Below are 112,418 nucleotides of genomic sequence, written 5' to 3' on the forward strand. Positions count from 1 at the left end.
TTACCCACCCCGAAACCACCAGCGACCACGATCTTCGCCGAGGTCGTCGGCTGCGGTGCGGACCCGCCACGCTGGCCGAGGGGACTAGAGCCTGCGGAGACCACTGAGCACCCTTTCCATGAAAATTCGGTTCACCCGCGCTGCGCGCCCTGGAGCTGGGCACGCAGTTCCGGGGTCATCTGCTGGCCGACGCGCTCGACCAGCACGGTCATCTCGTAGGCGACGAGGCCGATGTCGGAGTTCGGCGCGGCCAGCACGGCGAGGCACGAACCGTCCGAGATGGACATCAGGAACAGGTAGCCGCGGTCCATCTCGACCACGGTCTGGTTCACACCGCCGGCCTCGAAGCACCTCGCCGCGCCCTGGGTGAGGCTGATCAGGCCGGACGACACCGCCGAGAGCTGCTCGGCCCGGTCGCGCGGCAGGCCGTGCGACGCGGCGAGCAGCAACCCGTCGGCCGACACGACGACGGCGTGCGCGACGCCGGGGACTCGGCGGACGAAGTCTGTGATGAGCCAGCCGAAACTGCCGGGCTGGTCTTTCGGAGTCGTCACTCCTGCTCCTCGTTCTGGCGGTTGCCCTCGGCGCCCTTCGGGTCACCGGGGAAGGCGTCGATGAGTGTGTGCCTGCCACGCCGCACACCCTGCTGGAAGCTCGCCATCCGGCCGCGGATGGCGTCAGCCGACCGCGGCGGCAGGGGCGGGGCCGTCGATTCCGTCGTGGCGCCGGACTCCTGCGCACGCGGTGCGGCCGACCCCGGCACGAGGTGCTCCTTGGGCTTGCGCTTGGGCAGCCCCGCGCTGGTCGTCGTCTTCTCCGGCGTGGCGCTGAGCAGTGCCTGCGCGGCCTGCCAGCCCTCGTCGCCGGGTGAGGTCCACGCGGACGACTCGGGTTGGCGCGTCGCGGCGGGCGCCGCCTGCGGGACCGGGGTCGTGCCGTTGGCCGGCCCAGCGGCCTGGGCGGGCACGGCTTGCTGCGCGCCGGTGTCTGCGGCCTCGAACCACTGCGACAGCACGGCTTCGTAGATCGGCAGCCGCTCGGTCGGTGCGTCGGTTGCGTGGTCGGTGGCCGGGCGGCTCGTGCCCAGCGACATGGGTGCGTTCTCCACGGGAAGGCTCGGTTCGGGCATCGGTGGGCCGAACAGGGCGGTCGGCTGCTCGCCGGTGCCCGCGGGGTCGTGGTTGACCGGCGCGGGCGCCTGCTCGGTGAACTCCTCGTCACGGGGTTTGTCCGTGAGCACGCCGTTGTCCGGCCGCAGCCGCCTCGGCATGCCCGCGGCGAACGCGCCCGCGATGCCGCTGTTGCGGGCAGGCGCAGGCGCGGGCGCGTTCGGCATGCTCGGGAAGCCGGCACCGGAGCCCAGCGACGACTCCAGCGCCGACTGCTGCCGCAACGACGAGGTCGTCACGGTCGCGGACGTCGAGCGGGCAGGCGAGTTCAACGGCTGGATCAGGTCGGCGGGGACCTCGATGCGGGCGATCAGGCCGCCCTCGATGTCCTCGTTGTCCCGCAGCCGCACCCTGATGTTGTGCCGCTTGGCCAGCCGCGCGACCACGTACAGACCCATTCGCCTGGTCACGGACACGTCCAGGTCCGGCGGGTCGGCGAGCCGGGCGTTGGCCGCCGCGATCTCGTCCTCCGACATGCCGACGCCCTGGTCGGTGATCTGGATGGTCAGTTCCTGCTTGCGGTTCATCGTCATCCGGACGAACACCTTCTTCTCCGGCTCGGAGAAGAAGGTCGCGTTGTCCAGCAGTTCCGCGATGACGTGCACGAGGTCGGAGACCGCGCGGCCCTGCACCGCGACGTCGGGCGCGGACGCGACCTCGACGCGGACGTACTGCTCGACCTCCGAGACCGCCGCGCCGACCACGTCGGAGGCGGGCACCGGCCGCGCCAACTGGCGCGAAAGACCGGTGCCGGAGAGCACCAGGAGGGACTCCGAGTTCCGCCGCATACGGGTGGCGAGGTGGTCCAGCTCGAACAGCGACGCCAGCTGGTCCGGGTCCTGCTCGTCCTGCTCCAACCGGTCGATCAGCGCGAGCTGGCGTTCCACCAGCGCCTGCGACCGGCGGGACAGGTTGACGAAGATGGAGTTGATGTTCTCGCGCAGGAGCGCCTGCTCGGTCGCCATCAGGACCGCCTGCTCCTGCACCGCGTCGAACGAGCGGGCCAGCTGTCCGGTCTCCTCGCGCGTGAACACCGGCACCGGCTCGACCGCGTGTTTCGCGGCCTCGGCGGGGTTCGGGTGGGCGAGGATCCGCTGCACCGACGCGGGCAGCTTGCGGTTCGCGACCTCGAGCGCCTCGCGGCGCAGCACGCGCAGCGGGGTCAGCAGCGACCTGGTGACGATCACCATCAGGCCGACCGCGAGCAGCAGGGCGACGAGCACGATGGCCGCGTCGCGCCACGCGGAGGCGACGGCGTCGTTGGCGAGTTCGTCCGCCTCGCTGCGCAGCTGGTCGAGCAGCGCGATCTCCACGGTGCGCAGCCGTTCGACGGTGGCGGCGCCGTTGTTGCTCAGGTCGGCCGGGTTGATCTGCAGTGACAGCTGGGTTTCCGGGGTGGAGCGCTCCGCGGCGGAGATCGCCTGCGCCTTGATCCGTTCCCGGCCGTCGACCTCGGTGCCGGAGACCGTGTCGTTGTACAGCTGGCGTTGTTCGAGCGACGCGTTGGCCTTGTAGTCGGCGAGCGCGCCCGCGGTGGCGGCCTGGGCGTCGCGGATGCGGGAGAGCAGGTCGGCGGGGAAGCTGTCGTGCACGGCCGCGATCTGCAGGATCGCGTTCTCGATGGAGACGCTTTCCTTCGCCTCGGACAGCGACTGGATGACCGTGCCCTCACGCAGCAGGTTCCGGTCGGTGACCGCGGTGTTGATCTCGCGGCCGAGGCGCACGACGGCGTCCAGCACGCGGGAGTACGCGTTGAACACCGCGGCGTCCGGGTAGTCGGTGTTCTGTGTGGTGTCGCGGATCGCGCTCAGCGCGGACAGGCGCTGCAGACCGATGTTGTACCGCTCCTTGGCGGCTTCGTCGTCGGTGTCCAGTGCGTTCGCCTGCTGCTGTGCCGCGGTGACGGCCTCGTCGACCTGTCCGATCTGGGCGTCGAGACCGGTTCGCGAGCCTTCGCGGTCCGCGGCCACCCACGCCACCGCGAGGTCACGTTCCTTCTGCAGTTCGTGCACCACGCGGGTCACGTTCCTGGCCAGGTCGACCTGGTTGACCGTCTGGCGGAACTCCGCGGCGCGGTCGAGGTCGTTCGCGGCGCGCAGACCGCCGAGCGCGAGCGCGGTCAGGGTCGGCACGACGATGACCGCGATGACCTTGGTGCGCAGTCGCCAGTTCCGCATGCGCAGGAGCGAGCCGCCCTTGCGCCCTACGGTGGGAGCGGGCTCCTGCCGCGGCGCGGGGCGGCCGCGGGCAGCGTTGTCCCCGAACTTGCCGCCGGAGCGGTGTGGGACGTCAGTGGCGTCGGGCACTCCCAGCACTCTCCCTGATCAAAAGCCGATAGCCCGTCTGCTCGAACGGGCACGTACCCCGGTGAGGTTCGCGTCCAGCCGTGCGCCGCCGGGGCGGCACTTCCCCGATCAGCCACTTCCCGGGCTTCCCGCGACGGGAAGCACGCACAGGCACATGGCCACTACTCCTTGACACTTCAACGAACATCAATCTCGATGTGGCAGCAGAAGGTAGCGGAGTGTATGCCCCTGCGTAAGCCCTTCGGACGATGCGGCCACCCATTGGAGTGGTCAAGCTCACACCGAGGTGCGATCTTTCTCGATCGGTTTAGCTCTGGACAGGTCACAAATAGGTGACGAAGCTCGTCCCCCCGGGGTAGTCACGGGATCGCTGCTCGTGACGGGATGTGGGCAGGTGGCGGCCGCTGTCCGGCCCGCGAAACGAGCCCGTTGCCACCCATTCAGCGGTGTCATTACCGGAAAAGTAAAGGGGCGGACACGGATTGTGACCCGCGATGGAGATCTCTACAGTGGCGGCCTGGTGTACGGGGCACCACCGATATCAGCTTTGACCACCTCACGCATGAGGAGAGGCTCCACATGCCCACAGGCAGCACCGGGCGCGGTCTTCGCGCCCGTCTTCCCCTGGTCGCATCCGCACTGACGCTGGCAATGGCGCTGTCCAGCTGCAGTGCGCTCGGCGGTTCCGATGACGACCCCGAGCCGCAGGCCGGGGGCAACGGCAAGCTCGAGACCACCGAGCTGAACATCTCGATCATGAAGACCACCGACCTCGCGCCGTTCCACCTGGCGATGCAGGAGGGTTTCTTCAAAGACGAGGGCCTGAACGTCAAGTTCGTCGACGCGCCGTCCGGCGGTGAATCGGTCAACAAACTCATCTCCGGCGAAGTCGACATCTCGTATTCGAGCTACACGCCCTTCTTCCTGGCGGAGAGCAAGGGGGCCGGCCAGGCCAAGGGCGGTATCAAGATCGTCGCCGACGCCTCTTCCGCGGGCCCGAACAGCTGCATGGTCGTCGCGCTGCCGAACTCGTCGGTGAAGACCGTGCAGGACATGGCGGGCAAGAAGGTCGCGGTCACCGCCACCGGCACCATCTCCGACCTGCTCACCATGGCCACGCTGAAGACCAAGGGCGTGGACTACAAGAGCATCAAGTGGGTCAAGACGCCGTTCCCGGCGACCGCGGACGCGCTCAAGGCGGGCAACGTCGACGCCGCGTTCGTGACCGAGCCGTTCCTGTCGCAGACGCAGACCGAGGCGGGCGCGCTGCCGATCTTCGACACCGCGACCGGCCCGACCGCCGACATGCCCACCGCGGGCTGGGGCTCCACCGGTGACTTCGTGGCGAAGAACAAGAACACCATCGCCGCGTTCCAGCGGGCGATGCAGCGCGGCACCGACCTGGCGCTGTCCGACCGTTCGAAGGTCGAGCCGCTGCTGGTCAAGTTCTCCGGTGTGGACGAGAACATCGCGAAGGTCGCGACCCTGCTGACGTTCCAGTCGAAGCTCGACGCCACCAGGATCCAGCGGGTGCCGGACCTGATGAAGGAGTTCGACGTCATCAAGAAGGACATCGACGTGTCCACGATGATCGTCCCGACCGCACCGCTGACCTGACGACTGAACCACTGCGGTGCGACCTGTCATCCGGAATCTGATCGGGCTGGCCGGCTTCCTCCTGTTGTGGGAGGGAGTCAGCCAGTCCGGTCTGGTCAGCAAGAACTCCCTGCCGCCGCCCAGTGTGGTGTTCCCGCGGCTCGTGGACCTGCTCGGCGAGTCCTCGTTCATCCGTGACGTGATCGCGACCGTGCTCGCGTGGCTCATCGCGCTGGGCGTCGCCATCGCCGTCGCCGTGCCTGCCGGACTGCTGCTCGGCAGCCTGCCGTGGCTGCGCAGCTCCACCCGGGCGCTGATCGAGTTCATCCGGCCGATCCCGCCGGTGGCACTGATCCCGCTGATCATCATGACCATCGGCTCCGGACCGGAGGCGAAGATCACGCTCGCCGTGCTCGCCTCGGTGTGGCCGATCCTGTTCAACATCATCTACGCGCTCGACGAGATCGACCCGCTGCTGCTGGACACCGCGCGGTCGTTCGGCAACAAACGGGCGCGGGTGCTCGCCACGGTCGCGCTGCCGCACGTGGCGCCGTTCGCGTTCACCGGCATCCGCCTGTCCGCGGCCATCGCGCTGATCGTCACGGTGTCCACGGAATACCTGGCGGGCAGCGAGATCGGCGTCGGCGCGTTCATCATCGACGTCTACACGACGGTCAACGGCATGGACGAGGTGCTCGCGGGCACCATCGTCATCGGCGTCATCGGGTACCTGGTCAACGAGGGCCTGGAGAAGCTCGGCAAACGCATCTTCCACTGGAGCGACACGACCCGCGTGGAGGCGCTGTCATGAAGCGCGTGACGGGTCTCGTCCAGCGCTGGATCGTGTTCGCGATCGCCGTGGTCGTCTGGCAGGTGCTCACGGCGTCCGCGCAGGACGTCTACTTCCCCACCCCGTGGCAGATCCTGCACCACGGGTGGCACCTCTGGTTCGTCGGCGAGGACGGCGGGTTCGGCCTGACCGACGCGGTCACCGACGACATCCTGCCGAGCCTGGGCCGGGTGCTCGGCGGCTGGGCGCTGGCCGCGCTCGTCGGCGTGGTGATCGGCACCGCGCTCGGCCGTTCCCGGACCGGCATGCAGTACGTCGGCCCGCTGTTCGCGTTCTTCCGCTCGCTGCCCTCCCCCGCGCTGCTGCCCGTGTTCATCGTGCTCATCGGCCTCAACGACGACATGAAGATCGCGCTGATCGTGTTCGGGTGCGTCTGGCCCATCCTGCTGAACACCGTCGACGGCGTACGCTCGGTGGACGGGGTGAAGACCGACACGGCACGGGCGTTCCGCACCTCCCGCTCCCAGTGGGTGGCGATGGTGGTGCTGCCCGCCGCGCTGCCGAAGATCTTCGCCGGACTGCGGCTCAGCCTGGCGATCGCGGTGATCCTCATGGTGGTGTCCGAGATGGTCGGCGACACCGTGGGCATCGGGGCCAACCTGGTCGAGGCGCAGAGCCAGTTCGACTTCCTGACGATGTGGGCCTGGATCATGCTGCTGGGGATCATCGGCTACGTGCTGAACCTCGCGCTGCTCGCCGTCGAGCGCCGTGCACTGCGGTGGCAACCGACCCGCTCCGCCGTGGCGACCGCCGCGCAGACCGCCAAAGCCGGAGGATGAGAGACACCATGCCGACCATGCTGGAGGTGCGCGGGCTCGCGCACCGCTACGGCACCGGGCCGGGAGCACACGTGGCGGTGGAGGACCTGACCTTCACCGTCGCCAAGGACGAGCTGGCGTGCATCGTCGGCCCGTCCGGGTGCGGCAAGTCCACGCTGCTGCGGTGCATCGCCGGTCTGATCAAGCCCACCGACGGCGAGATCAGCCTGCACGGTGACGCGGTGCGGGGCGTGCCGGACGACCTCGCCGTGGTGTTCCAGGACTACAGCCGTTCGCTGTTCCCGTGGCTTTCCGTGCGCGGCAACGTGGAGTTCCCGCTGCGCACCCGGGTGCGTGGCCGCGCCGAGCGGCGGCGGCGCGCGCTGGAAGCGCTCAGCTGGGTTGGTCTTGAGGCGGCTGCGGGCAAGTACCCGTGGCAGCTCTCCGGTGGCATGCAGCAGCGGGTCTCCATCGCGCGGGCCCTGGCGTGCCAGCCCGCGCTCTTGCTGATGGACGAGCCGTTCGCGTCGGTGGACGCGCAGACCAGGGCCGACCTCGAGGACCTGCTGTTGCGGGTGCGCAGGGAGCACCAGAGCACCGTCCTGCTCGTCACGCACGACATCGACGAGAGCGTGTACCTGGGCGACCGGGTCCTGGTGCTGTCGAAGTCACCGGCGTCGATCGTGGCCGACCTCCCCGTGCCCCTGCCCGCGGCACGCGACCAGATCACCACCCGCGGCTCGGCCGAGTTCGTGGAGCTGCGCACGGAGATCGCACGCCTGCTGCACGACCGGCCGGCCGCGGCACCGTCCCCGGACGAGCTGGCCGCCGAGAAGTTCCTGGCGGCCGAGCGCGCCGAGGCGCAGGAGCCGACGCGCTCTCAGTAGAGCGCCGTCGGTTTCGGGTCCACGCGGACGTGGACCAGGGTCGGGTGGTCGTCGGCCAGTGCCCGGGTCAGCGCGGGTTTCAGCTCGTGCGGGTGCGTGACCCGCTGGGTGTGGCAGCCCATGCCCTCGGCGAGCGCGACGAAGTCGATGCCGCCGAGTTCCACACCGGGCATCTTGTCGTCGGGGCCCGCGAGGATGTCGACCGCCGCGTACTGGGCGTTGTCCAGCACCACGAACGTGACCGGCAGGTGCTCACGCGCGGCGGTCCACAAGCCCTGGATCGAGTACATGCTCGACCCGTCGCCCAGCACCGCCACCACCTTCCGGTCCGGTGCGCCGAGCGCCGCGCCGACCGCGGCGGGCAGCCCGTAGCCGAGCGCGCCGCCGCCGGTGCTCAGCAGGCCGGTGCTCCTCGCCCGCACCGGCAGGTACTCGCGGCGGACCAGCAGGTGGCTGGGGATCTCCTCCACCAGCAGCACGTTCTCGTCGAGTTCGTCGGCGAGGTTCGCGAACACCCACTCCACGGTGATCGGCGTGGTCTCCGGCGGTCGCGGCCTGCGGTCGCGGCCTGACGGCACAGGGCGGGCGGGCTCGGCGAGTCCGTCGGTGACCGCGCGGATCGCCGCCCGCACCCCGGACCGGATCCCCACGCCTTCACGGGCCCGCGCCAGCACCTGCTCGTCGTCGCTGACCAGGTACAGCGGCGGCAGCGCGTGATCGGTGGCGCCGCGGTAGACGTGGTACAGGAAGGCGGGCGCGCCGAGCACGACCACCAGGTCGTGGCCCCGCAACGCTTCCACGGTGCCGCGTTCCTCGGGCGGCAGGAAACCGGCGAACTGCGGGTGGTCCTCGGGGAAGCAGCTGCGCCACGCCATGGGGCTGGTCCAGACGGTCGCGCGTGCCCGTTCCGCCAGTGCCACCGCGTCGGGGATGGCGCCCTCCGCGTCCACCCCCGGCCCCATCACCAGTGCGGGACGCGCCGCTGCGTTCAACGCGGCGACCAGGCCCGCGATCGCGTCGGGGTCCGGACCGAAACCCGGTACCCGCGGGCGTTCCGGCAGCGGATCGCATTCGGCGTCCCAGTCATCGGCGGGGACGGACACGAACGTCGGCCCGTACGGCGGCTGCGTGGCCACGCGGTACGCCTGGGCGATCGCCCCCGGCACGTCCTGCGGGCGCGCTGGTTCGACGGCCCACTTCACGTACGGGCGCGGGAACGTGGTGGCGTCCAGGGCGCCCAGGAACGGCTCGCTGGGCATCAGGGAACGGACCTGCTGCCCGGCGAGCACGATCATCGGGGTGTTGTTGCGGTAGGCGGTGAACAGGTGCCCCAGCCCGTGCCCGACCCCGCCCGCGGAGTGCAGGTTGACGAGCACGGCACGCCCCGACGCGTGCGCGTACCCGTCGGCCATGGCGACCGCGACCGACTCCTGCAGCCCCAGCACGTAACGGAAGTCGTTGGGGAAGTCGCGCAGGAAGCCGATCTCCGTGGTGCCCGGGTTGCCGAAGATCGTGGTCAGCCCGAACGACCGGAGCACGTCCCTCGTCGCGTCCCGGACGGTGGTCACTGCTTCGCCCTCGAGTCCGGCCCCGTCTCGTCGAAGTCGATGACCGGCGCGATCGCCACCCCCAGCGCACTGGCACCGATGATCTTGCGGGCGGCCTGGTTGCCCATCGGCATGAACGTGCCCGCCTGGGCGTCACGCCACATCCGTTCGTACGGCAGCTTGCGGGAGAAGCTCGCGCCGCCGAGCACGTCGACCAGCCGCCGCAGCACCAGGGTGGCGTTGTTGCTGGCCACGTACTTCACGAGCGCACAGCGGGCGATGCCGTCCTGCACACCGACCTCGAACAGGCGCCGTGAGGTGACCTCCTGCGCGTGCCGGTAGGTGAGCGCACGGCACGACTCCACGAGGATCTGGCACTCGCCGATGGTGTCCTGCACCAGCGGGTCGGTGCCCTTGCCGCGGCCCGCGAGCTGGGCGACGGCCCAGTCGAGCGCCCCGGCGGCGATGCCGGTGTAGACCGCGGCGAACGCGCCCATCGCCCACGACCACACGGTTTCCAGCACGCGCGCGTCGAGGTGCCCGACCGGCAGCGAGTGCACGACGTCCTCGTCGGCGACGAACACGTCCTCGTAGACGACGTCGTTGGACTGCGTGCCACGCATGCCCATGGTGTCCCACGTCTTGTGGATGGTGACACCGGGCGCGTCGAGCGCGATCCGGCACAGGACCAGCCGTGGCCCGCCAGGCGCGTCCTCCCACCGGGCGGTGGTCGAGCAGTGCGTCGCCACGGTCGAGTTGGTGGCGTAGGCCTTCCGCCCGGTCAGGCGGAACCCGCCGTCGACCTTGACCGCCGCGGTCCGTGCGTCGGTCATGTCGTTGCGCATGCCGGGTTCGCTGGTGATGGAGGCCCAGATCAGCCGGTCCTCGGCGGCTTCGCGGAGCAGCTGCTCCAACCGCGGGTTCCTGGTCCGCCGCCACACACTCGCCCACTGCCCGATCGGCGAGATGTGCATGGCCACCGCCAGCGCGGTCGACCCGTCGCCCATGGCGAGCCGCTCCAGCACCGGCACCAGCTCTTCCAGCGAGGCGCCCTGCCCGCCGAGTTCCGTCGGCACGGTGAGCCGCAGGAACCCGGCGGCGCGCAGGTCGTCGTAGTTCTCCACCGGGAACGTGTTGTCCCGGTCGTGCTCAGGCGCCCGCTCGGCGAACGTGTCCGCGAGCTTCCCGGCGATGTCGACCAGTTCTTGCTGGCGTGGAGTGAGACACATGTTCACCCGATCAAGCTACCGCCGGTCAAGGGGTCACCACACCCGGCGTTCGTTCACCGGAAGTACGTTTCCACGACCTGCTCCATGACCTCCGTCGCCAGGTCAGCCTTGTCCCGCGGCAGCGAGGGAGGTGTCTCGAACTCCTTGCCACGACCGCCGACCATCTCGACCGCGATGTGCAGATTGCCCCGCTCGCTGGTGGCGTCGTGCGGTGACAGGTAGATCTCGAAGACCGTCCTGTCGGCGTCCCAGAAGACGATGGCGGGTTTGCCCGCGATCTCGATCTTCTCGCGGTCGGCATAGAGGTCGCCGCGGCCGTAGTCGGCGGGCGCGTTCCCGTCGTCCACGTTCACCTGGATCCGGACGGTGTGCGCCGAGTCGACGAAGAAGCCGTGGGCCTCCCAGGTCACCGGTACGAACTCCGCGCCGAACTTGTCGGCGACGGCGTCCGCGAACACCGCGCACTGGAGGTTCCGGTTCACCTCCGACGCCGCCATGATGGCGTCCGTGCCCCGCGGCACCGGAACTTCCTGGTAGGGCTCGCAGTCGGCCACGCCGCCGGAGATGGCGAGGTCGACGCAGGCACCCTTCGACGCGGTGTCGTTCTCGTCCGGCCCGTACAGCAGCGGCCGCTGCGGCGCGGCGTCGTCCGCGGGTTTCGTGCCCGCGAGGGCGATCACCTTCTCCACCAGCGCGACGAGGGTGTCGCAGTCCTTGGCGGACATGGCGACGGGCGTGACGGCCCACAGCTTGTTCGCGACGCCGGTCGGGCCGTGGTCCCAGTGCGCCGAGCAGTCCTTGCTCCGGTCGGTGACGGCCACCGTCTTGCCACCGATCGTCCTCGTCTTCCCGGTCACCTCAGCGGTGTCGTCGTAGCTGACCTGGATGTTCGCCGGGTGGTAGCCGTTCGCCCGGTCCTTGTTGGCGGCGTTGCACCCGCCGAAGTGGTCGCCGTGGCTGTGCGGCTCGTACACGTAGTCCCCCGCGGTCGCACCGAGGGCGGTACGCAGCAGCGAACAGCCGTCCCACGCGGAGAACGGGCGCGAGGTGTCGGTGTTCGCGAGCGCGTCCGGGTTGCGCAGCTTGCCGACCGTCCCTGCCGCGTACTGGCGGACCGTGGGGCACAGGTCCGCTTCTCCGAGCTCCATGTAGTACAGCTCGATGGCCCGGTCGGAACTCACCGGGATCACCACCCGGCAGCTCGATCCCGAGTCACCGATCGACGAGTACTCGTAGGCCTTGGCACCCGCGAGGGCGAACGGCGCCCCGTCGTAGCGGAAGAACTGATCCGACAACGTGCCGACGGACAGCTCGATCCCGCCACCGCCACCCGTGTAATCGGCATCGGGCGCCAGGAAACAAGAATGCGGCCCGGAAGGGATCGTGACCACGTTCGGCCGCTGCCGCTTCCGCGCCACCGCGAGGTCGAACAGCTTGCAGGGATCGAGCCGACGCAACGCGACGGTGACGGCCGCCGGGTCGCGATCCTCCGGTTTCGGGGTCCGCGTCTCCTCCGGCATCGAAGTCTCCGCCGGCGCGGCCGTGTCCCCCGAGCCGGACGCCTCGTCACCGCCGGAAAGCGCGATCGGCACCACGATCGCCGTGGCCACCACCAGCGCCAGCAACGGGATCAGCCACACCCACACGCGCCTGCGCTTGACCGGCGCCGGCGGCCACTGTCCCGGCGCGGGTGGCCAACCTCCTGGTTGCCACTGTTGCCCGTACGGCTGACCTGGTCCCCCCACGACTTCCTCCCCAGAGCACACTCTGTACCAAACGCGACCACAGAGCGTAGCGCACGCTGTGGTTCGCCGCAGGGGCTTTCGGAACCCGCCGGTGGGGATGGAGGTTGAAACATCACCATTGACGCGCAGAGTGACGGCATCCCGGAAAAAGCCCTCGATCGAGCAATTGCCGCGTTCCCGCGCCGCTGAGTAGCTTCCTCGTCGGGGATTCTCTCGTCAGGCGTACGAATTCAAGGGGACCAGCATGAAATTCCGAAGATGGCCGCTGGGCGCCGTGCTCAACTGGGCTGCCACCTCACCGCCAAGAAGCCCGAGTCCAACGGGCATGGCTCGCTGCGAGGCACCGGCGTGCGGAGCGAGTGCGAGGGCGAGGTGACGTACTTCTGATTACACGCACACGTCGACATCCACCGGTCTCAGTGGCGACAGCGTGGAATCCGATCGAGAACCGCTGTGCTGAACACTTCATCCTCACCAGTCCCAACGGGCATGCGGTGACCGGACCGCTCCCATGACCAGGAGTTGGTGGCCGCTCGGTCCCGCTTCCGCCGTCGTGCCCGCTGTGGCGATCGTAGGTGTGGTGGTGGGGATGACGTGGCCGATGCTGGACTGGCCATATCCGTTGTGGGTACAGACATCCGCTCAGTTCCACCAGCAGTTCCCCTGGGCGGGGATGATCGCCGGTTCGTACGCGTGCTGGTACGCGACCGTGTTGCACACCAAGGACCGGTTCTGGATGCGGCCAGTGGCGCCCCGGCTCGGCGCGCCCGCCGCGGCTCGGCATCTCACGACGTTGGTCGGCTGGCTGGTCGGCGCGTACCTCATCGGACTGGCACCTGTCGTGGTGTCGACGGTGGGCGGAACCGGGACGCCCGATCCGCTGGTCATGGCTTCGGGCGCGCTGGCCGTCGTCGCCGTCGTGGCGCTCGGCTACGCGTTCGTGGTCTTCCGCATCGTGTTGTTCGTCGTCATCGCGATCGCCGCCGCCGCACTCGCGGGCAAGGCGATGACACGGCGCCGCGTCCGGCGTTCCCTGCTGGACAGCGCGATCTACCTCGCACTGCCCGCGGTTCTGGTCACGATCGCGATGCTTCGACCACCGGTCGTGTTCACCGCCGTCCAGTCGACACCGGTGTGCACCGAGACGAGGGAGATCCGCTACTGCGTGCACGACGGCAACCGCGAGCGGCTCGGGGATCTGGTCAGGCTGGTGGATCCCATGATCATGCGCTACGGCTCGAAGCCGGAGAACATCGATCAGGTCTGGGACCAGGCCCTGCTGCCATACCCGCGCAACCTCGAACGCGACCGCGGCATCGAAGTGGCGTCCCTGGAGCCGGACGGCACCATCGAAACCGAGGTCGCCACGACCGCGGCGGGCATCTACGCCTGCCCGTGGGACGGTCGATCCGACGACCGCGACAGGTTACTCCTGGCAGTAGCCGTGGACGTCGACCAATACCTCGGCACCGGCGTCAGAGACGGCTGGCTGGCCCACATGTCCGTGGCGGAAGTACAACAATGGCTGGCCACGCACCAGAAGCAGCTGCACGACTGCACACTTACCGAAGACCAGCTGCCCGGGTCGCGGAATCGCTGACGCCCGAACGGAGCGTGACCGCGCAACCGAAAAACCGCTCGATCGAGCAATTGCCGCATTCCCGCGCCGCTGAGTAGCTTCCTCGTCGGGGGTTTCTCCCCACGACCGAATTCGAGGGGGATTCGACATGAGCTTCCGGAGATCCATGCTGGGCACGTTGCTCGCAGGCGCCTTCGTCGCGGGCAGCCTGGCAGTGGCATCACCCGCCTGGGGTGCCACTCAAGGCAGCGACACGGCAAGCGGCTGCCACTTGGTCGCCGCCGAGCCCACGGCGCCCAGGGGAACGCTCAACGGAATCGGCCGCAGGGAACACTGTTCCGACGTCGTGACCTATTTCTGGGTCCGGATCTACAAGGCGATACCCGCGTGGCCGGACTCCGAGAAGGCCGTGATCGGACGCACGTACGTGCAGAACACCGAGCTTTCCGCGAAGGGGCCGTGCGACGGCGAGGGTGACTACTACACCCACACTTCGACTGCCACGGGTCTCTCCGGCGACAGCGTCGAGTCGCCTCGAGCCTCGCTGTGTTGAGCGTTCGCGTTCAGGGTGTCGTGGCCGGCTACGGGCGCACCCGGGTGTTGCACGGGATCGACTGGGACGTGCACGCCGGTGTGACCGGACTGCTCGGGCCGAACGGGGCAGGCAAGACCACCCTGCTGTCGGTGCTCGTGGGCCTCCTCCACCCGTCAGCGGGATCGGTCGCGGTCATGGGCGGGGATGCCCGGCTCGGCTTCGTGCCGCAGCGGTTCTCGTTCGCGGGTGGCATGCGGCTCCTCGACGCGATCTCCTACACCGCGTGGATCAACGGCGTCGGGCAGGACGACCGGGAAGCGGCGGCCCGGCGCGCGCTGGCGGCGGTCGACCTGACCGACAAGTGCGGTGACCGGGTCAGGACGCTGTCCGGCGGGGAACGACAACGGGCCGGCATCGCCGCGGGGCTGGCTCACGATCCCGACGTGCTCGTACTGGACGAGCCGACCGTGGGGCTCGACACCGCTCAACGTTGGCGTGTGCGCGACCTCATCGCCGAGATCGGGCGGACCCGTCCGGTGATCCTGTCCACCCATCTCCTCGAGGACGTCTCCTACCTGTGCGAACGGGTCGGCGTCATCTCCGAGGGGCGGCTCGTCTTCGACGGGACCGTCGCCGACCTCGAAGAACGAGGCGAGACGCGGGAACGCCGATCGCCCATCGAAGCGGGCTACGAGCGGCTCCTCGAGGCGAGCGCTGAATGACCCGCCGCTGGTGGTGGCCACTGGGGCCGTACTCCGTCATGGTGCCCGCCGCGGCGATCGTCGTTGTGGTGGTCGGCATGACCTGGTCAAGGCTGGGGTGGCCGTATCCGCTGTGGGTGCAGACGTCCGCGCAGTTCCACCAGCAGTTCGCCTTCGCGGGAATGATCGCGGGCACCGCCGCCTGCTGGTACGGGACGGTGATGCACGCCAAGGACCGGATCTGGATGCGTCCTGGTGCACCGCGCTTGGGGACACAGGCAGCGAACAGTCACCTGACGACCCTGGTGTGCTGGTTCGTCGGCGCCTACCTCGTGGCGCTGACCCCGCTGGTCGTGTCGACGCTCGTCACCGGTGGGATCGGGAAACCGGACCTGCTGGTCATGCTGTCCGGCGTGCTGGCGATGATCGCCGCCGTGGCGCTCGGCTACGCGCTCGGCACCGTCGCTCCGACGATCGCGGTGATTCCGCTGATCGCGATCGGGTTCTACGCGCTGCTCGTGGTCGGGAACGTGCGTGGCGAACCGATGGCGGCGGTGACACCGGTGCTCTGGTACGAACCGCAGCTGGGGAAACGTGAGTCACTGCCCTTGCTCGTGTTCCGCATCGCACTGTTCGTCGCCGTCGCGGTCGCCGCGGTCGCACTCGCCACACGCGCCATGACCCGGGTGCGGGCCTGGCGTTCCCTGGCCGATGCCGTGGTCTACCTCGCGGTTCCGGCGCTGCTGGTCACCTTCTCGCTGCTGCGGCCACCTGTCGCGTACACCGCGGAAACGCCGCCCTCCTCCTGTGCCGAACAACGGGAGATCCGGTACTGCGTCCACAGTGGCCACGCTTCGCGGCTCGACGAGCTGGTCCGGCGGGTGGACCCGGTCATCGCCCGGTTCGGCACCAAACCCGACAACATCGACCAGGTGTGGGACCAGGCCCTGACCTACGACAAGCCGCCCGACATCACGATCTCCGAGCGCATCGACATCGTCAGGCTTCGGCCCGACGGCGCATTGGAGCCGACGACAGCCGCTCTCGCCGCGGGTCTCTACGCCTGCGAGTGGAAGGGGGAGTTCGATGATCACCAGGAGCGGATGAACGCCGTCGAGTGGGACATCAAGGATTTCCTCGAAACCGGGAGCCGTAAGCGTTCTCTCGCCTCGATGTCCGTCCCCGAGGTGCAGCAGTGGCTGGCGGCCCACCAGAAGCAGTTGCACGACTGCACCCTCGCCGAGGACCAGCTTCCTGGTGCGAAGACCCGATGATTCGCGGACAGAGCGTTACCGGGCTTCCCGAAATGCGCTCTCCGTGCTGCGTGGCTTCCTGTGTCGAGCCCTGTCGGGCGGAGCTGTGCTGAGTGCCTGTCCGGTCCCCGAGCGACTCGTCGAGACGAGCCGCGAATGAGGCAGCGTTCGTGGTGGCCGCTCGGTCCGTTCTCCGTCGTGCTGCCTGCCCTCGCGATCGTCGCCGTGGTGGTCGGCATGACCTGGTCGCGGTTCGACTGGCCGTACCCGCTGTGGACCCAGACGTCCGCCCAGTTCCACCAGCAGTTCGCCTTCGCCGGGATGATCGCGGGCACCGCCGCATGCTGGTACGCCACCGTCCTGCACGCCAAGCACCGGATCTGGATGCGACCAGGCGCGCCGAGGCTGGGCGTCCAGGCGGTGAATCGCCATCTCCCGGTCCTGGTGTGCTGGTACGTCGGCGCCTACCTCGTCGCGTTGACACCGCTGGTCGTGTCGACGGTGGTCAACGGCGGGCTCGGGACGCCGGATCCCGTGGTGATGCTGTCCGGTCCGCTCACGATGATCGCCGCGGTGGCACTCGGCTACGCCGTGGGCACCGTCGCTCCCACGATCGCGATGATCCCGGTGATCGCCATCGGGTTCTACGCGCTGCTCGTCGCAGGCAACGTGCTCGGCGAGCCGATGGCGGCGGTGGCACCGGTGCTCTGGTACGAGCCCCAGCTGGGCGAACGCGAATCGTTGCCGTTGCTGGTGTTTCGCATTGCCTTGTTCCTGTCCGTCGCCGTTGCCGCCTTCGCGCTCGCCGCACGCGCCATGACCCGTGTGCGGGCTTGGCGCTCGCTGGTCGACGTGGCGGTCTGCCTGGCTGTTCCCGGCGTGCTGGTCGCCGTGTCGTTGCTACGGCCACCCGTCGTGTACACGGCGGAAACGCCGGCCTCGTCATGCACGGAACGGCGGGAGATCCGGTACTGCGTGCACATCGAGCACGCTTCGCGACTGGACGAGCTGGCACGCCGCGTCGACCCGGTCATCGCCCGGTTCGGCACGAAGCCGGACAACATCGACGAGGTGTGGGACCAGGCCCTGATGTATGACCGGCAGATCGCCCCGCAACGCGTCGACGTCGTCTGGCTTCAACCGGACGGCTCGATGGAACCGAGCACCGCCGACACCGCGGCCGGCCTCTACGCGTGCGACTGGCGAGACGAGCCCACCCTCCTGCAGCAGCAGGCCCTCGCCGTCGCGTGGGACATCACGCACTTCCTCGACACGGGGAAACCTGAGGGTTCACTGGCGTCGATGTCGGTTGCCGAGGTCCAAGGCTGGCTCGCCGAACACCAGAAGCAGCTGCACAGCTGCACGCTCACCGAGGACCAGCTACCGAAGGCGAAGGCCCGATGATCCGCGTACTCCTCCACAGCCGCGGCGCGCAATGGGCGCTCCTGGCGGCCGTCGGGCTGTGGGTCGTCGCGGTCGGGATCGGGCGGGCCGCGCTCGAGATCGACCTCTCGCCCACCTTCCCGCCCACCAAGGTCGTGGTCGCCGAGTTTTGTGTGATCGTCGCCGCGACGCTTCTCGGGATTCTCACCCGGCCCCGGTTCTGGGAGTGGGACCGGGTCGCACGTGGACACCGCGCCAAGGCGCTCGCCGGCACGGTCGCGGCCGCGGTCATCGCGTGCGCGACCCTGTGCGTGCCCGTTCTCGTGCCGTGGCTTCCGGCCGGGGCGCCGTGGGGATGGGTGTTCGCCAACGCGCTCCTGCTCGCCGCGTTCGTCGTTCTGCTGACGCCGTTCCTCAGCGCGCTCGTCGCAGGCGGTGTCACCCTGGTCCTCTGGTTCGGCGCCGCGGTCGTCGCCAACCTCGCGCCGGCCGTGTGGCTGCCGCTCGCCCACTACCGTGGCCACGACCCGTCATGGGGAGTCGCGGCCGTCCTCTGTGTCGCGGCTGTGGTCGTGCATGTCCGCACCTGCGGCTTGACCGCCTGGGCGCACCGGCAGTTCGAACGCTAGAGCACCTTGTTGCCGTACATCTCCCCCAACGGGTCCGCGATCAGCTCGATGCGCGCACCGTCCGGGTCCTGGAAGTACACCGACACCTCGCTGTGCACGACGTGGTCGACGCCCGCGTCCGTCAGGCGGGCCACCAACTCGTCCCACCGCGCCGGGTCGACGGAGATCGCCACGTGGTGCAGGCCACCCAGGACCTCCTTGTACGGGCCCACGTCCAGGCCCGGGAAGTCGAAGAACGCCAGCAGGTTGCCGTTGCCGATGTCGAAGAAGAAGTGCGACGAGCCCTCGTAGTCGCGGTTCTCGATCAGTTCCGTGAGCGGGAACCCGAGCAGGCCCTGGTAGAAGTTGATGGTCCGTTCGACGTCGCTGGAGATCAGCGCCGTGTGGTGCAGGCCGCGGGCCGTGGTGGCCGGGCGGTCGTCGGTCAGGTACTTCGCGCGGAGTTCTTCCCGGGTCGTCATCGGAATCGTCCTTTCAGTCGATGGTGGCGTGCATTTCCCAGACCAGGATCTCCGCGGGCTCTGTCGCGGTGACCCGCTGGCCGCCGGTCGCGGTGAAGCGGACCGCGTCCCCCGCGGCCAGCGCCCCGGTGTCCTCCAGGGTGACGCTGCCCCGCGGCACGAACAGGTGCGACAGCGGCGCGTCCGGCAACTCGACGCTCTGCCCCGGCGCCAGCCGAGCCGCGTACAGGGCCGCGTACCGGTTGTGGATGCGGATCGCGGAGCTGTGCTTGTCCATTCCGGACGCGACCGGCACCAGACCGCCGGACAGCAGCTCGTGGTCGATCTCCAGTTGTTCGTAGCCCGGGTCGATGCCTGGCTCGTCGGGCAGTACCCACATCTGCACGAAATGCACCGGCTCGGGGTCACCGGCCAGGCGCCACGTGTCGTTCTTCTCCGAGTGCAGGATGCCCGTGCCCGCGCTCATGCGCTGCGCAAGACCGGGATAGATCACCCCGGAGTGGCCTTCCGAGTCCTGGTGCACCAGCGCGCCACCGAGGACCCACGTGACGATCTCCATGTCCTGGTGCGGGTGGGTGTCGAACCCGGTGCCCGGCTCGACGATGTCGTCGTTGTTCACCAGCAGCACGCCGTGGTGGGTGTTCGCCGGGTCGTAGTGCCCGCCGAACGAGAACGAGTGCTTCGAGTCGAGCCAGTCGATCCTGGTGGTGAACCGGTCGTCCGCGCGGCGGACATCGATCTTCGGGTGGGTCATGGCCGCCTCCTGCGGATATCTTCTGCGCAAGACAATAGCTCGGCAATCTCTTCTACGCAAGATAACCTCACGCAAGATTGTTCCGAGCGAGCTTCTTCCACTACAGTGACCGCATGCCAGACGACGACGAGATCGTGAGCTGGTGGGGCCTGGTCATCGAGGGCTACTACGCCACCCACAACCGCCTCATGAGCGGGATCGAGGAGCAGGTCGGCCTCGCGCCCGGCGCCTTCGACATCGTGATCCGGCTGCTCCGCTCCCCGGACCACCGCCTGCCGATGACCCGTCTCGCCAAGGAAGCGGCGCTGTCCAGCGGCGGGTTCACCAAGGTCGCCGACCGGCTCGTGGCAGCCGACCTGATCCGCCGCGAACCGAGCGACACCGACCGGCGGGTCACGTTCGCCGTGCTCACCGACCACGGCCGGGACGTGGCGGAACGTGCCCGCAAGGCGTGCGCGGACATCCTCCGCGAGCGCCTGCTGGAGCCGCTGGGCATCCAGCGGTGCGAGACGCTCGCGGAGACGATGCGGGACCTGCGTACCGCGAACGGTTAGCGGAAGGCGCTGTGCCCTGTGAGCGCCTGCCCGATGATCATCTGGTGGACCTCGGAGGTGCCCTCGTAGGTGAGCACGGACTCGAGGTTGTTGGCGTGCCGCAGCACCGGGTACTCGAGGCTGATCCCGTTCGCGCCGAGCAGGGTCCGGCACTCCCTGGCGATGGCGAGCGCGGCACGGACGTTGTTGAGCTTCCCCACGCTGACCTGCTCGGGCCGCAGCCGGCCCGCGTCCTTCAGCCGGCCGAGGTGCAGGGCCAGGAGCATGCCCTTGCCGAGCTCCACCGTCATGTCCGCGAGCTTGAGCTGCGTCGCCTGGTACGCGGCGAGCGGCTTGTCGAAGATGTCGCGCTGCCCGGCGTAGGCGATCGCGGTGTCCAGGCAGTCGCGGGCGGCGCCGAGCGCGCCGAACACGATGCCGTAGCGGGCCTCGTTCAGGCACGCCAGCGGGCCGGACAGGCCACGTGCCTCCGGCAGCATCGCCGACGCGGGCAGGCGCACGTCGTCGAGCACCAGCTCACTCGTTACGGAAGCACGCAGCGACAGCTTCTTGCTGATCTCCGGCGCCTGGAAACCGGGTGTGTCCGTCGGCACCACGAAGCCGCGGATCTTGTCGTCCGTCTGCGCCCACACCACGGCCACGTCGGCGACCGACCCGTTGGTGATCCACATCTTGGTGCCGTTCAGCACCCAGTCGTCGCCGTCGCGGCGGGCGTGGGTGCGCATGCCCGCCGGGTTGGACCCGAAGTCGGGCTCGGTCAGGCCGAAGCACCCGATGGCCTCGCCCGCGGCCATGCGCGGCAGCCACTCCTGCTTCTGCTCCTCCGACCCCCACCGCCAGATGGCGAACATCGCGAGCGACCCCTGCACGGACACCAGGCTGCGCAGCCCGGAGTCGGCCGCCTCCAGCTCCATGCAGGCGAGGCCGTAGGCCGTCGCGGTCGTCCCCGCGCACCCGTACCCGGTCAGGTGCATGCCGAGCACCCCGAGTTTGCCCAGTTCACGGGCCAGTTCGCGGGCCGGGATGGTGGCGTTCTCGAACCACTCCGCGAGGTGCGGGCGGATCCGTTCGGCGGTGAAGTCACGGACCGTGTCGCGGATCGCGCGGTCCTCCTCGCCGATGAGGTCCTCGACGTCCAACAAGCCGAGCGGGGTCTGCGGGTCGACCATGACCGTCCTCTCACACGAACGCGCTGATGACGCGGGCGTCTCGAAGGTACTTCCGCGCGGGGCGCTCGTCGACATCGCCGGGGTACGGTGGCCGGCACGGCGGCGTCCCAGGTAGACGAGGTACCACCGGCGGTGCCGCTGACCGGCGACGACCTCGACGCCGACCCGAAAGTCGTTGCGTGGCGCGGATTGCCGGGCGCGGTCGACCGGCCGGACGTGAACCGGATTCGCGAACAGCTGCGCACGTTCCGGCCGGACGTCGAGGTGGTCAACCCCCGGCCCGGAGACCGTTCGGAGCAGTGAAAAGGCTCCGTTACGCGCCTTTATGTGGGTTATTTACCCCAAGGACCTTGATTGTGCGTCTTTGTGTCGTACACATCGTCGTATGCCCCTGCGAAGAAGAACCTTCCTGCTGGGCGGTCTCGCCGGCGCCGGCGCCGGCCTGATCGCGTTCAGCTCCGCCTCCACCGCCGCCACCTACCCCTTCGCACTCGGTGTCGCCTCCGGTGAACCGGCCGCGGACGGGTTCGTCATCTGGACCCGGCTCGCCCCGAACCCCCTCAACCTGGACGGGTTCGGCGGCATGCCGGACCAGCCGGTCACCGTCGAATGGCAGGTGGCGAACGACGAGTACTTCCGGGACGTGGTCGCGTCCGGCTCGACCACGGCCGTGCGGGCGTCGGCGCACAGCGTCCACGTCGAGGTAACCGGGCTGCCCGCGGGTCGGGTGTATTGGTACCGCTTCCGGGCCGACAACCAGATTTCGCAGGTCGGGCGTACGAGAACCGCGCCTGCGGTCGGCACCTCCCCGGCGCTGACGATGCTGTTCGCGTCGTGCGCCCACTACGCCTCCGGCTACTACACCGCGTACCGGCGGATGGCCGAGGAGAACCCGGACCTGATCCTGCACCTCGGCGACTACATCTACGAGTCCGGCGCGTCCGACGTCCGCGCGCACCTGCCCGCCAAGGAGATCACCAGCCTCGCCGACTACCGGGTGCGGCACGCGCAGTACCGCAGCGACGTCGACCTGCAGGCCGCGCACCACGTCGCGCCCTGGGTGGTCGTGTGGGACGACCACGAGGTCGAGAACAACTACGCGAACCTGGTCCGCGGGGACACCTCACCGACCGGCGACTTCCGTGCCCGCCGCGCCGCCGCGTACCAGGCGTACTACGAGCACATGCCGCTGCGGTCGGCGCAGCTGCCGTCCGCGGAGAACCTGCAGCTGTACCGGCGGCTCCGGTGGGGCAGCCTCGCGACGTTCCACATGCTCGACACCCGCCAGTACCGCATGGACCAGGCGTGCGGCGACGGTTCGCAGGTGTGCCCGGAGGCCGACGACCCGGCACGCACCATCACCGGCACCACGCAGGAGTCGTGGCTGCTCAACGGTCTCGGCCAGCGGCTCGCCACGTGGGACCTGATCGGTCAGCAGGTGTTCTTCGCGCAGCGGCTCAACAACGACGACGGTGCCCGCAGCATGGACGCGTGGGACGGCTACACCGCCAACCGCAAGCGCATCCAGGACGGCTGGCAGGCCAGGGGCAACACGAGCACGGTCGTGCTCACCGGTGACGTGCACCGGCACTGGGCGGCCAACATCATGAACAACTACACGACGCAGGACAGGGTCATCGGCACCGAGCTGGTGACCACGTCGATCACCTCCGGCGGCGACGGCAACGCGACCGACGACGGCACGTCGAGCCGCAACCCGCACGTCAAGTTCAACAAGAACCAGCGCGGCTACGTCCGCACGCGGACCACCCCGACGCAGATGAACGTCGACTTCCGCGTGCTGGACAAGGTGACCGTCCGCGACTACCCGATCAAGACCGCGAAGAGCTACGTCATCCAGGCAGGCAACCCGGGCCTGCAGAACCCGTGAACGGAGCTGCGTTGATGAGACGCGTCATCATCCCGGCCCTGGTCGCCACGCTCGGCCTGGCGACCGCTCCGCTCGCCACCGCGGACGGCACGCTCACGTGGGCCAGGGTCAACACGACGACCACCGGCGACCAGGACAACCCGTCGGTCGCGGCGTCCCGCACCGGCTACACGGCCGTGGTGTGGGAGGACGACCGCGACACCACCGCCCCGAACGACACCGTGCACACCGAGGTGTTCATACGGCTGTACCGCGACGGTGCCCCGGTGTTCGAGAAGAAGGTGTCGACCGGCGGCACGGGGAACTGGCGGCACGTCCAGCCCGACGTCGCGGTCCGCGACAACGGCGCCACCGTGGTCACGTGGTCCGACGACCAGGACGGCAACGGCTACTACCAGATCCGCGTCGCCACCTACGACGCCGCGGGCACGCAGACCGGCACGGCGACCGCCAACGGGACGGCGGCGGGTCAGCAGACCAACCCGGAGGTGGCGGTCGATCCGGACGGGGCGGCGTTCGCGGTCGTCTTCGAGGACGAGCAGACCGACGCGGAACCGACGATCCGTCTGTCCGGCTTCGCGTCGATCACCTCGAAGACGTACGAGATCCGCGCGCACGCCGCGGGCGGCACGAACCGCCACCCCGACGTCGCGATGGGCGCGGCGGGCAACGCGATCGTCGTGTGGGACGAGGACCTCGACGGCAACGGCTACTACAACGTGGGGCTGGCGAGCTTCACGCCGTCCGGCGCGGCGAAGATCGCCAAGCGTGTCGCCAACGCCGCGACGGACGGCCAGCAGCAGAACGCGACGGTGGCGGCCAACTTCAACGGGGACTTCGTGGTGGGCTGGGAAACCGACCACCAGGGCACCGACCAGATCGGCGTCCGCTCGTTCACCGCGACGGGCGCCGCTCCGGCCGAGGCGTTCCTCGCGGGCAACGACCCACAGGTGGGCCTGGACGACCAGCGCTACGCGGTCGCGTACTGGACCCTCGGCGACGACGTCTTCCTGCAGGGCCTGAACCCGGACGGCACGTCGGTCGGCCGCCAGCCCCAGATCCGGGCCAACCCGTCCGCCACAGGACGCCAGAACCAGCCGGCGCTGGCAGTGGACCCCTACGGCCGGATCACGCTGACCCACAGCGACGACTCGGACGGCGACGACTTCGATGAGGTGAACATCGGCACCGGGTTGACCAACAGCACGTGGTGACCCAGTTGTCCACAGCAGCACCGGTTATCCACAGATCAACAAAATCCGCCGACATCGTCCCCCCGACCCGGTAGACTGGCATGGCGGGTGGCCCCCGGGATCGGGTGGGGGTTGCGTTCGGCGGCGTTGATCTTGAGTGAAACGCGGGCACGGCTCGTCGCATGGTCGTGCCCGCGTTTCACACCGCTTCGCGCAGCGCGCGGAACGCGTCCGCCAGCGCGTCTGCCTGGTAGTGCGCGTTGAGACCGCTCGGATTGGGCAGCACCCACAGCCGCGCACCCGCGATCGCCTCGTCCTGCGGCCCGACCACCGCCTTCGGCCGGTCGAAAGCCGAGCGGTACGCCGAGATCCCGACCACCGCGACCCACTCCGGTTCGTACCGCTCCGCCAGCGCGGTCAACCGCACCCCGCCGGCACGGAGTTCGTCCCGCGTCAACTCGTCGGCACGCGCCGTCGCCCGCGGGACGATGTTCGTGATCCCCAGCCCGTACTCGAGCAACACGTCCTGTTCGGACGGGTCCAGCAACCGCGGCGTGAACCCCGACCGGTGCAGAGCGGGCCAGAACCGGTTGCCCGGCCGCGCGAAGTGACAGCCGGTCGCGGCCGAGTAGAGCCCGGGGTTGATGCCGCAGAACAACACCGACAACCCCGGCGCGATCACGTCGGGGATCGTCTTGGCACGCGCGGCGGCCAGCTCGTCGGCGGTCGGCCTCACAGTCGGCCAGCTTACGGACCACCACGCACCCGTCGCACGGCCGCGAGCCGCCGGCACCTGCTCACCAGTCCGCCGCCCGCGCCATGAGCAGGTCCCGGGCCCGCGCGATGTGCGGCTCGGCGAAGGCGCCCGCGCGGACCGCCAGGTAGATGGTGTTGGTCGGCAACCGGCCGTCGCCGCGGATGATCAGTTCGCGGAGAGCGCCGGTCGCCAGCTCGTTCTCGCACAGGTACCTCGGCAGCACGGTCGCCCCCGCACCGGCCACGGTCGCCGCGAGCACGGCACGCAGGTCCGGCACGACGACCACCGCCCGCCCGGGCGGCAGCGTCTTGTACACGGAGTTCCAGTAGCGCCGGATCAGCGGCAGGTCCTCGGCGTAGGCCACCCACGGCGCGTCGCCGAGCACGCCGCTCGTGTCCGGGTAGTACCAGCGATCGGCGGCGACGAGCGTCAGCTCCTCCTCGTAGAGAGGCGCGGACAGGATGCCGCGCCCGCGGGGCTTGGCACCGGTGATCACCAGGTCGAGGCCACCTTTGGTCAGCTGGTCGAGCAGGTCGTCGGGCATGCCGAAGGTGACCCGCAGGGCGGTGTCCGGCAGCTGGACGAGGGCGGGGAGCGCCTTCAGCGCCATGAACTCGGCGGGTCCGCCGACGTGCAGCGACACCTTGCCGCCGACGAAGTCCCCAAGCGCGGCGGTCAGGTCGTCGAGCGGGCCCGCCAGCCTGCGCGCGAGGTCCTCGCCCGCCGAGGTGGTGGTGACACCGCGGGCGTGGCGGTGGAAGAGCGGCTTGCCGACGTGCTTCTCCAGCGTCTTGAGCTGGGCGGTGACGGCGGGCTGGGACAGGTCGAGGAGCTGCGCGGCGGCCGTGACGGACCCGGCGCGGTGCACTGCGAGGAAGGTTCTGAGCAGGTCGAGTGAAGTCATCAGAATTCTGATGATACAGCGCATAAGTTCTATTGGTCCCCGATGCCTCGGCCATGCCATTCTGGTCCCATGAAAGCAATCCTCCTCGCCCTGACCAGCCACGACGACCTCGGCGGCCTTCGCAAGACCGGCTTCTACGTACCGGAGGCCGCGCACCCGTGGCGCGTGTTCCGCGACGCCGGTTTCGCGGTCGACCTGGTGAGCGTGAACGGCGGGCGACCACCCATGGACGGCTTCGACGCCGACGACGGAACTCAACGCGACTTCGTGAAACTGCCCGAACTGGGCAACACCCGGCGCGCGGCCGAGGTCGATGCCGTCGGCTACGACGCGATTCTGTACGTCGGCGGCCACGGCACCATGTGGGACTTCCCCGACGACGAGGGCCTCGCGCGGCTGGGACGCGACATCTACGAGGCCGGCGGCGTGGTCGCGGCCGTGTGCCACGGCCCGTCCGCCCTGCTGAACCTGACCCTCACCGACGGCACCTACCTGGTGGAAGGCAAGGAAGTCTCGGCCTTCACCAACACCGAGGAAGAAGCGGTCGGCCTGGCGGGTGTCGTGCCGTTCCTCCTGCAGTCCGCATTGGAGGACCGCGGCGCCAAGCACGTGGGCGCACCGGACTTCGAACCCCAGGTCTCGGTGTCCGACCGCCTGGTGACGGGCCAGAACCCGGCCAGCGCCACCAAGGTCGCCGAGGAGGTGGTGCGCCTGCTGAGGGCCAACCGCTGATCCCCGCCGCCGTCCCGTCCTCGTTCGCTCGCACACCATCCCCAGCCCGTTCCGCACAGGAAGAGGTGATCTTCACGAACCATTGCGACACGCGGTTGACCGTTCGCCGGTGAGCCACCCGTCCACTGTGTTTCGATCGTCGGCGACCAGCCGCTCCAGCCGACGTTCGGAACCGCATGTCCTCCTTGCTCCTCACGCTGCTGTCCCTCCCCTTCTACCTGCTGATGCTGTGGCCGCTGGTCGTGGCGTCCCGGCGGGTCCTCGGGGTGCGCATCAGGACGGTGCGGGCACTGATCGGTGCCGTGCTGGGCTGGTACGTGGCGGGTCAGCTGGCGGGCTGGTTGTTCCCGAACGTCCACCGGACGCCGAGCGTGTTCGTCGGCCTGCTCATCCCGATCGCGGGGTGCGCGTTCCTGGCCACGCTGACGTTCCTGTTCCTCGCCGAGATGGCGCTCCCCAGCGGTGGCGGGCTGGGGTTCGTCGGACGGCTGCGCTCGATCCGGCGCCGGATGGCTCGGGCGCGGAGGTACTCACAGGTCAGCCGGATCGCGGTGAAGCACGGCATCGGGCCGTACCTGGGCGGCAGGCGCCCGGCGGACGTCACCCGGCACGCGGTGTTGGCTCGGTCGCTGCGCCGGGCGCTGGAGGACGCCGGCGTCACGTTCGTGAAGCTGGGGCAGGTGCTGTCGACGCGACCCGACCTGCTGCCGCCCGCGTTCATCGACGAGCTGAGCAGGCTGCAGGACCAGGTCGCGCCGGTTCCGTTCGAGAGGGTGGAACGGGATCTGGAGGAGGAGCTGGGCCGTCCGGTGACGGAGGTGTTCGCGGAGTTCGACCGGGAACCACTGGCGGCGGCATCCATCGCGCAGGTGTACCGGGCGCGGCTGCACAGTGGCGAGGACGTGGTGGTGAAGGTCCGCCGCCCGGACATCGACCGGGTGGTGGAACGGGACCTCGACATCGTCTACCGCGTCGCGCGGTCGTTGGAGCTGCGGGCGTCGTGGGCGCGGTCGCTCGGCGTGGTCGACCTCGCCGACGGATTCGCCGCGGCACTCACCGAGGAGCTCGACTTCCGCGTCGAGGCACGGAACATCGCCGCGGTGAGCGCTGTCGGCAACGACGGCGAGATCGCGCTGCCGACCGTCCACAGTGACCTGTCGAGCGAACGCGTCCTGGTGATGCGCCGCCTGGACGGCACCCCGGTCCGCTCGGCGATCGGCAGTGTGGACAACGCCCGCCGTGACGAACTCGCGCGAGCGCTGCTGGACTGCGTGTTGCGACAAGTGCTGCTGCACGGCGTGTTCCACGCCGACCCACACCCGGGCAACGTGCTGTTGCTGGCCGACGGCAAGCTGGGCCTGCTCGACTTCGGCTCGGTGGGCCGCCTGGACGCGACGCTGCGCGGCGGCCTGCGCAACCTGCTGGCCGCGATCGACCGAGGCGACCCGGCCGGCCTGCGCGACGGTCTGCTGGAGGTAGTCGACCGCCCGGACGAGATCGACGAGCAACGCCTCGAGCGTGCGCTGGGTGCGTTGATGGCGAAGCACCTGTCGCACGGCCAGGCACCGGACCTGGACATGTTCACGGACCTGTTCCGGGTCGTGGCCGAGTTCCGCCTGTCGATCCCACCGGCGATCGCCGCGGTGTTCCGCGCGCTGGCGACGGTCGAGGGCACCCTCGGCCTGCTGGCACCGGGCTTCAACATCCTGGTCGAATCGAGAACGTTCGCGAACACACTGATCGGAGAACAACTACAACCGGACTCACTACGCCGCACGGCGACCGAAGAACTGATGTCGCTGCTCCCGGTGCTGCGCAGACTCCCCCGCCGCATCGACAGGGTGACGTCGGCCCTGGAACAAGGCCGCCTGTCCGTCAACATCCGCCTGTTCGCCGACGAACGCGACAGAGCAGTGGTGACGACAATGCTGCACGAACTACTGCTGGCATTCACGGGCATGGCGACCGGCCTGATGGCAGTCCTGCTGCTGACCAGCACAGGCGGCCCACGGGTGAGCCCGGAACTGACACTGAACCAGATCTTCGGCTACAACCTGCTGGTCGTCAGCGCACTACTGGGCCTGCGACTCCTCTTCGTCGTGTTCCGCGCACAACGCAAACCCACCACCAATGCCAGCCGACCAACCAATTGACGGAACGCCCACCGACCCAACCACAAACCCAGGCCCGCGGCGCAAACACTGCTTCGAGGCCCGCCTCGCCGCGACCAATCCCCGATGATCGCCACGCTCAGTCCGAGTGACCCACCCCGCCTCAACTCTCCGCCCAGCCGACTGCTCCCCCTGACGACGCTCGCCAGCGCATGCCCCTAGACCAGTCCGATCGGTCGCCCGCCCGACCACGTCCACTGGCGGCCGTCGCAGACCACGCCCCCGGACCACTCCTACTGGCCACGCCCGCCCGGCACTCCCGCCTGGCCACTCCCCTGCTCCGCGGGCCCAACCAAGCTCGTCCGACCAAGCCCCGCCGAGCCCGCCGCACGAGTTCACACGACCAAGCCCGTTGCCCGAGCCGCCCCGGTACCTGAGCCCGCTGGCTGAACGCGCGACCAGGGCTCGTTGATCAGCGTCACCGGCATCCAGCCGCCCGGCGGGGCTCGCCAACGGCTGCCCGCCCGCCCCCTCCTCACCCAACCCGTCCGTAGACCGTCCGCCCTGTGACCTCCCCAACAGCACCGGTCCGGCGTCAGGCCGCGTGGTGGACCGGGTCCACTCGCTGCTACTTCTTCGCCGTTCCCGGTGCGGAGACCCTCCGTTGGATGGCGGTCAGCATCCGGTCCGGGAGGATCCGCCCCGCCACCGCCTGGGCCTTGTTCCGGAAGGAACCCGTGATCACGTGGTCCTTGCCGGCCAGCATGGCCTCCACCGCCTGCCGGGCCACCTCTGCGGCGTCGTCCTTCGGGCCTGCGCCCAGCTTGGTGTCGGTCATGCCCGCGCGTTCGAAGAAGCGGGTCTCCGTCGGGCCCGGCATGACCGCGGTCACGGTCACGCCCGTGCCCCTCAGCTCCTCCCGCAGCCCTTGCGCGAACGACTGCAGGAACGCCTTCGACCCGTGGTAGACCGCCTGGAACGGGCCCGGGGAGGTCGCGGCGATGGACGACGTGAACAGCAGCCTGCCCGCGGCTCGGTCGACCATGTCCGGGAGCAGCAGTTTCACCAGGTGAACCGCGGACCGCACGTTGAGGTCCACCACCGCGAGCTGGTCGTCCAGCGACGTGTCCTGCACGAAACCGCCGCTGATGCCCACGCCCGCGTTGATCGCCAGGACGCTGACCGGGCGGTTCAGGGACTTGATCTTGGTGGCGAAGGCGTCGACCTCCTTGGGGTCCCTCAGGTCGGCGCGCATGGCGGTGACCTGGGCGCCCGGGCGTTCGAGGCGGGCGGGGGCCCGCGTGATCTCCTCGTCCTCCGCCACGACCAGCAGGTCGTAGCCCTGGTCCGCCAGTTCCTTGGCCAGCTCGTGGCCGATGCCGCTCGACGCGCCGGTGACGACAGCGAGGGGGCGCTCGTTGAGTTCAGTCATTCCGGGCGGTTACCCCTCGCGGACCGGCTCATACCCGGACGTGTTTCCGCTGGTCGACGCCATTTTCCGGCCGGAGGTTTGAACCCGCGCCGACGGGGCTACCCAGCGTCGACACGTCGGTCCGGCGGCCGGCGACATTTGCTTGACCTGACGGAGGAGGCCCGGGTGGACACAGGGGGCGATCGGTCCTGTGCGACGGTGAGAGCGGGGGTCACACGTGGCCTTGTGACGTATTGGATGATGGCGTGGTGAGTTCAGAGCCATTCCGAGACGCTGACCAGAGCAAGCCCGCCGCACCTGGACTGTCTGTCCTGGTGGAACCCCATGGCGAGGCCGTGGTGCTCAACGTGGCAGGGGAGATCGACCTGGCCACCGCCCCCCAGCTGGGGGATTCGATCAACGCTGCCATGGAGCAGCGCCCGGAGACGCTGGTGGTCGACCTGAGCCAGGTGGACTTCCTCGCGTCGGCGGGCATGGCGGTGCTCATCGGGTGCCACCAGCAGGCCAAGGGCAATCTCCGCTTCCGGATCGTCGCTACCGGGAGCGCCACGTTCCGCCCCATGGAATTGACAGGGATGACCGACGAGATCTCGATCTACCCCACACGCGACGAAGCACTCGCCGCCGACTGAGGGCGCCTGGCTCCGGTCGCTCGACGGCGGCGAGCGACCGGAACGCTGAACGTTGGAGGCTTCGGCCGTGAACCTGGGGCATCAGAACCTCGACAACCTCCCCGCGGAGGACCTGCACTTCCGGGTACCCGCGGTGGCCGGCCGTCTCGCCGGCCTCCGGCGCGAGCTGGCCCAGTGGGCCGCCCGCGTCGGGCTGTCCGACGAGGACGCCGAGGCGCTCGTGCTCGCCAGCTACGAAGCCATGGCCAACTCCGTCGAGCACGCCTACCGCGACCAGACACAGGGCCTGCTCGACCTGCGCGGCGAGGTCGACGAGGAAGCGGGCCGCGTGATCATCACCGTCACCGACTACGGGCAGTGGCAGCCACCGCGGCCGAGCAACGGGCTGCGCGGCCGCGGGCTACCGCTGATCCAGGGCCTCACCGCGACGTCGACGATCACGCCGACGTCCGAGGGCACCACCGTGACGATGTTCTGGCCGCTGGCCCGAGATCGGTAATTCCTCGCGCAAATCGCACGCAAAAACCACGCTTTTGCCAGCCTGTATCCGAGCGATTCCAGTGCGTGATCAAAAATCTAACGATGGTCCGGCTCGGACGGTCGGTTGAGTCCGTTCGGGCGATTCGCCCCTGTGACCTCGCAGGTACCGTCGTGCTCGAGAGGGCATGGCAGGAAAGGCGTGGGACATGAGCGATGTCGACGGCCGCCGTTACCGGGTGGTGGTCAACGACGAAGTGCAGTACTCCATCTGGCCCGGTGATCAGGGGGTACCCGGGGGATGGCGCGCGGAGGGCACCGAAGGGGATCGGTCGCTCTGCCTCGCGCACATCGAACGCGTGTGGACGGACATGCGGCCGCGCAGCGTGCGGGAGCACCTGCCGGCGTGACCGGGCAGCCGTGACGACCGGCGCCCGCTGAGACCCCGCTGAGCCAGGGGTTCATTCGCCTACCCGACCTGGGCTTAGACCTGCCCTGCGCCGGGAAGGCGCACATTTCCGGGCGCCGGAATACAACCATGGGCAAATACCGCTCGGTATTTGCCGCAGATTTCTGACTACTGCGCATGCCATCGGGCTGCGCGGGCGGTGCCGTGCACTCGAAACCCGCCGCGCCCCGCCTTTCTTCGCCGTGGACCCTGCGGCCCTGCTCCCGGAAGGTCAGCCGTGACCATCGACGACACCTTCGTCTTCCCCACCTCGTCCGGCCAGCGCCGGCTGTGGCTGCTGGACCAGCTCATCCCCGGCAGCCCCGCCCACCACCTGGGCTGGCGCGTCACGCTCACCGGCCCGCTCGACCGCGACCGCCTCGAGAACGCGCTGACCACCGTCGTCAACCGGCACGAGGCGCTGCGCACGACGTTCACCGCCGCCGACGGCGTGCCCAGCCAGGTCGTGGTCGCCACCGCCGACGTCCGCCTGCCTGACCTCGACGAGGCCGACGTCGACGACCTCGTGCGCCGCCCGTTCGACCTCGCCACCGGGCCGCTGCTGCGGGCTGGCCTCGTGACGACCGGGCCCGACGAACACGAACTCGTGCTGGTCGTGCACCACGCGATCGTCGACGCCTGGTCCTGCGCGATCCTCTTCGACGAGCTGGCCCGCTGCTACGCGGGCGAGGAGCTGGACGAGCCCGCCATCCAGTACCCGGACTACGCGGTCTGGCAACGGGAACAGGCAGACGCCAACGCGCTCGCCGACGCCGCCCGCTACTGGCAGGCCGAGCTGGCGGGCATCCCCACCGTCCTCCCCCTGCCGATCGACCGCCCGCGCTCGGCCGCCGCCGGCCGCGGCGCCGACCTCGTGCGTGACCTCGAGCCACTGCCCGACGCGTCGTTCAGCACCCTGCTCGCGGTCTTCCAGGCGATGCTGCACCGGTTGACCGGGCAGGAGGACTTCCTCGTCGCCACCCCCGTACCCGGCCGCACCCGCCCCGAGACCGAGCACCTCGTCGGCTTCCTCGCCAACACGCTCGCGCTCCCCGCGCGCATCCCGCCCGACACCACGTTCGCGCAGCTCGAGAAGCACACGGCCGAGGCCGTCATGGGTGCGCTCGCCCACCAGGACCTGCCGTTCGAGGACCTCGTCGACCTGCTGGCCGCCGAGCGGTCGCTCACGCACACACCGGTCGCGCAGGTCATGTTCGCGGTCGAACCGCCCCCGGAACCGACCGCGGTGGCCGGTCTGACGCTCACACCGAGACCGCTGCCCAACGGCGGTTCCACGTTCGACCTGTTCCTCACCGTCGAACCGGGCCCGGACCGGTGGCGGACCCGGTGGAACTACGACACCGACCTGTTCGACCGCGCGACCGTCGAGAGTTTCGCGGACCTGTACGCGGTGCTGATGAAGGCCGTGCTCGCCGACCCGGACCGGCCGATCGCCGAACTGCCGCTGTGCGACGGCACCAGAACGGTCGTCGACACGCCACCGGCGGGCACCGTCACGTTCGACCTCGCCCGGTTCGGGGACGCGCCCGCGGTGCGCGACGCGACCCGGTCGCTGACCTACCGCGAGCTGGACGAGACCGTGAACCGGCTCGCGCACCTGTTGCGCGCCAACGGGGTCGGCCCGGACGTGCCGGTGGCGCTGTGCCTCGAACGGGGCGTGCCGGTGGTGGTCGGCATCCTCGCGGCCTGGCGGGCGGGCGGCGGTTACCTGCCGCTCGACCCGTCGTGGCCTGCCGACCGGCTCGCCGCGATGGTCCGCGACGCGGACTGCCCGGTGCTCGTCACCCACGACGCCGCCCGCGTGTCGCTGCCCGGCGAACGCACGGTGATCAACCTGGACACCGCCGACCTCGCGGCGCGACCGGCGACCCCGCTCGCGCCGTCCGCCACGCCCGGCTCGATCTCCTACCTCATCTACACCTCCGGCTCGACGGGCACCCCGAACGGCGTCACGCTCACCCACGGCGGCATCCAGAACCTGCTGTCCGCCATGGACGAGCTGCTCGACCTGCGGCCGGACGACCACGTCGCGTCGATCACCACGCCGTCGTTCGACGTGTCCACGGTGGAGCTGCTCGCGCCGCTCCTGCGGGGCGCACGCGTCACCGTGCTGCCCGCGGGCGACGTGTCGGACGGCAGGCGCCTGCGGCAGCGGCTCGTCGAGACGGGCGCGACGGTCGTGCAGGGCACGCCGTCCGCGTGGCGGCTGCTCGTCGCCGCGGGCGGGGTGCCCGCGTCCGTGCGGCTGCGGATCACCGGCGGCGAACCGCTGACCCGCGACCTCGCCGACGCGCTGCAGACCGACGGCGCCCGGCTCGTCGACGGCTACGGCCCGACCGAGACGACCGTGTACTCGGCGGCCGGGACCGTCCCGCGTGGACCGGCGCCGGTCCGGTTGGGCGACCCGGTCGGCGCCACCACGCTGCACGTCCTCGACCCGACGCTGCGGCCGGTGCCGGACGGCGTGCTGGGCGAGCTGTACATCGGCGGCGCGGGCGTCGCGCGTGGCTACCGCAACCGGCCGGGGCTCACGGCCGCGCGGTTCCTGCCCGACCCGTTCAGCTCCACGCCCGGCGCGCGGCTGTACGCGACCGGCGACCTGGTGCGCAGGCGCGGCGGGCGGCTGGAGTTCCTCGGCCGCGCCGACCACCAGGTGAAGGTGCGCGGGTACCGCATCGAGCTGGGTGAGATCGAGTCGGTGCTGCGCGCGCACAACCTGGTGCGGAACGCGGTCGTGACGGTGTGGCGGGGCGGTTCGGACGACGTGCGGCTGGTCGCGTACGTGCTGCCCGGGCCGCGGCTGGATCCGAACGAGCTGCGGCCGTGGCTGTCGGCGCGGCTGCCGGACCACATGGTGCCGAACCTGGTGATGACGATCGACGCGGTGCCGAGGACGCCGACCGGCAAGGTCGACCGGACCGCGCTGCCCACACCGGTGTGGGCGCCGACGCGGACGCGGGTGGTCGCGCCGCGCGACGACGTGGAGCGGCGGCTGGCCATGATCTGGCGGGACGTGCTGAGCCTCGGCCCGGCCGTGGAGCTGGGCGTGCACGACGACTTCTTCGCGCTGGGCGGGCATTCGCTGACGGCGGCGCAGCTGCTCGCGCGGGTGCGTGCGCAGCTGTCGGTGCACCTGCCGCTGGCGACGTTGTTCGCCGCGCCGACGATCGCGGGGCTCGCCGCGTCGGTCGCGGTGGCACAATCGCCGCGTGCGGGCTGAGCGGTTGGTGACGCTGCTGTTCCTGTTGCAACAGCGGGGCCGCGCGACCGCCGCGGAGCTGGCGGCCGCGCTGGAGGTGTCGGAACGCACGGTGTACCGGGACGTCGAGGCGCTGCTCGCCGCCGGTGTTCCACTGTGGACCGAGCAGGGCCGGGCGGGCGGCATCCGGCTGATGGAGGGCTGGCGCACACGCCTCGACGGGCTGACCGGCCGCGAGGCGGCGGCGATCTTCGCGGTCGGCGTGCCGGAGTTGCTGGCGGAGCTCGGGCTCGGCACGTCGCTGACGGCGGCGCGCGCGAAGGTGCTCGCCGGGCTGCCCGAGCCGTTGCGGGAGTACGCGTCGGCGATCGCGGACCGGTTCCACCTGGACGCGCCGGGCTGGTTCCAGCAGCCGGAGACGGCGACGCAGCTGACGGTGGTCGCGGACGCGGTGGCGTCGACCCGGCGGCTGCGGATGGACTACCGGCGCGGGCAGGCGGTGGTGACGCGCGAGGTGGACCCGCTGGGGCTGGTCGTGAAGGCCGGGGTCTGGTACCTCGTCGCGCGGGCCGGCGCGGACGTCCGGACGTACCGGGTGACGCGGATCGTGTCGGCGGTGCCGCTCGAGGAGTTCACGCGGCCGCCGGACTTCGCGCTGGCGGCGTGGTGGGCGCAGTCGTCGGCCCGGTTCGAACGGTCACTGCTGCGGGAAACGGTGCGGCTACGGTTGAGCTGGCAGGGCATGCGCGCACTGCGGACGGCGACCGACGAGGACGCGGCCGCGGCGGCGATCGCCACGGCCGGCCCGGCGGACGAGGAGGGGTGGCGGGAGGTGGAACTGGAGGTCGAGAGCCTGCCGGTGGCCACCACCCAACTGCTCTCGCTGGGGGCCGGCGTCGAGGTGGTGGCCCCGGAGGAGTTGCGAGCCGCTCTGGCCGAGCTGGGGTTGGCCATCGCGGCCCGCAACGCACCGGTCGAGGACCGGCAGCAGGGGGACGGGGCGCCGAGGTCGACGTGACGCCATGGTGAGCGGCCTCACCTCGGCGTGGCCTCCGGCCCCCGGTCACCACGCTACGCGCGACCACCGACAATCCCGGCTGCAGAGACGAAAGTTGTCCACAACCACGCGGGTTCGCTACCCGGCCTGCCTTCGGCTCGCCAAACGACAGTTGTGCACCACCACGGCCAGTCACCCGCTCTTCGGACCTGGGTGTCCGGTCGAGGAGGTCGCTCGACCGGATGTTCACCACCGGACCTGGCCTCCGGCCCCCGATCACCACGCTACCCGCCACCACCGACAATCCCGGGCCGCGAGACGACGGTTGTCCACAACCACGGACAGCCACCTGCTCTCCGGACGCGGGTGCCCCCGGTTCGGTCGAGGAGGTTGGTCGACCGGGTGTTCACCGCCTGGCCTCCGCCACCGCGTACTCGGCTCGGTCGAGGGCACCGCTCGGGCGGATTCGCCACCCGGCGTGGCCTCCGGCCCCCGGTTCCACGCTACGGCATGGCACCGACAGTTCCGGCTCGCGAAGCGACGGTTGTCCACAGCCACGGCCCGGCCATCGCGGTCCGGCCCGGGTGTCCGCCACGACGGTGTCCGCCACGGCATTTCTTGGCTCGGCCAAGGGCATCGTCCGGCCGCATTCGCTACCGGGCTTGGCCTCCGGCCCCCGATCACCACGCTACCCGCCACCACCGACAATCCCGGGCCACGAGGCGGTGGTTGTCCACAGCCACACCCGCCGATGTCCTGTGGACAACCGCGCGGTCGCCGCCGGAAATTGTCGGTGTTGTGCCGTAGCGTGGTGACCGGGGGCCGGAGGCCGGCCGCCGTCAGGTGTTGTTGCCCAGGAAGCCCATGTACAGCGCGGTGAGGTCCAGTTCCTCCGCCACCGCGGGCTGGCGGGCCGTGCCGTGGTCGACGAGGCGGTGCAGGGACTCCATCTTCTCGTCCAGCGCCGCGGCCGCTTCCGCTGCTTCGGCCAGTTCGCTCTGCAGGTTCGGCGGCACCTCGCCGCGGTACTTGTAGTAGATCTTGTGTTCCAGGCTGGCCCAGAAGTCCATCGCGATGGTGCGGATCTGGATCTCGACCGGGATGCGGTCCGTGCGGTCCGAGCGGAACACCGGGATCGACACGATCAGGTGGAGGCTGCGATAACCGTTGGGCTTCCGGTTGGTGATGTAGTCGCGCTCGTCGAGGAGGGTGATGTCCTCCTGGCCGACGATCATGTCCCTGATCTTCGGGATGTCGGAGATGAAACTGCAGACGACCCGGACACCGGCGATGTCGAGCACGTTCTCGCGGATGCTCGCGAGGTTCATCGCGTAGTTCTTGCGCCGCACCTTCTCGAGCACGCTCTCCGGCGCCTTCAGCCGCGAGTTGATGTGCTCGATCGGGTTGTACTCGTGGGCGTTGTTGAAGTCCTCACGCAGGATGTTGATCTTCGTCGTGATCTCGTCGATCGCGAACTTGTAACCCAGCATGAAGTCCGTGAACTGCTCACGGAGGACGCGGAAGTCCTCGATGTCCAGGGTCGGCTGCCAAGATCTCATCACCTCCATAGTGCCTCAGCGGTAGCCGGTCGCGTCCGCGGGTTTGCCCTGGCTCTCCACCTCCGCGATGTACCGCCACGCGTCCGGCCTGCTGCCGTCGACGTCGGTGAAGCCGTAGACCTTCGCGAGCTCACCCGACGACAGCGACTGCCCGTTCCACCGCGCGACGTCGGGATCCGCCGCGAGCGCGGCCGCTGCCCGGCCCACGAAGACCGGTGACTCGGAGATCACGAAGTGCGGCTGGTGCGCGGTGGCGTCCCGCCAGTTGTCCTCCGTCACACCGAACGTCTCCAGCATCGCCTCCGACCGCAGCCACCCCGGCGTCAGCGCCAGCGCCGTGCACCCGTACGGCGCCAGCTCCACCGACTGCGCGAGCGCCATCCGCTGCACCGACACCTTCACGAGGTCGTAGAAGAACCCCGCGTCCGCGCGGTAGTTCGCGTTGGACTCGGTGGTGCCGTCGGTCATCTCGATCACCAGCCCACCTGGCCTGCGGATGAGCAGCGGCAGCGCGAAGTGGCTCGTGATGGCGTGGCTGTCGATGCCGAGCCGCAGCATGCGCAGGCCGCCGTCGAGGTCGTGCTCCCACAGCTTCTTCTCGAACGCGAGGTAGCGGTCGCCGCCCCAGATGTCGTTGACCAGCACGTCGAGCCGGCCGTGGTCGCGGTCGATCCGCTCGACGAGCGCCTTCACCCGCTCCGGTTCGAGGTGGTCGACCTGGACCGCGATCCCCTCGCCGCCCGCCGCGGTCACCAGCTCGGCGGTCTCCTCGATGGTCTCGGGCCGGTTCACCTCCGACCGCTGCGTCCGCGTCGTCCTGCCGGTCGCGTACACGGTCGCGCCCCGCCGCCCCAGCTCCACCGCGATGGCCCGGCCCGCGGCCCGCGTAGCACCCGCGACCAGCGCGACCTTCCCCTTGAGTTCGTCCATGCGGGTCACGATGCCGGAGAAACCTGACATCCGCTGGCAAGTTTTCCCGCGATGTCCGCTGATCAGCGCGAACGCGGGTTTGTCGGTGGGTGCCGGTAGCGTGGTCGCGACGGTACAACCGCAACGAGATCACTCTCGGTGATGCCGATGGGCCATTCGGGTGGACAACGGGCGTGACCGCGTTCTCGATGGGGGTTCGATCTAGGGTCGTAACGGCGGGTCGTGCGGGTTCGGCGCACCACCTGTTGGCGGCGGAACGAGGACGGCGAAATGGGGCGTGCGGGCTTCCGCGATGTTCTCGCGATACGCGAGTTCCGCGCGCTGTGGCTCGCGGAGCTGCTGTCCGTCGCGGGCGACCAGCTCGCGCGGATCGGCCTCGCCGTGCTCGTCTACCGACATACCGGCTCGGCGGGCTGGACCGCCCTCACCTACGCCCTCACCTTCCTCCCCGCCCTCGTCGGCGGGGTTCTGCTGTCGCCACTGGCCGACCGGTTCCCGCGCCGCGAGCTGATGGCGGGCGTCGACCTCGGGCGCGCCGTCGTGGCCGGGGCCATGGCCATCCCCGGGCTGCCGTTGCCCGTGTTGCTCGTGCTCGTCTTCGTGCTCACGCTCGGCGGGGCGCCGTTCAAGGCCGCGCAGCAGGCGCTCCTCCCGACGGTCCTCGACGGCGACCGGTACGTCACCGGGCTGTCGTTGCGGACCGTCACGAACCAGTTCGCCCAGGTCGGTGGATTCCTCGGCGGCGGTGCGCTGCTGGTGGCGCTCGACCCGCACGTCATGCTCGGCCTCAACGCGGCGACGTTCGTCGTGGCCGCGGTGCTGGTCCTCACCGGCGTGCGGCACCGGCCGGCGCCGCGTGCGCCGGAGTCCCGGGAGCGGAACGCCGGCACGGCCCGGCTGATCTGGCAGGACCCGAAGCTGCGGGCGTTGATCGCCCTGTCGTGGACAATCGGGATCTTCACGATCCCCGAGGGCCTCGCCGCCCCGTACGCCGACACCCTCGGTGTGGCGGCCGTCGGCGTCGGGTTGCTGATGGCCGCCGACCCCGCGGGCAGCATCGTCGGCGCCTGGCTCGTGCCGAAGCTGCCGCGGGACCGGCGGCCCGCACTGACGTCGTGGCTCGCCGTCGCGGCGGGCGTGCCACTCGTGCTGTGCTTCTTCCAGCCACCGCTGGCCGTGGTGGTGTTGCTCTGGGCGATCTCCGGAGCGTGCGCCACCGCCTATCTGATCCTCGCGCAGGCGGCCTTCGTCGTCGGCGTCCCCGACCACCGTCGGGGTGCCGCGGCCGGGCTCGCGGGCGCGGGGGTGTTGTCGTCACAGGGCGTCGCGGTGCTCGCGGGCGGCGTCCTCGCCGACGCGACCGATCCAGTCCTCGCGGTCGCAACCGGAGGTGTTGCCGGAGTGGCGTTGACCGGACTCAGCGGCGCGTCGTGGCTTCGCGCCCGCTCCCGTAGAGCGAAATCACCCGAACGGGTGGGTGGGCGCGAGCCCGACGACGCTGAGAAGCACGGGAGGCTCACCAGTCCTTGTTCATCATCGAAGGCACCTCCTCCTCGGGACGGGGATGACGAATCCGACGTCAAGGCGTCTGACCAGGGCATGAGTCAGAGCGCTGTGGTCACCAGTCCTTGTTCGTCATCGTTCGCACCTCCTCCCGCGGGGACTGCCGCCGAGCACGGCAATGGGGGCGCTGATCAGGTGGTTTTCGCCCGATCGGCCCAACCAGCATCCCTTTCGACCACTGAGCGGTCCAGGGCACCGTGGCGATGGGCGCTGTGGGACGAGCCCGTGCGAGTGCTGGCGCTCATCCTCTTCGTGGAGGCCGCCGCGATCGGGCTCACGGCGTTCCTCGCCGGTCGTTCCGGCGTTGACCGGGACGCGGTCGTCACCCTCGGCATCATCGTCTTCCTCGGTGTCACGATGGGTGAGCTGTCGCGGCATGTCGAACGGGTGCGCCGCCGGTTCAACGACACCCCGCACGTGAACCTGACGTCGGTGTGGACGTTCTCGGCCGCGCTGGTGCTGCCGCCCGTGCTCACGCCGGTCGTGATCGTGCTGCTGTACCTGCACCTGTTCTGGCGCAGCTGGTACCGGGTGCGCGGGGTGCGGCCGTACCGGCTGGTGTTCACCGCGTCGACGGTGACGTTGTCCGCGCACACCGCGTGGGCGATCCGGCACGCGTTCGCGCCCGAGGACCTCCTCGCGTGGGACCGGCCGTCCGTGGTGATCGCGATCGCGCTGGCCGTCGTGGCCTACTCGTGCGTGAACTCGGGCCTGGTCGCGTGCGCGATCACGCTGCACGAGAAGCGGCTGGACCTGCGCAGGGCGCTCGGCACCGGCAAGGAGAACGCGCTCGAGTACGGCACGCTCGGCCTCGGCGCGATCACCGGCCTGCTGATCACATTCAACCCGCTGTGGGCGGTGATGATCGTGCCCGCGCTGCTGGTGCTGCACCGCAGCGTGCTGATGCGGCAGCTGGAGGAGGCCGCGTCGACCGACCAGAAGACCGGTCTGGCGAACGCGACGTCGTGGACGAACCTGGCCTCGGCCGAGATCCAGCGCGCGGCCCGCGACGACACGCAGGTCGGCGTGCTGATGGTCGACCTCGACCACTTCAAGGCGGTGAACGACACCCACGGCCACCTGGTCGGCGACCACGTGCTGCTGGCGGTCGCCGGGGTGCTGTCGTCGTCGGCGCGCCGGTACGACGTGGTCGGCCGCTGGGGTGGCGAGGAGTTCGTCGTGCTGTGCCCGGAGATCACGCAGGACGCGCTGCGCGGGATCGCGGAGCGGATGTGCGAACGGGTCCGTGAGCTGCGGGTCGACGTGGAGGGCACGGTGGTCGACGGGCTGTCGGTGTCCATCGGCATCGCGCTGTACCCGGAGTTCGGCCCGGAGCTGCAGGACGTGCTGCTCGCGGCCGACGACGCGCTGTTCGTCGCGAAGGACTCGGGCCGCAACCAGGTGCAGAGCATCGTGGCCGCCATCGGCGACCTCAACGGCACCTAACCGTCGGACTTCACCGCGGCCGCCTGTTGCGCCGCCGCCTCCTGGGCGGCCAGGTACGTGGCCCGTGCCTGCGACAGGTCGCCGCGGTGGTCCTCGGCCCACTTCGCGAGCGGCAGCAACGACCGCAGCAGCGACCGGCCCATCGGCGTCAGCTGGTACCAGGTCGACCCGAACCGGCTCGGCCGGTTGATCTTGACGACGAGCCCGTCGCGTTGCATGCGGTGCAACGTGTCCGTGAGCACCTTCTGTCGTAGTGGACGCTCATGCGTCACCCATCCGAGTCGCTCTTCCGTGCTGTTGATGTGTTCGAGCAACTTTGAGTAGGTCATCGGCCGAGCGGTGAGGGACGCGAGAACAGCGGTCACCCACTGCCCGGACAGCACGCCCATCGCCTCGTGGATGCCGTGCCGATACGGCAAGCTCTCCTCGTTCATCCCCGAGCCCCCTCCGGACATGGCGTTCGCACATCAAGTGTGCACGACGAGGAACTCTCCGTGTTCCCCCGTAGGCACTACGCCAAACGAGTGAACAGGGGTCAGCGTATCCGCAGGTCGCGGCGGCGCACCCGGGAGTCGGGCCGCTACGCACCTTGCAGTGTGCCGGGCGCTGCCGTGTACGAAGAGGGGGACCGCGCCAACTTCGGTTGCGGGTCGGGGAGCCGGGACGACGGTGGCGCCAAGACAATCCGAGCCGTGGGTGACCATCCTCACCCACGTTTGTCGGTGCCACCGTCGGCCTGCTCCGGCCGCCTGAGCCGCCCCTCAGGCGGCCGCTCCACGGATCTCTTGCTCAGGCCGCTGTGCTCACCGCCTCGTACTCGTCGTCGGTCAGCTCGATGCCGGCGGCAGCGACGTTCTCCTCGAGGTGCGCGACACTCGACGTCCCCGGGATCGGCAACATCACCGGCGACCGCCGCAACAACCAGGCCAGCGCCAGCTGCGACGGCGAGGCTGAGTGCCGCTCCGCCATCGACGCCAGCGGCCCCCGTTCCTTGGCGAGCTCGCCCGTCGCCAGCGGGAACCACGGGATGAACCCGATGTCCTGCGCCTCGCAGTGCTCCAGCACGTCCTCGGCCCGCCGGTTGGCGACGTTGTAGAGGTTCTGCACGGAGACGATCCGCGCCGTCCGCGCGGCCTCCTCGATGTCGGCGACCGACACCTCCGACAGCCCGATGTGCCGGATCTTGCCCTCCGACTGCAGTGCCGCCAGCTCACCGACCTGGTCGGCGACGGGCACCGTCGGGTCGATGCGGTGCAGCTGCAGCAGGTCGATCCGGTCCACGCCGAGGTGGCGCAGCGACAGCTCCACCTGCTGCCGCAGGTACTCGGGCCTGCCGAGCGCGGTCCACTGGTGCGGCCCCTGGCGCGTGAACCCGGCCTTGGTGGCGACGACGACGCCGTCGTACGGGTGTAACGCCTGCCGGATCAGCTTCTCGGCGACGAACGGCCCGTACGAGTCGGCGGTGTCGATGAAGTTGACGCCCAACTCCACGGCACGCCGTAAGACGCGGACGGCGTTGCCGGGGTCGTCGGGCTCGCCCCAGACGCCGTAGCCGGTGAGCTGCATGGACCCGTACCCCAGCCGCACCACGGGCAGGTCGCCGCCGAGCTGGTAGGTACCGGAAGCGGTCGCGTCAGTCATGCGGCCCACAGTAGGCCGCGCCCCCGACAGGAGCCCGCCGAGAAGGGCCGGTTGTCCACAGGTCAGGCAGTTGTCCACAGATCCGCGCAACACCCGGGAATTGTCGGTGCCCACTGGTAGAGCGTTGTGCAGAAGTGTTGATCTTGCAGACAGCGCATCAGCCCCGCCTGGCTAGGATCGTTTCCCTCTCAGAGAAGACGACTGACCAGGGCGGGGCTGTTGCGGCACGAGTCCACGCCGGGTCTTGATCATGCTTGGTTTCAGGAGCTGGTCGCCCGGATCCACCAGGTCCTGCCCAGTCACGGCACGGGCGGCCGCCGGTGCTGACGCTGGTGTCACCGCGGTCCAACGCGGGGCAGACGATGCCGGCGGACTGGTTCGGGATTCCCAGCCCGCGGTGTCGCGGATCTACCGGGCGATGTTGCCGCTGGTCGGGCAGGTCACCCGCCTGCACCGTCCACCCCCGCCGGAGGTGCTGGCCGGGCGCGGGGGGTTTTCGCTGGTCAGTGCGTTTGCGCGGGGGTCAGCTGGTCAGCTTCGGGGCGACCTTCTCCGCGACCAGCTCGTACGAGTGCGACCGGTCCTCGAGGTCGTAGACCATCGTCGTCAGCATCAGCTCGTTCGCGCCCGTGCGGGACAGCAGGTCACGCAGCTGCCGCTCGACCGTCTCCGGCGAGCCGACGGCCTGGTCGCGCCACCGGTCCTCGACGAACGCCCGCTCCAGGTCGTTGTACGGGTACTCGGCCGCCTCCGCCGGCGGGACCAGCGCCTCGGGCTTGCCGGTCCGCAGCTTCAGGAACGCCAGCGCCGACGGCCCGGCCAGCCAGTGCGCCTTCTCGTCGGTGTCCGCGCAGATGACGTTCACCGCGACCTTCGCGTACGGCTCGGACAGCCACCGCGACGGGCGGAAGTTCTCCCGGTACAGCCGCAGCGCGGGCACGGTGTTCGCCGAGCTGAAGTGGTGCGCGAACGAGAACGGCAGGCCCAGCATCCCCGCCAGCTGCGCCGAGAACCCGCTGGACCCGAGCAGCCAGATGGCGGGTTCGTTGCCACGGCCAGGCACCGCCTCGATGAGGTCGTTGTCGCCCTGGAAGTAGCCGATCAGATCGGACAGCTCCTGCGGGAAACCCTCCGCCGACAGCCCGGCCATCGTGCGCCGCAGCGCCAGCGCGGTCCGCTGGTCGGTGCCCGGCGCGCGCCCGATCCCCAGGTCGATGCGGCCGGGGTGCAGTGCCTCCAACGTCCCGAACTGCTCCGCGACCACCAGCGGCGCGTGGTTGGGCAGCATCACCCCGCCGGAGCCGACACGGATGGTCGACGTCACGGCCGCCAGGTGCGCGATCAGCACCGCGGGTGACGAGCTCGCGATGGACGGCATGTTGTGGTGCTCGGCGACCCAGATCCGCTGGTAGCCGAGCGCTTCGACGCGTCTGGCCAGCTCGGTGGTGTGGTGCAGCGCCTCGGTGGCGGTGGCGTCGCGGGCGGCCGGGGCGAGTTCGAGCACGGAGAGCGGTACCGGAGTCACGTACCACGGCAACCAGCGCGAGCGCTGGTTTCTTCCCGCCCGCTCGCACCGGCGCCGCGTGAACAGACGCACGTTGTCGTCCTGATCGTCGGCGGCCTGGCGCTGTGTGTGTTCTCGATCCAGCGTGGATCGTCGGGGACGCCCGGGCCACGCCGAACGAGAGTCCCATTCGCACACCCCAGGGGTCCCCCGGTTCAACGCTACCGGTGGGCACCGACAGTTCCGGGACGCCGCGGGACGGGTGTCCACATGAGGCGCCCGGCGCTTGAATTGGGCTGGTTGGCGCTCGCTGCGAGGCCCCGCGCACGGTTATCGTTCCCCGCCGGAACGAACCCTATGGAGGGCCACCATGTCAGTCCGTCGCGCCGCGGTGGCGCTTCTGGCTTCCCTGGTCGCGGCCGGGTTGGCGACCACGCCCGCCGTCGCTGACCGTGAGTATCGTGACGGGGGGCCGCAGGCACGGCACTCGCTGCGCGGGCCCGTCACCGACGAGAACTTCTACTTCGTCATGGCCGACCGGTTCGCCAACGGCGACACCGGCAACGACCGCGGTGGTCTCGCCGACGACCCGCTCGTGTCCGGGTTCGACCCGACCAAGAAGGGCTTCTACAACGGCGGCGACCTCGCAGGCCTGCGCGGCAAGCTCGACTACATCCAGGGCCTCGGCACCACCTCGATCTGGCTCACCCCCAGCTTCAAGAACAAGCCGGTCCAGCTCGAGGACGGGCCGTCCGCCGGCTACCACGGCTACTGGATCACCGACTTCACCCAGATCGACCCGCACCTGGGCACCAACGCCGACCTCGCCGCCCTCGTCGACGACGCGCACGACCGCGGCATGAAGGTCTACTTCGACATCATCACCAACCACACCGCCGACGTCATCGGCTACGAAGAGGGCGCGCGCAAGTCCTACACCTCCAAGGACGTCTCGCCCTACCGGACCGCCGACGGCACCGTCTTCGACGACCGCGACTACGCGGGCGGCGACAGCTTCCCCGCGCTCGACCCGGCCACGTCCTTCCCGTACACGCCGGTGCTCGACCCGGCCGAGCAGAACCTCAAGGTCCCGACCTGGCTGAACGACGTCACGCTGTACCACAACCGCGGCGACACCACGTTCACCGGCGAGAACTCGCAGTACGGCGACTTCTTCGGGCTCGACGACCTGTTCACCGAGAACCCGCGCGTCGTGGACGGGATGGTCGAGATCTACCAGAAGTGGATCGCCGACTTCGGCATCGACGGGTTCCGCATCGACACCATGAAGCACGTCGACGACGCGTTCTGGCAGCAGTTCGGGCCGCGGATCCTGAAGTTCGCGCACGAGCACGGCAAGCGCGAGTTCTTCATGTTCGGCGAGGTCTTCGACACCACGAAGAGCTACACCTCGCACTTCACGACCACGGACACGATGCAGTCCGTCCTGGACTTCCCCTTCCAGGACGCGGCACGGGACTTCGCGTCGGGCAGCGCGCCGACCGACGACCTGGCGACGTTCTTCGCCGACGACGACTGGTACACCGACGCCGACTCCAACGTCTACGAGCTGCCGACGTTCCTCGGCAACCACGACATGGGCCGCTTCGGCGGGATGGTCGTCGCCGACAACCCCGGCGCGGGCGACGCCGAGTGGGTGGCTCGTGACCGGCTCGGCCACGAGCTCATGTACTTCTCGCGCGGCAACCCCGTCATCTACTACGGCGACGAGCAGGGCTTCACCGGCCCGGGTGGTGACCAGGACGCGCGGCAGACGCTGTTCGCGTCGCGGGTGCCCGAGTACCTCGACGACGACCTGCTCGGCACCACCGCCACCCACGCCACCGACAACTACGACCAGTCGCACCCGCTCTACCGCACGATCGCGGGGCTCGCGTCGGTGACCGAGCGGCACCCGGCGCTGCGGGACGGCGTGCACCAGAGCAGGCTGTCGTCGCCGTCGGCGGGCGTGTACGCGTTCTCCCGCATCGACCGAGGGCAGCAGCGCGAGTACGTGGTGGCGCTGAACAACAGCGAGACGCCGAAGACCGCGGCGATCCCCACCTACGCGGCGAAGTCGAACTACTCGAAGGTGTACGGAACCGGCCCGAACCGGGTGAAGTCCGGGCGGGACGGCAAGCTGACGGTCACCGTGCCGGCGCTGTCGACCGTGGTCTACGCGCTCGACGGGCGCATCCCGCGCTCGCACGCCGCGCCCGCGATCGCGCTGAAGGCGCCTGCCGCGGCGGCGCAGGGCCGGGTGGAGATCGCCGCCGACGTGCGGGGTTCGTCGCTGTACGAGGTGTCGTTCGAGGCGCGGGTGGCCGGTGGCCGCTGGCAGCCGATCGGCACCGACGACAACGCGCCGTACCGCGTCTTCCACGACACGTCCGCGCTGGCCCCGGGCACGCCGGTCGAGTACCGCGCGGTGGTGCTGGACAACGGCGGCCACACGCGGGCGAGCGGCACGGTCCGCGGCCGCGTGCCGGAGCCGAAGCTGACCATCGAGGCGCCGGCCGAGGGCGGCGGCGTCCGCGGCACGGTCGAGGTGCGGGCGTCGGCGGACCCGGAGAAGGCGACACACGTGGTGTCGTTCGAGCGCAGCGTGGACGGCGGCCCGTGGACGGCGATCGGCAGCGACAGCACGTCGCCCGCGTACACCGTGTTCGACGACCTCGGCGCGCTGAACCTGGCGGCGGGCACGCCGGTGGCGTACCGGGCGACGCTGGGCGGGGCGCGGTCGGAGGTGCGGACCGTGCGGTACGCGGGCCCGCCGCTCGAGACGGCGACGCTGCGGTACCTGCGCCCGGCCGGTGATTACGGCCAGTGGGGCCTGCACATGTGGGGCGACGCGGTCGACCCGGCGGTGCTGGCGCAGATCGCGTGGGACAAGCCGTGGCCGCTGACGCGGATCGAGAACGGCTGGGCCGTGTACGAGATCCCGCTGGCCGACGACACCAAGCCGGTGAACTTCATCATGCACCTGCCGAGCGGTGACGCCGTCCCGGACACCCGCGAACCCGGCGGCGACCGCTCCTTCCGCCCGATCGACACCCCGGAGATCTGGATCAAGCAGGGCGACCCGACGGTCTACACAACCCAACCCCCGGCCTGACCCCTCGCGAGTCTCCCGTTCACGACCCGCGAGTCGCCCGTTCGGAACCCGCGAGTCGCCCTCTCAAGACCCGCGAGTCGCCCGTTCACGACCCGCGAGTTGGCGGTTCGGGTTCGCGACGTCCACTCGCGAAACGCCAACTCAGCGGTTCTGAAAGGGCGACTCGCGGGGTCTGAGAGGGCGACTCGCGGGGTTTGGGCATGGGAAAGGGCCCGCGGCCTTATGGTCGCGGGCCCTTGTGGACGAGGGGGACGGGCCGGGGTCAGGCGGCTCGGGAGGTCCCTGTCTCGTCGTGGTGTGCTGCGTGGTTGGCGCGGTACCGCTGCCACCAGGACTTGTGCGCGTGCTCTGCCGCGCGCCGGTGCGCCAGGGTGGTCTTCGGGTCGCCCAGGGCTCGCTCGACCCGGTAGTCCATCTCTGCCCGCAGCGCCTCAGGTGCCCAGTTCATCTCGTTCTCCTCGTCCGGTACTTCGTGCTGACAACGAGAAGATTCGTCCTGAGGCGGGCACCCCGGCATCGGACGATCACCCACACCCCGCCTCAGGACACCGCCTGAGGGTGGGTAAGGGCACCCCTTACCCCAGGAAGAACGACCTGAGGACGGGTGCGAGTGCCTTCGCCTTCACCAGGTGCGTCTGCCCCGGCACGGTCTCGTGCCGTGCGTTCGGGAGCACGCCCGCGAGCGCCGCCGCGCTGTTGCGCATGTAGGCCGGGCTCTTGCCGCCGTCGGCGACCAGGGTGGGCATGGTCGCGGTGGTCCAGCGGTCCGTCGGCAGCGGGCGGCCCTGCCGCAGGCCCTCCACCAGCACGAGGTCGTTGGGCAGCGTGTGCGCGACGCCCTTCAGCTTCTTCCACACCGGCATCAACTGCATCATGACGATCGCGAAACCGGGCACGTCCACCGATTTCATGAACGCTTTCACCGCGTCCCCTCGACGGTTTTCCGCGACCATCGCGCGCATTTCCGCGAGCGCCGATGCCGGGGCGGGTGCGTGGGTGTCGTCGACGATCAGCGGCGGTTCGTACATCGCGAGCTTCGTGACACCCACCCCCGCGTTCGCGGCCTCCAGCGCCAGCATCGCGCCGGACGACGCGCCGAACACGTGCGCCGTGCCGCCCGCCTGCTTGATGATCGCTTCGAGGTCCTCGACCTCGCGTTCCGGCGTGAACTCGGCGTCCGGGGTCGCGCCGCGGCCGCGCCGGTCGTAGACGTGGACGGTGAAGTCGGCGGCCAGTTCGGCGGCCAGCGGGCGGGACGGGCCGGAGTCGCGGAAGCACATGGCGCCGTCCACGATCACCAGCGGCGGGCCGTCGCCGGAGACCTCGTACGCGATCGCGGTGCCGTCCGCGGAAATTGCCGTGGTCATGTCAGGTCCTTCGCGTTCAGCCAGGCCACCCACGCCTTTTCGGTGGCGTCCTGGGAAATGTCGTGGAAGATGTGGTGGCAGGCCATCACGGGCCCGCGGAAACCACGCAGGAACCGGTAGATCGCGTCGTCCGCGCGGATGCCGATGACGTCCTCGTTCTCGTAGAAGACGACGCCGTCGACCGGCGGGAGGCCGTCGGGGGTGAACCGCACGCGGTCGCCGTCCCGGCCGATCGCCTCGACGAGCTTCGCGCGGGTGCGCGGCCAGTCGGTGATCATCGGGCCGAACGCCGTGACCGGTGTCGCGAAGCGCCCCGCGAAGTGGTTGAGGTACGTGGCGAGGGTGTGCATGAACAGCGCGCCGCCCCTGGACATGGCCTCGAACTCGTCCGCCCAGTCGTCGCCGGGCAGGAACCCGCTGTTCACGACGCGCAGGACGGTGCTGCCGCGGTCCCGGCCCTCGATGAGGAACTCGTAGGCGACGAACCGGCCGTCCGGCGCGGGCCCCGACTCGTAGGCGAGCCGCTTACCCGGCTCCCACCCCGAGATCGTGTGCTCCGGGGTGTAGCCGCCGAACGCCTGCCGCACGACCTGGCCCGGGTCGACGTCGTTGCGGCCCATGAACCAGGAGTCGATGCCGGGGCCGGTGGCGATGGCCGCCCACACCTCGTCGGGTGTCGCGCCGACGTGCAGTTCGTCGGTGGTGGCGAACTCCTTGCCCATCACGCCTCCTCGCCGACGCTCGGGTGGACCGCGACGACCAGCCGGTGCTTGCGACCGCCGGCGGCCGACTCGTCGTGGTACTTGCCGATCAGCCCGGTGACCGCGGTCGCCAGCTCCTCGGCGAACGCGGACCGGTCCTGGGCGCTCGCGAACCGGATCTCGCCCTCGACGGCGAAGGTCGCGACCCGCTTCCTGGCCTTGTCGGCGCCGGTGATGAGCGAGCCGACGTCCTTGACCAGCCGTGCCGCGAGCGCCAGCAGCCAGCGGGCCGACAGCCGGTCGGCGGACCGGTCCGGGTCGGGCGCGACGGCCGCCATCGCGACCGGCGAGATCACGTACGACGAGGCCGTGGCCTGCAGGACGCGCTCGGTCACGTTGCCCTTGCGGCGCTCCTCGACCAGCTCGACCAGGCCGTGCTTCTCGAGCGCGCGGAGGTGGTAGTTGACCTTCTGGCGGGGCAGGCCGACCCGGCCGGCGAGCGTCGTCGCCGAGCCGGGTTCGGCCAGCGCCGCGAGCAACCGGACCCTGATCGGGTCCAACGAGACCTCGGCGGCGGCCGGATCCTCGATGACGGCGACTTCGAACATGGGAGAACTCTCCCACCGACAATTTTGTTTGTCAAGACAGCTCAGTTTGTCGGTTTATGCGAAGGCCGTGCGCAGCGCCTCCCCCAGCACGACCGGGTCCACGTCGTGCGTCTGGCCCGGCAGGCGGACGGTCGTGGCGTCGGGGAGGTGCGCGGCCAGGCGGCGCGCCGCCTCGTGCATCCACTCCGGGCTCGCCCCGCCGGTCATGATCACCGTCGGGACCGTCGTGGTCGGGAGGCCGTCGAGGATCATCACCTCGTTGTCGTACCTGAGCGTCGGCGCCAGCACCGCCAGCGCGGGCCACGCGCGCGACTCGCGCATGGCCGCCAGCGCCTCCGCAGGCATGCCCATCACCGTGCCCAGGAACAGTTCCAGCGCCTCCGCCGGACTCGCCGTCGCGAGACGCGCCGTGTAGTCCGGGTCGGGTGCGGTGAGCGGCGGTTCGTACAGCGCCAGCCGCGTGATGGGCACGCCCGCCGCGGCGGCGCGCAACGCCAGGACGGCACCCGACGACATGCCGTACACCATCGCCGCGCCACCCGCCGCGTCGATCACCGCGGCGAGGTCCTCCACCTCGCGCGCCACCGCGTACGGCTGGGTGTCGCCGCTGTCGCCCCGGCCCCGGCGGTCGTACGCGTACACCCGGAACCCGGGCAGCGGCGGCGCCGAGCGGCGGTCGTTCAGGGCACCGCCCACGTACACCACCGCGGGGCCGTCACCGACCGGCTCCACCGCGATCGTCGTGCCGTCCTTCGAGGTCACCATGGGTTCTCTCCTTCCGTTCGCCGCACCGACGAACGGGGACCCACCGGATCGACACCTCAGAGCACCTGGCGCACCTCGATCATCCCGATCTTCGCCCACGGGTGGGTCGCCGCGACGCGCCGCGCCTCGTCCGCCGACTCGGCCTCGATCATCGCGAAGCCGCCCATCTGCTCCTTCGTCTCGGCGAACGGGCCGTCGGTCATCAGCACCTCGCCGCCGCGGACGCGCAGCGTGCTCGCCGTGTCCGGCGGGTGCAGGCCCACGGCCGTGACCAGGGCGTTCCGCGCGGCCAGCGCCTCCTGCCACTCGACGCAGCCGGGCAGGAAGTCCGGCACGGACGTGTCCTCGTCCGCGCACAACAGGAGCAGGAACCTCATGTCCGCGATTCTGTACCGGTGAGTTCCCGGCCGCGCAACCGTCACACGGACGTGGACGAGACGACGTTCGCCGACCTGACCGAGGCGCACCGCCGCGAGCCGCGCGTGCACAGCTACCGCCTGCTCGGCTCCGACCAGGACGCGGAAGACCCGGACTCGCTGCTCGACGACCTCGTGGTGTCCCGCGAGACGATCGAGCCGGCGTTCCTCACCGCCCTCCAGCACCTGCCCGGCAGGCACGGCCATGTAGCGGCGGCTCGGCGAGATGCTGGCCGAGGACGCCGCGTGCGGGCAAGCGCGTGGCGGCCGGGAAGGTCGCGGAGCTGACGGTCTACCCGCGAGCCTGTACCCCGCGTTCGGTCTGCCCGCGGCCGTCTAGATTTGCCCCATGGCTGGCAAGGGCACTCCGGCGATCGCGCTGCTGGTGAAGAAGAAGGTCGCGCACCAGGTGCACGAGTACGACCACGACCCGAGGTCGGACTCCTTCGGGCGGGAGGCCACCGAGTTGCTCGGGCTGCCCGCCGAGCGGGTGTTCAAGACGCTCGTCGCCGAGGTGGACGGGAACCTCACGGTCGGGGTCGTGCCGGTCGCCGGGTCGCTGGACCTCAAGGCGCTCGCCGCGGCCGCGGGTGGCAAGAAGGCGAAGATGGCCGACGTCGCCGCGGCCGAGCGGGCCACCGGGTACGTGGCGGGCGGCATCTCGCCACTGGGCCACCGCAAACGTTTGCCGGTCGTGGTCGACAGCTCCGCCGAGCGGTTCGACACGATCTTCTGCAGCGGCGGCAGGCGCGGGCTGGAGATCGAGGTCGCGCCCGCCGACCTGGTGGCGCTCGCGCAGGCGAAGGTCGCCGCCATCAGCGCCTGATCTGCGGTGTCGCGCCCGGTGGACGACGATCGGGCAATGCGGTGCGTGGTGTTCGGGGCGACGGGGTACATCGGCGGGCGGCTCGTGCCCGCCCTCCTCGAGGCGGGCCACGCCGTGCGCGCGGTCGCGCGGGACCCCGGCAAGCTCGCGGAGACGCCGTGGCGGGACCGCGCCGAGGTCGTGCGCGCGGACCTCGCCGACGTCGGCTCGGTGCGGGCGGCGCTGGACGGGCAGGACGTCGTCTACTACCTGGTCCACTCGCTGCAGCGGAAGGACTTCGTCGACCACGACCGCGAGCTGGCGACCACGCTCGCGACGGCCGCGCACGACGCGGGCGTCCGGCGGATCGTCTACCTCGGCGGCATCGCACCCGACGGTGAGGAGCTGTCGCCCCACCTGGCGTCGCGCCGCGAGGTCGGCGAGGTCCTGCTGGCGTCCGGTGTGCCGACGGCCGTGCTGAACGCGGCGGTGATCATCGGGTCCGGGTCGGCCAGCTTCGAGATGCTGCGCTACCTCACCGAGCGCCTGCCCGCGATGGTCACGCCGCGCTGGGTGCACAACCGCATCCAGCCCATCGCCGTGCGGGACGTCCTGCACTACCTCACCCACGCGGCCGGCCTGCCCGCCGACGTGAACCGGGCGTTCGACATCGGCGGTCCCGACGTCCTCACCTACCTCGACATGATGCGCAGGTACGCGGTGGTCGCGAAGCTGCCGAGGCGGGTCGTGGTGCCCGTGCCGGTGCTGACGCCGTGGCTGTCGGCGCAGTGGGTCAACCTCGTCACGCCCGTGCCGCGCAGCATCGCCGTGCCGCTCATCGAGTCGCTGGTGCACGAGGTCGTGGCGCGGGACCGCGACATCGCCGCGTACATCCCCGACCCCGACGAGATCCACGTCGAACGCGCCATCGAGCTGGCGCTCGCGCGGATCCGCCGCTCCGACGTGCCGACCCGCTGGTCCGACGCGGGCGCGCCGTCCGACCCGCTGCCCACCGACCCCGACTGGTCCGGCGGCAGCGTCTACACCGACGTCCGCGAGCTGGCCACGAGCGCGGACCGGGAGACGTTGTGGCAGGTCATCGAGGCCATCGGCGGCGAACACGGCTGGTACTCGTTCCCGCTGGCGTGGTCGGTGCGCGGGTGGATCGACCGGCTGGCAGGCGGCGCCGGGCTGCGCCGCGGTCGCAAGGACCCGCGCCGCCTGCACACCGGCGAGGCGCTCGACTGGTGGCGGGTCGAAAGGCTCGACCGACCCAACCTCCTGCGCCTCCGCGCCGAAATGCGGGTACCGGGCCGTGCGTGGCTCGAGCTGTCCGCGGAACCAGGCGAGAACGGAGGGTCGGTGTACCGCCAGCGAGCGATCTTCGAACCCCACGGGCTGGCCGGGCACGTGTACTGGAAGTCGATCGCGCCCTTCCACGACATCATCTTCGGCGGCATGGCGCGCAACATCACCGGCGCCGCCGAACACGAGGAGACGACACCATGAGATTCCTGCTGCCCCGGCTGCTCGGCGTCGCGACCGCCGCCTACGGCGCCGCGATCACGGCACGACCCGAGCTGCTGCTGAAGCCGTCCGGGCTGCCGAGGGACGAGGAGAACCTGCACACGTTCACCCGCACGCTCGGCGTCCGCGACTTCGCATCGGGCGTGGCGATGGCGGCCGCGCCGTCGCGCGGGGCGATGCGGGTCGCGCTGGGCGTGCGGGTCGCGTCCGACCTCGGTGACCTGGTCGTGCTGGGCCGGGCGCTGGCCGGACGGCCGGAGCGGAAGAAGGTCGTGGCGATCGCGGGCGGCTGGGGCCTGCTGTGCGCGCTGTCGGCGCTGGCCACGCGTAGATGACCGCCACGGTCGCCGTCTTCACCCGTGACCTGCGGGTCCGGGACAACCCGATGCTCGCGGCGGCGGTCCGCGGCGCGGACGAGGTGGTGCCGCTGTTCGTGCGGGACGACCGGATCACCGGCAGCGGGTTCGCGGCGGGCCGCAGGAAGTTCCTGAACGAGTCCCTCACCGACCTCGACGCGTCACTGCGCGAGCTCGGCGGGCGGCTCGTCGTGCGGGACGGCGACCCGGTGCGGGAGGTGTACGCGGTCGCGCGGGAGGTGCGGGCCGCGCGGGTCCACATCGCAGGCGACGTGTCGGCGTTCGCGCGGGCGCGGGAGAAGGCGCTGCGGGACGCGCTGCCGTGCGAGTTCGTGGTGCACGACGACGTGCACACGGTCGTGCCGCCGGGGGCGATCACGCCGTCGGGGTCCGATCACTTCTCAGTGTTCAGCCCGTACCACCGGCGGTGGGCGGACTTCCGGTGGCGGGACGAGGCGCCGAAGCCGGCGCGGATCACCGTGCCGAAGATCCACGCGGGTGCCGTGCTGTCCGCCAGCGGCGACGGTTTCCCGGGCGGCGAGACGGCGGCGCGCAAGCGGGTCACGTCGTGGCTGCGGACGTCGGCGGCGTCCTATGCGGACGACCACGACGCGCTGGCCGCCGACCGCACGTCGCGGCTGTCGCCGTACCTGCACCTGGGTTGCGTGTCGGCGCTGGAGGTGGCGCGCCGCGGGTCGGCGTCGGAGGCGTTCGTGCGGCAGCTGGCGTGGCGCGACTTCCACCACCAGGTGCTCGCGGCCCGGCCACGCGCCGCGCACGACGACTACCGGCCCCGCGGCGACCGCTGGCGCGACGACGAGGAGGCGCTGGCGGCGTGGCGGGCCGGGGAGACCGGGATCCCGATCGTGGACGCGGGGATGCGGCAGCTGCTCGCCGAGGGCTGGATGCACAACCGCGCGCGGCTGATCACCGGGTCGTTCCTGACGAAGACGCTGTACGTGGACTGGCGGGCGGGCGCCGCGCACTTCTTCCGGCACCTGCTCGACGGCGACGTCGCGAACAACTGCATGAACTGGCAGTGGGTCGCGGGCACCGGCACCGACACCCGCCCGAACCGCGTCCTCAACCCGCTGCGGCAGGCGGAACGCTTCGACCCGGACGGCGACTACGTCCGGCGGTACGTGCCGGAGCTGTCCGCTGTGGCCGGCAAAGGCGTGCACCGCCCGTGGGAGCGGCCGGTGAAGGGCTACCCGGCGCCGATCGTCGACCTCGCCGAGGCCCGGTCACGGTTCCTGGCCGCCCGCGGTTAGCGCCAGGACCTCCTTCGCCACCACCGGCCAGTTGCGGCTCGGGAACTCGTGGCCCGTGTTCGGCAGGACGACCAGGCGGGCGCCCGGGATCTCGCGGGCCAGCGCTTCCCCGTGCGGCAGCGGGAAAAGCGGGTCCGAGTCGCCGTGGATGATCAGGGCCGGCACCGTGATCTCGGGTAGCCGGTGGCGCCACGAGCCCGATCCCTCGACCGCGTAGTGGTTCTTCTGGCTGGCCTCGTGGTTCGTCGTCCTGGCCACCGCGATCGTGGCGATCGCGCGGATCTCCTCCTCGTCGAAGGGTTCCGCCGACATGGCGCGCTGGCTCGCCACGAGGTACTCGACGACCGCGGCGTCGTCGGTCCAGTCCGGTTCCGGCGGGAACTCGACCGGGAGCATGCCCGGCAGGTCCGGGTCGCCGGGGCCGGCGGTCGTCGACATCGCCGTCAGGGACAGCACCCGGGACGGGAACCGCAGGGCCATCTCCTGCGCGATCGCGCCGCCCGCCGAGATGCCGGCCACGTGCGCGGCCTCGACCCCCAGCGAGTCCAGGACCGCCGCCGCGTCCGTCACCAGGTCCATCCCCGTGTACCCGGGCTCGCCCGGCGGGTAGCTGGGCGCGTCGCCGGTGTCGCGGTGGTCGTAGCGGATCACGTAGCGGCCCGCCAGCATCCGGCAGAACGCCGGTGGCCACCAGTCCATCGACGCGCCGGCGCCGTGGATGAGCAGCACCGCCGGGTCGTCGGCGGAACCGAACGTCGACACGCTCATGCGACCCTCCCCAGCTTGGCCAGCAGCACCGTCATGGGCTCGTCCGACGCGGGTTCGACCGGGGGCGCGTACATGCCCGCCGCGGGCGGCGGACCGACCTCCGCGAGAACGGACGCCACGACCTCCGGCGCCGGGGTGTACGGCACGCCCGCGCCGCGCGCCACGTCCCACCCGTGCACCAGCGACTCCGACACGCTGATCCGCGCGATCACCGACCCCGGGGTGTCGCCGAACGGGAACGGGTGCGACGCCGCCAGCACCGCCGGGTCCCCGTACACGGCGAGGCACCGGTCCGCGGCGTCCCGGTAGGCACGCACGAGGTCGTCGCCGCGGTAGGCGTCGGGGCCGCCGTCGACCGCCGCCGCGAAGAAGCACATCGCGTCCACCAGGTGGTTCGCCACGTCCCGCACCGTCCAGCCGTCGCACGGGCTCGGCGCCGTCCAGTCCGCCACCGCGGCCAGCGCCGCCGCCGCCGGGTCGTACGCCTTCGTCAACATCAGGGTCCTCCTTCGATCCGTCTCGGCCCACCGACGAACGGCGGCCGCCCGGATCGACACCCCCTACGGAGAAACCTCCGCGAGCCTGCCGGACAGGTAGCGCCGCTCCACGTCGGACGTGGCCAGCGCGAGCGCCGCCCGGTACTCGGCGGCCGCCTCCGGCGCACGGCCCATGCGCCGCAGCAGGTCCGCGCGGGTGGCGGGCAGCAGGTGGTAGCCGTCGAGGCCGGTCAGCGAATCCACCAGTTCGAGGCCCGCGGCGGGGCCGTGGGCCATCGCGACGGCGACCGCGTGGTTCAGCGCCACCACCGGCGACGGCACGTACCGGCCCAGCTGCTCGTACAGCCCCGCGATCTGCGCCCAGTCCGTGTCCTCGGCGGTCTTCGCGGTCGCGTGGCACGCCGCGATCGCCGCCTGCACCTGGTACGGGCCCGGTTTCCGCTGCCGCAGCGCGGTCTCCAGCAGCGTCAGGCCCGCCTCGATGGCCGCCGCGTTCCACAGCGACCGGTCCTGGTCCTCCAGCGTCACCAGGTCACCGGACGCCGACACGCGGGCCGGGGTCCGCGCGTCGTGCAGCAGCATCAACGCCAGCAGTCCCGTGGCCTCCGGCTCGTCGGGCAGCTGCGACACCAGCACCCGGCCGAGCCGGATCGCCTCGGCGGACAGGGTGCGCCGCACCAGGTCCTCGCCCTCCGACGCGGCGTACCCCTCGTTGAACAGCAGGTACACCACGCCCAGCACGGCGTTCAACCGCGCGGGCAGCAGTTCGGCGGGTGGCACCCGGTACGGGATGCCCGCGTTGCGGATCTTGCGTTTCGCGCGCACCAGCCGCTGCGCCATCGTCGCCTCGGGCACCATGAACGCCCGCGCGATCTCGCCCGTCGTCAGGCCGGCGAGCGTGCGCAGCGTCAGCGCGACCCTCGCCTCGAAGGCGAGCGCGGGGTGGCAGCACGTGAAGATCAGCCGCAGGCGGTCGTCGCGGATCTCCGGCGGCGGCTCGTCGTCACCGGACGGCAGCGCCGCCAGCTCACGCAGCTTCTCGGCGCCGACCTTCTCGCGCCGCAACCGGTCCAGGGCGCGGTTGCGGGCGGTGGTGGTGAGCCACGCACCAGGTTTGCGCGGGATCCCGTCCTGCGGCCACCGGTCCAGGGCCTGCGTGAACGCGTCCTGCGCGCACTCCTCGGCGAGGTCGAAGTCGCCCGTCAGCCCGATCAGCGTGGCGACGACCTGACCCCACTCGTCCCGGAAAGCGGCCGAAACCGCGTCGTTCACTCCCAGATCGGCCGCACCTCGACCATGCCGTACTTCGCCACCGGGTGCGACGCGGCGATCTCCAGCGCCTCGTCCAGGTTCGCGCACTCGATCACGCTGAACCCGCCCATCTGCTCCTTGGTCTCCGCGAACGGCCCGTCGGACAGCAGCACCTCGCCGTCACGCACCCGCACGGTCGTGGCGTCCGAGGGCGGCCGCAGGACCTCACCGGAGAGCAGCACCCGCCGCCGCGTCATCTCCTCGATCCACGCGACGGCCTCGTCCTCGCCGCACACCTCCTGGGACGTCCGGTCGGAGCCGTCGTCCTCGCCACCGATGAGCAGCAGGTACCGCATACGGCCATGTTCTCACGCAACGGGGTCCGTTCAGCCCTGTCCGGCGAGGTTCACCTCGTAGTACCGTTCGTATCTGGACGATGGCGGAAAGTAGCGGGTGCTGGGGAGGGCTTGTGGCTACCGACTCGCCGGTCAGCTATCGCGTGCTGTTCGGGAACCCCGAGTTCCGCGCGTTGTTCTCCGCCCACGCCGTGTCGATCGTCGGCGACCAGTTCGCGCGCGTCGCGCTGTCGGTGCTGGTGTTCGCCCGCACCGGGTCGCCCGCGTGGACCGCGGTCACCTACGGGCTGACGTTCCTGCCCGACCTCGTCGGCGGCCCGCTGCTGTCCGGTCTCGCCGACCGCCACCCGCGCCGCGGGCTGATGGTGACCGTCGACGTCACCAGGGCGTTGCTGGTCGCGGCCATGGCACTGCCGTGGGCGCCGCTGTGGGTGGTGTGCGTGCTGCTGGTCGGCGTGCAGCTGGCCGGCGCCCCGGCGACCGCCGCCCGTGGCGCGCTGATGCCCGCGGTGCTCGGCGACGACCTCTACCCGGCCGGGCAGGCGGTGCTGCAGACCGTCACGCAGGCGGCGATGGTGCTCGGGTTCGCCGGCGGCGGCGCGCTCGTCGCGACCGTCGGCACGAGCGGGGTGCTGCTGGCCGACGCGGGCACGTTCCTGTTCTCGGCCGCGGTCGTGTGGCTGTGGGTGCGTTCGCGGCCGGTCCCGGGAGGCGACGGGCCGGTGGTGCGCAGGACGTGGTGGTCCGACCTGTCCCGCGGCACCGGGCTCGTGTGGTCCGACCCGCGGTTGCGCGCGCTGGTGCTGTTCGCGTGCGTGTCCGGGATCTACATCGCGGGCGAGGCGCTTGCCGTGCCGTACGCGGACGCGCTCGGCGGCGGCGCGGTGCTGGTCGGGATCATCTTCGCGGCGTTCGCGGCCGGGGCGGCGGCGGGCATGCTGGTGGTCGCGCGGCTTCCCCTGCCCATCCGGCTGCGGCTGCTGGCGCCGCTCGCGGCCGCGTCGTGCGTGCCGCTCGTGGTGTGCCTGGTCGACCCGCACCTGGTGCTGGTGGTCGTCCTGTTCGTCGCGTCCGGCGCGGGCAGCGCGTACCAGGTGATCGCGTCGACGTCGTTCGTGCTCGCGGTCCCGGACGAGCGGCGGGGGCAGGCGCTGGGACTGGCCGTGACCGCGATGAAGGTGGCGCAGGGGCTCGGCGTGATGCTCGCGGGCCTGGCCGCCGAGGCCGTCGCGCCGCACCGGGTCGTCGGCTTCGCCGGCCTGCTCGGCGTGGCCGCGGTGCTGGCGATCGGCTGGACGTGGCGGGCGGCCAACGGGCGCGACCGCGTGCTCAATGCGTCCAACGCATAGTCAGCATCAAAAGGTTGCATTGGACACATAGTCGGTCGTGGCGCACGCTGGGGGCATGACCGAAACACAGCAGAGAGTGGCCATCGTGACCGGCGGGTCGCGGGGCATCGGCAGGCAGACGGTGTCGCGGCTGGCGCAGGACGGCTTCGCGGTCGTCGTGGTCTACGCGGGACGTGCGGCGGACGCGGACGCGGCCGTCGAGGAAGTGACCGCCAAGGGTGGCCGCGCCATCGCGGTGCGGGCCGACGTGGCGGACGAGCAGGCCGTCGCGGCGCTGTTCGACCGGACCGAGCAGGAGTTCGGCGGAGTCGACGTCGTGGTCAACGCGGCGGGCATCATGAACAACCCGACCCCGCTGGTCGACCTGTCGCTCGACGAGCTGGACCGCATCCTGCGCACCAACGTGCGCGGCACGTTCGTGGTGTCGCAGCAGGCGGCCCGCCAGGTCCGCCGGGGCGGCGCGATCATCAACTTCTCCAGCTCCGTGACGCGGCTGCGGCAGCCGGGCTACACGCCCTATGCCGCGAGCAAGGGCGCGGTCGACACGATGACGCTGATCCTCGCCCGCGAGCTGCGCGGCCGCGACGTCACCGTGAACGCGGTGGCGCCCGGACCGACGGCGACCGCGCTGTTCCTCGACGGCAAGCCCCAAGAGGTCATCGACGGCCTCGCCAAGGCGGCGCCGCTGGAGCGGCTCGGCGAACCGGAGGACATCGCCGAGGTCGTGGCGTTCCTCGCCGGGCCCGCCCGCTGGGTCAACGGCCAGGTCCTGTTCGCGAACGGGGGTATCGCGTGATGAGCGGAGCTCGCGGAGCGAACAGCGCGTCAGCCGCGATCCTGATCTCCGGGGCGTCCAGCGGCTTCGGCGCGCTGACTGCTCGTGCGCTCGCCGACGCGGGGCACACCGTGTACGCGGGCATGCGCAACGCGGCCACGCGACCGGAAGCCGAGGAGGCCCGGGCACACGGGCTGATCCCGGTCGAGCTGGACGTGACGTCCGACGCGTCCGTCGACGCGCTCGACCTGCCGGACCTGGACGTCATCGTGCACAACGCGGGCCACATGGTGACCGGCCCCGCCGAGGCGTTCACGCCCGAGCAGTACGCGTCGCTCTACGACACGAACGTGCTCGGCACACAACGGCTCAACCGCAAGCTCCTGCCCGCCATGCGGGCCCGCGGCGACGGCCTGGTCGTGTGGGTCGGCAGCTCCAGCACGCGCGGCGGCACCCCGCCGTACCTGGCGCCGTACTTCGCGGCGAAGGCCGCCATGGACGCGCTCGCGGCGAGCTACGCGCTCGAACTGGCGCGCTTCGGCATCGAGACGTCGATCATCGTGCCGGGCGCGTTCACCAGCGGCACCAACCACTTCGCGCACAGCGGCAGCCCGGCGGACACCGCGGTGGCGGCCGAGTACGAGCCCCGCTACCCGGGCCTCATGGACCAGGTGGGCGCCGCGCTCGCGGAACTCGAGCCGCCGACCGCCGACGTCGCCGAGGTCGCGCGGGCCATCGTGCGGGTCGTCGACGCGCCGAAGGGCACCCGCCCGTTCCGCGTGCACGTCGACCCGGCCGACGACGGCGCCGCGGTCGTGAACGCGGTCGCCGACCGGGTGCGCGCGGAGTTCCTGCGCCGCATCGGCCTCGCGGACCTGCTGCACCCGGCGGCGTGAGATCGTGCGGGTCGTGCGCACGAACCGGCTGCAAAGCGTCGACCTGAACCTGCTGGTCGCGCTGGCCGCGCTGCTCGAGGAGCGGCACGTGTCGCGCGCGGCCGACCGGATCGGTCTCTCGCAGCCGGCCACCAGCAGGGCGCTGCAACGCCTGCGGCACACCCTCGACGACGAACTGCTCGTCCGCACGCGGGACGGCTACCAGCTGACCCCGCGTGCGGAACGCATCCAGCGGGAGCTCGCGACCGTGCTCCCCCGGCTGGAGATCCTGTTCGGCGGCGAGCGCTTCGACCCGGCCACCGCGACCGACCGGTTCCGGCTCATGGCCACCGACTACATGACCTCCGTGCTCGGGCCCGGGCTGCTGCGCAGGATGTTCCGCGACGCGCCCGGTGTGGCCGTGACGTTCAACCCGTGGCACGACGGGGTGTTCCAGGACGTGTCGCACGGGCTCGTGGACCTCACGTTCGCGGCCGTGTCCGTCGACCCGTCGCTGCGCAGCGAGCTGCTGTTCGAGGAGCGGTTCGTGTGCCTCATGGCGGCGGACAACCCCTTGGCGGACCGGGAAGTGCTGACGCTGGCGGAGTTCACCGGCGCCGCGCACGCCGTCGTGGAGGTGCTGCGGGGCGAGCAGTCCGCAGTGGACAGACGGCTCACCGAGATGGGCACGCACCGCACGGCGGCGCTGTCGGTGCCCTACCACACCGCCGCGGTGCTCGCGGTCCGGGAAACCCGCCTGGTGGCGACGATCCCGTCCCGCATGGCGGCCACTGTGGACGATCCACGGCTGCGTGTCGTGCGTGCGCCGGAAGAGGTCGAGGCGATGCCGTACCTGATGTCGTGGCACCCGCGCCTCGACGACGACCCGGCGCAGCGCTGGTTACGAGACCTTGTCCGAGTCGTCGCGAACGAGACCGAGCCGCGTCCACTCCTGTGACCGGCGCGCGGCCGGCAACGACAGGCGCACGGCGTCCGCGACGCGGGTGCGGTCGCGGCCCTCGGTCTTCGCGTCGTAGAGGGCGGCGTCCGCGGCCAGCAGCAACGAGGTCCGCTCCGTGCCGTGGTCGGGGTACACGGCCGCACCGACCGACGCGGTGAGCCCGCGGACCACCCGCATGTCCCCGTTCAGGTCCGGCACGGTGACCGCCACCTCGGCGACCGCGGCCCGCACCCGTTCCGCGGCGGCGCGCACGTCGTCCGCGCCGAGCCCCGGCAGCACGATGGCGAACTCCTCACCGCCGTACCGGCCGACCATGTCGTGCCCGCGCACCGCGTGCTTGATCGCGTCGGCGACCGCGCGCAGCACGAGGTCGCCCGCCAGGTGGCCGTAGCGGTCGTTGACCCGCTTGAAGTGGTCGAGGTCGATCAGCAGCACGCCGAGCGAGCCGCCGAGCCTGCCGGAGCGGTCCAGTTCGTCGTTCACCAGCTTCGCCCAGAACACCGCGTCGAACAGCCCCGTCTTCGCGTCACTGCGGCTGGCGTCGCGGAACTGCGGCATCAGCAGACCGGTGTGCAACGCGAGCACGGTGACGATCAACAGCGGCGTCCACCACGGCCGCGCGGTCATCACCACCGCGATCCCACTGCCGAGACCGACCGCGCCCGCCAGCATCAGCTGGTCCGTCGCGGGCCCGACCGCGGCCCGGACCGGGCGGTCGAGGTTGGTGGCGAGGATCACGATGACGACGAGCCCGTGGTTGATCACCCGGTAGGCGGTGCCCGCGGCGACGACCACGAGCAGCCCGCTCGGCCCGTCGAGCGCCGCCGCGAACGGCACCTCGCTGTCGGGATACACCAGGTGCAGCACCATGTACCCGCCCAGGCACCCGAGCACGACCGTGGCGGCGGAGAACACCTTGCGGTGCGCCAGCGCGCGGAACCGGTACACGCGTGCCCACGAGTGCAGGTACCCCAACGCGATCAGCGCGCACAGCAGCGGCGGTGGCAGCAGGAGCACCCCGGCGAACAACCACACCGACAGCAGGTGCACGTACGGCGTGCCCTCCGCGCCCATCTCGCGGATGCGCTCGATCCCGCTCGCCGCCTCCAGGTAGATGATCGAACCGAGCAGCAGCAAGCCGAACCAGAGCCAGTGCATACGGGAAACGGGCACCAGGGATATGGTGCCCGTCGCTGCACAGATGGCGATTAATTCGACTGTAAGGATGTATACGACGACTGGCTTGGCGAGGGACCATAGACGCCAGTGGCGTGGCAAGAGCCGCTTCATCCCCTGGGCAGGGTTGGAATTTTCTCTTCCACCCACCATGATTCCCCTCCGCAGTGGGGTCTCACTGTAACGGCTCCGCAACACACTGTCGCGACTCCAATCGAGTGACCGGCAGGCCATCACCCACGAGGAGATGCAATGAACACCAGCACCGCACACAAGAACACCCGCCCGGCCGACCGCCGGAAGAGCCGCCCCAGCGAGTGGCGCTGACCCACCCCCAGACACCGCGAGTCGCGCTCTCGCGCATACCGAGTTGTCAGTTTCGTGCACCCGCCAAGGGATCGCGGCGGACCAAGATCGACACGAAACCGCACATTCGATGTGCGCGAGAGCGCGACTCGCGGTGTTCCAGGGCGTGACTCGCGGGCGGGGTCAGTGGCGGATCGGTAGGCGTGCCATGGGTTCCACCAGTTCTCGTTCCTCGTACGACAGGTGGGACAGGAGGGTGTCGGTGAGCAGGTCCACCGCCGCCGACAGCTCGGTGATGCCCTTCGGGTCGCTGACGGTGGCGACCAGTGCCGCGTCCACGCGTTCGAGCACGTCGTGGATGACGTGGTGTTCCTCGGTCAGGCGGTCGAGGACGGGACCAAGGCGGGCGTCGCCGCGGCGCAGTTGCGGATAGAGCTGCCGGTCCTCCAGCGTGTGGTGCACGGTGACGAGCCGGCAGTAGCTCTCGCAGTACGCGCCCAGCGTCCAGTTGTTCTGCCGCATGGTCATCGTGTTGATCTCCGAGCGGGCCGCGCCGACGTCGAGTGCGCCGTCCGCGACCTGCTTCACCAGCGACCGCACCCTGGCCAGCTCGGCACGCAGGTGGTCGTGGATGTCGATCAGCTGCTGGCTGCCCGCACGCCCCGCGGCCGTGTACACCGCGCCGGGGGACGGCACGGGTCCGGTCGGCCGCGCCGACTCGTCCCACAACCGTTCCGGCGACAGCCTCGTGCCGTCGTCCGGGGTCGGGGTCACGCCGAGGCCCTCGGGCACCTCGACGACGGCCGGCGCCGGAACCGTTGCGGTGCCGAGGTTCCGCTCCTGGTCGACCAGCTCACGCACGCCCGGCACGACCTCCTCGGCGAACCGGCGCAGGTCGTCGTCGCCACCGGCGTCGACCATCAGCACGAACCCGCTCATCCCTTCGGTGAGCGCGAGTTCGGCCAGCTGCTCGACCCACACCTTCGCCGGGCCGCGCAGGAACTCCCCTCCGTTGCCGGAAAAGCTGCCGCCGATGTTGTAGAGCCGCCGGACGTCCGCCGGTGACCGGCCCGCCTCCGCCGCGGCCTCGTCGATGATCCGGTTCATCTCCGTGAGCTGCTCCGGCGGCGCGTACGGGCTCGACGGCAGCCAGCCGTCGGCGGCCCGGCCGGTGAGCCGCAGCATCCTCGGTTTGTAGGCGCCGAGCCAGATCCCGATGTCGTGCGCGGGGAACGGCCCTGGGTGCGCGCCCTTCAGCGTGTAGTGCTTGCCATCGAACTTCGCGCCGCGGCCCGGCGTCCACAGCGCGCGGATGACCTGGATGGCCTCGGCGAGCGCGTCGATGGACTCCCCCGCGCTCCGGCGCGGCCCGCCCATCCCGGCGATGGCGTCCCAGAACGCGCCGGCGCCGAGCCCCAGTTCGACGCGCCCGCCGGTGATGATGTCGAGGCTCGCGGCGCTGCGGGCCAGCACGGCGGGCGGCCGCAGCGGCAGGTTGGCGACGTTGGGGAACACCCGCACGTGCTCGGTCGCGGCGGCGATGACCGACAGCGACGTCCACGTGTCCAGGAACTGCGCCTGGTACGGGTGGTCCTGGAGGCTGACGAGGTCCAGCCCCGCGGTGTCGGCGAGACGCGCGAGCCGCAGGGTCTCGCCGAACCGGTCGGCGGCGGGCGGCAGGAAGACACCGAACTCGAGTTCGTGGCCGTAGTCTGGCATACCGACGATATTACACACAGATGTTCTGTCCGACAGACGTTCTGTGTCGGCTATCATCGTGGGGTGGCAGCACTCGACGGCGACCTCGGCTGGACGCTCGGCGTGGTCTTCCGCGCCTACGTGAAGGCGACGGACGCGGCGGTCGGCGACCTGCCCGGCAGCCACCGCGGCTACCAGATCCTCAAGGCCGCCACCGAGGAGGCGCCGGAGAGCCAGTCCGCGCTCTGCCAGCGCCTCGGCATCGACCGCACGGTCATGACCTACCTGCTCGACGACCTCGAACGCGCCGGCCTCGTCGCCCGCAAACCCGCGCCTGCCGACCGCCGGACGCGGCTCGTCGTCGCCACGGACACCGGCCGCGAGCGCCTCGCCGAACTCGACCGCCGCCTCGCGCACGCGGAGCGCCACGTGCTGTCCAGCCTCGACGCGGCCGACCGCACGCAGCTGAAAGCCCTGCTCGGCAAGCTCGCCACGCACGCGAACTCCCTGGACCCGGTGTCCGACGCGTGCACGATCGTCGAGGACCTGGCGACCCACCACCCCTGATCGTCCCTTGACTCGGGTCTGCGCTCCGCCTTACCTTCTCCGGGAATGGTTAGACAGACTGCCTAACCAATGGCTCGAAGGGTCGAGGGCGTGACACAACAGGCCGGTTCCTCCCGTCTGCTCCGCGAGATCAACGAGTCCGCGGCGCTGCGCCTGCTGCTCGAACGCGGCCCGCTGACCCGTGGTGACCTGCGTGAACTCACCGGTCTCGCCAAGCCGACGACCTCCGACGTGATGCGCCGCCTCCAGGACGCGGGCCTCGCGCGGGTCGTGGGCCGCACGAGCGGTGGCCCCGGCCCCAACGCCGACATCTACGACGTGAACCCCGACGCGGCGTACGCGGCCGCGGTGTCGCTGCAGGAGAAGGACTCGACGCTGGTCACGGCCATCTGCGACCTCGCAGGCGAGGTCCGCGCGCGGGTGACGACCGACCTCGAGGCCGACCCGGTCCGCTCGGTCGTCGACGCCGTGCGCACGGCGTCCCGGCAGGCGGCGGTCGACCGCCTCGACCACGTGCAGCTCGGCGTCCCCGGCGCCCACCACGACGGCACGATCCGCTACGTCGACGTGCCCGGCTGGTCGCGGCCCGGCCTGATCGACGACATCCGCACCGCGCTCGCGACCGAGGTGAACGTCGACAACGACGTGAACCTGGCCGCCACGGCCGAGCGCTCGCGCGGCATCGCGAAGGACGTCGACAGTTTCGCCCTGCTGTGGCTCGGCGAGGAGGGCCTCGGTCTCGGCATCGACCTGAACGGCCGGATCCTGCGCGGCGCGCGCGGTGGCGCGGGCGAGATCGGCTACATGCCCGCCGGCCCCGACGGCGACTTCCAGGAGCTCGTCGGCGGCCCGGCCATCCTCGCGCTGGCCCGTGCCCACGGCGTCGCAGCCGACAGGGCGGCCACCGCCGCGACGGACGAGCGGCTGCTGCGCCCGCTCGCCGCGCGCATCGCCTACGGCATCGCCGCCGTCGTCGCCGTGCTCGACCCCGCCATGGTCGTCCTCGCGGGTGAGGTCGGCCAGGCAGGCGGCACCGCGCTCGCCGAGGCCGTCGGCGTGGCGCTGCGCGAGCTTTCCGTTCTGGACACCGAGATCGCCGCCACCGGTCTCACCGAGGACGCCGTCCTGCTCGGCGCGCTCGACACCACCCTCACCGCGGTCCGCACCGCGCTGCTCTCCCGCCGCTAGGAGGCACCCATGTCCCGCCGTCCCCTCATCGTGGCCGCGGCCTTGTTGCTCGCGGCCTGCACCCCCGGCAACAGCGCGTCCGACGACGTCGCCCCCGCGGGCCAGGAAGCCAAGGGCACCGTCGAGTTCTGGCACTTCTTCACCGACCGCGAGGCCAAGGCCATCGACGACGCGATCGCGAAGTTCGAGGACGCGCACCCCGGCATCGACGTCAAGGTCACGTCGGGTCAGGACGACGCGAAGATGCTGCAGGCCATCTCGTCCGGCAAGGGTCCGGACGTCGGCCTGTCGTACTCCACCGACATCGTCGGCAAGTTCTGCTCGTCGGGTGCGTGGCGCGACCTGACCCCGTACATCGAGCGGGACAAGGTGGACCTGTCGCAGTTCCCGGCGACGGTCCGGTCGTACACGAGTTACCACGACCGCCGCTGCGCGATGCCGTTCCTCGCCGACGTCTACGGGCTGTACTACAACAAGACCCTGCTCGCGCAGGCCGGGTACAGCGCGCCGCCGAAGACCATGTCCGAGCTGGCGACCATGGCGAAGAAGCTCACCAAGCGGTCGGCCGACGGCACGATCCAGGTCGCCGGTTTCCTGCCGCTGCTGAACTTCTACGAGCACACACCGCAGCACGTCGTGCCCGGCTGGGACGCGAAGTGGCTGACCGCCGCCGAGAAGTCCGCCATCGGCACGGACCCCCAGTGGCAGGCGATGCTCAAGTGGCACAAGGACCTCGTCGACTGGTACGGGTACGACAACCTGCAGAAGTTCACCGCGGGTCTCGGTGACGAGTGGTCGGCCGACAACGCGTTCCACAAGGGCAAGCTGGCGATGTCGGTCGACGGCGAGTACCGCGTGGCGTTCCTGCGGGACCAGGCGCCGGACGTGGACTTCGGCACCGCTCCCCTGCCCGTGGCCGACGACCAGGCCGACCGGTACGGCGCCGGGTTCGTCACCGGCAACGTCGCAGGCATCTCCGCGAACTCGAAGAACCCCGAGGCCGCGTGGGCGCTGATCGAGTACCTGACCACGGAGACCGACGCGATCGTGGGCCTGTCGAACGCGATCAAGAACGTGCCGACCACCTCCGACGCGCTGGCGTCACCGGACCTGCGGGCGGACGAGAAGTTCCAGGTGTTCCTGGACATCTTCGCCCACCCGGAGACCTCGACGACGCCGCCGAACGCGTCCGGGCCGAAGTACGTGGAGATGGCGCAGGAGTTCATCAACGGTTACCTGTCCGGGGCCGACAAGGACCTGGCGGGCGGGTTGGCGGACCTCGACACGCGCATCGACCAGGCGCTCGAGCTCGGGCGCTGACGTGACCGCCGTACTGGAGCGGCCGCCGTCCGTGGCGAGCAGGCCGCCACGACGACGTGCGCCGCGGCGCTGGCGGCACCGGCTGACCGTGCTGAGCTTCATGACGCCCGCGCTGATCGGGATCGGGGTGTTCTTCCTCTACCCCCTGCTGGCCGCCGTGTACTTCTCGTTCACCCGGTTCGACCTGCTGACGGTGCCCACGTGGGTGGGACTGCGCAACTACACGTATCTGTTCACACAGGACAGCGTGGCCGGGCAGGCGGCGCTGAACACGTTGTGGTTCGTGCTGATCCTCGTCCCGGCGCGGATGCTGGCGGCGCTGCTGACGTCGATGCTGCTGGTGTCCCTGCGCCGGGGCGGCGGGTTCTTCCGCACGATCTTCTACCTGCCCGCGCTCGCCCCGCCGGTCGCGGCGACCATCGCGTTCGTGTTCCTGTTCAACCCGGCCACGGGCCCGGTGAACGGGGTGCTGAGCTGGTTCGGCGTGGACGGTCCACTGTGGTTCGACTCGCCGGGGTGGGCGAAGCCGTCGCTGGTGCTGCTCGGCACGTGGGCGGTCGGCGACCTGATGGTGATCTTCCTCGCCGCGCTGCTGGACGTGCCGAAACCGCTGTACGAGGCGGCGTCCATCGACGGGGCGAACGCGTGGCAGCGGTTCCGGCACGTGACGTTCCCGTCGCTGTCGCCGGTGCTGCTGTTCGCGGCGGTCACCGGGGTGATCCAGACGTTGCAGTACTTCACGCAGGCGGCGGTCGCGGCGAGCGTCGCGTCGGGCACGGCCACGACCGGCGGCGGGATCTCCTCGACGTTCGGGTACCCGGAGAACTCGACGCTGACGTACCCGCTGCACCTGTACGTGTCCGGGTTCCGCTACTACGACATGGGCTACGCGAACGCGCTCGCGGTCGTGCTGTTCCTGGTCGCGTTCGGTGTCACCCTGGTGCTGCTGCGCCGGTTCCGCGCGTTCACCGGAGGTGCGCGGTGACCGCCACGATCAGCCCGGCTCTGCCCCGCCGGGGCACGATGGTCCGCGAGCCCTGGCTGGTCGTGGTGGCGCGCAACAGCGTCGCGATCGCGGCCGCGCTGATCTTCCTGGCGCCGTTCGCGTTCGTGGTGCTGATGTCGTTCATGACGAGCGACCAGGCGCTCACGTCGAACCTGTGGCCGACGACGTGGCACCCGGAGAACTTCGTCGACATCTTCACGAAGATGCCGATGTTCGACTACCTCGTCAACACGATGACGTACGCGTTGCTGGCGACCGGGTTCATGCTGCTGTCGAGCGTGCCGGCCGCGTACGCGCTGGCTAAGCTGACGTGGCGCGGCAGCACGGCGGTGTTCGTCGTGGTGATCTGCATGATGATGCTGCCGCCGCAGGTCGTGACCGTGCCGCTGTACCTGATGTGGTCGAACGCGGGCCTGACCGGGACGCTGTGGCCGCTGATCCTGCCGATGCTGGTGGGTGACGCGTTCTCTATCTTCCTGCTGCGGCAGTTCCTGATGACCATCCCGGACGCCGTGCTCGACGCGGCCCGCATCGACGGGTGCTCGGAGTGGCAGGTGCTGCTGCGGGTGGTCGTGCCGATGGCGAGACCGGGCATCGCGGCGACCGCGATCTTCCAGTTCTTCTACGCGTGGAACGACTACTACGGGCCGCTGCTCTACACGAGCGAGGAACAGGCCAACTGGACGTTGTCGATCGCGTTGTCGCAGTTCAAGACGCTGCACCACGTGGAGTGGAACCTCGTGATGGCCGCGACGCTGCTCGTGATGGCGCCGGTGATCGTCGTGTTCTTCCTCGCGCAGAAGGCGTTCGTCCAGGGTGTCACGTTGACGGGGGTCAAGGGATGAGGGTCGCTGTCGTCGGGGGCGGGTCCACCTACACGCCGGAGCTGGTCGACGGGTTCGCGCGCCTGCCGTTCGCCGTGGACGAGGTGGTGCTGGTCGACCCCGCCGTGGACCGGCTGGCGATCGTCGGGTCGTTCGGCCGCCGGATCCTGGCACGCCACGGGAGCGCGACGCGTCTGGTGTGGACGTCCGATCTGGACGCCGGGCTGGACGGCGCGGACGTGGTGCTGGTCCAGCTGCGGGTCGGCGGGCAGCGCACGCGGATCAGCGACGAGACGTTCCCGCTCGAGTGCGGGTGCGTGGGGCAGGAGACGACCGGCGCGGGCGGCCTGGCGAAGGCGCTGCGCACGGTGCCGGTCGTGCTGGACGTGGCGCGCCGCGCGCCCGAGGACGCGTGGATCGTGGCGTTCACCAACCCGGTCGGCATCGTCACCCGCGCGCTCCTGGACGCGGGGCACCGCGCGGTCGGGCTGTGCAACGTGGCGATCGGCATCCAGCGGACCCTCGCACGGCTGCTCGACGTGGCGCCGGACGCGGTGACGCTCGACCACGTCGGCCTCAACCACCTGACGTGGGCACGCGCGGCGGTCGTCGACGGCACCGACCGGCTGCCGAAGCTGATCGCCGACCACGGCGACTTCCTGGCCGAGCACCTCGACCTGCCCGCCGGGCAGCTGCTGCTCACGGGCACGCTGCCGTCGTACTACCTGCGGTACTTCTACTGCCACGACACGGTCGTCGAGGAGCAGCGGACGGCGCCGGCGCGTGGCGCCCGGGTGGCGGAGATCGAGCGCGAGCTCCTGGCGATGTACCAGGACCCGGCCCTCGACACGAAGCCGTCGCTGTTGTCGGAGCGGGGTGGCGCGTTCTACTCCGAGGCCGCGATCGGGCTGCTGGCGTCGCTGCACGGCCGGCCCGGCACGCACGCGGTCGACGTCCGCAACAACGGCACGCTCCCGCACCTGCCGGACGAGGCGGTGGTCGAGGTGTCGTGCCACGTCGACGAGTCGGGCGCGACCCCGTTGCCGACCGGGCCGCTCGCCCCGGACCTGGCCGGACTGGTGGCGCACGTGGCGGGGTACGAGGAGCTGGCCGTCGAGGCGGCGTTGAAGGGCGGCGCGGACCGGGTGTTCCGGGCGCTGCTCGCACACCCGCTCGTCGGCCAGGTCGACAAGGCACGCGTGCTCACCGACCGCCTGCTGGCGGCGAACGCCGAGTTCCTGCCGTGGGCCTCATGAGCGGAGCTTGCGGAGCGAATCATCAGGCGCAGGGCGACCGCGAGCGGCTCCCCGGAGCCTGCGAGGGGGAGTCGTGAGTCTCCTTCTTGCCGTTGACGGCGGCAACTCCAAGACCGAGGTCCTGGTGTGCGACGACACCGGGACCGTGCTCGGCCACGCCCGCGGCCCGGGCAGCAACCACCAGACCGCCGGTGGCCTGTCCGTGGCCATGGCCCGGCTCAACACGCTCGTCGCGACCGCACGGGCGGAGGCTGGGCTGTCCTCTTCGGACCGGATCGCGCTGGCCGCGGTGTACCTCGCGGGCGCGGACCTGCCGGTCGAGCTGACCATGCTCACCGACGCGGTCGCCGCCGCGGGCTGGGCCGACAAGTCCCTCGTGGACAACGACACGCTCGCGCTGCTGCGCGCGGGCACGGCCGACCCGGACGCGGTGGCCGTGGTGTGCGGTGCGGGCATCAACTGCGTGGGCCGCGCCGCCGACGGGCGCATGGTGCGTTTCCCCGCGCTGGGCACGATCACCGGCGACTGGGGCGGTGGCGACGAACTGGGGCCCACCGCGTTGTGGCACGCGACCCGCGCGGAGGACGGCCGCGGTCCCGCCACGGCGTTGACCAGCGCCATCGCCGCGCACTTCGGGCTGCCGTCCGCCACGGCCGTCGCCGCGGCGGCGCACCTCGACCCGTCGGTCGCGGCCCGGCTGCGCGACCTGACACCCGTGGTGTTCGCGACGTCCCGGGCAGGCGACCCCGTCGCCCGGTCCATTGTGGTCAGACAAGGAGAGGAGGTGGCGCTGCTCGCGATCGCGGCGCTGCGGCGCCTCGAGCTGGTCGCGGTCCCCGCGACCGTGGTGCTCGGCGGCGGCGTGCTCCGCGGCGGCGACCCGCTGCTGCACGACACGATCCGCGACCGGCTGGCGTCGGCCACGCCGCTCGCACGCATCACCGTCGTGACCGACCCGCCCGTGGTCGGCGCGGCACTGCTCGGTCTCGACGCGCTCGGCACGACGCCGGGCGCGGAGGGGCGACTGCGCACATGGTCCACCGCTTGACCCCTGCCAAGAGAGGAGACCCCTGTGTCGGGGATGAAGAAGAGACTGTCCGCCCTGCTGCTCACCCTGCTCGCACTGTCCTTTGTGGTACCGACGGGGACGGCGCCCGCCGAACCCGCCGCCGGGACCTTCGCCGCGGCCAACGGCCAGCTGAAGGTCTGCGGCGTGAAGCTCTGCAACGCCGAACGTCAGGTCGTGCAGTTGCGCGGCATGAGCACGCACGGCCTGCAGTGGTACCGCCAGTGCGTGAACGACGCGTCGCTCGACGCGCTCGCGAACGACTGGGGCGCGTCGGTCATGCGCATCTCGATGTACGTCCAGGAGGGCGGCTACGAGACCGACCCGGCCGGGTACACGAACCTGGTGTCGTCGATCATCGACAAGGTGACCGCGCGCGGCATGTACGCGATCGTGGACTGGCACATGCTCGACCCGGGCGACCCGTACTACAACCTGTCGCGTGCCAAGACGTTCTTCTCGGAGATCGCGCGCAGGCACGGCCACCAGACGAACCTGCTGTACGAGATCGCGAACGAGCCGAGCGGCGTGTCGTGGTCGCGGATCAAGGGCTACGCCGAGCAGCTGATCCCGGTGATCCGGGCGATCGACCCGGAGACCCCGATCCTCGTCGGCACCCGCGCGTGGTCGTCCCTGGGCGTCTCGGACGGCGCGAACGAGTCCGAGGTGATCAACAACCCGGTGCGGGCGTCGAACATCATGTACACGTTCCACTTCTACGCCGCGTCGCACGGCACCGAGTACCTGAACGCGCTGTCCCGCGCGGCGGACCGCGTCCCGATGTTCATCACGGAGTTCGGCACCCAGGAGTACACGGGCGACGGCCCGAACGACTTCGCGATGGCGCAGCGCTACCTGGACCTGGCCGCCCAGAAGCAGATCAGCTGGACGAACTGGAACTTCTCGGACGATTTCCGCAGCGGTGCCGTGTTCACCGAGGGCACCTGCCCGAGCGGCCCGTTCGCCGGCACGTCGCGGTTGAAGCCCGCCGGTCAGTGGGTGCGTGACCGGATCTGAGTCCCCTGCGGGCGGGCCCGGCTTCGTGTTCACTGGAGGCATGCCTCTGCACGGTGAGTACGAGCCGAGCCCGTCCGACCGGGCTCGCAAGCAGGTCGAAGAGTACGAGAGCTCCGGCGGCACCCGCGGCAACACGATGATCGGTCTGCCGGTGGTCATCCTGACCACGAAGGGCGCCAAGACCGGCAAGATCCGCAAGACCCCGCTGATGCGCGTGGAACACGACGGCGAGTACGCGGTCGTGGCGTCGCTGGGCGGCGCGCCGAAACACCCGGTCTGGTACCACAACGTGAAGTCCCACCCCGAGGTCGAACTGCAGGACGGCGCGACCAAACAGGACATGGTCGCCCGCGAGGTCACGGGCGAGGAGAAGGCCAAGTGGTGGGAGATCGCCGTGGCGGCGTTCCCGAACTACGCCGAGTACCAGAAGAAGACGGACCGCGAGATCCCGGTCTTCGTCCTGACCCCGAAGAAGTGACGGGGCAACCCGGCAGCGCGGGGCCACCGCACCGCGCAGCCGGGGCCCGAGTTGTCCACAGCCCACCCGGTTGTCCACAGCCAAGATCGACAACCGTCCCCCTGTCGGTGGATACCGGTAGACTGGCATGGCGGGTGGCCCCCGGGATCGGGTGGGGGTTGCCATCGCGCGCGCGAGCGGTGTGAGCTGACCCCGGAATGCCGACCTCGGCATGAGGTTGCTGGACCCGGCATGCCGGGCGGGCAGCGCCCGGCACCCGCGAAGCGGGCGAAGCCCCCATCACCCCACGGACACCAGTCCTTGCCAACCCAGCCCGAGACCGACCCCCGCCATCCCGGAGAGCAGCCCGTCCGGCGAGGCCCCCCGGAGGGAAACCCATCTACAGGCCGACCGGGCAGCCTCGTTGATCGCCGTCATGGGTGGACCGGTCGGCGAATAATGGCGCCATGACCCAACGCGTGTGGACAGAAGTCGACGACTACATCTCCGGCCTGCTCATCGGCGCGGATCCCGCGCTGGACGGCGCGCTCGAGGCGGGCGCGAAGGCCGGGCTGCCGCAGATCTCGGTCGCACCGAACCAGGGCAAGCTGCTCAACCTGCTCGCGCGCGTGCACGGTGCGCGCAAGATCCTCGAGATCGGCACCCTCGCCGGCTACAGCACCATCTGGCTCGCCCGCGCGCTCCCGCCGGACGGCAAGCTGATCACGCTCGAGTACGACCCCCGGCACGCCGAGGTCGCCACCGCGAGCATCGCCGCCGCGGGCCTCGCCGACCGCGTCGAGGTGAAGGTCGGCGCCGCGCTCGACACGCTGCCCACGATCGCGGACGAGGGCCCGTTCGACCTGTTCTTCATCGACGCCGACAAGGTCAACAACCCGAAGTACTTCCGGTGGGCGCTCGACCACTCGCGGCCGGGCAGCGTGATCATCGTCGACAACGTGGTGCGCAGCGGCCTGGTGGTCGACGCGACCAGCACCGACCCGGCCGTGCTTGGCACCCGCGAGCTGGCGACGATGATCGCGAACGAGCCCCGCGTGTCGGCCACGATGGTCCAGACCGTCGGCGAGAAGGGCTACGACGGTTTCGCGCTCGCGCTGGTCGAGGGCTAGACCGCCGCTGGATTGAAGACCGCTCAACGAAAACGCGCTCGCGGCACGCCCCGCCGTAGCGTGTAGATCGCCGGAGGAGTGTGTACAGCAGGGGCGAGGCGAGACCGATGGACCAGTGGACGAACGCGACGGATCCGCCGACGTTACGGGCCGTGGCCGGGCACGCGGTGCGGGTCCTGCGTCGCCAGGACGACTGGCCGCCGGTGCCCGGCCCCAGCCCGGCGGACGGCGACGAGTTGGTCGGCATCCGCGTACAGGTGGTCGGCGACGACGTCCTGGCACGGCGGGGCGTGCTGGCCGCGCTGGACGACGAGCCGGGCATGGTCGTCGTCGGTGAGCACCGGCCGGGCCCCGGCGTGTTCGCCACACTGGCCACGCGTCACCCCGACGTGGTGCTGCTGCACGGCGTGGACGACGCGGAGGCCGCACCGATCCTGACCGCGATCCGCCGCACCGGTCGGGTGGTCCGGGTGCTGAGCATCGGCGTCCGGGACGGCGAGTCCGCCCCCGGCGTCGACGGCTGCGTGTGCGGCTCACTACCCGCCTGGGCGACACCCGAAGAGGTGGTCGCCGCGGTACGGGTCGCCGCCGCGGGCTTCGCGTTGCGGAAGGCGGACGAAGGGGGCGAGGTCGTCCGGCTGGCGAACCGGGGGCCCGCGCAGGAGGCGGGGCTGTCGGAGCGGGAGTGCGACGTGCTGGCGCTGGTGGCGCAGGGCATGTCGAACGCCGAGATCGCCAACGACCTGACGGTCTCCGAGCACACGGTCAAGTCGCACATGCAGAACCTGCTGGCCAAGCTGGGTCTGCGGAACCGCGTCCACGTGGTGATCTACGCGTACCAGACCGGCCTGGCGAAGAGCGACCGCGGCTGATGCGCCTGCGGATACTGGGCCCACTGGAGATCGTGGACGACGATGGCGCCCGGATACACGTGAGCGGCGCGAAGCGGCGTGCCCTGCTGGCGACGCTGGTGGTCCGGGCCGGCCGGACGGTGTCCATGACCAAGCTGATCGAGGAGCTGTGGGGCACGACCCCGCCTGCGAACGCGGTCAACGCCCTCCAGGCACACATCGGCAGGCTGCGCAAGACCATCGCGTCAACCTGCGCGGAGGACCGCCTGGCCACCCACCCACCCGGCTACTCCCTGCACCTGAACGAGGGCGAGACCGACGCCTCCGAGTTCACCCGTCTGATAACAGCATCACGCACAGCACCCGACCCAACCTCACTCCTGAGGACGGCCCTGTCCCTGTGGCGGGGCCCGGCACTGGACGGCTGCGTGACGGGTGACATCTGCGCGGGCGAGGCGTCAGCCTTGGAAGAGCTGCGCATGACGGCGATGGAGGCGCTGTACGACGCGTGCCTGGCCAGGGGACGCCACGCCGAGGTGATCGCCGACCTGACCGAGTCGACGACGATCTTCCCGCTGCGCGAACGGTTCTACGACCAGCTGATGCAGGCGCTGTGCCGGGCAGGCCGCCAGTCGGACGCGCTGGCGGTGTACGGACGGGCCCGGAAGCGCTTCATCATGGAGCTGGGCGTCGAACCGGGGCCCGCGCTGAGGACCCGGGCGCAGTCGATCCACACGAACACCGCGCCACCCCCGCACACCGACCTGACCCGCGAAGTCGCGGAACTGCAGCAGAAGATCGACGCCCTGGTGACCAGGCAGGCGCGGCTACTGGAGCGCCTCGCAGCACAGCACACGAACCGCTGATTGTCCACAACCACACCAGTTATCCACAGATCCGCGCGACGACCCAGAATTGTCGGCCCCCACTGGTAGACTGGCATGGCGGGTGGCCCCCGGGGATCGGGTGGGGGCCGACGTTACGTACCTGGGGGCGGGCAAAACGCTGTTTTTGCTGGTCAGGCGCGAACCCAGCACTTCCCGCCCTGTTGGCTTCTTGCGGAGGTGGCGGTCACCGGCCGGTTGCTGGCCGATGCCGGACTCGCAGTGGACGGTGCGGTCGTTGCGGTTGCCCGGTTGCGGATTGCCGGTGGCGACGACGAGGCGGGTGTCGGCGTCGATCACTACCTGCACGTTGGTTGAGTACCGGTAGTTCGCGACGGTGTCGCTACCCCGATGATCGCGGGTCGGCGCGAGCGCGCCGTCGACGATGGTGGCCGGGTCGGTCCGGCGTTTGCGCACCGGCGCATCGTGGCATCGTGTGCGCGGCTCAGGGCGTCGGGCGAACCGCTGGCGGGCAGCGCAGGGCCCCAACGTGGTCCCAGCCGAGCCAGGGCAGATCGTCCGTGGGTCAGCTCGGGAACGCCTCCGCCAGGATGGCCTTCACCTCGGTTTTCGCCTGGACGTACGCCTCGGCGATGTCCGGGGGGATGCCGTCCTTGGCCGCGGTGGCGACCACGGCCGGGGACGGTTCGGCGTTCCAGAAACGTTCCTCGGCCGGCATGATCTCCACGCCGCGTATCATTTCCGCGGCGCGTTCGGCCAGGGAGTGGCTGCCCGCCGGGGTGTCCTGCGCCAGGAACAGCACCTGCGTGGTGGCCTTGGCGAGCTGCCGCTCAAGCAGCTCGCGGTTGCCGGGAAAGCCCAGGTCTTCGCCCATTTCGCGCCCCAATCCAACGTTCTTCCGATTGTCCTGCGCGCGGGTGCGGCACGGCAATCGGTCGCCGGAGCGAGATCGGTGGTCGGTCGAAAGAACCAGACCGGTCGGTCCGGGTGCGCTCGCCTGGTGGGCGAGCGGCGACACCGGTGCGTGCAGTTCGTGCGGGCGCACTGACTACCCGGACCAGCCGATTATCTGAATGGCGCGACAGGTTGTGGTCGCGCGAACTCGTGTGACGCGTCGCCGCTGACGGTCGGCACCGGAAAAAGAAAACCGGCCGCACATGGGGGCCGGAAGGCGCTCAGGCGCGAGCGAGCAACTCGAGATCCCCCACCACGGCGGTCTGCCCGCTCTGTTCGAACTTCACGCGAACCGAGCTCCGCTCGTCCCCCTGAGCGTGCGCGGAGTCCGCGGCGATCACGCACGGCTCGTCGAGCTCGATGTAGTGATCGAACGAGAACTTCCCCTTCACCGGCACGCCACCCGCGCTGCCGGTCGCGAGGAGCGCGGCCTGGCGCGCCGCCTCGATGGCCATCATGCCCGGCACGTGGTCGACCGGGTGGTCGAACATCACCGGGTGCTCGGTGTCCACGCGCACCAGCCACAGGTTGTCCACAGCGGACGGTGCGAGCACGACGTCGCAGTCCTGGTAACGCCCGACGAGGTGCGGCGATACCGGCGCGGGCTGCTTCTCCGCCACGATCGTCGCGTCGATGTGGTCGCCGCGGACCCGCGCGTACGTGGCCGCCGTGATGCACCGGAACGACACCCCACCGGAGCCGATCTTGACATCGTTGCGGTAACACGTGAAGTCGATGGTCATGCCCGCGACCGTCTTGCCACGCTTGCGAATGCCGTGCGCCACGGCGGTCAGCACGACGTCCGCGGGCCGGCACCCCAGGCGCAGCCCCTCCTCGGTGATCTCGTAGGAGATCTCGTGCATGACGAAGTGCGTCCCCTGCGGCACCTCGTAGAACTCGTGCGCGATCGCGAGCGTCGCCTGCCGGATGGTCTCCGTGAGGAGCATCGGGTCGTGCAGGTCCGACTTCGGACCGAAGAACTGGTGGGAGCGCGGCCATTGCGCGCCGACCTGGAAGGCGCCGTCACGGGTGGCGGCGAGGTTGGTCAGGAAGACTTCGGAGACCGCTGCCCGGTGCACGAGGTGCCTCGGGAGAGTCTGCTGGAAAAGAACACCGGCTCCCAACTCGGATAAGCCGTTGAGTAAGTCCCGCCGGTTTTCGTTGAGCACGGTAGTCATGGCGATCCTCCGCCCAGATGTCGTCCGCGGCTGCGTGTCATGTGATGTGAGCCACGCTGAAAGAATACCTACCACCCGGTTTTTTATCGAGGGGTTGGGACGTGAACTTCGAGCCGTCCTCCAGCTTCGGCTGAGCCGCGCGCGCCGGATGCACGTGCATGTTTACGCAGGCAGGGAGTGGGTAGGGCCGTCGAACAGCGACTATCGCGGAGGGCGACCCATACACCACGCTGCGCGAACGCCGCTGGACCATCCCTGGAGCGACGATTTCTTCGCCAACTGGCAACCGGTAAAAGGCAAGTGGAGCACCCGAAAAACCCGACAAAACCCATGGTTGCCGCGTAGCGGGATGGAAAGCACGCAAAACGCTCTAATGACCCATAGGCGCGGAACCGAGCGCAAATCGCCGCGCGGTGGTGGCGCGGACGGTCAGACCGAACAAAACGAGCCAAGCGGAGGTTCCGCCCCCGCTTCACGACAGATCGCGGGTGAAGCGGCAGCTCGGCGAAGAGCCGGCAACCCGGAGCCCGGTACCCGCGGAGGCGGACCAGCCCAGCGGACCGGTCCGCGACCGTAGACGCGGTGGATCAGTCCCGGCGAGAGCAACTCGGCGAGCAGATGGCCCAGCCCGGCGGGCACCGCCCCCACGAAGCTGCGCGGCCCAACCGGTCGGCGTGGGCTCAGGCGATGTCCTTCGCGCCGAAGCCGGCGGTACCGGACGGCACGAACCGAGCGACGCGCCGCGGCGGCACCAACCCGGGCAGCGCGATCCGCCACATCTCGGTGACGCGCTCGTGGATGTCCTCGCGGCCGGAGAGCACCTGCGAGGAGATCTGGATGCCGGTGAACGAGGCGATGACCCAGCGGGCGATGACGTACGGATCGAGGTCCGCCTTGAGGTCGCCGCGTTCCTGGGCCGCCACCATGTAGCCGCGGACGATCTCTATCCAGCCGGTGTAGGCATCGGGCGCGGGATCGGCGAACGTGCCGGTCTCGATGACGAGCCGGATGCTCGCCCGCACGCGCACGCTGGTGCGCAACGAGTTCGCCATGTCGTGGCACAGGTCGATGGCGGTCTGGATGCCGATGGGGGCTTCGGTCGGCAGGGCCCGGCCGACGATGAACTGCTCGGTCACCAGCGCGTGCGCGAGGTCTTCCTTCGACGAGAAGTGGAAGTACAGGGCACCCTTCGTCACCCCGGCCTTCGCCAGGATGTCGGACAGACTGGCTCCGTTGAAGCCGTACTCGTCGAAGACCGCAGCCGCCGCGTCGAGGATCGCGTTGCGCGTGCGTTCCGCTCGTTCCTGCCGTGCCAACTCGTGCCTCCAGCCGCGAAGGGCGTCACCGAAGCAGGTCCCGCGGGGCCTCGGAGACGCGCGCGCCAAACCCGACCAACCGCCCTCAGCTTAGCCCAGATTTCACACGAACGGGGTCGAAAAAATACCGGGTGGTAGGTATTCTTCCTCACAACGACGCAGTTCGAAGGATGGCAACATGCCCAGGAACGCGATCTTGGTGACCGGTGGGACCGGCTTCGTCGGCTCCCACGTCGTGCGCGCCCTCCTCGCCGACAATACCCCCGCCCGCCCGGAGATCCGCGTCCTGAGCCGTGTCGAACTTCCTTCCTGGATGGTCGAAGCCGGCGTCACCGGCATCCGCGGCGACCTCGCCACACCGTCCGGCCTGCGCGGCGTGTGCGACGGCGTCGCCACCCTCGTGCACCTCGCCGCGACCGTCGGACGCGACATCGCCGAGTGCGACTCGGTGAACACGGACGGCACGCTCGCCATCCTCGACGAGGCGCGCCGCGCGGGCACGAAGCGAGTCATCTACGTCAGCACGACCTCCGTCTACGGCAACGGTATCCACCAGGGCGTGACCGAGTCACTACTCGCGCCCGCACCCGTCTCCGCCGCGAGCCGCAGCAAGCTCGCCGCCGAGCGTGCCGTGCGTGCCGTCGGCGGCATCGTCCTGCGCCCGCACCTCACCTACGGGCCCGGCGACCGGTGGTTCGTGCCGAACCTGTTGCGATTACTCGAGAAGGTGCCTGCCTGGATCGACGGCGGCGCCGCGCTCATGTCCATCGTGTCCATTCAGGACCTCGCGAAGGTGCCCGCCGCACTGGCCCGGCTGCCGTGGGGGCCACGGCCGGGCGCGGTGTTCCACGTCAGCCAGCCGCGACCGGTGAGCGTGCACGCCATGGCGCACAAGGTGTGCACACCGCTCGGGATCGAACTGCCCGACATCGACCTGCCGTCCGGGGTGCACCGCGAGCTGACGCGGACCGCCATCCCGCACATGACCGACCACCAGTTCTCGTTGCTCGCCGAGGACCACTGGTACGAGAGCACGCGCATCTGGCGCAGCCTCGGCATCACGCCCGCGGTGCTGGCGACCGAGGAGATCGGCGACGCGGTCGGCTGGTACCGGACGCTACTCGCCGCCTGACTTCCGCTGCGTCCCCTCCGGGCGGACCGCCGCCAGCGCGGCGGGTGTCGCGATCCCCGGCAGCATCGTGCGCCACATGCCCTCGACGGCAGGCGCGATCTCACCGTGCCGGATTCCGCTCCACCACAACATCTCCAGCCCGGACGACACCGCGAAGACGAGCGTGGCCGCCTCCTCGACGTCGACGCCCGCGCGGAGATCACCGGCGCGTTCGGCCGCCAGTAGTAACGTTTCAACCGCCGCGAGCCACTCCTGGTGGAAATCCAGGAAGGGGCGGCCCCGGTGGCCGCACTCCCGAGCCGTCCGGAACGACGCACGCACCAACGGCTCACACTCCAACCACCACGCCAGCTCATGCGTCAAATCCACCAACGCCTGCAACGCAGGCAACCCAGCCCCCACCACCCCATACACCGCAGAACGCAACAAACCACACGCCTCAGCCTGAATCGCCCCACCCAACTCGTCCTTCGACGAAAAATGAAAATAAAACGCACCCTTCGTCACCCCAGCCGACCGCGACACATCCTCCAACGTCGCCCCGGAAAACCCCAAACGATCAAACAACTCAGCCGCGGAACGCACCAAGTGCAACCGCGTGTTCTCCGACCTCGACTGCTTCGCCACCGTCACGCCCAGCGCGACGGAGCCGAGGACGCGGGATTCGCCATACCCACGAACATACCGGACATCAGTGACATTTCTACCCCGCCGTCCGGCTGGTTCCCGCGGGCCGCAACCGCGGCGCCAACGCGGGCGCGGCGAGGCCGGGCAACGTGAGTGACCACATCCCGGTGAGGCTATCCCCCATGGCGCCGGACCGGATCTTCGCCCACCACAGCAGTTCCAGCCCCGCCGACACCGTCAGCACGAGCGTGACCGCGTGCTCGACCGCCACACCCGGCGCGAGCTCCCCCGCCCGCTGCGCACGCCGCAGCAGCGACTCCACCGCGGCGAGCCATTCCTCGTGGAAATCCAGGAATGGCCGGCCCCGATGGCCGCACTCCCGAGCCGTCCGGAACGACGCACGCACCAACGGCTCACACTCCAACCACCACGCCAACTCATGCGTCAAATCCACCAACGCCTGCAACGCAGGCAACCCAGCCCCCACCACCCCATACACCGCAGAACGCAACAAACCACACGCCTCAGCCTGAATCGCCCCACCCAACTCGTCCTTCGACGAAAAATGAAAATAAAACGCACCCTTCGTCACCCCAGCCGACCGCGACACATCCTCCAACGTCGCCCCGGAAAACCCCAAACGATCAAACAACTCAGCCGCGGAACGCACCAAGTGCAACCACGTGTTCTCCGACCTCGACTGCTTCGCCACGACAACGCCCCACGGCCCGGTGCGGACCGTAGGACGCTCGGCCCACAAACGACGACCGGAGCAGGGCGCGATGTCCGCCACCCCACTCCGGTTGTTTGATTGGTGGCACCAACTTCTCATCCCGCCCGTTCGAGCACCGTCTCGCTGTTGCCGAACTCGGTGAGCCGCCGGTCCGACATCAGGATCGCGTGCTGCAGTCGGCGGAGGCTGGGCGACGGCTCGAGACCGAGCTCGTTGACCAGACCCGTGCGCATCCGGCGGTACACGTCGATCGCCTCACCGCGGCGACCGGACCGGTACAGCGCCAGCATCAGGTGCGCGTGCAACCCCTCGTGCGTGCGGTACCGGCCGACGAGCCCCGCCAGCTCGCCGAGCATCTCGTGGTGCCTGCCCAGCCGCAGGTCCGCGTCGATGCGGCGGTCCAGCACGTTGAGCCTGGCCTCCTCCAGCCGGTGCGACTCGACCTCGAGCAGCGGCCCGGTCTGGACGTCCACGAGCGCCCGGCCCCGCCAGATGGCGAGCGCCTCGCTGAACTGACGGGACGCGGCCTCGAAGTCGCCCAGCTCACGCGCGCGGTGCCCCAACGCGGCCAACCGGTCGAACTCGCGGACGTCGACGCGACCGCCCATCGTGTCCAGGAGGTAGCCACCCGGGTAGGTGACGAGCACGCGCTTGGCGTCGGCAGGTCCTTCGGTCGGCGACTGCTCCAGCGCGGCGCCGATCAGGTTGCGCAGGTGCAGGATGTAGGTCTGCACCGTGGTGTTGGCACTGCGCGGGATGTCCTCTCCCCACAGCTCCTCGAACAGCGACGCCATCGGCACGACCTGGTCGGCGTGCACCGCCAGCATCGCGAGCACCTTGCGCGGTTTCGCCGCGGTCGGCACGATCGAGCCACCACTTTCGCGGGCGGCTAATGGCCCTAAAACGTCAATGTCCACGTCCTTCTCCTGTGGGGCGACTGTGACGGAGTGCCGACCCGGTGATCGACATCTACTCGTCTACTCCTCAAGACTACAAAACCGACCGCCCGGTTTGTCAATAGGAATCAGACCGCTTGGTCTTTTTATCCGGGATGTGTCAGTCCGACGTCAGCGATCAGTCACCCACAGCGACCCGAACTTGGCGTAACAGAGCCAAAAACAACGCAGCGTGCTACTCGTTAACCCGGCAACTACTGGCTCGCGACGACACGCGGTGGCATCAGGTCAAGTGATGGATCATGGTTGAGGATCGCGTGCATCCGGTCCTGGAGCATCGTGGACGGCTCCATGCCGAGTTCGTCGACGAGCCTGCGGCGCACGAGGTTGTACTCGCGCAGCGCGTCCGCCTGCCTTCCGGATCGGTACAGCGCCACCATCAGCATTTCCGCGAGCCGTTCCCGCCACGGGTAGAGCATCGCCATTTTCTTGAGCTCGCTGATCACACCGCCCTGAATGCCGGCGACGATGCACGCGTGGAACTTGTCCTCGATGGCCGCGAGCCTGCTCTCCTCGTAATGCAGGACCGAGCTGTGGCACAGCGGGCCGCCGGACACGCCTTCGAGCACCGGGCCGTCCCACAGCTCGAGCGCCTCGTGCAGGAGATCTCTGGCGCGCACGGGGTCCGCGGCGATGGTGCCGTGCGCGCACGCGACGAGGTGTTCGAACAACTTCGCGTCGATTTCGTCCGTTTCCGCGTGGAGGATGTACCCGGTCGGCAATGTCACCAGCCGTTCCCGCGCGAAGTCCTCCCCGAACGTGGACTTGAGCAATTTTCGCAATCTCGTGATCAACGCCTGCAGCGCGTTGTTGGCCTTCGCGAGCGGCCGCCCCTCCCACAGTTCCTCGAAGAACTGTTCTTTCGTGACCACCTTGCCGGAATTGATCAGCAGGGTGGCGAGCAGCGTGCGCTGCCTGCCGCCCTGGATCGCGACCAGCCGACCGTCCTTGACCAGCCCCACCGAACCGAACAGCTTGAAGATGACCGTGTCTGCCATCGCCCCCACCTCCTCGACGTCCGACGACGATGCTCGGACACCCCGCTGACACCACGATGACAACCCCCCACCCACACGAGCCACCCGCGAGTCACGCTCTCCAACACCGCGAGTCACGCCCGCAGGCACACCGAGTTGTACGTTTCGTGCACATGCCGTCTGCATGAAACGTACGACTCGGTGTGCGCGAGAGCGTGACTCGCGAGGTCAGAGGGCGTTGGCGGCCTTGAAGATGTGCAGGAAGCCGTACAGCGAGGGGTGGTTCTCGAAGGCCACGTACTCCGGGATGACCGCGTGCGGGGCCCATTTCTCCTTGTAGGCGAGCTGGCTCGCGGCCGGGTACACCGCCGCGCCGCGGGCGGCCAGCTGGTGCACCAGCCAGCGGAACCAGCGGCTCTCCGTGGCCGTGCCGAACTCCGGCGCCAGGCCGGTGAACGGGGTGAAGCCGAAGTGCAGCCACCGCGCGCCCTCCGCGCGGAACGTCGCCATCGCGGTCGCGTTCACCGCCTCCATGATCCCCGGCGTGCCGTCGGGGACGCGGCGGGACAGGTCGTGCAGCCAGCCGGGCCGCGACCCGTACGCGGGCGCGTAGGACACGTACCCCACCAGCGCGTCGTCGATCGTGGCGACGAACAGGCGCCGCGCGTGCTGGTGCGGCCCGCCGTACTCCCCCACCAGGAACTCGAGGGGCTTGGCGTGCTTGCCCTTCGACGCGAGCCAGCGCGCGTCGAGCGCCCGCATCCGGTCGTCCCACTCCGGCTGCGGCACCTCCCGCACGACCACGCCTGCCCGTGTCGCGCGCGCGATCTTGTTGCGCAGCTTCACGAACCGCTTGCCGCTCGTCGTGAACCGGTCCAGGTCCAGCGCGTACGACGCGCCGACCTGGTTCACCGTGTAACCGGCGGCCTCGTACACGGGCACGTCGTGCGCCTGCACCTGGATCGCCACGACCCGCCTGCGCTGCGCCCGCGCGAAGGCGCCGAACCGGGCCAGCAGCGCGGCCGCGTCCGGGCCGGCCGGGCCGCCGAACTGCACCAGCCGCCTGCCCGACACCCGGTAGGTGACCACGCCGTCGAGACCCGGCGCCGTGAAGTGGTGATTGCCCGCATTCAACGCGAGAAAAGCGCTCGGATTGTCCGAATACGTTTCCAGCAGCGCGGGTGACACCGTTTCCACCGCTTTTGTGCCCATCCTTGATCCACCACCCGATTTCGCCTGATATGGTCACGTCACCGCAGGTCGTGCCGCAGGTGCCGACTCGATTATGAGCGATCCCCGAGCAGTGCACGCATTTCCTTTAGGCGCGTGTCAGCACCCCATCAGCATTCGTTGTCAGACTCGAAATCGTGCCGCTCACCCATGTCTCGTACGTCGGTGGCGCCCACGTGGACTCCGGCCGGTACCTCTACACGGTCAGCACGCGGGCGCTGCTCGCCGACGTGTTCGCGGGCCTCACGCTCAAGCGCAGGCTCGAGCAGGGCCCCGACGGGGACGCCGACGACGTCGTCGGCCGGGTGTGCGTCGCCGACGCGGAAACCGTTGCCGCGGCGACGAAAGCGGCGGCCGCGGCGGCACCGGTGTGGGCGGCGACCCCGCTCGCGACGCGCCTGCGGCTGGGCACCCTCATCCGGGACCGGTTGCGGGACAAGCACTCCGCGCTCGTCGACGTGCTCGTCGCCGAGGGCAGCCCGCGTGCCCTGGCGCGGTGGCAGGTGGCCGGGCTGCTGGAGCTGTTCAGCGACGAGACCCTCGGCTACTGCGCGGAGCAGCTGCACCAGGAGCGCGTCGTCGGCGACCGCAGGCTGATCGTCCGCCGGGTCGCGGACGGCGTGGTGTGCGTGCACCCGCCGCAGAACGCGCCCGCCGCGTCCGCGTTGTTCGGCATCACGCCGTTGATCTCCGGCAACGCGGTCGTCGTGCGCGCGCCGCGCAGCGCCCCGCTCGGCGTGATGTACGCGCTCCAGGAGCTGGTGGTGCCCGCGCTGGCGGAACTGGACGCCCCGGCCGGGGTCCTCAACTTCTTCTGCGCCCGTCCCGGTCCGACGCTGCGGGCCTGGCTCGACAGCCCCGACGTCGACGACATCTTCTACACCGGCGACGTCGAACGCGGGCTCGAGCTGGAGCGCGAGTGCGTGGCCAGGGGCAAGAAGCCGATCCTGGAGCTGGCGGGCAACGACTGCGTGGTCGTGTGGGCGGACGCGGACCTCGACGGCGCGGTGGACGCGCTCACCGAGAGCTTCTACGGGTCCGGGCAGATCTGCATGGTGCCCAACCAGGTGGTCGCGCACCCGGCCGTCGCCGACGAGCTGTGCGCGCGGCTGGCCGAGGCCGCCGCGCGGATCCGCCCCGGTTACCCGGACGAGGACGGCGTGCTGCTGTCCCCCGTGCTGCGCAGCGAGCGCTTCTTCGCGCACGTCCGCGACGCGCTCGACCACGGCGCGGCACTCGTGCACGGCGCCCGCCGGCTGGAGGTCGACGGCGAACCGAGCGACACCGGCCCGTTCCTGGAGCCGACCGTCCTGCGGGTCGACGGGTTCGCGCGTGCCCGCGAGATCGACGCCGTGCGGTCCGAGACGTTCTTCCCGCTGCTGCCCGTGATCGTCCCGGCGACCGACCGGCTCGACGACTACCTGGCGTACGTCAACGCGAACCCGTACGGCCTGCGCAACTCGCTGTGGGCGCGGGACGAGCGGGTGATCGAACGCTTCGTGGCGCACACCCGCAACGGCGGCGTGCTGAAGGTCAACGACTCGCACATCGGCTTCCTGCCGTGGCTGCCGACGCACGGCGGCACCGGCCTGACCGGCGGCGCGTTCGGCGAGGCCAACTACCCGGTGCTGCGCAGCTCGCACCTGCAGGGCGTGTCCGTGGCGACCGGGGTACGGCCCCGCGACGCGGTGTTCGGCGCGTACGACCAGCTGTTGAAGGGAGACTGACATGCAGTTCATGGAGGCGGACCGCAACGCCTGCGACAAGCTCCTGCCGGGGCTGCGACAGCAGCTGGCGGAGCTGCCGCTCGCCGAGCTGGAGGCCGACGACAGCCCGGCGATCGAGATCTTCCGCGCGCACGCGGGCACCAACCTGATGGTGCCGGAGAGCTACGGCGGCCTCGACGCGTCCCCGCTGGACGCCGCCAGGGTGATCCGCGCGCTCGCCGCGCAGGCGCCGTCGATGACGGTCGCCACGATGATGCACCACTTCTCGCTCGGCACGCTGTTCGCGGTCGCGGAGCTGGTCGACGAGTCCGGGCTGGAGGACCTGCTGCTCAGGCGGGTCGTCGACGAGCGGCTGCTGGTGGCGTCCGGGTTCGCGGAAGGCCGTACGGCACAAGGGATCCTGTCGCCGACCATGCGCGCGGAGGAGGTGCCGGGCGGGTACGTGGTGAACGGGTCGAAGAAGCCGTGCAGCTTGTCGAAGTCGATGGACCTGCTCACCGCGAGCGTCGCCGTCCCGCAACCCGACGGCACCTCGGCGATGGGCCTGCTGATGCTGCCCGCGGACACGCCCGGTGTCTCGATTCACCCGTTCTGGTCGACGTTCGCGCTCGCGGGCGCGGAGAGCAACGAGGTGCGGCTGACCGACGTGCTCGTGACGCCGGACCAGATCATCGCGCCCGACCCCGCGCTGGCGGACGCGATGACGCGGCTGACCACGGTCGGGCTGATCTGGTTCCAGATGACCGTGTGCGCGACCTACACCGGCATCGCGTCCGCGCTGGTCGAGCGGGTGCTGAGCCGGGCACGCGGCAGCGTCACCGACCGCGCCGCGCTGGCCGTGCGGATCGAGTCGGCGGCGGCGCTGACCGAGGGCCTCGCCAGGCGGATCATGGACGGCGAGACCGACAACGACGCGCTCGCGTCGTCGCTGGTCACCCGGTACGCGGTACAGGACGCGATCATGGCGGCCGTCAACCAGGCCGTGGAGCTGCTCGGCGGCATGGCGTTCATCGGTTCGAGCGACGTGGCGTACCTGGCGGCGGCGTCCCAGGCCATCGCGTTCCACCCGCCGTCGCGCGCGAGCACCGCGGGCGGGCTGCTCGACTACTACCAGGGCTACCCGATGGTGGTCGCCTGATGGACGTGTCCACTCAGGACCTGACGCTCGGCAGGTACCGGCGGCACCTGTCGAGCGGCCGCGCGGCGCTCGGCGAGGTGTTCGGCGGCGACGTCGAGGTGCACGCCAGCGGCGCCTGGGTCCGGACCAGGGCCGGCCGGGAGCTGCTGAACTGCGGCGGCTACGGCGTGTTCATCACCGGCGCCCGGCACCCGCGCGTGCTGGCCGAGGTGCACGCGCAGCTCGACCGCAACCCGGTCGCCACCCGGCTCCTGCTGGAACCGCAGGCGGGGCTCGCCGCCGAGGACCTGGCGGCCGTCACGCCGCCGGGGCTGGACCGCGTGCACTTCGCGTGCAGCGGCACCGAGGCCGTCGAGGCCGCGCTGAAACTGGCGCGCGCCAACGGGAAGCGGCACGTCGTCGGCATGGTGAACGGGTACCACGGCAAGACGCTCGGCGCGTTGTCGGTGACCGGGAAACCGCTCTTCCAGCGCCCGTTCCAGCCGCTGCTGCCTGCCGTCTCGCACGTGCCGTTCGGCGACCACCTCGCGCTGGCCGACGAGCTGACCAGGCACGACGACGGCACCGTGTGCGTGGTCGTGGAACCGGTGCAGGGCGAGGCCGGGGTGGTCGTCCCGCCCGAGGGCTACCTCGGCCGGGTCGCGGAGCTGTGCGGGCGGCACGGCGCGTTCCTCGTGCTCGACGAGGTCCAGACCGGGCTCGGGCGGCTCGGCACGTGGTGGGGGGCCGACCGCGAGGGTGTGGTGCCGGACGTGCTGCTGGCAGGCAAGGCGCTCGGCGGCGGGGTCGTGCCGGTGTCCGCGCTGGTCGCGACCGAGGCGGCGTTCGCGCCGTTCGACCGCGACCCGTTCATCCACACGTCGACGTTCTCCGGTTACCCGCTCGGCATGGCCGCCGTCCGCGGCGCGCTCGCGGCCATCCGCGAGGACGACCTGGTGTCGCGGGCCGGCCGGCTCGGCCGCCTGCTGCACGACGAGCTGGGCCGCCTGCTGCACGACCGGTTCGGCGACCTCGTCACCGTGCGCGGCGCCGGGTTGCTGATCGGGATCGAGCTCGCGATCGACGGGCTCGCGGGCGAGCTGCTGCTGGAGCTGGTGGCGGCCGGGGTGATCGCGAACCACTCGCTGAACGCCGACCGGGTCCTGCGCCTCACGCCGCCGGCCGTGCTCGACGACCGCGAGGTCCAGTTCCTGCTCGACGCGTTCGACCGCGCCGCGCGGGCGTTGCTGTAGAGGGAGGAAGCATGCGCGCTACCAGTATCAAGGTCCGCGTCCGCACCGGCGACGTGGCCGCGGCGCTCACCGAGATCGCCGACTTCACCCGGTTCCCGGACCTCGCGCCGGACGTCCGCGCGGTGACGAGCGGCGACGGCGGCTCGGACTGGGTGGTGAACTTCCGGCGCGGCGTGCTGCGCTGGCACGAGACCGACACGGTGTCCACAGCGGACCTCCGGATCGACTTCGCGCAGACCGACGGGGACTTCGCCGAGTTCCACGGCTCGTGGCGGCTGCGCCCGGTCATCGGCGGCGCGCACGTGACGTTCGAGGTCGCCTGGGACTTCGGCATCGAGTCGATGGCCGGGCTCATGGACCCGATCGCCGAGCGCGTGATCAAGCGGGTGGTGTGCGACGTCCTCCGTGGACTGTTCGGCGCGGTCACCGTCCTCGAGGGCGGCGAGGCGCTCACCGACCTGGGAAGGGCGGCGTGACGTGGACGCGGTCAACCGCTTCGACACCAGGACCACGCACCTGTTGATGCGCCTGGAGAACCTGATCGCGCTGGGCGTGTGCCTGACGCTGTTCGTCCTCCACCTCCACGACGTGCGGTGGCTGCCCGCCGTGCTGCTGTTCGTCTACATCGACCTGATCGGGTACGTCCCCGGCGCGCTCGCGTTCCACCGCTCGCCCACCAAGCGCATCCCGAAGGTCTACTACGTGCTGTACAACACCATGCACACGTTCTCGACGCAGTTCGTGGTGATCGGCGTCTGGGTGCTGGTGTCCGGCTGGGAGTGGGCGCTGCTCGCGATCCCGATCCACCTGTTCGGCGACCGCGCCCTGTTCGGCAACACCCTCAAGCCGTTCGCGGTGTCGTTCGAGCCCGCGCCGCACCCCGCGTACGTCCGGTTCACGGCCGAGGCGGTGGCGTCGTGATGCCGGAGAGCGGTCTTCTGGCCGGCGCGATGAGCTTGACGGCGACCGCCGAGGAACGCGACCTCCGGTACTGGCTGCGCGAGGTGCCGCGGGGGATGCCGGTGGACGGGCACGACCCCGCGCTCACCCCGCCGCGGCACATGCTCGAACCCGGTCCGTTGCGGGACGCGCTCGCGCAGGAGTACGCGTTCCGGTCGCTGGCCGAGGACAAGGCCGCGCGGGCACTCGCCTACCTGGTCGCGATCGCGCCGACCACCGCGACCATGGAGTTCTACGCGACGCAGGTGCTCGACGAGGCACGGCACGCGATGGTGTTCCGCAACCACCTGACCGCGCTGGGGTTCCCGCCGGAGACGCTGCACACCGCGGCGGCGGCCGACGTCCGCGCGATCCTCGACCCGCTGGAGGAGTTCGGCCTCGAGGTCATGCGCGACAACGCGGACTTCGTCGGCGGCGTGGTCACGATGGCGATCATCCTGGAGGGCGCGCTCGCCCCCGCCGCCGAGCTGTCCGAACGCAAGTGGCGCCCGCTCGACCCGGCCGCCGCGGAGATCGACCGCGGCGCGGGCGTCGACGAGATCCGGCACCTGACGGTCGGCGCGGCCATCGCGAAGCGGCACCTGGCCGAGCACCCGGAGGACCGCGACCGGGTCGCGTCGCTGATCGCGGCGGGGATGCGCATGTGGACGGTGCTGCCCGTGCACGACATGGTGCACCGCCGCGAACTCCTGTTCCAGAAGGGACTGGAGCAGCACGCGGACCTCGTCGGGGACCACGAGGTGTGGCCCGGCAGGCGACTTGTCGACACGTCACCCGAGGAGCGGCAGGCCATGGCGGACGAGTGGTCGCGCGAGATGCGGGAGTCCCGGCTGGCGTACATCGGGCTCGAGGGGGCGCTGTCATGACCGAACCGGCCAGGGTCCTCCCGTTCCCCGACACGCCGCCGCCCGGGCAGGGCACGTCCGCCGTGCTCTGCGGGCTGGGCACGTGGCTGCCGTCGCGCGTGGTCACCAACGCCGACATCGCGTCCCGGTTGGACACCTCGGAGGAGTGGATCCGCGGCCGCACCGGCATCCACGAGCGCCGCGTCGTCGACCCCGGTGTGTCCACGTCGGACCTCGCGGTGGAGGCGGGGCAGCGGGCGCTGAAGTCGGCGAACCTCGACCACGTCGACGCGGTCGTGCTCGCCACCACCACACCGGACCACCCGTGCCCGGCCACCGCGCCCGAGGTGGCGCACCGGATCGGGCTGGAGCGGGTGGCCGCGTTCGACGTCAACGCGGTGTGCACCGGCTTCCTGTACGGGCTCGCCTCCGGCGCCGGCCTCATCGCCACCGGCGTCGCGGAGCGCGTGCTGGTGATCGGCGCCGACACGTTCTCCACGATCGTCGACCCCGACTCCCGCACCACCGCGGCGATCTTCGGCGACGGCGCGGGCGCGGTCGTGCTGCGGGCGGGCGCGCCGTACGAGCTGGGCGCGCTCGGCCCGTTCGACCTCGGCAGCGACGGCCAGGACGCCGACCTGATCAGGGTGCCGTCGGGTGGTTCGCGGCAGCGGTCCACGCACGAGCCGCCGGCACCGGGCACGGAGTTCTTCCACATGGAGGGCAAGGCCGTGTTCCGCAAGGCGATCTTCCAGATGTCCGGGTCCGCCCAGAACGTGCTGCGCAAGGCCGGTCTGGGGCTGCGGGACGTGGACAGGTTCGTGATCCACCAGGCGAACGTCCGGATCGTCAACGGGGTCGCCGACATGCTCGGCCAGCCGGTCGCCAAGTTCGTCCGCAACATCGGCGAGGTCGGCAACACCGCCGCCGCGTCCGTGCCGCTCGCGATGGCGTCGGCGTGCGAGAGCGGCGAGCTGCGGGCCGGGCAGCGGGTGCTGCTCGGCGCGTTCGGCGGCGGGCTCACCTGGGGTGCGACGGTACTGCGCTGGCCCGACATCGAGGCCATGTGAGGAAAGGAGGGTCCGCCATGTCCGCGTTTTCCCGGCTCTCGACGATCCTGGTCACCTACTTCGGCGTCGAGGAGGGTGAGGTGCGCCCGGACGTCACGTTCGCGGAGCTGGACCTCGACTCGCTCGCGATCGTGGAGTTCGCACTGGTCGCCGAGAAGGAGTTCGGCGTCCCGATCGGCGAGGACGAGGTCTCGCCCCACGCGACGGTCGAGGACGCGCTGGCCTTACTCGGGGCGAAGGGCGTGCCGGGCGATGTCTGACGACTTCCACGCGGCGGTCACCGGGCTCGGCCTGGTGACCCCGGCCGGGATCGGCGTCGACGAGAGCTGGCGCCGGATCTGCAAGGGCGAGCCCACCGCCGCGTACGACGAGGAACTCGAGGGCATGCCGGTCGACTTCACCTGCCGGGTCCCGGGTTTCGACGCCGACGAGCTGCTCGGCAGGCGCACGGCGTGGCGGCTCGACCGGTACGTCCACCTCGCGCTCGTCGCCGCGCGCGAGGCCGTCGCCGACGCGGGCCTCGACCCGGAGGAGTGGGACGGCACCCGCGTCGGCGTCGTGATGGGCAACGCGCTCGGCGGCATCGGCACGTTCGAACGGCAGCACAACACGATGCTGGCCGAGGGCGCCGGGCGGATGTCGTCGATGCTCATCCCGATGATGGGCGTCAACATGGTCGCCGGCTACATCGCGATCGACTGCGGCGCGCAGGGGCCGAACCTGGTCACCACCACCGCGTGCGCGTCGGCGACGACCGCCATCGGCACCGCCCGTGACCTGCTGCGGACCGGCCGGTGCGACATCGTGATCGCGGGCGGCGCGGAAGCGGGCCTCACCAGGCCGATCCTCGCCGGGTTCACGCGCATGGGCGCGCTGTCCGGGCGCGTCGACGACCCGGCGACGGCGTCCCGGCCCTTCGACGCCGACCGCGACGGGTTCGTCGCCGCGGAGGGCGCCGGCATCCTCGTGCTGGAGCGGGTCGAGCACGCGGAGGCACGCGGGGCGCGGATCCGCGCGCGGGTCAGCGGGTACGGCGCGTCCGCCGACGCCCACCACGCGACCGCGCCGGACCCGACCGGCGCCGGGGTGTCCGCCGCGATCGGCGCGGCACTCGCGGACGCCGGGCTCGGTCCGTCCGATGTGGACCACGTGAACGCGCACGGCACGTCGACGCCGTTGAACGACGCCGTGGAGGCGAAGGTGCTGCGGCGGATGTTCGGCGACAAACCCGCGGTGACCTCGGTGAAGGGCGTCACCGGGCACTCGCTGGGCGCGGCGGGCGCGATCGAGGCGGCGTGCGCGGTGCTGTCGATCGAGCAGAACATGGTGCCGCCGACCGCCAACCTGGACAGCCAGGACCCGGCGGTCGACGTCGACGTGGTCCGCGGCAAGCCGCGCCGCATGCCGGTGAACGCGGCGACGAGCAACTCGTTCGGCTTCGGCGGCCAGAACGCGGTGCTGGTGCTGACTGCGGCATGATCACCATCTCGCCGACGGGCACGTACCGCGAGCTGTCCGCCCTGGTCCACGACGCCGGGCTGATGGCGCCGCGGCCGGACTACTACGCGTGGAAGATCGCGTCGAACCTGCTGCTGTCCGCGGCGGTGTGGACGGTGTTCTTCCTGGTCGGCGACTCGTGGTGGCAGGTGCTCGTCGCGGTGGCGCTCGGGTTGTCGTTCGTGCAGTCCGGGTTCCTCGGCCACGACGTCGGGCACCGGCAGGTGACGCGGCGCCGGTGGCCGAGGTACGTGCTCGGGCTGATCCACCTGAACCTGCTGATCGGCGCCTCGTACGGGTGGTGGGTCGGCCACCACGACCGGCACCACAGCGACCCGAACAACCTCGACCGCGACCCGGACACCGTGCGCAGGCAGGTCATCTTCGACCCGTCCGAGCTGCCCGCGAAGGCGCGCACCCCGTTCCGCCGGTTCGTGATCCGGTTCCAGTCGGTGATGTTCTTCGTGCTGCTCGCACAGGAGGCGTGGCGGGTGCACATGGCGGGCTTCCAGACCGCGCGGGCCGGGGCGCTGCGGCGGCCGTGGCTCGAACTGGGTCTCGTGCTGCTGCACGGCGTCCTGGTGCTCACCGCGGTCTTCTGGCTCTTGCCGTTCTGGCAGGCGGTCGTGTTCGTGCTGGTCAGCCAGACCGTGTTCGGGTTCTACCTCGGTGCCGTGTTCGCGCCCAACCACAAGGGCATGCCCGTGTACCGGTCGACCACCTCGCTCGACTGGCTGCACCGGCAGGTGCTGACGTCCCGCAACATCCGCCCCGGCCGGTGCACCGACTTCGCGTTCGGCGGGCTGAACTACCAGATCGAACACCACCTTTTTCCTAGCATGGCTCGAGCGAACTTGCGGTCGGCGCGGCCTATCGTTCGGAGGTACTGCGACGAGCACGGGATTCCGTACTGCGAGGTCGGTGTGCTGGCCTCCTACCGGGAGGTGGCGCGCTACCTCGGCGAGGTCAGCGAGGCGGCGAGGTCATGAGGACGTTCTCCACACCGGGTGAGCTGGTCGGCGCGGCGGGCACGACGCTGGGCGCCTCGCCGTACCAGGCGGTGACACAGCACGACGTCGACGTGTTCGCCGCGCTGACCGGTGACCTGCAGTGGATCCACATCGATCCCCGGCGCGCGCGGTCGGGACCGTTCGGCGGCCCGGTCGTCCACGGGATGTACACGCTGTCCCTCATCGTCCCCCTGCTGAACGAGGTGTTCGCGGTCGACGGCGCGTCCGTGGTCGTGCACAAGGGTTTCGACCGGGTGCGGTTCGCGTCGCCCGTGCCGGTCGGCGCGCGGGTGCGGGTCGTGGCGGACCTGACGTCGGCGACGCCCCGGGCACGCGGGTTCACCGAGGCCGTGCTGGCGGTGGCCGTCGAGGTCGAGGGCGAGCGGTGGCCGGTGTGCACGGCCGACCTGCGGCTGCTGTACCAGGAGGAGGTGGCCGAGGCATGGGTGCCGCTCGCGTCCTGATCGTCGCCAACCCGGCCGCCGGGTCGGTGACACCCGCGCTGGTGTGGGAGGTCGTGCGGGTCGCCAGACGTCAGGTGAGCCGGGTGTCCGTCCGGTGGACGACCGGGCCGGGTGACGCGTTCCGGATCGCGGAGTCCTGCGCCGACGACGTGCTGGTGGCGGTCGGCGGCGACGGGACGGCGCGGGACGTGGCCGCCGGGCTGGCGACCGGGTGGTCGCGTGCCGCCATGCTGATCGTGCCCGCCGGTACCGCGAACTCCTGCTACCACACGCTCTTCGGCACGGCACCCTGGCAGTCCACAGTGGAGGAGGTGCTGCGGTCGCCGTCGACGCGGCGGCTCGACCTCGCCAGGATCGGCGACCGGATGGTGTTCGCGGGCGCCAGCGCCGGGTTCTCGGCCCGTGCCATCCACGAGGCGCGCGCGTTCACCTCCCACGCGGGCCCCGCCCGCTACCATGCCGCACTGGTCGGCCTCATCCCGCGCCACCGGCCGTACCCGGGCCGGGTGACCGTCGACGGCCGCGTCGTCCACACCGGACCGACGCTGCTCGTGAACGTGGGCGGCAGCCGCTTCCGGGGCGGCTACTTCGAACTGCTCCCCCGCTCGGTGCAGGACGACGGCCTGCTCGACGTGTGCGTGCTCGACGGCGCGCACTCGCCGGCCGAGATGATGGAGCTGACCCGCACCGGCGCCCACCTGGGCCGTCCCGGCGTGGTGTACGAACGCGGCCGCTCGGTGCGGATCGAACGCACCGACGGCCGTCCACTGTGGTTCGAACACGACGGCGAGGTGCTGCCGCTGGACCGCGGCGAGTACACAGTGGACGTGGTGCCCGCCGCCGTGCGCGTGCTGGCCGCGCACTCGATGGCGCTGGCCGCCTGACCGGTGTCAGGCGGGGAGCCGCCGGTTGGAGAAGTACGGGTCCGTGCCCCACGTCGTCGGCCAGGCTCCGCCGGGGCCGTGACACCGTCGGGCATGGTCAGCCTCCTGGCGAACCGGCGGTAGTCCATCAGCGGACCTGGTAGCCGAGGATCACGATGCCCGAGTCGAGCGTGGTCACCGAGTCCAGTGCGAGCTGGGTGAGGGAGCCTTCGCGGAACAGCAGGTCCTGCGGGCTGCCGGCGCGGACGAGCAGCGGGTGGAACCACAGGCGGATCTCGTCGACGAGGCCGTGGTCCAGCAGGGTGTGGGTGAGCTGCCCGAAGCCGTACTGGACGATGTCCTTCCCCGGCTCGTTCTTCAGCCGCTCGATCGCGGCCACCGGGTCGGTGTCGATGACCGTCGTGTTGTGCCACTCGGGGTCGGTGAGGGTCGAGGACACCACGTACTTGGCCATGGCGTTGATGTGGTCGCTCACCGGGTCACCCGACCTGGTCGGCCACACGGAGGCGAAGCCGTCGTAGGTGTGCCTGCCCATGATGAGCGCGTCGCACGAGAGCAGCAGCTCCGTCTGCACGGCCTCGCCCTTGCCGCCGTCGGGGCCGCTGGACGGCCAGTGGTGCGGGGTCTCGATCACGCCGTCGAGTGAGATGTACGTCGAGTTGATGATGCGTCGCATGGTGTTTCTCCTGGTGGTCGGCCTGTCCGTGGGGACAAGCCTGCGCCGCGGGACCCGCCGGGGGCATCCGTGCCCACCACGGACCGGGTACGGAATCATGGCGGTGTGGGGCCGCTGCCGTGGCAGGACATCTCGGCCAGGGAGGCCGAGGTGCTGGCGGCTGTCGGCGAGCACCTGACGAACGCCCAGATCGCCGCCCGCCTGCACATCTCGGCGCGCACGGTGGAGAGCCACGTGTCGGCGCTGCTGCGCAAGTCCGGCGCGGGCGACCGCAGGCAGCTCGCCGCGCTCGCCGCCGAGGCGGCTGAACTGGGCGCGCGCTCCGACGACGCGGTGCTGCCGGCGGCCAGGACCAGTTTCGTCGGCCGCGACGGCGAGCTCGACGCCGTGCGGACGGCCCTGGAGACCAGCAGGCTGGTGACCCTCACGGGGCCGGGCGGGGTGGGCAAGACCCGGCTCGCCGTCACCGCGGCCGCCGGCGTCACCGCCCGGTTCTCGGCAGGCGTGGTGTACCTCGACCTCGTGCCGGTCCCGCCGGGGCAGGTCGTGGCCGCCGCGGCGGGCGCGCTCGGCGTCACCGAACGCCCGCCCCGGCCGCTGCTCGACAGCGTCGCCGACCGGGTGCGCGGGCGCGCGGTGCTGCTGGTGCTGGACAACTGCGAGCACGTGCTCGACGAGGTCGGCGGCCTCGTCGAGGCCCTGCTGCGCACGGGCGGGCGGCTGCGGATCCTCGCGACCAGCCGCGAACGGCTCGGCATCGCGGGCGAGGAAGCCCACGCGGTGCCGCCGTTGCCGCTCGGCTCCGCCGCCGAGACCCTGTTCCTCGACCGGGCCCGCGGTGTCGACCGCACGTTCACCGCCGCGCCCGGGCTGGTCACCGAGGCGTGCGCGCGGCTCGACGGGCTGCCGCTGGCCATCGAGCTGGCGGCCGCGCGGGCCGCCGCCATCGGCGTCGACGGGTTGCTCACCGCGCTCGACGACCGGCTGCGGGCGGTGGTCGGCGCCCGCGGCGGCGCGGCACGGCACCACTCGCTGTCCGACGTGCTCGGGTGGAGCTACGACCTGCTGGCGCCCGGGGAACGCGCGTTGTTCCGGCGGCTCGCGGTGTTCGCCGCGGGCTTCGACCTCGACGCCGCCGCGGCCGTGTCGCCCCGCGAGCGGCCGAGCACGGTCGCGCACCTGCTCGGCAGGCTGGTGGAGAAGAGCCTGGTCGTGCGGCGCGGCACGGACCGCACCCGGTACCGGCTGCTGGAGACGGTCCGGGCGTTCGCCCAGGAGCACTTCGCCGCCGACGAGGACCGGGACGAGGTGCTGCTGGCGCACCTGGCGTGGGCGAGCCGGGTCGCGGTGGCGCTGGCGCGTGGGCTCGACGAGGACGACCGCGCGTCCGGGTACGACGAGGTGGTCGACGACCTGCGGGCCGCGTTCGCCAGGACCGCCGCCGAGCCGGATCCCGTGGCGCACCGGCTGGGACGGGCACTCGCCCACCTGACGTTCGCCCGCGGCTCGTTCGTCGAGTCCCGTGCCCACTACCGCGCCGCGGCCGCGCGGGCCACCACGCCCGCCGACGCCGTCCGGGACCTGCGCAGCGCGTCGGAGGCCGCGCAGTCCCTCGCCGACGGCGACGACGCGTTCGACCTGCTGCTCGCCGGCGCCGACCGCGCGGGTGACGAGCGGGACCGGGCGGTCATGCTGGCGCTGGCGGTGACCCTGGCAACCCGTTTCGTCGGGGACTTCCGCCACCCGGTGCCCACGGCCCGCCGCGCGGACCTGCTGGCGCGGGCGGCACGGGCACCGGTCGCGGACAGCGAGCACGCGACGGTGCTCGCCACCGCACGGGCGTGGCAGGCGGGCGCCGACCCGGCCGCCGCGATCGAGGCCGCGCGGGACGCGGGCGATCCGACGCTGCTGCAGGGCGCCCTGGACAGCGCCGGCTCGGCCGCCGCGCGCCAGGGCAGGCTGCGCAAGGCCTACCGAATCGCCCGCGAGCGGCTGGACCTGCAGCCCCTGCTCACGAAGCACCTGCCCGCCGACGGCATCGAGATGTTCGACCTGTTCCACTCCGCGTCGCTGTGCGCCATCGCGGTGGGTGACCTGCCGGGGGCGCTGGCCATCGCCGCGCGCGCCACCGAGGAGGACCCGGTCAACCGCGACTACCCGTTCGTGTCACTCCTCAAGTACCTGGCGCCGCTCACGCTGTCCGGGCGGTTCGACGAGGCCGTCGACCTCGGCGAGCGCGCGTTCGCCGAGTGGCGGGCCGCGGGGGCGCCGCGCCTCGCGTGGCTCGCGCCGTCGGTGCAGTTGCTGGAACTGGCGACCGGCCTGCGCGGTGACCACGGGCTGTGGCGAGCACGCACGCTGGAGTTCGCGGGCAACACCGACCCGCGCTCCCGGCGCCTCGCGGCGACCACCGCGTTCGTCGAGGCCCGGCTGGCCGTCCACACCGGACAGCTCAGCGGCGCGGATCGGCTGGTGCGCAACGCGTTCGCCGAGTTCGCCCAGCCGTGGTACCGGGCGTACGCGCACGCGGCGGGCGCGGAACTGGCGGTGCTCGCCCGCCTGCCCGGCGCGGAGGACCTGCTGGCGCGAGCCGAACACACGGCGGAGGAGAACGACTGGGCCGCCGCGTGCGTCGCACGCGCGCGGGGCAGACTGACCGGCGACGCCGCCGCTTTCCGCCGGTCCGCCGAGATCTGGACGCGCATCGGCGCGCGGTTCGAACTGGCGTGCACCGCCGGCTAGTCCAGCTCGCCCGCGCGCGGCTTGCGGTCGTACACGCACGTGACGCGGCGCAGCCTGCCGTCCTCGGCGAACAGGGCGTAGTCGACGCCGCCGATCGTGGCCGAGCCCGCCGGGTCGAGCATGGCCCAGGTGAAGCGGGCGCGGTCCTTGTGGGTGAAGATGTCGCTGGTGCGGAAGAAGATCCGGTTCGGGTACTTCTCCTGGATGCGCACCACGTTGTCGTTGATGGCGCTGTGCCCGGTGACGTCGGAGCTCTCCGCGACGTACCGGCCGTCCTCGGTCCACGCGCGCACGATGAGCGCCCACCGCTTGTCCACATCGGACTCGTTCCAGGACGCGACGTAGGCGTCAACCTGTTCCTGGCGGTCTACCACCGTTCCGGCCTTTCTGGGATTCGCCCCCCAGTTGTACCCGGTGGTGGTCGCCGGGCCCAGGTTTCCCGAGCCGGCCTCGAGCGGTTCTCAGACGGCCGCGGGCCCGAACGTGCGCCGGTAGTCCTTCGGCGCGACGCCGACGATCTTGTTGAAGTGGTGGCGCATGAGCGCGGCGGAGCCGAACCCGCAGTCGTCGGCGATCTCCTCGACGCTCATCGCGGTGTCCTCGAGCAGCTGCCGCGCGCGCAGGACGCGCTGCATCGTCAGCCACTTGTTCGGCGTGGTGCCGGTCTCCGCGACGAAGCGGCGGGCGAACGTGCGCTCGGACATCCGCGCGTGGCGGGCCAGCTCGGCGACCGTGTGCTCGGTGCGCAGGTTGTCGAGCATCCACGTGAGCAGCGGCGAGAGGCTGTCGGCGGTGCACTCGGGGACCGGCAGCTCGACGTACTGCCGCTGGCCGCCGTCCCGCTGCGGCGGCACGACCATCCGGCGCGCGATCACGTTGGCGACGTTGGAGCCGAGCTCGCGGCGGACGAGGTGCAGGCACGCGTCGATGCCCGCGGCCGTGCCCGCGCTGGTGATGATGTCGCCGTCGTCGACGAACAGGACGTCGGGGTCGAGCTTGACCGACGGGAAGCGGTCGAGAAGCTGCTTGCCGTACCGCCAGTGGGTGGTGCAGTGCCGGTCGTCGAGCAGCCCGGCCGAGCCGAGGACGAAGGCGCCACTGCACACCGACAGCAGGGTCGCGCCCCGCTCGTGCGCCTTGCGGAGCGCGTCGAGCACGGCGGGCGGGTAGTCGTCGCGCAGGGTCGCCGCGGGCACGGCGACGAGGTCGGCCCGCTCGACGGCGTCGAGCCCGTGCTCGGGGATGAGCTGCGCGCCGACGCTCATCGGCAGTGGCTCGCCGGGCCGCTCACCGCAGACGAGGAACTCGAACGCGGGCACGCCCTCCTCGGTCCGGTCGATCCCGAACACCTCGCAGAGGACACCGAACTCGAACGGCGCGGCCTGCTCGATCACGATCGCGGCGACGGTCTTCAGCATGCCGTCAGCGTAGATGGCAGGATTTTGTCGCACAAGGTCTGTTCTGCCACTGTTGGCAGCAATGCATCGAGCGCAAACTTAGTGCCATGGAACTCCTGGTCTTCACCATCATCGTCGCCCTGGTCATCGCCGGCCTGGAACGCAACAACCGCCACACCCCGGAACACCCCCACCTGCACGGCAGCACCGACATCCAGAACCGAGACAACGAACGCCTGACCACCGACCTCCTGACCCGTGCCTGACCCGCCCCCGAACCTCGCGAGTCTCGCTCTCACGCATACCGAGTTGTCAGTTTCGTGCACATCCCCTGGCTGTCACGCCGCGAATCGCCGCCGCCAGAACATGGCCCTGACCGTGGCGTGCAGCCAGGACGGGTCCTTGATGTCGTCGGCAGTGGCATGGACGACCCGCCACCCACGACGACGCAGGTCCTCGTCACGCGCGAGGTCGTACGCGACCCGATCCGCGTGCGCCGCGTGTCCGTCGTACTCGATCGCGATCCGCGGCTCCTCCCACGCGAAGTCGAGCCGGTAGCGCTCACGTCCGCTCATGTCGCGCACCGGCACCTGCTGGGCGGGCACGGGGAACCCCGCGTCGAACAACGCGAGCAACAGCCAACTCTCCGCGGGCGACTCCGCGAGTCCCGTCGCGAGGTCGAGCAGGACCTGCGACCGCCGCTGACCCCGTGGGTCGGGGCGGTTGGCGATCCGGCGCCGGATCTCCTCGCGGAACTCGTCGCGGCGCTCCGGCGGGGTCAGCGCCATCGCCTGGTCGAGGCAGGCGAAGGCACCAGGGCGGGACGCCCGGCAGAGCATTTCCGCCATGGTGCTCTCCAGCGCCAGCACGCGTAGCCCGCTCAGCTCGACGACGTCCTCGTCGGTGAACGCCCCGTGGTGCACCACCATCCCCGGCACCGTCGACAGCCTGCGGTAGTAGCGGACCAGCACGTGGACCTCTCCCGTGTCCGCTGCCGTGCAGCCGAAGATGGCCGCCGCCGTGTGGTTGCACAGCACCGCGCCGGGTCCGGCTATCAGCAGAGCGGCCGTGGCGCGTGTCCACAGGTCCAGTTGACGGTTTCGGTCGACGAGGACACAGCGGGTGAGGCGCACGAGCCTGCCCTCGCGGATCAACGCTTCGAGCTGGTATCGGCCCAGTTCACGACGGAGATCCGCCATGCGGTGGGCGCCGTGGAGACCGGGCGGCAGTGCGTTCACGCCGACACCGTGACGCATGGTCCGACTGTTGACGGTCTGCCAAACCCGTTCTGTGGACAACTCCCGCACCTGTGGACAACTGACTGCACGAAACTGCCAACTCGGTATGCGCGCGGGCGAGACTCGCGGTGTTCGGGGACTCGCGGCGGGGTTGCGTTGGCTCTGGGGGGCTGGGATGCTCGGGGAAACATTCCTGCTGGATTGTATGTCGGGAGCTTCGATGGCGCGGCGTCCTCGTTCACTGGCCGGGAAGGTTGTCGTCATCACCGGGGGTGGTCGCGGCATCGGGGCCGCCACCGCGTCCGCGCTGGTCAAGGCCGGTGCGTCCGTCGCCATCGGTGATCTCGACCTCGACGTCGCCAAGGGGACCGCGGACGAGATCGGCGGTGACGCCGTCGCCCTGCCGCTCGACGTGACCGACCGCGGCGGGTTCACGCGGTTCCTCGACGACGTCGAGAAGCAGCTCGGCCCCATCGACGTGCTGATCAACAACGCGGGCATCATGCCGCTCGGCCCGTTCGAGGACGAGGACGACCGCACGACCGCGCACCAGCTCGCGATCAACCTGCACGCCGTCATCCACGGCACCCGCGAGGCCATCCGCCGCATGCGACCCAGGCGGACCGGGCACATCGTCAACATCGCGTCGGCCGCGGGCAAGGCCGGCTTCCCCGGCGGCGCGACCTACTGCGCGACCAAGCACGGCGTCGTCGGGCTCTCCGAGGCGGTCCGGGCCGAGCTGCGTGACTCCGGCGTCGAGATCTCCGTCGTGATGCCCGCGATCGTGCGCACCGAGCTGGCGTCCGGGTTGACCGACGCGCGGTTCGTCAAGTCCGTCGAGGCGTCGGACGTCGCCGAGGCGATCGTGAGGACCCTGCAGTACCCGCGGTTCGACGTGTTCGTGCCAAAGTCGCTCGACGCCACGTTCCGCTTCACGCGACTGCTCCCCCGCGCGGCAGCCGAATGGGTGTCGCGCACACTGAAGGGTGACCAGATCCTGCTCGGAGCGTCACCGGAAGCGCGCCGCGCGTACGAGGCCCGCGCCGCCGCCAGCGCCCCGACGACCGACCGGGAGATCAGCGGATGAGCCGCCCGCCGGCCCTGACCGACACTCTGCTCGACACGCTCCGCGGCCGCGTCTGTGCGTCCACTTCGGACACGTACACGTCGGTGGAGGTGTTCACCGGCGGCGAGCTGGCCGTGCTGCCGGCGTCGACGGTCACCGACGTGCAGACCGCGTACGAGCGCGCGGCGCGGGCACAGCAGGCGTGGGCGGCGCGGCCGCTCGACGAGCGGCTGGCCGTGTTCCACCGTTTCCACCAGCTGCTGCTGAAGGACCGCGAAACCGTAGTCGACCTGCTGCAGGGCGAGACCGGCAAGGCGCGCCGGGACGCGTTCGAGGAGCTGTGCGAGCCGGCGCTGGTGACGAGCTACTACCTGCGCACCGCGCAGAAACTGTTGCGCCCCAAGAAGAGGGCGGGCCTGATGCCTGGCGCGATCGGGGTCACCGAGCTGCGGCAGCCGAAGGGCGTCGTCGGGATCATCTCGCCGTGGAACTACCCGTTCGCGCTGGCGCTCGGCGACCTGATCCCGGCGCTGATCGCGGGCAACGGCGTGGTGCTGAAGCCGGACAGCCAGACCGCGCTGAGCCCGCTGTTCGGCGCCGACCTCCTGTACCGGGCCGGTCTGCCGGCGGACCTGCTGCAGGTCGTGCTCGGCGACGGTCCCACGATCGGTGGCGCCGTCGTGGACACCTGTGACTACATAGGGTTCACGGGTTCGACGCGCACCGGCGCGTTGATCGCGGCGCGGGCGGGCGAGCGGCTGATCGGGTGCTCGTTGGAACTCGGCGGCAAGAACCCGATGATCGTGCTGGACGACGTGAACATCGAGGCGGCGGCGCGGTCGGCGGTGCGCGGGTGTTTCGCGAACGCCGGCCAGCTCTGCCTGTCGCTGGAACGGATCTACGTGCCGGACGCGATCTTCGACCGGTTCGCGGACGCGTTCGTGACGGCCGTCGGGCAGCTGCGGCAGGCGGCGGGCTACAGCTACGGCGCGGACGTCGGGTCGCTGACGTCGCAGCGCGCGGTGAAGACGGTGTCGGAACACGTGGACGACGCGCGGTCGAAGGGCGCGACGGTGCTGACGGGCGGACGGCCGCGGCCGGACCTGGGACCGTTCTTCTACGAGCCGACGGTGCTGACGGACGTCACGCCGGACATGCTGTGCCACGCGACGGAGACGTTCGGGCCGGTGGTGACGCTGTACCCGTACGCGACCGAGGACGAGGCGGTCGCGCTCGCGAACGACACCGACTACGGGTTGAACGCGAGCGTCTACAGCCGCGACCTGGTGCGGGCGCGGCAGGTCGCGGCGCGGCTGCGGACGGGGACGGTGAACGTGAACGACGGGTACGCGTCGGCGTTCGGGTCGACGGACGCGCCGATGGGCGGGATGGGCATGTCGGGGCTCGGGCGGCGGCACGGCGCGGAGGGGTTGCTGCGGTACACGGAGGTGCAGTCCGTGTCCGCGCAACGGTTCGACGTGCTGACGCCGCCGAAGTGGTTGCCGCACAAGGCCTATTCGCGGTTCATGACAGCGTCGCTGCGGCTGATGAAGAAGGCCCGGCTGCGGTAGCCGATCTGGCCTCCGGCCCCCTCGAACCACGCTACCTGATACCACCGACATTCCCGGGTCGCGTGGCGGCGAGCTGTGGACAACCCACGCACAAACCGTTGAAGAACAACGGACAAGCAGCCGACGGTCGGCGCCGCAGCGCCTTGAGGACAACCAGCGTGCGGTACCCGCGAATGTCGACGTACAACAGACCGCCGCTGACAATCAGTGCCGGGCGGGAAACCCGCCGAACGTGGGCCATCAACCGAACCGGGCCTGGCCTCCGGCCCCCGCAAACCACACTACCCGCCACCACCGACAATCCCGGATCGCGCGGCAACGAGCTGTGGACAACCCGCGCACGGGCGCACAAAACGTTGAAGGACAATGAACAACCGGCCGACGGGACGCGCCGCAGCGCCCTGAGGACAACCAGCGTGCGGTACCCGCGAATGTCAACGCACAACAGACCGCCGCTGACAATCAGCGCCGCGCGGAAAACCCGCCGAACATCGGCCCTCAACCGAACCCGGTCTGGCCTCCGGCCCCCGCGAACCACACTACCCGCCACCACCGACAATCCCGGACCACGCGGCGGGGAGCTGTGGACAACCCCGAGGATCGCCAACGAAACCGGCCGGCCCGCGGCCTCCGGCCCCCTCGAACCACGCTACGCCATGGGTACGACATTTCCGGCGTCTCCGCCCCGATCTGTGGACAACCCGGCGACCTGTGGACAACCCCCTCACCGTGGCCGGGTTCTGTCGGTGGTCACGCCTACACTGGAAACCGGGGGCCGGCGGCCGCCCCGCCTATGTCTGTGAACTGGGAAGGCGACCCTCTTGTGAAGGCGGGCTTGCCAAGGGAACTATCAGCTATCGGGCGTTCGCTGACCGTGAGGGCACCCCGTCGGGGGTTCGGCCGGCCGCGCCACCACAACTGAACACCACCCTCCAGCGCCGGTCACACACCGGCGTCCCCTGCGGGAGGAACGCGTGAGACACACACGCCCGTCCATGGTGGTCGGGGCGCTTGCCGCCCTGACCCTTGTTCTGTCCACGACCAGCAACGCGGCGTCCGACCCCCAGGGGCGTGACTCCGCCGAGTACTTCCTCGACGGGATCACGACCGTCAAGGAACGCAACCAGGTCGCCGCGACCGGTGCGGTCATCAACTCCTTCGAGCACGGCGCGTTGAACATCACGGCCACGCCCGAAGAGATCGAAAAGATCAAAAAACTCGGGATGAAACCGGAGAAACAGGACAGTCTGCCGACCGCGCAGGACGCCACTCCGCTGGACTTCCCGTCCGCTGACTCCAACTACCACAACTACTCCGAGATGACGGCCGTCATCAACCAGGCCGTCGCGGACCACCCGAGCATCCTCAGCCGGGTGAACATCGGCACCTCCTACGAGGGCCGGCAGATGGTGGCGCTGAAGATCTCGGACAACGCGAGCACCGACGAGAACGAGCCCGAGGTCCTCTTCACCGCGCACCAGCACGCCCGTGAGCACCTCACGGTGGAGATGGCGCTCTACATCCTCTCCGAGTTCACCGACAAGTACGGCACCGACAGCCGCATCACGAACCTGGTCAACTCGCGCGAGATCTGGATCATCCCCGACCTGAACCCGGACGGCGGCGAGTGGGACATCCGCACCGGCTCGTACGCGGGCTGGCGCAAGAACCGGCAGCCGAACTCCGGCAGCTCGTACGTCGGCACCGACCTGAACCGCAACTGGCCCTACCAGTGGGGCTGCTGCGGCGGCTCGTCCGGCAGCACCTCCAGTGAGACCTACCGCGGCCCGTCGGCCGGGTCGGCGCCCGAGGTGCGCAACGTCATCAACTTCGTGAACAGCCGGGTGGTCGGCGGGGTCCAGCAGATCAAGACCAACATCGACTTCCACACCTACAGCGAGCTGGTGCTGTGGCCGTTCGGCTACACCTACAACGACACGGCGCCGGGCATGACGGCCCAGGACTACCAGGTCTTCTCCACGCTGGGCCGCCAGATGGCGTCGACCAACGGCTACACGCCGGAGCAGGCGTCCGACCTGTACATCACGGACGGCTCGATCGACGACTGGCTGTGGGGCGTCCACAAGATCTACTCGTACACGTTCGAGATGTACCCGAGCAGCGGCGGCGGCCTGTCCGGCTTCTACCCGCCCGACGAGGTGATCGGCCGGGAGACGTCGCGCAACCGCAACGCCGTCCTGACGCTGCTGGACTACTCGGACTGCCCGGCCCGCGTCATCGGCGCCACCTGCGACGGGACCACGCCGCCGGACGGCCCGACGTTCGAGAACGCGACCAACGTCAGCATCCCGGACGCGGGCGCAGCGGTGTCCAGCTCGATCTCGGTCACCGGCGTCAGCGGGAACGCGCCGTCGGACCTGCAGGTGTACGTCGACATCAAGCACACCTACCGCGGTGACCTGCAGATCGACCTGATCGCGCCGGACGGGACCGCCTACCGGTTGAAGAGCACCTCGAGCGACTCGGGCGACAACGTGCTCGCCACCTACACGGTGAACGCGTCGAGCGAGGTCGCGAACGGCACGTGGCGCCTGCAGGTCCGCGACCTGTACAGCGCCGACACCGGCTACATCGACCTCTGGCGCCTGACCTTCTGACCGAGAGGAACCAGATGAGACGGCTCACGTTCGTCACGGTGCTCGCCGCCGCGTTGCTCGGCACGGCAGCCGGGCAGGCGGTGGCGGCGCCACCGGACGTCCAGCCGAACGTCGTGGGCGGCGTCCGCGCCGCCCAGGGCGAGTTCCCGTGGATGGTGCGCCTGTCGATGGGGTGCGGCGGGGCGATGTACACCCAGCGGTTGGTGCTGACCGCCGGCCACTGCGTGGACGGCACCGGCGCCGACACCTCCATCACGGCCACGCTGGGTGTGGTCGACCTGCAGGACTCCGCGCGCATCACGGTGCGCTCGGACTACGTCCACCGGTCACCGGGCTACGACAACCCGTCCGGTGACGACTGGGCGCTGATCCGGCTGGAACGGGCCGTCGACGTCCCGACGCTCCCGGTCGCCACCACCGGCGACTTCGACAGCGGGACGTTCACCGTCGCGGGCTGGGGCGCCGCCACCGAGGGCGGCGGCCAGCAGCGGTACCTGCTGAAGGCCGACGTGCCGTTCATCGACGACACGCGGTGCGGCAGCGCGTACAGCGAGCTGGTCCCGGCCGAGGAGATCTGCGCCGGTGACTGGGACAACGGCGGCGTCGACACCTGCCAGGGTGACTCGGGCGGCCCGATGTTCCGCCGCGACGACGCCGGTGCGTGGATCCAGGTGGGCATCACCAGCTGGGGCTACGGCTGTGCACGCCCCGAGAACCCGGGCGTGTACACGCAGACGAGCTACTTCGCGTCCGCCATCGCGGCGGCCGCGGCGCAGCTCGACGACGGTTCGGCGCCCGCGTGCGCCGGGCAGGCCAACACGACCCGGGTGGCGATCCCGGACGGCGGCGCGGCCGTCACCAGCCCGGTGACGATCGACGGCTGCGCGGGCAACGCGTCCGACGCCACCCGGGTCGAGGTCCACATCACCCACCCGTACCGGGGTGACCTGGTCATCGACCTGGTCGCGCCGGACGGGACGGCCTACCGGCTGAAGGGGCTGAGTGGTGGTGACTCGGCGGACGACGTGCACACCACGTACGCCGTCGACGCGTCGGCCGAGGCCGCGAACGGCACCTGGCAACTGCGGGTGCAGGACCGGTTCCGGTACGACGCGGGCACGCTCGACAGCTGGAAGCTGACCGTGTAGTCCGTTTGGTCCAATTCGCTGAGGGTCACCGCCGGAGATCATCCGGGGGTGGCCCTCAGCCGCGTGCGCGGGCAAGATACTCCAAGTTACTGTGAGGTAGCGTCGCTGGTGACGGGGCGGCGCACTGGTGTTCGTACCGAGGAGCAGACCATGCGCGAACTCGCTGTCCCCCCGTTGGCGTCCGTGCCGGACAGCGGTGGCCTGGCGGACGTCGTGTTCACCAACGCCGACGAGGCCCCGAACGCCGTCTCCTTCCGCCGCAAGGTCGGCGGGGCGTGGCGGGACGTCACCGCGGCGCAGTTCGCGAGCGAGGTCGTCGAGGTCGCGAAGGGCCTGATCGCGTCGGGTGTCGCGGCGGGCGACCGGGTCGCCATCCTGTCCGCGAACTGCTACGAGTGGACGCTGTTCGACTTCGCCATCTGGGCGGCGGGCGCGGCGTCGGTGCCGATCTACGTCACCTCCTCGGCCGAGCAGATCGAGTGGATCATGTCCGACTCGGGGGCGGTCGCCGTGGTCGCGGAGAACGCCGCGCTCGCGCAGCGCGTGGACGGCGTCCGCGAGAAGCTCCCCGCGCTCAAGCACGTGTGGCGCATCGACGACAAGGCCGTCGAGACGCTGGTCGAGGCGGGCAAGGACGTCGAGGACACCGCGGTCAAGGAGCGCAGGGAGGCCGTCGCGGTCGACGACCTCGCGACGCTGATCTACACCTCCGGCACCACCGGCAAGCCCAAGGGCGTCGCGCTCACGCACCGGAACCTGTTCGCGTCCTGCAACAACGCCGTCGAGTACCTCGCCGCGCTGTTCAAGGGCGACGGGCTGGAGAGCACGTCGACGCTGCTGTTCCTGCCGCTCGCGCACGTGTTCGGGCGGATGGTCGAGGTGGGCGCCGTGATCGCGCGGGCGACGCTCGGCCACTGGGCGGACGTGAAGACGCTGACCGACAACCTGGCCGCGTTCAAGCCGACGTTCATCCTGTCCGTGCCGTACGTGCTGGAGAAGGTCTACAACGGTGCGCGGCAGAAGGCGCACGCCGGCGGCAAGGGCAAGATCTTCGACGCCGCCGCGGCCACCGCGATCGCCTACAGCGAGGCCGACGGCAAGGCCGGGCTGGGTCTGAAGATCAAGCACGCGGTGTTCGACAAGCTCGTGTACTCGAAGCTGCGTGCCGCGCTCGGCGGGCAGGTCAAGTACGCGATCTCCGGCGGCGCCGCGCTGGGGCTGCGGCTCACGCACTTCTTCCGCGGTGTCGGCATCACCGTGTTCGAGGGCTACGGGCTCACCGAGTCGACCGCGGCGTCGTTCGTGAACTCGCCGTTCGGCGCGAAGCCGGGCACGGTCGGGCGGCCGCTGCCGGGCACGGCCGTGCGGATCACCGAGGACGGCGAGATCCAGCTGCGCGGCGACGGCGTCTTCAAGCAGTACTGGCAGAACGAGACCGCGACGAGCGAGGCCATCGACGACGAGGGCTGGTTCGCCACCGGCGACCTCGGTGAGCTCGACGAGGACGGGTTCCTGAAGATCACCGGCCGGAAGAAGGAAATCCTGGTCACGAGCGGCGGCAAGAACGTCGCCCCGTCGGTGATCGAGGACCGCATCGCCGCGCACCCGCTGGTCGGGCAGGCGCTGGTGGTCGGCGACGGGCAGAAGTACATCGCCGCGCTGATCACCATCGACCAGGAGTACTTCGGTTACTGGAAGACGACCGCGGGCAAGGACGAGCAGGCCACGGTCGGCGACCTGGTCGACGACCCGGAGCTGAACGCGGAGATCCAGAAGGCCGTCGACGAGGGGAACCTCGCCGTGTCGAAAGCCGAGTCGGTCCGCAAGTTCCGGATTCTCGACACCGAGTTCAACCCGGAGAACGGCTATCTGACCCCGTCGTTGAAGCTCAAGCGGAACATCATCATGAAGGACTTCTCGAACGAGGTCGACGCGCTCTACTCCTGACGTTCCCAGCCATTCGTGATCCTTGAAGACCTGCTGCTTCCCGGTAAGGTTCACCCACCCGGGTGAATCAACACGCCAGTTCGGAGGTCGACGGACATGGGGCGACACTCCTCCGCCAAGTCCCGTGGCTGGCGTGGCAGGTCACCTCTGATCGCGGTCGTCGCACTGGTGGTGCTCGGGCTGCTCGGGTGGTTCACCTACGACTTCCTGTCGGCACGGCTGCGGGCGTCCAGCTGCGAGACCACGACGGTCGTGAACGTGACCGCGTCGCCGGACATCGCGCCGGTGATCGCCCGCACCGCGCGCGAACTGTCGTCGGCCGACACCTGTTACTCGGTGCAGGTGTCGAACCGCGAGTCGGCGGCGACGGCGCAGTCGCTGGTGGTCTCCGACGGCACCGAGCAGCCGGACGTGTGGATCCCGGACTCGTCGGTGTGGCTGCAGCGCGCGCAGACCAGCGGCGCGTTCGCCGAGCCGGTGAGCGGCACGTCGATCGCGAGCTCGCCGGTGGTGCTGGCGGTGACCGAGGACGCGGCGAAGCGGCTCAACTGGCCGGGCACACCGTTGACGTGGGCGGACGTGCTGCGCGCGCCGTCGCTGCGGCTCGGCATGCCCGATCCCGGCCTCGAACCGGTCGGCGTCTCGGTGCTGTACGGGGTGCACGAGCTGCTGAAGGCCGAGCCGGACCCGGCGACCGCGATCACCACGCAGCTGCGCAAGCTGTCGCCGAACACGCTGCCGTCGGTGAGCGACCTGTTCGGCAGGCTGCCCGGCGGCGCGTCGGAGGAGACGCCGCTCGACGGGTTCGCCGTGTCGGAGGCCGGCGTGCTGCGCCAGAACGCGAAGCCGAACGCGGTGCCGCTGGTGGCGGTGTACGCGCAGCCCGCGGTGCCCGCGCTGGACTACCCGTACGTGGTGCTGCCGGACACCTCGCCGGAGCGGCGGGCGGCGGCGGAGAAGTTCCTGACCGTGCTCATGACGCAGTCGACCGCGGACGACCTGTCGGACGCCGGCTTCCGCACCCCGGACGGCGAGATGCTGCGCAAGCGCGGCAACGACGAACGCACGACGAG

The 112,418-nt window shown here is 70.6% G+C and carries 106 protein-coding genes and 3 pseudogenes (1 of these 109 running past the window's edge); 68 read left to right on the forward strand and 41 right to left on the reverse strand.

The window, feature by feature from the left end; all coding sequences use genetic code 11:
• Positions 1-131: 131 nt before the first annotated feature.
• Both ACYQ77_RS37695 and ACYQ77_RS37700 read right to left on the reverse strand, forming a co-directional pair.
• A complete protein-coding gene (locus tag ACYQ77_RS37695; RefSeq protein ID WP_459720638.1) occupies positions 132-554 on the reverse strand; it encodes a roadblock/LC7 domain-containing protein in 423 nt (140 codons plus the stop codon).
• A complete protein-coding gene (locus ACYQ77_RS37700; RefSeq protein WP_459720641.1) occupies positions 551-3,346 on the reverse strand; it encodes a sensor histidine kinase in 2,796 nt (931 codons plus the stop codon). The genes ACYQ77_RS37695 and ACYQ77_RS37700 overlap by 4 nt, the downstream gene beginning before the upstream one ends.
• Before the next feature lie 708 nt (positions 3,347-4,054).
• On the opposite strand from ACYQ77_RS37700, the gene ACYQ77_RS37705 reads away from it, so the two are divergent.
• The 4 genes from ACYQ77_RS37705 to ACYQ77_RS37720 are packed head-to-tail and all read left to right on the forward strand — an operon-like array spanning position 4,055 to position 7,566.
• Entirely contained in the window at positions 4,055-5,092 is a 1,038-nt protein-coding gene (locus tag ACYQ77_RS37705) for an ABC transporter substrate-binding protein (protein WP_459720644.1), read from the forward strand.
• 16 nt (positions 5,093-5,108) lie between these two features.
• Positions 5,109-5,882, forward strand: coding sequence for an ABC transporter permease (locus ACYQ77_RS37710; RefSeq protein ID WP_459720647.1), 774 nt, complete (start codon positions 5,109-5,111; stop codon positions 5,880-5,882).
• Positions 5,879-6,700 (forward strand): ABC transporter permease, encoded by an 822-nt coding sequence (locus ACYQ77_RS37715; protein WP_459720650.1) that lies wholly within the window; start codon positions 5,879-5,881, stop codon positions 6,698-6,700. The genes ACYQ77_RS37710 and ACYQ77_RS37715 overlap by 4 nt, the downstream gene beginning before the upstream one ends.
• Positions 6,701-6,708: 8 nt before the next feature.
• Positions 6,709-7,566, forward strand: coding sequence for an ABC transporter ATP-binding protein (locus ACYQ77_RS37720; protein WP_459720653.1), 858 nt, complete (start codon positions 6,709-6,711; stop codon positions 7,564-7,566).
• On the opposite strand, the gene mdlC is transcribed toward ACYQ77_RS37720, so the two are convergent.
• The 3 genes from mdlC to ACYQ77_RS37735 are packed head-to-tail and all read right to left on the reverse strand — an operon-like array spanning position 7,560 to position 12,087.
• Positions 7,560-9,134, reverse strand: a complete 1,575-nt coding sequence (mdlC, locus tag ACYQ77_RS37725) for a benzoylformate decarboxylase (RefSeq protein WP_459720656.1) — start codon at positions 9,132-9,134, stop codon at positions 7,560-7,562. The two genes, ACYQ77_RS37720 and mdlC, sit on opposite strands and share 7 nt — an antisense overlap.
• Entirely contained in the window at positions 9,131-10,342 is a 1,212-nt protein-coding gene (locus ACYQ77_RS37730) for an acyl-CoA dehydrogenase family protein (RefSeq protein ID WP_459721179.1), read from the reverse strand. Before ACYQ77_RS37730 ends, mdlC begins: the two co-directional genes overlap by 4 nt.
• Before the next feature lie 53 nt (positions 10,343-10,395).
• Complete coding sequence (locus ACYQ77_RS37735) at positions 10,396-12,087, reverse strand: hypothetical protein (RefSeq protein WP_459720657.1); 1,692 nt, start codon at positions 12,085-12,087, stop codon at positions 10,396-10,398.
• A 258-nt stretch (positions 12,088-12,345) separates the two neighbouring features.
• Between ACYQ77_RS37735 and ACYQ77_RS37740 the strand changes: the two genes are divergently transcribed.
• The 7 genes from ACYQ77_RS37740 to ACYQ77_RS37770 all read left to right on the forward strand — a co-directional run bounded on the left by ACYQ77_RS37740 (position 12,346) and on the right by ACYQ77_RS37770 (position 18,167).
• Positions 12,346-12,474, forward strand: a complete 129-nt coding sequence (locus tag ACYQ77_RS37740) for a hypothetical protein (protein ID WP_459720660.1) — start codon at positions 12,346-12,348, stop codon at positions 12,472-12,474.
• A gap of 286 nt (positions 12,475-12,760) precedes the next feature.
• Positions 12,761-13,687 (forward strand): hypothetical protein, encoded by a 927-nt coding sequence (locus ACYQ77_RS37745; protein ID WP_459720663.1) that lies wholly within the window; start codon positions 12,761-12,763, stop codon positions 13,685-13,687.
• Positions 13,688-13,832: 145 nt separating this feature from the next.
• Positions 13,833-14,219: a hypothetical protein gene (locus tag ACYQ77_RS37750; RefSeq protein WP_459720666.1), complete on the forward strand. Its 387-nt coding sequence runs from the start codon at positions 13,833-13,835 to the stop codon at positions 14,217-14,219.
• Entirely contained in the window at positions 14,216-14,923 is a 708-nt protein-coding gene (locus ACYQ77_RS37755) for an ABC transporter ATP-binding protein (protein WP_459720669.1), read from the forward strand. The genes ACYQ77_RS37750 and ACYQ77_RS37755 overlap by 4 nt, the downstream gene beginning before the upstream one ends.
• A complete protein-coding gene (locus ACYQ77_RS37760) occupies positions 14,920-16,176 on the forward strand; it encodes a hypothetical protein (protein WP_459720671.1) in 1,257 nt (418 codons plus the stop codon). The genes ACYQ77_RS37755 and ACYQ77_RS37760 overlap by 4 nt, the downstream gene beginning before the upstream one ends.
• A gap of 135 nt (positions 16,177-16,311) precedes the next feature.
• Positions 16,312-17,559, forward strand: a complete 1,248-nt coding sequence (locus tag ACYQ77_RS37765; RefSeq protein WP_459720674.1) for a hypothetical protein — start codon at positions 16,312-16,314, stop codon at positions 17,557-17,559.
• Positions 17,556-18,167 carry a hypothetical protein gene (locus ACYQ77_RS37770; protein WP_459720676.1) on the forward strand — a complete coding sequence of 204 codons (612 nt, stop codon included), beginning with the start codon at positions 17,556-17,558 and terminating at the stop codon, positions 18,165-18,167. Before ACYQ77_RS37765 ends, ACYQ77_RS37770 begins: the two co-directional genes overlap by 4 nt.
• Here ACYQ77_RS37770 and ACYQ77_RS37775 read toward each other — a convergent pair.
• Entirely contained in the window at positions 18,164-18,628 is a 465-nt protein-coding gene (locus tag ACYQ77_RS37775) for a VOC family protein (protein WP_459720679.1), read from the reverse strand. The two genes, ACYQ77_RS37770 and ACYQ77_RS37775, sit on opposite strands and share 4 nt — an antisense overlap.
• Before the next feature lie 13 nt (positions 18,629-18,641).
• Complete coding sequence (locus tag ACYQ77_RS37780; RefSeq protein WP_459720682.1) at positions 18,642-19,382, reverse strand: pirin family protein; 741 nt, start codon at positions 19,380-19,382, stop codon at positions 18,642-18,644.
• Between the two features lie 113 nt (positions 19,383-19,495).
• On the opposite strand from ACYQ77_RS37780, the gene ACYQ77_RS37785 reads away from it, so the two are divergent.
• A complete protein-coding gene (locus ACYQ77_RS37785; RefSeq protein ID WP_459720685.1) occupies positions 19,496-19,936 on the forward strand; it encodes a MarR family winged helix-turn-helix transcriptional regulator in 441 nt (146 codons plus the stop codon).
• Here the strand turns inward: ACYQ77_RS37785 and ACYQ77_RS37790 are convergent.
• Positions 19,933-21,105, reverse strand: coding sequence for an acyl-CoA dehydrogenase family protein (locus ACYQ77_RS37790; protein WP_459720688.1), 1,173 nt, complete (start codon positions 21,103-21,105; stop codon positions 19,933-19,935). The genes ACYQ77_RS37785 and ACYQ77_RS37790 overlap by 4 nt on opposite strands.
• A gap of 132 nt (positions 21,106-21,237) precedes the next feature.
• On the opposite strand from ACYQ77_RS37790, the gene ACYQ77_RS37795 reads away from it, so the two are divergent.
• The 3 genes from ACYQ77_RS37795 to ACYQ77_RS37805 all read left to right on the forward strand — a co-directional run bounded on the left by ACYQ77_RS37795 (position 21,238) and on the right by ACYQ77_RS37805 (position 24,210).
• Positions 21,238-21,408 carry a hypothetical protein gene (locus ACYQ77_RS37795; protein WP_459720690.1) on the forward strand — a complete coding sequence of 57 codons (171 nt, stop codon included), beginning with the start codon at positions 21,238-21,240 and terminating at the stop codon, positions 21,406-21,408.
• An 82-nt stretch (positions 21,409-21,490) separates the two neighbouring features.
• Positions 21,491-22,996 (forward strand): alkaline phosphatase D family protein, encoded by a 1,506-nt coding sequence (locus tag ACYQ77_RS37800; RefSeq protein ID WP_459720693.1) that lies wholly within the window; start codon positions 21,491-21,493, stop codon positions 22,994-22,996.
• A 14-nt stretch (positions 22,997-23,010) separates the two neighbouring features.
• Positions 23,011-24,210 (forward strand): hypothetical protein, encoded by a 1,200-nt coding sequence (locus ACYQ77_RS37805; protein ID WP_459720695.1) that lies wholly within the window; start codon positions 23,011-23,013, stop codon positions 24,208-24,210.
• 178 nt (positions 24,211-24,388) lie between these two features.
• Here ACYQ77_RS37805 and mug read toward each other — a convergent pair whose 3' ends face one another.
• Positions 24,389-24,925, reverse strand: coding sequence for a G/U mismatch-specific DNA glycosylase (gene mug / locus ACYQ77_RS37810; protein ID WP_459720698.1), 537 nt, complete (start codon positions 24,923-24,925; stop codon positions 24,389-24,391).
• A gap of 61 nt (positions 24,926-24,986) precedes the next feature.
• Entirely contained in the window at positions 24,987-25,850 is an 864-nt protein-coding gene (locus ACYQ77_RS37815; protein WP_459720701.1) for a LysR family transcriptional regulator, read from the reverse strand.
• 69 nt (positions 25,851-25,919) lie between these two features.
• Here ACYQ77_RS37815 and ACYQ77_RS37820 point away from each other — a divergent pair, with 69 nt between their 5' ends.
• Both ACYQ77_RS37820 and ACYQ77_RS37825 read left to right on the forward strand, forming a co-directional pair.
• Entirely contained in the window at positions 25,920-26,582 is a 663-nt protein-coding gene (locus ACYQ77_RS37820; RefSeq protein ID WP_459720704.1) for a type 1 glutamine amidotransferase domain-containing protein, read from the forward strand.
• Positions 26,583-26,758: 176 nt separating this feature from the next.
• Positions 26,759-28,735 (forward strand): ABC1 kinase family protein, encoded by a 1,977-nt coding sequence (locus ACYQ77_RS37825; RefSeq protein ID WP_459720707.1) that lies wholly within the window; start codon positions 26,759-26,761, stop codon positions 28,733-28,735.
• 586 nt (positions 28,736-29,321) lie between these two features.
• Here ACYQ77_RS37825 and ACYQ77_RS37830 read toward each other — a convergent pair.
• Positions 29,322-30,125: an SDR family NAD(P)-dependent oxidoreductase gene (locus ACYQ77_RS37830; RefSeq protein ID WP_459720709.1), complete on the reverse strand. Its 804-nt coding sequence runs from the start codon at positions 30,123-30,125 to the stop codon at positions 29,322-29,324.
• 314 nt (positions 30,126-30,439) lie between these two features.
• On the opposite strand from ACYQ77_RS37830, the gene ACYQ77_RS37835 reads away from it, so the two are divergent.
• From ACYQ77_RS37835 to ACYQ77_RS37855, 5 genes are all read left to right on the forward strand, one after another.
• Positions 30,440-30,757 (forward strand): STAS domain-containing protein, encoded by a 318-nt coding sequence (locus ACYQ77_RS37835; RefSeq protein WP_396107979.1) that lies wholly within the window; start codon positions 30,440-30,442, stop codon positions 30,755-30,757.
• Positions 30,758-30,824: 67 nt separating this feature from the next.
• Complete coding sequence (locus ACYQ77_RS37840) at positions 30,825-31,256, forward strand: ATP-binding protein (RefSeq protein ID WP_459720713.1); 432 nt, start codon at positions 30,825-30,827, stop codon at positions 31,254-31,256.
• 187 nt (positions 31,257-31,443) lie between these two features.
• Entirely contained in the window at positions 31,444-31,644 is a 201-nt protein-coding gene (locus tag ACYQ77_RS37845; RefSeq protein ID WP_459720716.1) for an MbtH family protein, read from the forward strand.
• Positions 31,645-31,920: 276 nt separating this feature from the next.
• On the forward strand, positions 31,921-34,923 hold the full coding sequence (locus ACYQ77_RS37850; protein WP_459720719.1) for an amino acid adenylation domain-containing protein: 3,003 nt from the start codon (positions 31,921-31,923) through the stop codon (positions 34,921-34,923).
• A complete protein-coding gene (locus ACYQ77_RS37855; protein ID WP_459720722.1) occupies positions 34,913-35,920 on the forward strand; it encodes a helix-turn-helix transcriptional regulator in 1,008 nt (335 codons plus the stop codon). The genes ACYQ77_RS37850 and ACYQ77_RS37855 overlap by 11 nt, the downstream gene beginning before the upstream one ends.
• A gap of 818 nt (positions 35,921-36,738) precedes the next feature.
• Here ACYQ77_RS37855 and ACYQ77_RS37860 read toward each other — a convergent pair.
• Entirely contained in the window at positions 36,739-37,458 is a 720-nt protein-coding gene (locus tag ACYQ77_RS37860; RefSeq protein WP_459720725.1) for a GTP pyrophosphokinase, read from the reverse strand.
• Between the two features lie 15 nt (positions 37,459-37,473).
• Positions 37,474-38,388 carry an SDR family oxidoreductase gene (locus ACYQ77_RS37865; protein WP_459720728.1) on the reverse strand — a complete coding sequence of 305 codons (915 nt, stop codon included), beginning with the start codon at positions 38,386-38,388 and terminating at the stop codon, positions 37,474-37,476.
• 270 nt (positions 38,389-38,658) lie between these two features.
• Between ACYQ77_RS37865 and ACYQ77_RS37870 the strand changes: the two genes are divergently transcribed.
• A complete protein-coding gene (locus ACYQ77_RS37870; RefSeq protein ID WP_459720731.1) occupies positions 38,659-41,397 on the forward strand; it encodes an MFS transporter in 2,739 nt (912 codons plus the stop codon).
• Here the strand turns inward: ACYQ77_RS37870 and ACYQ77_RS37875 are convergent.
• From ACYQ77_RS37875 to ACYQ77_RS37885, 3 genes are all read right to left on the reverse strand, one after another.
• Positions 41,394-41,831, reverse strand: a complete 438-nt coding sequence (locus tag ACYQ77_RS37875; RefSeq protein ID WP_459720733.1) for a winged helix-turn-helix transcriptional regulator — start codon at positions 41,829-41,831, stop codon at positions 41,394-41,396. The genes ACYQ77_RS37870 and ACYQ77_RS37875 overlap by 4 nt on opposite strands.
• A gap of 355 nt (positions 41,832-42,186) precedes the next feature.
• The gene (locus tag ACYQ77_RS37880; protein ID WP_459720736.1) at positions 42,187-43,038 is read right to left on the reverse strand and encodes an aldo/keto reductase; all 852 of its coding nucleotides are present in this window, start codon (positions 43,036-43,038) and stop codon (positions 42,187-42,189) included.
• A 523-nt stretch (positions 43,039-43,561) separates the two neighbouring features.
• The gene (locus ACYQ77_RS37885) at positions 43,562-44,563 is read right to left on the reverse strand and encodes an LLM class flavin-dependent oxidoreductase (RefSeq protein ID WP_459720738.1); all 1,002 of its coding nucleotides are present in this window, start codon (positions 44,561-44,563) and stop codon (positions 43,562-43,564) included.
• A gap of 349 nt (positions 44,564-44,912) precedes the next feature.
• Here ACYQ77_RS37885 and ACYQ77_RS37890 point away from each other — a divergent pair, with 349 nt between their 5' ends.
• A complete protein-coding gene (locus ACYQ77_RS37890; protein ID WP_459720741.1) occupies positions 44,913-47,657 on the forward strand; it encodes an alpha-amylase family glycosyl hydrolase in 2,745 nt (914 codons plus the stop codon).
• 262 nt (positions 47,658-47,919) lie between these two features.
• On the opposite strand, the gene ACYQ77_RS37895 is transcribed toward ACYQ77_RS37890, so the two are convergent.
• From ACYQ77_RS37895 to ACYQ77_RS37920, 6 genes are all read right to left on the reverse strand, one after another.
• Positions 47,920-48,105, reverse strand: a complete 186-nt coding sequence (locus ACYQ77_RS37895; RefSeq protein WP_459720743.1) for a hypothetical protein — start codon at positions 48,103-48,105, stop codon at positions 47,920-47,922.
• A 127-nt stretch (positions 48,106-48,232) separates the two neighbouring features.
• Positions 48,233-49,024: an alpha/beta fold hydrolase gene (locus ACYQ77_RS37900; protein ID WP_459720746.1), complete on the reverse strand. Its 792-nt coding sequence runs from the start codon at positions 49,022-49,024 to the stop codon at positions 48,233-48,235.
• The gene (locus tag ACYQ77_RS37905; RefSeq protein ID WP_459720748.1) at positions 49,021-49,746 is read right to left on the reverse strand and encodes an SRPBCC family protein; all 726 of its coding nucleotides are present in this window, start codon (positions 49,744-49,746) and stop codon (positions 49,021-49,023) included. The genes ACYQ77_RS37900 and ACYQ77_RS37905 overlap by 4 nt, the downstream gene beginning before the upstream one ends.
• Complete coding sequence (locus tag ACYQ77_RS37910) at positions 49,746-50,333, reverse strand: ArsR/SmtB family transcription factor (protein ID WP_459720750.1); 588 nt, start codon at positions 50,331-50,333, stop codon at positions 49,746-49,748. Before ACYQ77_RS37910 ends, ACYQ77_RS37905 begins: the two co-directional genes overlap by 1 nt.
• A 54-nt stretch (positions 50,334-50,387) precedes the next feature.
• On the reverse strand, positions 50,388-51,098 hold the full coding sequence (locus tag ACYQ77_RS37915; RefSeq protein WP_459720753.1) for an alpha/beta fold hydrolase: 711 nt from the start codon (positions 51,096-51,098) through the stop codon (positions 50,388-50,390).
• A 56-nt stretch (positions 51,099-51,154) separates the two neighbouring features.
• Entirely contained in the window at positions 51,155-51,475 is a 321-nt protein-coding gene (locus tag ACYQ77_RS37920; protein ID WP_459720756.1) for a YciI family protein, read from the reverse strand.
• An 18-nt stretch (positions 51,476-51,493) separates the two neighbouring features.
• On the opposite strand from ACYQ77_RS37920, the gene ACYQ77_RS37925 reads away from it, so the two are divergent.
• The 5 genes from ACYQ77_RS37925 to ACYQ77_RS37945 all read left to right on the forward strand — a co-directional run bounded on the left by ACYQ77_RS37925 (position 51,494) and on the right by ACYQ77_RS37945 (position 55,473).
• Positions 51,494-51,802, forward strand: coding sequence for a hypothetical protein (locus tag ACYQ77_RS37925; RefSeq protein ID WP_459720759.1), 309 nt, complete (start codon positions 51,494-51,496; stop codon positions 51,800-51,802).
• A 61-nt stretch (positions 51,803-51,863) separates the two neighbouring features.
• Entirely contained in the window at positions 51,864-52,340 is a 477-nt protein-coding gene (gene ybaK, locus ACYQ77_RS37930; protein ID WP_459720762.1) for a Cys-tRNA(Pro) deacylase, read from the forward strand.
• A 36-nt stretch (positions 52,341-52,376) separates the two neighbouring features.
• Positions 52,377-53,828 (forward strand): SDR family oxidoreductase, encoded by a 1,452-nt coding sequence (locus ACYQ77_RS37935; protein WP_459720765.1) that lies wholly within the window; start codon positions 52,377-52,379, stop codon positions 53,826-53,828.
• Positions 53,825-54,181, forward strand: a complete 357-nt coding sequence (locus ACYQ77_RS37940) for a hypothetical protein (protein ID WP_459720767.1) — start codon at positions 53,825-53,827, stop codon at positions 54,179-54,181. Before ACYQ77_RS37935 ends, ACYQ77_RS37940 begins: the two co-directional genes overlap by 4 nt.
• Complete coding sequence (locus tag ACYQ77_RS37945; protein ID WP_459720770.1) at positions 54,178-55,473, forward strand: cryptochrome/photolyase family protein; 1,296 nt, start codon at positions 54,178-54,180, stop codon at positions 55,471-55,473. The genes ACYQ77_RS37940 and ACYQ77_RS37945 overlap by 4 nt, the downstream gene beginning before the upstream one ends.
• Here ACYQ77_RS37945 and ACYQ77_RS37950 read toward each other — a convergent pair.
• From ACYQ77_RS37950 to ACYQ77_RS37965, 4 genes are all read right to left on the reverse strand, one after another.
• A complete protein-coding gene (locus ACYQ77_RS37950; RefSeq protein WP_459720772.1) occupies positions 55,447-56,241 on the reverse strand; it encodes an alpha/beta fold hydrolase in 795 nt (264 codons plus the stop codon). The two genes, ACYQ77_RS37945 and ACYQ77_RS37950, sit on opposite strands and share 27 nt — an antisense overlap.
• Positions 56,238-56,738, reverse strand: coding sequence for a TIGR03086 family metal-binding protein (locus ACYQ77_RS37955; RefSeq protein WP_459720775.1), 501 nt, complete (start codon positions 56,736-56,738; stop codon positions 56,238-56,240). The genes ACYQ77_RS37950 and ACYQ77_RS37955 overlap by 4 nt, the downstream gene beginning before the upstream one ends.
• 63 nt (positions 56,739-56,801) lie before the next feature.
• On the reverse strand, positions 56,802-58,016 hold the full coding sequence (locus tag ACYQ77_RS37960) for an RNA polymerase sigma factor (protein ID WP_459721182.1): 1,215 nt from the start codon (positions 58,014-58,016) through the stop codon (positions 56,802-56,804).
• Positions 58,007-58,345, reverse strand: a complete 339-nt coding sequence (locus tag ACYQ77_RS37965; RefSeq protein ID WP_459720778.1) for a YciI family protein — start codon at positions 58,343-58,345, stop codon at positions 58,007-58,009. Before ACYQ77_RS37965 ends, ACYQ77_RS37960 begins: the two co-directional genes overlap by 10 nt.
• Positions 58,346-58,458: 113 nt before the next feature.
• Between ACYQ77_RS37965 and ACYQ77_RS37970 the strand changes: the two genes are divergently transcribed.
• Genes ACYQ77_RS37970 through ACYQ77_RS37985 form a run of 4 tightly spaced genes read left to right on the forward strand, consistent with a single transcriptional unit; the run spans position 58,459 to position 62,302 of the window.
• The gene (locus tag ACYQ77_RS37970) at positions 58,459-59,694 is read left to right on the forward strand and encodes an MFS transporter (protein WP_459720781.1); all 1,236 of its coding nucleotides are present in this window, start codon (positions 58,459-58,461) and stop codon (positions 59,692-59,694) included.
• A gap of 55 nt (positions 59,695-59,749) precedes the next feature.
• On the forward strand, positions 59,750-60,490 hold the full coding sequence (locus tag ACYQ77_RS37975) for an SDR family oxidoreductase (RefSeq protein WP_459720783.1): 741 nt from the start codon (positions 59,750-59,752) through the stop codon (positions 60,488-60,490).
• The gene (locus ACYQ77_RS37980) at positions 60,490-61,365 is read left to right on the forward strand and encodes an SDR family NAD(P)-dependent oxidoreductase (protein ID WP_459720786.1); all 876 of its coding nucleotides are present in this window, start codon (positions 60,490-60,492) and stop codon (positions 61,363-61,365) included. The genes ACYQ77_RS37975 and ACYQ77_RS37980 overlap by 1 nt, the downstream gene beginning before the upstream one ends.
• Before the next feature lie 13 nt (positions 61,366-61,378).
• A complete protein-coding gene (locus tag ACYQ77_RS37985; RefSeq protein WP_459720789.1) occupies positions 61,379-62,302 on the forward strand; it encodes a LysR family transcriptional regulator in 924 nt (307 codons plus the stop codon).
• On the opposite strand, the gene ACYQ77_RS37990 is transcribed toward ACYQ77_RS37985, so the two are convergent.
• On the reverse strand, positions 62,246-63,478 hold the full coding sequence (locus tag ACYQ77_RS37990; RefSeq protein WP_459720792.1) for a GGDEF domain-containing protein: 1,233 nt from the start codon (positions 63,476-63,478) through the stop codon (positions 62,246-62,248). The genes ACYQ77_RS37985 and ACYQ77_RS37990 overlap by 57 nt on opposite strands.
• Positions 63,479-63,970: 492 nt before the next feature.
• Positions 63,971-65,506 (reverse strand): LLM class flavin-dependent oxidoreductase, encoded by a 1,536-nt coding sequence (locus tag ACYQ77_RS37995; RefSeq protein ID WP_459720795.1) that lies wholly within the window; start codon positions 65,504-65,506, stop codon positions 63,971-63,973.
• Between the two features lie 63 nt (positions 65,507-65,569).
• Between ACYQ77_RS37995 and ACYQ77_RS38000 the strand changes: the two genes are divergently transcribed.
• The 12 genes from ACYQ77_RS38000 (at position 65,570) to ACYQ77_RS38055 (ending at position 77,033) form a co-directional block, all read left to right on the forward strand.
• On the forward strand, positions 65,570-66,052 hold the full coding sequence (locus tag ACYQ77_RS38000) for a MarR family winged helix-turn-helix transcriptional regulator (protein WP_459720798.1): 483 nt from the start codon (positions 65,570-65,572) through the stop codon (positions 66,050-66,052).
• 90 nt (positions 66,053-66,142) lie between these two features.
• Positions 66,143-67,240: an ROK family transcriptional regulator gene (locus tag ACYQ77_RS38005; protein WP_459720800.1), complete on the forward strand. Its 1,098-nt coding sequence runs from the start codon at positions 66,143-66,145 to the stop codon at positions 67,238-67,240.
• A gap of 9 nt (positions 67,241-67,249) precedes the next feature.
• A complete protein-coding gene (locus ACYQ77_RS38010) occupies positions 67,250-68,560 on the forward strand; it encodes an ABC transporter substrate-binding protein (RefSeq protein ID WP_459720803.1) in 1,311 nt (436 codons plus the stop codon).
• Between the two features lies 1 nt (position 68,561).
• Positions 68,562-69,545: a carbohydrate ABC transporter permease gene (locus ACYQ77_RS38015; protein ID WP_459720806.1), complete on the forward strand. Its 984-nt coding sequence runs from the start codon at positions 68,562-68,564 to the stop codon at positions 69,543-69,545.
• Positions 69,542-70,411 (forward strand): carbohydrate ABC transporter permease, encoded by an 870-nt coding sequence (locus ACYQ77_RS38020; RefSeq protein WP_459720809.1) that lies wholly within the window; start codon positions 69,542-69,544, stop codon positions 70,409-70,411. The genes ACYQ77_RS38015 and ACYQ77_RS38020 overlap by 4 nt, the downstream gene beginning before the upstream one ends.
• Positions 70,408-71,646, forward strand: coding sequence for a 6-phospho-beta-glucosidase (locus tag ACYQ77_RS38025; RefSeq protein WP_459720812.1), 1,239 nt, complete (start codon positions 70,408-70,410; stop codon positions 71,644-71,646). The genes ACYQ77_RS38020 and ACYQ77_RS38025 overlap by 4 nt, the downstream gene beginning before the upstream one ends.
• 73 nt (positions 71,647-71,719) lie before the next feature.
• A complete protein-coding gene (locus ACYQ77_RS38030; protein ID WP_459720814.1) occupies positions 71,720-72,694 on the forward strand; it encodes an N-acetylglucosamine kinase in 975 nt (324 codons plus the stop codon).
• Positions 72,695-72,727: 33 nt separating this feature from the next.
• The gene (locus ACYQ77_RS38035; protein ID WP_459720817.1) at positions 72,728-73,729 is read left to right on the forward strand and encodes a glycoside hydrolase family 5 protein; all 1,002 of its coding nucleotides are present in this window, start codon (positions 72,728-72,730) and stop codon (positions 73,727-73,729) included.
• Between the two features lie 40 nt (positions 73,730-73,769).
• Entirely contained in the window at positions 73,770-74,207 is a 438-nt protein-coding gene (locus ACYQ77_RS38040; protein ID WP_459720820.1) for a nitroreductase family deazaflavin-dependent oxidoreductase, read from the forward strand.
• A 446-nt stretch (positions 74,208-74,653) separates the two neighbouring features.
• Entirely contained in the window at positions 74,654-75,316 is a 663-nt protein-coding gene (locus tag ACYQ77_RS38045) for an O-methyltransferase (protein ID WP_459720822.1), read from the forward strand.
• Positions 75,317-75,423: 107 nt separating this feature from the next.
• Positions 75,424-76,188 carry a response regulator transcription factor gene (locus tag ACYQ77_RS38050; RefSeq protein WP_459720824.1) on the forward strand — a complete coding sequence of 255 codons (765 nt, stop codon included), beginning with the start codon at positions 75,424-75,426 and terminating at the stop codon, positions 76,186-76,188.
• 32 nt (positions 76,189-76,220) lie between these two features.
• Positions 76,221-77,033 carry an AfsR/SARP family transcriptional regulator gene (locus tag ACYQ77_RS38055; protein ID WP_459720827.1) on the forward strand — a complete coding sequence of 271 codons (813 nt, stop codon included), beginning with the start codon at positions 76,221-76,223 and terminating at the stop codon, positions 77,031-77,033.
• A 207-nt stretch (positions 77,034-77,240) separates the two neighbouring features.
• Here ACYQ77_RS38055 and ACYQ77_RS38060 read toward each other — a convergent pair.
• The 4 genes and pseudogenes from ACYQ77_RS38060 to ACYQ77_RS38075 all read right to left on the reverse strand — a co-directional run.
• Positions 77,241-77,474 (reverse strand): annotated as a pseudogene (locus tag ACYQ77_RS38060) (IS5/IS1182 family transposase); the annotation flags it as partial.
• Between the two features lie 103 nt (positions 77,475-77,577).
• On the reverse strand, positions 77,578-78,057 hold the full coding sequence (locus ACYQ77_RS38065) for a hypothetical protein (RefSeq protein WP_459720830.1): 480 nt from the start codon (positions 78,055-78,057) through the stop codon (positions 77,578-77,580).
• A 130-nt stretch (positions 78,058-78,187) separates the two neighbouring features.
• A complete protein-coding gene (locus ACYQ77_RS38070) occupies positions 78,188-79,144 on the reverse strand; it encodes a ScbA/BarX family gamma-butyrolactone biosynthesis protein (protein ID WP_459720833.1) in 957 nt (318 codons plus the stop codon).
• Between the two features lie 680 nt (positions 79,145-79,824).
• Complete coding sequence (locus ACYQ77_RS38075; protein WP_459720836.1) at positions 79,825-80,460, reverse strand: ScbR family autoregulator-binding transcription factor; 636 nt, start codon at positions 80,458-80,460, stop codon at positions 79,825-79,827.
• Positions 80,461-80,638: 178 nt separating this feature from the next.
• Here ACYQ77_RS38075 and ACYQ77_RS38080 point away from each other — a divergent pair, with 178 nt between their 5' ends.
• The gene (locus ACYQ77_RS38080) at positions 80,639-81,592 is read left to right on the forward strand and encodes an NAD-dependent epimerase/dehydratase family protein (RefSeq protein WP_459720839.1); all 954 of its coding nucleotides are present in this window, start codon (positions 80,639-80,641) and stop codon (positions 81,590-81,592) included.
• Here ACYQ77_RS38080 and ACYQ77_RS38085 read toward each other — a convergent pair.
• The 5 genes from ACYQ77_RS38085 to ACYQ77_RS38105 form a co-directional block, all read right to left on the reverse strand.
• Entirely contained in the window at positions 81,578-82,225 is a 648-nt protein-coding gene (locus ACYQ77_RS38085) for a ScbR family autoregulator-binding transcription factor (protein WP_459720842.1), read from the reverse strand. The genes ACYQ77_RS38080 and ACYQ77_RS38085 overlap by 15 nt on opposite strands.
• Positions 82,226-82,295: 70 nt before the next feature.
• A complete protein-coding gene (locus tag ACYQ77_RS38090) occupies positions 82,296-82,931 on the reverse strand; it encodes a ScbR family autoregulator-binding transcription factor (protein ID WP_459720845.1) in 636 nt (211 codons plus the stop codon).
• Between the two features lie 116 nt (positions 82,932-83,047).
• Positions 83,048-83,815, reverse strand: a complete 768-nt coding sequence (locus ACYQ77_RS38095; protein ID WP_459720847.1) for an AfsR/SARP family transcriptional regulator — start codon at positions 83,813-83,815, stop codon at positions 83,048-83,050.
• 287 nt (positions 83,816-84,102) lie between these two features.
• Positions 84,103-84,906 (reverse strand): AfsR/SARP family transcriptional regulator, encoded by an 804-nt coding sequence (locus tag ACYQ77_RS38100; protein WP_459720849.1) that lies wholly within the window; start codon positions 84,904-84,906, stop codon positions 84,103-84,105.
• 207 nt (positions 84,907-85,113) lie between these two features.
• Positions 85,114-86,097, reverse strand: coding sequence for a bifunctional lysylphosphatidylglycerol flippase/synthetase MprF (locus ACYQ77_RS38105; RefSeq protein WP_459720851.1), 984 nt, complete (start codon positions 86,095-86,097; stop codon positions 85,114-85,116).
• Positions 86,098-86,252: 155 nt separating this feature from the next.
• Between ACYQ77_RS38105 and ACYQ77_RS38110 the strand changes: the two genes are divergently transcribed.
• Genes ACYQ77_RS38110 through ACYQ77_RS38165 form a run of 12 tightly spaced genes read left to right on the forward strand, consistent with a single transcriptional unit; the run spans position 86,253 to position 96,942 of the window.
• Entirely contained in the window at positions 86,253-87,842 is a 1,590-nt protein-coding gene (locus ACYQ77_RS38110; RefSeq protein WP_459720854.1) for an aldehyde dehydrogenase family protein, read from the forward strand.
• 1 nt (position 87,843) lies between these two features.
• Positions 87,844-88,980: an acyl-CoA dehydrogenase family protein gene (locus ACYQ77_RS38115; RefSeq protein ID WP_459720857.1), complete on the forward strand. Its 1,137-nt coding sequence runs from the start codon at positions 87,844-87,846 to the stop codon at positions 88,978-88,980.
• Complete coding sequence (locus ACYQ77_RS38120) at positions 88,980-90,212, forward strand: aspartate aminotransferase family protein (RefSeq protein WP_459720859.1); 1,233 nt, start codon at positions 88,980-88,982, stop codon at positions 90,210-90,212. Before ACYQ77_RS38115 ends, ACYQ77_RS38120 begins: the two co-directional genes overlap by 1 nt.
• Positions 90,213-90,223: 11 nt before the next feature.
• The gene (locus ACYQ77_RS38125; protein ID WP_459720862.1) at positions 90,224-90,688 is read left to right on the forward strand and encodes a type II toxin-antitoxin system RatA family toxin; all 465 of its coding nucleotides are present in this window, start codon (positions 90,224-90,226) and stop codon (positions 90,686-90,688) included.
• A gap of 1 nt (position 90,689) precedes the next feature.
• Positions 90,690-91,133: a hypothetical protein gene (locus tag ACYQ77_RS38130; protein WP_459720864.1), complete on the forward strand. Its 444-nt coding sequence runs from the start codon at positions 90,690-90,692 to the stop codon at positions 91,131-91,133.
• 29 nt (positions 91,134-91,162) lie between these two features.
• Complete coding sequence (locus ACYQ77_RS38135; protein ID WP_459720866.1) at positions 91,163-92,038, forward strand: ferritin family protein; 876 nt, start codon at positions 91,163-91,165, stop codon at positions 92,036-92,038.
• On the forward strand, positions 92,035-93,087 hold the full coding sequence (locus ACYQ77_RS38140) for a beta-ketoacyl-ACP synthase III (protein WP_459720868.1): 1,053 nt from the start codon (positions 92,035-92,037) through the stop codon (positions 93,085-93,087). The genes ACYQ77_RS38135 and ACYQ77_RS38140 overlap by 4 nt, the downstream gene beginning before the upstream one ends.
• A 17-nt stretch (positions 93,088-93,104) precedes the next feature.
• Positions 93,105-93,347 (forward strand): acyl carrier protein, encoded by a 243-nt coding sequence (locus ACYQ77_RS38145; protein ID WP_459720870.1) that lies wholly within the window; start codon positions 93,105-93,107, stop codon positions 93,345-93,347.
• Positions 93,340-94,566: a beta-ketoacyl-[acyl-carrier-protein] synthase family protein gene (locus ACYQ77_RS38150; RefSeq protein WP_459720872.1), complete on the forward strand. Its 1,227-nt coding sequence runs from the start codon at positions 93,340-93,342 to the stop codon at positions 94,564-94,566. Before ACYQ77_RS38145 ends, ACYQ77_RS38150 begins: the two co-directional genes overlap by 8 nt.
• Positions 94,563-95,573 (forward strand): fatty acid desaturase family protein, encoded by a 1,011-nt coding sequence (locus ACYQ77_RS38155; RefSeq protein WP_459720875.1) that lies wholly within the window; start codon positions 94,563-94,565, stop codon positions 95,571-95,573. Before ACYQ77_RS38150 ends, ACYQ77_RS38155 begins: the two co-directional genes overlap by 4 nt.
• Complete coding sequence (locus ACYQ77_RS38160) at positions 95,570-96,058, forward strand: MaoC family dehydratase (protein WP_459720876.1); 489 nt, start codon at positions 95,570-95,572, stop codon at positions 96,056-96,058. Before ACYQ77_RS38155 ends, ACYQ77_RS38160 begins: the two co-directional genes overlap by 4 nt.
• Positions 96,037-96,942 (forward strand): diacylglycerol/lipid kinase family protein, encoded by a 906-nt coding sequence (locus ACYQ77_RS38165; protein WP_459720879.1) that lies wholly within the window; start codon positions 96,037-96,039, stop codon positions 96,940-96,942. The genes ACYQ77_RS38160 and ACYQ77_RS38165 overlap by 22 nt, the downstream gene beginning before the upstream one ends.
• 127 nt (positions 96,943-97,069) lie before the next feature.
• On the opposite strand, the gene ACYQ77_RS38170 is transcribed toward ACYQ77_RS38165, so the two are convergent.
• Positions 97,070-97,618: a dihydrofolate reductase family protein gene (locus tag ACYQ77_RS38170; protein WP_459720881.1), complete on the reverse strand. Its 549-nt coding sequence runs from the start codon at positions 97,616-97,618 to the stop codon at positions 97,070-97,072.
• 105 nt (positions 97,619-97,723) lie between these two features.
• Between ACYQ77_RS38170 and ACYQ77_RS38175 the strand changes: the two genes are divergently transcribed.
• Positions 97,724-100,360 (forward strand): ATP-binding protein, encoded by a 2,637-nt coding sequence (locus ACYQ77_RS38175; protein ID WP_459720884.1) that lies wholly within the window; start codon positions 97,724-97,726, stop codon positions 100,358-100,360.
• Here ACYQ77_RS38175 and ACYQ77_RS38180 read toward each other — a convergent pair.
• Together ACYQ77_RS38180 and ACYQ77_RS38185 are read right to left on the reverse strand one after the other, a co-directional pair.
• The gene (locus ACYQ77_RS38180) at positions 100,357-100,734 is read right to left on the reverse strand and encodes a hypothetical protein (RefSeq protein WP_459720887.1); all 378 of its coding nucleotides are present in this window, start codon (positions 100,732-100,734) and stop codon (positions 100,357-100,359) included. The two genes, ACYQ77_RS38175 and ACYQ77_RS38180, sit on opposite strands and share 4 nt — an antisense overlap.
• A gap of 87 nt (positions 100,735-100,821) precedes the next feature.
• Positions 100,822-101,778, reverse strand: a complete 957-nt coding sequence (locus ACYQ77_RS38185; protein ID WP_459720890.1) for a GlxA family transcriptional regulator — start codon at positions 101,776-101,778, stop codon at positions 100,822-100,824.
• An 86-nt stretch (positions 101,779-101,864) separates the two neighbouring features.
• Between ACYQ77_RS38185 and ACYQ77_RS38190 the strand changes: the two genes are divergently transcribed.
• Positions 101,865-102,023: a hypothetical protein gene (locus ACYQ77_RS38190; RefSeq protein WP_459720893.1), complete on the forward strand. Its 159-nt coding sequence runs from the start codon at positions 101,865-101,867 to the stop codon at positions 102,021-102,023.
• A gap of 72 nt (positions 102,024-102,095) precedes the next feature.
• On the opposite strand, the gene ACYQ77_RS38195 is transcribed toward ACYQ77_RS38190, so the two are convergent.
• Positions 102,096-103,013: a DUF559 domain-containing protein gene (locus tag ACYQ77_RS38195; RefSeq protein WP_459720896.1), complete on the reverse strand. Its 918-nt coding sequence runs from the start codon at positions 103,011-103,013 to the stop codon at positions 102,096-102,098.
• Between the two features lie 202 nt (positions 103,014-103,215).
• Between ACYQ77_RS38195 and ACYQ77_RS38200 the strand changes: the two genes are divergently transcribed.
• From ACYQ77_RS38200 to ACYQ77_RS38235, 8 genes and pseudogenes are all read left to right on the forward strand, one after another.
• Positions 103,216-104,082 (forward strand): SDR family oxidoreductase, encoded by an 867-nt coding sequence (locus ACYQ77_RS38200; RefSeq protein WP_459720898.1) that lies wholly within the window; start codon positions 103,216-103,218, stop codon positions 104,080-104,082.
• A complete protein-coding gene (locus ACYQ77_RS38205; protein WP_459720900.1) occupies positions 104,079-105,632 on the forward strand; it encodes a succinic semialdehyde dehydrogenase in 1,554 nt (517 codons plus the stop codon). Before ACYQ77_RS38200 ends, ACYQ77_RS38205 begins: the two co-directional genes overlap by 4 nt.
• 995 nt (positions 105,633-106,627) lie before the next feature.
• Positions 106,628-107,845: pseudogene (locus tag ACYQ77_RS38210) on the forward strand (M14 family metallopeptidase); the annotation flags it as partial.
• Positions 107,846-108,016: 171 nt separating this feature from the next.
• Complete coding sequence (locus tag ACYQ77_RS38215; protein ID WP_459721185.1) at positions 108,017-108,250, forward strand: proprotein convertase P-domain-containing protein; 234 nt, start codon at positions 108,017-108,019, stop codon at positions 108,248-108,250.
• A 14-nt stretch (positions 108,251-108,264) separates the two neighbouring features.
• Positions 108,265-109,029 (forward strand): annotated as a pseudogene (locus ACYQ77_RS38220) (S1 family peptidase); the annotation flags it as partial.
• Between the two features lie 87 nt (positions 109,030-109,116).
• Positions 109,117-109,398: a proprotein convertase P-domain-containing protein gene (locus ACYQ77_RS38225; protein ID WP_459721187.1), complete on the forward strand. Its 282-nt coding sequence runs from the start codon at positions 109,117-109,119 to the stop codon at positions 109,396-109,398.
• A gap of 150 nt (positions 109,399-109,548) precedes the next feature.
• Positions 109,549-111,345 carry an AMP-dependent synthetase/ligase gene (locus ACYQ77_RS38230; protein WP_459720902.1) on the forward strand — a complete coding sequence of 599 codons (1,797 nt, stop codon included), beginning with the start codon at positions 109,549-109,551 and terminating at the stop codon, positions 111,343-111,345.
• Between the two features lie 96 nt (positions 111,346-111,441).
• Positions 111,442-112,418 carry the 5' portion of a substrate-binding and VWA domain-containing protein gene (locus ACYQ77_RS38235; RefSeq protein WP_459720904.1) on the forward strand. The gene runs 715 nt beyond the window's last position, so 977 of the gene's 1,692 nt are visible here — the first part of the coding sequence; it begins with the start codon at positions 111,442-111,444; its stop codon lies off the right edge, out of view.

Source organism: Actinophytocola sp. KF-1, assembly GCF_054661535.1.

What these genes read in the sequence shown, in the direction of transcription:
- ACYQ77_RS37700 (WP_459720641.1), bottom strand. Translation starts at nt 3,346, where the DNA reads ATGCGGAACTGGCGACTGCGCACCAAGGTCATCGCGGTCATCGTCGTG.
- ACYQ77_RS37705 (WP_459720644.1), top strand. Translation starts at nt 4,055, where the DNA reads ATGCCCACAGGCAGCACCGGGCGCGGTCTTCGCGCCCGTCTTCCCCTG.
- ACYQ77_RS37715 (WP_459720650.1), top strand. Translation starts at nt 5,879, where the DNA reads ATGAAGCGCGTGACGGGTCTCGTCCAGCGCTGGATCGTGTTCGCGATC.
- ACYQ77_RS37720 (WP_459720653.1), top strand. Translation starts at nt 6,709, where the DNA reads ATGCCGACCATGCTGGAGGTGCGCGGGCTCGCGCACCGCTACGGCACC.
- ACYQ77_RS37730 (WP_459721179.1), bottom strand. Translation starts at nt 10,342, where the DNA reads ATGTGTCTCACTCCACGCCAGCAAGAACTGGTCGACATCGCCGGGAAG.
- ACYQ77_RS37740 (WP_459720660.1), top strand. Translation starts at nt 12,346, where the DNA reads ATGGCCGCTGGGCGCCGTGCTCAACTGGGCTGCCACCTCACCGCCAAG.
- ACYQ77_RS37745 (WP_459720663.1), top strand. Translation starts at nt 12,761, where the DNA reads ATGATCGCCGGTTCGTACGCGTGCTGGTACGCGACCGTGTTGCACACC.
- ACYQ77_RS37750 (WP_459720666.1), top strand. Translation starts at nt 13,833, where the DNA reads ATGCTGGGCACGTTGCTCGCAGGCGCCTTCGTCGCGGGCAGCCTGGCA.
- ACYQ77_RS37760 (WP_459720671.1), top strand. Translation starts at nt 14,920, where the DNA reads ATGACCCGCCGCTGGTGGTGGCCACTGGGGCCGTACTCCGTCATGGTG.
- ACYQ77_RS37765 (WP_459720674.1), top strand. Translation starts at nt 16,312, where the DNA reads ATGAGGCAGCGTTCGTGGTGGCCGCTCGGTCCGTTCTCCGTCGTGCTG.
- ACYQ77_RS37770 (WP_459720676.1), top strand. Translation starts at nt 17,556, where the DNA reads ATGATCCGCGTACTCCTCCACAGCCGCGGCGCGCAATGGGCGCTCCTG.
- ACYQ77_RS37775 (WP_459720679.1), bottom strand. Translation starts at nt 18,628, where the DNA reads ATGACGACCCGGGAAGAACTCCGCGCGAAGTACCTGACCGACGACCGC.
- ACYQ77_RS37780 (WP_459720682.1), bottom strand. Translation starts at nt 19,382, where the DNA reads ATGACCCACCCGAAGATCGATGTCCGCCGCGCGGACGACCGGTTCACC.
- ACYQ77_RS37785 (WP_459720685.1), top strand. Translation starts at nt 19,496, where the DNA reads ATGCCAGACGACGACGAGATCGTGAGCTGGTGGGGCCTGGTCATCGAG.
- ACYQ77_RS37790 (WP_459720688.1), bottom strand. Translation starts at nt 21,105, where the DNA reads ATGGTCGACCCGCAGACCCCGCTCGGCTTGTTGGACGTCGAGGACCTC.
- ACYQ77_RS37800 (WP_459720693.1), top strand. Translation starts at nt 21,491, where the DNA reads ATGCCCCTGCGAAGAAGAACCTTCCTGCTGGGCGGTCTCGCCGGCGCC.
- ACYQ77_RS37805 (WP_459720695.1), top strand. Translation starts at nt 23,011, where the DNA reads ATGAGACGCGTCATCATCCCGGCCCTGGTCGCCACGCTCGGCCTGGCG.
- ACYQ77_RS37815 (WP_459720701.1), bottom strand. Translation starts at nt 25,850, where the DNA reads ATGACTTCACTCGACCTGCTCAGAACCTTCCTCGCAGTGCACCGCGCC.
- ACYQ77_RS37820 (WP_459720704.1), top strand. Translation starts at nt 25,920, where the DNA reads ATGAAAGCAATCCTCCTCGCCCTGACCAGCCACGACGACCTCGGCGGC.
- ACYQ77_RS37825 (WP_459720707.1), top strand. Translation starts at nt 26,759, where the DNA reads ATGTCCTCCTTGCTCCTCACGCTGCTGTCCCTCCCCTTCTACCTGCTG.
- ACYQ77_RS37830 (WP_459720709.1), bottom strand. Translation starts at nt 30,125, where the DNA reads ATGACTGAACTCAACGAGCGCCCCCTCGCTGTCGTCACCGGCGCGTCG.
- ACYQ77_RS37845 (WP_459720716.1), top strand. Translation starts at nt 31,444, where the DNA reads ATGAGCGATGTCGACGGCCGCCGTTACCGGGTGGTGGTCAACGACGAA.
- ACYQ77_RS37860 (WP_459720725.1), bottom strand. Translation starts at nt 37,458, where the DNA reads ATGAGATCTTGGCAGCCGACCCTGGACATCGAGGACTTCCGCGTCCTC.
- ACYQ77_RS37865 (WP_459720728.1), bottom strand. Translation starts at nt 38,388, where the DNA reads ATGGACGAACTCAAGGGGAAGGTCGCGCTGGTCGCGGGTGCTACGCGG.
- ACYQ77_RS37870 (WP_459720731.1), top strand. Translation starts at nt 38,659, where the DNA reads ATGGGGCGTGCGGGCTTCCGCGATGTTCTCGCGATACGCGAGTTCCGC.
- ACYQ77_RS37875 (WP_459720733.1), bottom strand. Translation starts at nt 41,831, where the DNA reads ATGAACGAGGAGAGCTTGCCGTATCGGCACGGCATCCACGAGGCGATG.
- ACYQ77_RS37880 (WP_459720736.1), bottom strand. Translation starts at nt 43,038, where the DNA reads ATGACTGACGCGACCGCTTCCGGTACCTACCAGCTCGGCGGCGACCTG.
- ACYQ77_RS37890 (WP_459720741.1), top strand. Translation starts at nt 44,913, where the DNA reads ATGTCAGTCCGTCGCGCCGCGGTGGCGCTTCTGGCTTCCCTGGTCGCG.
- ACYQ77_RS37895 (WP_459720743.1), bottom strand. Translation starts at nt 48,105, where the DNA reads ATGAACTGGGCACCTGAGGCGCTGCGGGCAGAGATGGACTACCGGGTC.
- ACYQ77_RS37900 (WP_459720746.1), bottom strand. Translation starts at nt 49,024, where the DNA reads ATGACCACGGCAATTTCCGCGGACGGCACCGCGATCGCGTACGAGGTC.
- ACYQ77_RS37905 (WP_459720748.1), bottom strand. Translation starts at nt 49,746, where the DNA reads ATGGGCAAGGAGTTCGCCACCACCGACGAACTGCACGTCGGCGCGACA.
- ACYQ77_RS37910 (WP_459720750.1), bottom strand. Translation starts at nt 50,333, where the DNA reads ATGTTCGAAGTCGCCGTCATCGAGGATCCGGCCGCCGCCGAGGTCTCG.
- ACYQ77_RS37915 (WP_459720753.1), bottom strand. Translation starts at nt 51,098, where the DNA reads ATGGTGACCTCGAAGGACGGCACGACGATCGCGGTGGAGCCGGTCGGT.
- ACYQ77_RS37920 (WP_459720756.1), bottom strand. Translation starts at nt 51,475, where the DNA reads ATGAGGTTCCTGCTCCTGTTGTGCGCGGACGAGGACACGTCCGTGCCG.
- ybaK (WP_459720762.1), top strand. Translation starts at nt 51,864, where the DNA reads ATGGCTGGCAAGGGCACTCCGGCGATCGCGCTGCTGGTGAAGAAGAAG.
- ACYQ77_RS37935 (WP_459720765.1), top strand. Translation starts at nt 52,377, where the DNA reads ATGCGGTGCGTGGTGTTCGGGGCGACGGGGTACATCGGCGGGCGGCTC.
- ACYQ77_RS37940 (WP_459720767.1), top strand. Translation starts at nt 53,825, where the DNA reads ATGAGATTCCTGCTGCCCCGGCTGCTCGGCGTCGCGACCGCCGCCTAC.
- ACYQ77_RS37945 (WP_459720770.1), top strand. Translation starts at nt 54,178, where the DNA reads ATGACCGCCACGGTCGCCGTCTTCACCCGTGACCTGCGGGTCCGGGAC.
- ACYQ77_RS37950 (WP_459720772.1), bottom strand. Translation starts at nt 56,241, where the DNA reads ATGAGCGTGTCGACGTTCGGTTCCGCCGACGACCCGGCGGTGCTGCTC.
- ACYQ77_RS37955 (WP_459720775.1), bottom strand. Translation starts at nt 56,738, where the DNA reads ATGTTGACGAAGGCGTACGACCCGGCGGCGGCGGCGCTGGCCGCGGTG.
- ACYQ77_RS37965 (WP_459720778.1), bottom strand. Translation starts at nt 58,345, where the DNA reads ATGCGGTACCTGCTGCTCATCGGTGGCGAGGACGACGGCTCCGACCGG.
- ACYQ77_RS37975 (WP_459720783.1), top strand. Translation starts at nt 59,750, where the DNA reads ATGACCGAAACACAGCAGAGAGTGGCCATCGTGACCGGCGGGTCGCGG.
- ACYQ77_RS37980 (WP_459720786.1), top strand. Translation starts at nt 60,490, where the DNA reads ATGAGCGGAGCTCGCGGAGCGAACAGCGCGTCAGCCGCGATCCTGATC.
- ACYQ77_RS37995 (WP_459720795.1), bottom strand. Translation starts at nt 65,506, where the DNA reads ATGCCAGACTACGGCCACGAACTCGAGTTCGGTGTCTTCCTGCCGCCC.
- ACYQ77_RS38010 (WP_459720803.1), top strand. Translation starts at nt 67,250, where the DNA reads ATGTCCCGCCGTCCCCTCATCGTGGCCGCGGCCTTGTTGCTCGCGGCC.
- ACYQ77_RS38025 (WP_459720812.1), top strand. Translation starts at nt 70,408, where the DNA reads ATGAGGGTCGCTGTCGTCGGGGGCGGGTCCACCTACACGCCGGAGCTG.
- ACYQ77_RS38035 (WP_459720817.1), top strand. Translation starts at nt 72,728, where the DNA reads ATGAAGAAGAGACTGTCCGCCCTGCTGCTCACCCTGCTCGCACTGTCC.
- ACYQ77_RS38040 (WP_459720820.1), top strand. Translation starts at nt 73,770, where the DNA reads ATGCCTCTGCACGGTGAGTACGAGCCGAGCCCGTCCGACCGGGCTCGC.
- ACYQ77_RS38045 (WP_459720822.1), top strand. Translation starts at nt 74,654, where the DNA reads ATGACCCAACGCGTGTGGACAGAAGTCGACGACTACATCTCCGGCCTG.
- ACYQ77_RS38050 (WP_459720824.1), top strand. Translation starts at nt 75,424, where the DNA reads ATGGACCAGTGGACGAACGCGACGGATCCGCCGACGTTACGGGCCGTG.
- ACYQ77_RS38070 (WP_459720833.1), bottom strand. Translation starts at nt 79,144, where the DNA reads ATGACTACCGTGCTCAACGAAAACCGGCGGGACTTACTCAACGGCTTA.
- ACYQ77_RS38080 (WP_459720839.1), top strand. Translation starts at nt 80,639, where the DNA reads ATGCCCAGGAACGCGATCTTGGTGACCGGTGGGACCGGCTTCGTCGGC.
- ACYQ77_RS38100 (WP_459720849.1), bottom strand. Translation starts at nt 84,906, where the DNA reads ATGGCAGACACGGTCATCTTCAAGCTGTTCGGTTCGGTGGGGCTGGTC.
- ACYQ77_RS38105 (WP_459720851.1), bottom strand. Translation starts at nt 86,097, where the DNA reads ATGGGCACAAAAGCGGTGGAAACGGTGTCACCCGCGCTGCTGGAAACG.
- ACYQ77_RS38115 (WP_459720857.1), top strand. Translation starts at nt 87,844, where the DNA reads ATGCAGTTCATGGAGGCGGACCGCAACGCCTGCGACAAGCTCCTGCCG.
- ACYQ77_RS38120 (WP_459720859.1), top strand. Translation starts at nt 88,980, where the DNA reads ATGGACGTGTCCACTCAGGACCTGACGCTCGGCAGGTACCGGCGGCAC.
- ACYQ77_RS38125 (WP_459720862.1), top strand. Translation starts at nt 90,224, where the DNA reads ATGCGCGCTACCAGTATCAAGGTCCGCGTCCGCACCGGCGACGTGGCC.
- ACYQ77_RS38135 (WP_459720866.1), top strand. Translation starts at nt 91,163, where the DNA reads ATGAGCTTGACGGCGACCGCCGAGGAACGCGACCTCCGGTACTGGCTG.
- ACYQ77_RS38140 (WP_459720868.1), top strand. Translation starts at nt 92,035, where the DNA reads ATGACCGAACCGGCCAGGGTCCTCCCGTTCCCCGACACGCCGCCGCCC.
- ACYQ77_RS38145 (WP_459720870.1), top strand. Translation starts at nt 93,105, where the DNA reads ATGTCCGCGTTTTCCCGGCTCTCGACGATCCTGGTCACCTACTTCGGC.
- ACYQ77_RS38150 (WP_459720872.1), top strand. Translation starts at nt 93,340, where the DNA reads ATGTCTGACGACTTCCACGCGGCGGTCACCGGGCTCGGCCTGGTGACC.
- ACYQ77_RS38155 (WP_459720875.1), top strand. Translation starts at nt 94,563, where the DNA reads ATGATCACCATCTCGCCGACGGGCACGTACCGCGAGCTGTCCGCCCTG.
- ACYQ77_RS38160 (WP_459720876.1), top strand. Translation starts at nt 95,570, where the DNA reads ATGAGGACGTTCTCCACACCGGGTGAGCTGGTCGGCGCGGCGGGCACG.
- ACYQ77_RS38165 (WP_459720879.1), top strand. Translation starts at nt 96,037, where the DNA reads ATGGGTGCCGCTCGCGTCCTGATCGTCGCCAACCCGGCCGCCGGGTCG.
- ACYQ77_RS38170 (WP_459720881.1), bottom strand. Translation starts at nt 97,618, where the DNA reads ATGCGACGCATCATCAACTCGACGTACATCTCACTCGACGGCGTGATC.
- ACYQ77_RS38185 (WP_459720890.1), bottom strand. Translation starts at nt 101,778, where the DNA reads ATGCTGAAGACCGTCGCCGCGATCGTGATCGAGCAGGCCGCGCCGTTC.
- ACYQ77_RS38190 (WP_459720893.1), top strand. Translation starts at nt 101,865, where the DNA reads ATGGAACTCCTGGTCTTCACCATCATCGTCGCCCTGGTCATCGCCGGC.
- ACYQ77_RS38195 (WP_459720896.1), bottom strand. Translation starts at nt 103,013, where the DNA reads ATGCGTCACGGTGTCGGCGTGAACGCACTGCCGCCCGGTCTCCACGGC.
- ACYQ77_RS38200 (WP_459720898.1), top strand. Translation starts at nt 103,216, where the DNA reads ATGGCGCGGCGTCCTCGTTCACTGGCCGGGAAGGTTGTCGTCATCACC.
- ACYQ77_RS38205 (WP_459720900.1), top strand. Translation starts at nt 104,079, where the DNA reads ATGAGCCGCCCGCCGGCCCTGACCGACACTCTGCTCGACACGCTCCGC.
- ACYQ77_RS38230 (WP_459720902.1), top strand. Translation starts at nt 109,549, where the DNA reads ATGCGCGAACTCGCTGTCCCCCCGTTGGCGTCCGTGCCGGACAGCGGT.